This window comes from Oceanobacillus sp. CF4.6, from assembly GCF_051262635.1.
Classification (GTDB): Bacteria; Bacillota; Bacilli; order Bacillales; family Amphibacillaceae; genus Oceanobacillus.
Window position 1 is genome coordinate 1 of record NZ_JBIMEX010000003.1, and the last position, 115,343, is coordinate 115,343.

95 protein-coding genes and 3 pseudogenes are annotated in these 115,343 nt (G+C 37.5%); 28 read left to right on the forward strand and 70 right to left on the reverse strand.

What is annotated here, in order from left to right; genetic code table 11:
- Positions 1–106: 106 nt before the first annotated feature.
- From ACHABU_RS06960 to ACHABU_RS07070, 23 genes are all read right to left on the reverse strand, one after another.
- The gene (locus ACHABU_RS06960) at positions 107–1,273 is read right to left on the reverse strand and encodes a nucleotide sugar dehydrogenase (RefSeq protein ID WP_435763711.1); all 1,167 of its coding nucleotides are present in this window, start codon (positions 1,271–1,273) and stop codon (positions 107–109) included.
- 333 nt (positions 1,274–1,606) lie between these two features.
- Positions 1,607–1,867, reverse strand: coding sequence for a hypothetical protein (locus ACHABU_RS06965; RefSeq protein ID WP_435763713.1), 261 nt, complete (start codon positions 1,865–1,867; stop codon positions 1,607–1,609).
- Between the two features lie 135 nt (positions 1,868–2,002).
- Positions 2,003–3,037, reverse strand: a complete 1,035-nt coding sequence (rfbB, locus tag ACHABU_RS06970; protein ID WP_435763715.1) for a dTDP-glucose 4,6-dehydratase — start codon at positions 3,035–3,037, stop codon at positions 2,003–2,005.
- Positions 3,038–3,058: 21 nt separating this feature from the next.
- The gene (gene rfbA, locus ACHABU_RS06975) at positions 3,059–3,925 is read right to left on the reverse strand and encodes a glucose-1-phosphate thymidylyltransferase RfbA (RefSeq protein WP_435763717.1); all 867 of its coding nucleotides are present in this window, start codon (positions 3,923–3,925) and stop codon (positions 3,059–3,061) included.
- Positions 3,925–5,346, reverse strand: coding sequence for a lipopolysaccharide biosynthesis protein (locus ACHABU_RS06980; protein WP_435763719.1), 1,422 nt, complete (start codon positions 5,344–5,346; stop codon positions 3,925–3,927). Before ACHABU_RS06980 ends, rfbA begins: the two co-directional genes overlap by 1 nt.
- Positions 5,347–5,349: 3 nt before the next feature.
- Positions 5,350–6,495 (reverse strand): dTDP-4-amino-4,6-dideoxygalactose transaminase, encoded by a 1,146-nt coding sequence (rffA, locus tag ACHABU_RS06985; protein WP_435763721.1) that lies wholly within the window; start codon positions 6,493–6,495, stop codon positions 5,350–5,352.
- On the reverse strand, positions 6,492–7,178 hold the full coding sequence (locus tag ACHABU_RS06990; RefSeq protein ID WP_435763723.1) for a GNAT family N-acetyltransferase: 687 nt from the start codon (positions 7,176–7,178) through the stop codon (positions 6,492–6,494). Before ACHABU_RS06990 ends, rffA begins: the two co-directional genes overlap by 4 nt.
- 19 nt (positions 7,179–7,197) lie before the next feature.
- On the reverse strand, positions 7,198–8,250 hold the full coding sequence (locus tag ACHABU_RS06995; protein WP_435763725.1) for a TDP-N-acetylfucosamine:lipid II N-acetylfucosaminyltransferase: 1,053 nt from the start codon (positions 8,248–8,250) through the stop codon (positions 7,198–7,200).
- A 78-nt stretch (positions 8,251–8,328) separates the two neighbouring features.
- Positions 8,329–9,459: an EpsG family protein gene (locus ACHABU_RS07000; RefSeq protein WP_435763727.1), complete on the reverse strand. Its 1,131-nt coding sequence runs from the start codon at positions 9,457–9,459 to the stop codon at positions 8,329–8,331.
- Between the two features lie 571 nt (positions 9,460–10,030).
- Positions 10,031–10,981 carry a glycosyltransferase family 2 protein gene (locus ACHABU_RS07005; protein ID WP_435763729.1) on the reverse strand — a complete coding sequence of 317 codons (951 nt, stop codon included), beginning with the start codon at positions 10,979–10,981 and terminating at the stop codon, positions 10,031–10,033.
- A 60-nt stretch (positions 10,982–11,041) separates the two neighbouring features.
- A complete protein-coding gene (gene wecB, locus ACHABU_RS07010) occupies positions 11,042–12,145 on the reverse strand; it encodes a non-hydrolyzing UDP-N-acetylglucosamine 2-epimerase (RefSeq protein ID WP_435763731.1) in 1,104 nt (367 codons plus the stop codon).
- A gap of 19 nt (positions 12,146–12,164) precedes the next feature.
- Positions 12,165–13,391, reverse strand: a complete 1,227-nt coding sequence (locus ACHABU_RS07015; RefSeq protein WP_435763733.1) for a nucleotide sugar dehydrogenase — start codon at positions 13,389–13,391, stop codon at positions 12,165–12,167.
- A 47-nt stretch (positions 13,392–13,438) separates the two neighbouring features.
- Positions 13,439–14,590 (reverse strand): glycosyltransferase family 4 protein, encoded by a 1,152-nt coding sequence (locus ACHABU_RS07020; protein ID WP_435763735.1) that lies wholly within the window; start codon positions 14,588–14,590, stop codon positions 13,439–13,441.
- A gap of 105 nt (positions 14,591–14,695) precedes the next feature.
- A complete protein-coding gene (locus tag ACHABU_RS07025; RefSeq protein ID WP_435763737.1) occupies positions 14,696–15,985 on the reverse strand; it encodes a glycosyltransferase family 4 protein in 1,290 nt (429 codons plus the stop codon).
- 6 nt (positions 15,986–15,991) lie between these two features.
- Positions 15,992–16,873 (reverse strand): NAD-dependent epimerase/dehydratase family protein, encoded by an 882-nt coding sequence (locus tag ACHABU_RS07030; RefSeq protein ID WP_435763739.1) that lies wholly within the window; start codon positions 16,871–16,873, stop codon positions 15,992–15,994.
- Positions 16,870–17,505 carry a sugar transferase gene (locus ACHABU_RS07035; protein WP_435763741.1) on the reverse strand — a complete coding sequence of 212 codons (636 nt, stop codon included), beginning with the start codon at positions 17,503–17,505 and terminating at the stop codon, positions 16,870–16,872. The genes ACHABU_RS07030 and ACHABU_RS07035 overlap by 4 nt, the downstream gene beginning before the upstream one ends.
- A gap of 161 nt (positions 17,506–17,666) precedes the next feature.
- Complete coding sequence (gene galU / locus ACHABU_RS07040; RefSeq protein WP_435763743.1) at positions 17,667–18,566, reverse strand: UTP--glucose-1-phosphate uridylyltransferase GalU; 900 nt, start codon at positions 18,564–18,566, stop codon at positions 17,667–17,669.
- A gap of 26 nt (positions 18,567–18,592) precedes the next feature.
- Positions 18,593–20,416 (reverse strand): polysaccharide biosynthesis protein, encoded by a 1,824-nt coding sequence (locus tag ACHABU_RS07045; RefSeq protein ID WP_435763745.1) that lies wholly within the window; start codon positions 20,414–20,416, stop codon positions 18,593–18,595.
- A gap of 3 nt (positions 20,417–20,419) precedes the next feature.
- Entirely contained in the window at positions 20,420–21,148 is a 729-nt protein-coding gene (locus tag ACHABU_RS07050; protein ID WP_435763747.1) for a DNA-binding response regulator, read from the reverse strand.
- Between the two features lie 126 nt (positions 21,149–21,274).
- Positions 21,275–21,946, reverse strand: a complete 672-nt coding sequence (locus ACHABU_RS07055) for a response regulator (RefSeq protein WP_435763749.1) — start codon at positions 21,944–21,946, stop codon at positions 21,275–21,277.
- Between the two features lie 116 nt (positions 21,947–22,062).
- A complete protein-coding gene (locus ACHABU_RS07060) occupies positions 22,063–22,827 on the reverse strand; it encodes a tyrosine-protein phosphatase (RefSeq protein WP_435763751.1) in 765 nt (254 codons plus the stop codon).
- A 191-nt stretch (positions 22,828–23,018) separates the two neighbouring features.
- Complete coding sequence (locus tag ACHABU_RS07065) at positions 23,019–23,720, reverse strand: CpsD/CapB family tyrosine-protein kinase (protein WP_435763753.1); 702 nt, start codon at positions 23,718–23,720, stop codon at positions 23,019–23,021.
- Positions 23,695–24,456, reverse strand: coding sequence for a YveK family protein (locus ACHABU_RS07070; RefSeq protein WP_435763755.1), 762 nt, complete (start codon positions 24,454–24,456; stop codon positions 23,695–23,697). Before ACHABU_RS07070 ends, ACHABU_RS07065 begins: the two co-directional genes overlap by 26 nt.
- A gap of 341 nt (positions 24,457–24,797) precedes the next feature.
- Here ACHABU_RS07070 and ACHABU_RS07075 point away from each other — a divergent pair.
- A pseudogene (locus ACHABU_RS07075) lies at positions 24,798–25,004 on the forward strand (UPF0236 family transposase-like protein); the annotation flags it as partial.
- 220 nt (positions 25,005–25,224) lie between these two features.
- Here ACHABU_RS07075 and ACHABU_RS07080 read toward each other — a convergent pair.
- The gene (locus ACHABU_RS07080) at positions 25,225–26,388 is read right to left on the reverse strand and encodes a nucleotide sugar dehydrogenase (RefSeq protein WP_435763760.1); all 1,164 of its coding nucleotides are present in this window, start codon (positions 26,386–26,388) and stop codon (positions 25,225–25,227) included.
- Between the two features lie 488 nt (positions 26,389–26,876).
- Between ACHABU_RS07080 and ACHABU_RS07085 the strand changes: the two genes are divergently transcribed.
- From ACHABU_RS07085 to ACHABU_RS07095, 3 genes are all read left to right on the forward strand, one after another.
- On the forward strand, positions 26,877–27,935 hold the full coding sequence (locus tag ACHABU_RS07085) for a LysM peptidoglycan-binding domain-containing protein (protein WP_435763762.1): 1,059 nt from the start codon (positions 26,877–26,879) through the stop codon (positions 27,933–27,935).
- Between the two features lie 556 nt (positions 27,936–28,491).
- A complete protein-coding gene (locus ACHABU_RS07090; protein WP_435763764.1) occupies positions 28,492–29,505 on the forward strand; it encodes an ABC transporter substrate-binding protein in 1,014 nt (337 codons plus the stop codon).
- 48 nt (positions 29,506–29,553) lie between these two features.
- Complete coding sequence (locus ACHABU_RS07095) at positions 29,554–30,393, forward strand: ABC transporter permease (RefSeq protein ID WP_435763766.1); 840 nt, start codon at positions 29,554–29,556, stop codon at positions 30,391–30,393.
- A 370-nt stretch (positions 30,394–30,763) separates the two neighbouring features.
- Here the strand turns inward: ACHABU_RS07095 and ACHABU_RS07100 are convergent, their stop codons facing one another.
- From ACHABU_RS07100 to ACHABU_RS07115, 4 genes are all read right to left on the reverse strand, one after another.
- Positions 30,764–30,994 (reverse strand): hypothetical protein, encoded by a 231-nt coding sequence (locus ACHABU_RS07100; RefSeq protein WP_435763768.1) that lies wholly within the window; start codon positions 30,992–30,994, stop codon positions 30,764–30,766.
- Between the two features lie 127 nt (positions 30,995–31,121).
- On the reverse strand, positions 31,122–32,144 hold the full coding sequence (locus ACHABU_RS07105; protein ID WP_435763770.1) for a hypothetical protein: 1,023 nt from the start codon (positions 32,142–32,144) through the stop codon (positions 31,122–31,124).
- A gap of 623 nt (positions 32,145–32,767) precedes the next feature.
- Positions 32,768–33,427, reverse strand: coding sequence for a hypothetical protein (locus tag ACHABU_RS07110; RefSeq protein ID WP_435763772.1), 660 nt, complete (start codon positions 33,425–33,427; stop codon positions 32,768–32,770).
- Positions 33,375–33,707, reverse strand: coding sequence for a nuclease-related domain-containing protein (locus ACHABU_RS07115; protein ID WP_435763774.1), 333 nt, complete (start codon positions 33,705–33,707; stop codon positions 33,375–33,377). Before ACHABU_RS07115 ends, ACHABU_RS07110 begins: the two co-directional genes overlap by 53 nt.
- A gap of 249 nt (positions 33,708–33,956) precedes the next feature.
- On the opposite strand from ACHABU_RS07115, the gene ACHABU_RS07120 reads away from it, so the two are divergent.
- Positions 33,957–34,307 carry a hypothetical protein gene (locus ACHABU_RS07120; protein WP_435763776.1) on the forward strand — a complete coding sequence of 117 codons (351 nt, stop codon included), beginning with the start codon at positions 33,957–33,959 and terminating at the stop codon, positions 34,305–34,307.
- Positions 34,308–34,483: 176 nt separating this feature from the next.
- Here the strand turns inward: ACHABU_RS07120 and ACHABU_RS07125 are convergent, their stop codons facing one another.
- The 3 genes from ACHABU_RS07125 to ACHABU_RS07135 all read right to left on the reverse strand — a co-directional run bounded on the left by ACHABU_RS07125 (position 34,484) and on the right by ACHABU_RS07135 (position 39,387).
- Complete coding sequence (locus tag ACHABU_RS07125; RefSeq protein ID WP_435763778.1) at positions 34,484–35,284, reverse strand: hypothetical protein; 801 nt, start codon at positions 35,282–35,284, stop codon at positions 34,484–34,486.
- A gap of 18 nt (positions 35,285–35,302) precedes the next feature.
- Complete coding sequence (locus tag ACHABU_RS07130) at positions 35,303–37,171, reverse strand: zinc ribbon domain-containing protein (protein WP_435763780.1); 1,869 nt, start codon at positions 37,169–37,171, stop codon at positions 35,303–35,305.
- A gap of 1,274 nt (positions 37,172–38,445) precedes the next feature.
- Positions 38,446–39,387, reverse strand: a complete 942-nt coding sequence (locus ACHABU_RS07135) for a DMT family transporter (RefSeq protein WP_435763782.1) — start codon at positions 39,385–39,387, stop codon at positions 38,446–38,448.
- A gap of 504 nt (positions 39,388–39,891) precedes the next feature.
- Between ACHABU_RS07135 and ACHABU_RS07140 the strand changes: the two genes are divergently transcribed.
- Positions 39,892–40,284, forward strand: a complete 393-nt coding sequence (locus tag ACHABU_RS07140; RefSeq protein WP_435763784.1) for a hypothetical protein — start codon at positions 39,892–39,894, stop codon at positions 40,282–40,284.
- A gap of 81 nt (positions 40,285–40,365) precedes the next feature.
- Here the strand turns inward: ACHABU_RS07140 and nagB are convergent, their stop codons facing one another.
- The 4 genes from nagB to ACHABU_RS07160 form a co-directional block, all read right to left on the reverse strand.
- Complete coding sequence (gene nagB, locus ACHABU_RS07145; protein WP_435763786.1) at positions 40,366–41,091, reverse strand: glucosamine-6-phosphate deaminase; 726 nt, start codon at positions 41,089–41,091, stop codon at positions 40,366–40,368.
- Between the two features lie 207 nt (positions 41,092–41,298).
- On the reverse strand, positions 41,299–42,471 hold the full coding sequence (nagA, locus tag ACHABU_RS07150; RefSeq protein ID WP_435763788.1) for an N-acetylglucosamine-6-phosphate deacetylase: 1,173 nt from the start codon (positions 42,469–42,471) through the stop codon (positions 41,299–41,301).
- A 131-nt stretch (positions 42,472–42,602) separates the two neighbouring features.
- On the reverse strand, positions 42,603–43,280 hold the full coding sequence (locus ACHABU_RS07155) for an N-acetylmannosamine-6-phosphate 2-epimerase (RefSeq protein ID WP_435763790.1): 678 nt from the start codon (positions 43,278–43,280) through the stop codon (positions 42,603–42,605).
- Between the two features lie 12 nt (positions 43,281–43,292).
- On the reverse strand, positions 43,293–44,861 hold the full coding sequence (locus tag ACHABU_RS07160) for a maltose/glucose-specific PTS transporter subunit IIC (RefSeq protein WP_435763792.1): 1,569 nt from the start codon (positions 44,859–44,861) through the stop codon (positions 43,293–43,295).
- A 160-nt stretch (positions 44,862–45,021) separates the two neighbouring features.
- On the opposite strand from ACHABU_RS07160, the gene ACHABU_RS07165 reads away from it, so the two are divergent.
- Entirely contained in the window at positions 45,022–45,822 is an 801-nt protein-coding gene (locus ACHABU_RS07165) for a MurR/RpiR family transcriptional regulator (RefSeq protein ID WP_435763794.1), read from the forward strand.
- Positions 45,823–45,976: 154 nt separating this feature from the next.
- On the opposite strand, the pseudogene ACHABU_RS07170 reads toward ACHABU_RS07165, so the two are convergent.
- The 6 genes and pseudogenes from ACHABU_RS07170 to ACHABU_RS07195 form a co-directional block, all read right to left on the reverse strand.
- Positions 45,977–46,435, reverse strand: a pseudogene (locus ACHABU_RS07170) (PTS sugar transporter subunit IIA); the annotation flags it as partial.
- 369 nt (positions 46,436–46,804) lie between these two features.
- Positions 46,805–47,091, reverse strand: a pseudogene (locus tag ACHABU_RS07175) (UDP-N-acetylglucosamine 2-epimerase); the annotation flags it as partial.
- Between the two features lie 212 nt (positions 47,092–47,303).
- On the reverse strand, positions 47,304–48,419 hold the full coding sequence (wecB, locus tag ACHABU_RS07180) for a non-hydrolyzing UDP-N-acetylglucosamine 2-epimerase (protein WP_435763796.1): 1,116 nt from the start codon (positions 48,417–48,419) through the stop codon (positions 47,304–47,306).
- A gap of 172 nt (positions 48,420–48,591) precedes the next feature.
- Complete coding sequence (locus tag ACHABU_RS07185; RefSeq protein ID WP_435763798.1) at positions 48,592–48,729, reverse strand: YvrJ family protein; 138 nt, start codon at positions 48,727–48,729, stop codon at positions 48,592–48,594.
- A 337-nt stretch (positions 48,730–49,066) separates the two neighbouring features.
- Positions 49,067–49,282 carry a DUF2922 domain-containing protein gene (locus ACHABU_RS07190; RefSeq protein ID WP_435763800.1) on the reverse strand — a complete coding sequence of 72 codons (216 nt, stop codon included), beginning with the start codon at positions 49,280–49,282 and terminating at the stop codon, positions 49,067–49,069.
- Positions 49,283–49,320: 38 nt separating this feature from the next.
- Entirely contained in the window at positions 49,321–49,545 is a 225-nt protein-coding gene (locus tag ACHABU_RS07195; protein WP_435763802.1) for a DUF1659 domain-containing protein, read from the reverse strand.
- A 286-nt stretch (positions 49,546–49,831) separates the two neighbouring features.
- Here ACHABU_RS07195 and ACHABU_RS07200 point away from each other — a divergent pair, with 286 nt between their 5' ends.
- The 6 genes from ACHABU_RS07200 (at position 49,832) to ACHABU_RS07225 (ending at position 57,599) form a co-directional block, all read left to right on the forward strand.
- Positions 49,832–50,830, forward strand: coding sequence for an LCP family protein (locus ACHABU_RS07200; protein ID WP_435763804.1), 999 nt, complete (start codon positions 49,832–49,834; stop codon positions 50,828–50,830).
- Positions 50,831–50,933: 103 nt separating this feature from the next.
- On the forward strand, positions 50,934–51,323 hold the full coding sequence (tagD, locus tag ACHABU_RS07205) for a glycerol-3-phosphate cytidylyltransferase (protein WP_435764189.1): 390 nt from the start codon (positions 50,934–50,936) through the stop codon (positions 51,321–51,323).
- A 167-nt stretch (positions 51,324–51,490) separates the two neighbouring features.
- Entirely contained in the window at positions 51,491–52,522 is a 1,032-nt protein-coding gene (locus tag ACHABU_RS07210; protein WP_435763806.1) for an LCP family protein, read from the forward strand.
- A 151-nt stretch (positions 52,523–52,673) separates the two neighbouring features.
- Positions 52,674–55,049, forward strand: coding sequence for an accessory Sec system translocase SecA2 (secA2, locus tag ACHABU_RS07215; RefSeq protein ID WP_435763808.1), 2,376 nt, complete (start codon positions 52,674–52,676; stop codon positions 55,047–55,049).
- An 18-nt stretch (positions 55,050–55,067) separates the two neighbouring features.
- Entirely contained in the window at positions 55,068–55,949 is an 882-nt protein-coding gene (locus ACHABU_RS07220; protein WP_435763810.1) for an accessory Sec system S-layer assembly protein, read from the forward strand.
- A gap of 186 nt (positions 55,950–56,135) precedes the next feature.
- On the forward strand, positions 56,136–57,599 hold the full coding sequence (locus ACHABU_RS07225; RefSeq protein ID WP_435763812.1) for an S-layer homology domain-containing protein: 1,464 nt from the start codon (positions 56,136–56,138) through the stop codon (positions 57,597–57,599).
- A gap of 59 nt (positions 57,600–57,658) precedes the next feature.
- On the opposite strand, the gene ACHABU_RS07230 is transcribed toward ACHABU_RS07225, so the two are convergent.
- The 3 genes from ACHABU_RS07230 to ACHABU_RS07240 all read right to left on the reverse strand — a co-directional run bounded on the left by ACHABU_RS07230 (position 57,659) and on the right by ACHABU_RS07240 (position 65,235).
- Positions 57,659–59,881, reverse strand: coding sequence for a 5'-nucleotidase C-terminal domain-containing protein (locus ACHABU_RS07230; protein ID WP_435763814.1), 2,223 nt, complete (start codon positions 59,879–59,881; stop codon positions 57,659–57,661).
- A 325-nt stretch (positions 59,882–60,206) separates the two neighbouring features.
- Positions 60,207–63,389, reverse strand: a complete 3,183-nt coding sequence (locus ACHABU_RS07235; protein WP_435763816.1) for a S8 family serine peptidase — start codon at positions 63,387–63,389, stop codon at positions 60,207–60,209.
- A gap of 100 nt (positions 63,390–63,489) precedes the next feature.
- A complete protein-coding gene (locus ACHABU_RS07240; RefSeq protein WP_435763818.1) occupies positions 63,490–65,235 on the reverse strand; it encodes a phosphodiester glycosidase family protein in 1,746 nt (581 codons plus the stop codon).
- A 176-nt stretch (positions 65,236–65,411) separates the two neighbouring features.
- Here ACHABU_RS07240 and ACHABU_RS07245 point away from each other — a divergent pair, with 176 nt between their 5' ends.
- Positions 65,412–66,833, forward strand: a complete 1,422-nt coding sequence (locus tag ACHABU_RS07245) for an MBOAT family O-acyltransferase (protein WP_435763820.1) — start codon at positions 65,412–65,414, stop codon at positions 66,831–66,833.
- Between the two features lie 255 nt (positions 66,834–67,088).
- On the opposite strand, the gene ACHABU_RS07250 is transcribed toward ACHABU_RS07245, so the two are convergent.
- Positions 67,089–68,303 carry a DHHW family protein gene (locus ACHABU_RS07250; RefSeq protein ID WP_435763822.1) on the reverse strand — a complete coding sequence of 405 codons (1,215 nt, stop codon included), beginning with the start codon at positions 68,301–68,303 and terminating at the stop codon, positions 67,089–67,091.
- A 604-nt stretch (positions 68,304–68,907) separates the two neighbouring features.
- On the opposite strand from ACHABU_RS07250, the gene ACHABU_RS07255 reads away from it, so the two are divergent.
- Positions 68,908–70,908, forward strand: coding sequence for an acyltransferase family protein (locus ACHABU_RS07255; RefSeq protein WP_435763824.1), 2,001 nt, complete (start codon positions 68,908–68,910; stop codon positions 70,906–70,908).
- A 562-nt stretch (positions 70,909–71,470) separates the two neighbouring features.
- On the opposite strand, the gene ACHABU_RS07260 is transcribed toward ACHABU_RS07255, so the two are convergent.
- From ACHABU_RS07260 to ACHABU_RS07275, 4 genes are all read right to left on the reverse strand, one after another.
- Positions 71,471–72,370: a hypothetical protein gene (locus ACHABU_RS07260; RefSeq protein WP_435763826.1), complete on the reverse strand. Its 900-nt coding sequence runs from the start codon at positions 72,368–72,370 to the stop codon at positions 71,471–71,473.
- Between the two features lie 152 nt (positions 72,371–72,522).
- The gene (locus ACHABU_RS07265) at positions 72,523–74,898 is read right to left on the reverse strand and encodes an S-layer homology domain-containing protein (RefSeq protein ID WP_435763828.1); all 2,376 of its coding nucleotides are present in this window, start codon (positions 74,896–74,898) and stop codon (positions 72,523–72,525) included.
- Positions 74,899–75,238: 340 nt separating this feature from the next.
- Positions 75,239–76,903, reverse strand: a complete 1,665-nt coding sequence (locus ACHABU_RS07270; RefSeq protein WP_435763830.1) for a S8 family peptidase — start codon at positions 76,901–76,903, stop codon at positions 75,239–75,241.
- Between the two features lie 43 nt (positions 76,904–76,946).
- The gene (locus tag ACHABU_RS07275; protein ID WP_435763832.1) at positions 76,947–78,317 is read right to left on the reverse strand and encodes an N-acetylmuramoyl-L-alanine amidase; all 1,371 of its coding nucleotides are present in this window, start codon (positions 78,315–78,317) and stop codon (positions 76,947–76,949) included.
- Positions 78,318–78,564: 247 nt separating this feature from the next.
- On the opposite strand from ACHABU_RS07275, the gene ACHABU_RS07280 reads away from it, so the two are divergent.
- From ACHABU_RS07280 to csaB, 5 genes are all read left to right on the forward strand, one after another.
- Positions 78,565–80,490, forward strand: coding sequence for an S-layer homology domain-containing protein (locus tag ACHABU_RS07280; RefSeq protein ID WP_435763834.1), 1,926 nt, complete (start codon positions 78,565–78,567; stop codon positions 80,488–80,490).
- Positions 80,491–80,590: 100 nt separating this feature from the next.
- Entirely contained in the window at positions 80,591–81,328 is a 738-nt protein-coding gene (locus tag ACHABU_RS07285) for a WecB/TagA/CpsF family glycosyltransferase (protein ID WP_435763836.1), read from the forward strand.
- Entirely contained in the window at positions 81,325–82,881 is a 1,557-nt protein-coding gene (locus ACHABU_RS07290; RefSeq protein ID WP_435763838.1) for a putative polysaccharide biosynthesis protein, read from the forward strand. Before ACHABU_RS07285 ends, ACHABU_RS07290 begins: the two co-directional genes overlap by 4 nt.
- A 30-nt stretch (positions 82,882–82,911) precedes the next feature.
- On the forward strand, positions 82,912–84,825 hold the full coding sequence (locus tag ACHABU_RS07295) for a DUF5693 family protein (protein ID WP_435763840.1): 1,914 nt from the start codon (positions 82,912–82,914) through the stop codon (positions 84,823–84,825).
- Positions 84,825–85,901, forward strand: a complete 1,077-nt coding sequence (gene csaB, locus ACHABU_RS07300) for a polysaccharide pyruvyl transferase CsaB (protein ID WP_435763842.1) — start codon at positions 84,825–84,827, stop codon at positions 85,899–85,901. The genes ACHABU_RS07295 and csaB overlap by 1 nt, the downstream gene beginning before the upstream one ends.
- 224 nt (positions 85,902–86,125) lie before the next feature.
- Here csaB and ACHABU_RS07305 read toward each other — a convergent pair whose 3' ends face one another.
- The 4 genes from ACHABU_RS07305 to ACHABU_RS07320 all read right to left on the reverse strand — a co-directional run bounded on the left by ACHABU_RS07305 (position 86,126) and on the right by ACHABU_RS07320 (position 89,042).
- Complete coding sequence (locus ACHABU_RS07305; protein WP_435763844.1) at positions 86,126–86,377, reverse strand: hypothetical protein; 252 nt, start codon at positions 86,375–86,377, stop codon at positions 86,126–86,128.
- 112 nt (positions 86,378–86,489) lie between these two features.
- Positions 86,490–87,386, reverse strand: coding sequence for a hypothetical protein (locus tag ACHABU_RS07310; protein WP_435763846.1), 897 nt, complete (start codon positions 87,384–87,386; stop codon positions 86,490–86,492).
- 25 nt (positions 87,387–87,411) lie between these two features.
- The gene (locus tag ACHABU_RS07315; protein ID WP_435763848.1) at positions 87,412–87,588 is read right to left on the reverse strand and encodes a hypothetical protein; all 177 of its coding nucleotides are present in this window, start codon (positions 87,586–87,588) and stop codon (positions 87,412–87,414) included.
- Between the two features lie 194 nt (positions 87,589–87,782).
- Positions 87,783–89,042, reverse strand: a complete 1,260-nt coding sequence (locus ACHABU_RS07320; protein ID WP_435763850.1) for an acyltransferase — start codon at positions 89,040–89,042, stop codon at positions 87,783–87,785.
- Between the two features lie 59 nt (positions 89,043–89,101).
- Between ACHABU_RS07320 and ACHABU_RS07325 the strand changes: the two genes are divergently transcribed.
- The gene (locus ACHABU_RS07325) at positions 89,102–89,350 is read left to right on the forward strand and encodes a hypothetical protein (RefSeq protein ID WP_435763852.1); all 249 of its coding nucleotides are present in this window, start codon (positions 89,102–89,104) and stop codon (positions 89,348–89,350) included.
- A gap of 36 nt (positions 89,351–89,386) precedes the next feature.
- Here the strand turns inward: ACHABU_RS07325 and ACHABU_RS07330 are convergent, their stop codons facing one another.
- From ACHABU_RS07330 to ACHABU_RS07355, 6 genes are all read right to left on the reverse strand, one after another.
- Positions 89,387–90,103: a hypothetical protein gene (locus ACHABU_RS07330; protein ID WP_435763854.1), complete on the reverse strand. Its 717-nt coding sequence runs from the start codon at positions 90,101–90,103 to the stop codon at positions 89,387–89,389.
- A gap of 120 nt (positions 90,104–90,223) precedes the next feature.
- Positions 90,224–91,273 carry a glycosyltransferase family 4 protein gene (locus tag ACHABU_RS07335; protein WP_435763856.1) on the reverse strand — a complete coding sequence of 350 codons (1,050 nt, stop codon included), beginning with the start codon at positions 91,271–91,273 and terminating at the stop codon, positions 90,224–90,226.
- Between the two features lie 400 nt (positions 91,274–91,673).
- Positions 91,674–92,405 (reverse strand): glycerophosphodiester phosphodiesterase, encoded by a 732-nt coding sequence (locus ACHABU_RS07340; RefSeq protein ID WP_435763858.1) that lies wholly within the window; start codon positions 92,403–92,405, stop codon positions 91,674–91,676.
- A 620-nt stretch (positions 92,406–93,025) separates the two neighbouring features.
- Positions 93,026–94,600, reverse strand: a complete 1,575-nt coding sequence (locus ACHABU_RS07345) for a choice-of-anchor I family protein (RefSeq protein ID WP_435763860.1) — start codon at positions 94,598–94,600, stop codon at positions 93,026–93,028.
- Between the two features lie 233 nt (positions 94,601–94,833).
- Positions 94,834–97,941, reverse strand: coding sequence for a S8 family serine peptidase (locus tag ACHABU_RS07350; protein WP_435763862.1), 3,108 nt, complete (start codon positions 97,939–97,941; stop codon positions 94,834–94,836).
- A gap of 300 nt (positions 97,942–98,241) precedes the next feature.
- Positions 98,242–99,324: a glycosyltransferase family 4 protein gene (locus tag ACHABU_RS07355; RefSeq protein ID WP_435763864.1), complete on the reverse strand. Its 1,083-nt coding sequence runs from the start codon at positions 99,322–99,324 to the stop codon at positions 98,242–98,244.
- A 217-nt stretch (positions 99,325–99,541) separates the two neighbouring features.
- Between ACHABU_RS07355 and ACHABU_RS07360 the strand changes: the two genes are divergently transcribed.
- From ACHABU_RS07360 to zwf, 4 genes are all read left to right on the forward strand, one after another.
- The gene (locus tag ACHABU_RS07360; protein WP_435763866.1) at positions 99,542–99,943 is read left to right on the forward strand and encodes a hypothetical protein; all 402 of its coding nucleotides are present in this window, start codon (positions 99,542–99,544) and stop codon (positions 99,941–99,943) included.
- Positions 99,944–100,046: 103 nt separating this feature from the next.
- Complete coding sequence (locus tag ACHABU_RS07365) at positions 100,047–100,790, forward strand: threonine/serine exporter family protein (RefSeq protein ID WP_435764192.1); 744 nt, start codon at positions 100,047–100,049, stop codon at positions 100,788–100,790.
- Positions 100,791–100,814: 24 nt separating this feature from the next.
- The gene (locus ACHABU_RS07370) at positions 100,815–101,255 is read left to right on the forward strand and encodes a threonine/serine exporter family protein (protein ID WP_435763868.1); all 441 of its coding nucleotides are present in this window, start codon (positions 100,815–100,817) and stop codon (positions 101,253–101,255) included.
- A 396-nt stretch (positions 101,256–101,651) separates the two neighbouring features.
- Positions 101,652–103,127: a glucose-6-phosphate dehydrogenase gene (gene zwf / locus ACHABU_RS07375; RefSeq protein WP_435763870.1), complete on the forward strand. Its 1,476-nt coding sequence runs from the start codon at positions 101,652–101,654 to the stop codon at positions 103,125–103,127.
- 237 nt (positions 103,128–103,364) lie between these two features.
- Here zwf and ACHABU_RS07380 read toward each other — a convergent pair whose 3' ends face one another.
- From ACHABU_RS07380 to ACHABU_RS07395, 4 genes are all read right to left on the reverse strand, one after another.
- Positions 103,365–103,667: a hypothetical protein gene (locus tag ACHABU_RS07380; RefSeq protein ID WP_435763872.1), complete on the reverse strand. Its 303-nt coding sequence runs from the start codon at positions 103,665–103,667 to the stop codon at positions 103,365–103,367.
- Positions 103,668–104,276: 609 nt separating this feature from the next.
- Positions 104,277–107,345 carry an efflux RND transporter permease subunit gene (locus ACHABU_RS07385; protein WP_435763874.1) on the reverse strand — a complete coding sequence of 1,023 codons (3,069 nt, stop codon included), beginning with the start codon at positions 107,343–107,345 and terminating at the stop codon, positions 104,277–104,279.
- Positions 107,346–107,348: 3 nt separating this feature from the next.
- Complete coding sequence (locus ACHABU_RS07390) at positions 107,349–108,203, reverse strand: efflux RND transporter periplasmic adaptor subunit (protein ID WP_435763876.1); 855 nt, start codon at positions 108,201–108,203, stop codon at positions 107,349–107,351.
- A gap of 29 nt (positions 108,204–108,232) precedes the next feature.
- Positions 108,233–109,108 (reverse strand): TetR/AcrR family transcriptional regulator, encoded by an 876-nt coding sequence (locus ACHABU_RS07395; RefSeq protein ID WP_435763878.1) that lies wholly within the window; start codon positions 109,106–109,108, stop codon positions 108,233–108,235.
- Between the two features lie 267 nt (positions 109,109–109,375).
- Between ACHABU_RS07395 and ACHABU_RS07400 the strand changes: the two genes are divergently transcribed.
- Together ACHABU_RS07400 and ACHABU_RS07405 are read left to right on the forward strand one after the other, a co-directional pair.
- Complete coding sequence (locus ACHABU_RS07400; RefSeq protein WP_435763880.1) at positions 109,376–109,501, forward strand: hypothetical protein; 126 nt, start codon at positions 109,376–109,378, stop codon at positions 109,499–109,501.
- A gap of 132 nt (positions 109,502–109,633) precedes the next feature.
- Positions 109,634–109,816, forward strand: a complete 183-nt coding sequence (locus tag ACHABU_RS07405) for a YjfB family protein (protein WP_435763882.1) — start codon at positions 109,634–109,636, stop codon at positions 109,814–109,816.
- Positions 109,817–109,893: 77 nt separating this feature from the next.
- On the opposite strand, the gene ACHABU_RS07410 is transcribed toward ACHABU_RS07405, so the two are convergent.
- Entirely contained in the window at positions 109,894–110,136 is a 243-nt protein-coding gene (locus ACHABU_RS07410) for a hypothetical protein (protein WP_435763884.1), read from the reverse strand.
- A 151-nt stretch (positions 110,137–110,287) separates the two neighbouring features.
- Positions 110,288–110,710, reverse strand: a complete 423-nt coding sequence (gene fabZ / locus ACHABU_RS07415) for a 3-hydroxyacyl-ACP dehydratase FabZ (protein WP_435763886.1) — start codon at positions 110,708–110,710, stop codon at positions 110,288–110,290.
- Between the two features lie 131 nt (positions 110,711–110,841).
- On the opposite strand from fabZ, the gene ACHABU_RS07420 reads away from it, so the two are divergent.
- Positions 110,842–110,988 carry a lmo0937 family membrane protein gene (locus tag ACHABU_RS07420; RefSeq protein WP_435763888.1) on the forward strand — a complete coding sequence of 49 codons (147 nt, stop codon included), beginning with the start codon at positions 110,842–110,844 and terminating at the stop codon, positions 110,986–110,988.
- 482 nt (positions 110,989–111,470) lie between these two features.
- On the opposite strand, the gene ACHABU_RS07425 is transcribed toward ACHABU_RS07420, so the two are convergent.
- The 5 genes from ACHABU_RS07425 to spoIIID form a co-directional block, all read right to left on the reverse strand.
- Positions 111,471–111,824: a DNA-directed RNA polymerase subunit beta gene (locus ACHABU_RS07425; RefSeq protein ID WP_435763890.1), complete on the reverse strand. Its 354-nt coding sequence runs from the start codon at positions 111,822–111,824 to the stop codon at positions 111,471–111,473.
- 111 nt (positions 111,825–111,935) lie between these two features.
- Positions 111,936–112,769: a flagellar hook-basal body protein gene (locus ACHABU_RS07430; protein ID WP_435763892.1), complete on the reverse strand. Its 834-nt coding sequence runs from the start codon at positions 112,767–112,769 to the stop codon at positions 111,936–111,938.
- Positions 112,770–112,864: 95 nt separating this feature from the next.
- On the reverse strand, positions 112,865–113,674 hold the full coding sequence (locus tag ACHABU_RS07435) for a flagellar hook-basal body protein (RefSeq protein WP_435763894.1): 810 nt from the start codon (positions 113,672–113,674) through the stop codon (positions 112,865–112,867).
- A gap of 94 nt (positions 113,675–113,768) precedes the next feature.
- Positions 113,769–114,770: a rod shape-determining protein gene (locus tag ACHABU_RS07440; protein WP_435763896.1), complete on the reverse strand. Its 1,002-nt coding sequence runs from the start codon at positions 114,768–114,770 to the stop codon at positions 113,769–113,771.
- A 229-nt stretch (positions 114,771–114,999) separates the two neighbouring features.
- Positions 115,000–115,281, reverse strand: coding sequence for a sporulation transcriptional regulator SpoIIID (spoIIID, locus tag ACHABU_RS07445; protein ID WP_435763898.1), 282 nt, complete (start codon positions 115,279–115,281; stop codon positions 115,000–115,002).
- Positions 115,282–115,343: the final 62 nt, after the last annotated feature.

Here is a 115,343-nt window from a genome sequence, read left to right on the forward strand (position 1 = left end):
GAAGAATACACTAAAACTATGAATTGGAAGTTATTTCCACGCGTGCAAGGCCAATGTGTCTGGCCCATAGCCACGCCATGCCAAATTGGCCTAGCGGGTAAATTTATTAATCTCTACTAAACAAATCTCTTGTATATACCTTATCCTTCACTTCAAGTAAATCATCTGATATTCTATTAGCAACGATTACATCTGACACTTGCTTAAACTTTTCAAAGTCATTTATTATTCTAGAGTTATAGAATTCGTCTTCAGAAAGAGCCGGTTCATAAACCACAACTTCAATGCCCTTTGCTTTGATACGCTTCATAACTCCTTGGATAGCAGATTGTCTAAAGTTATCTGAGTCCATTTTCATCGTAAGTCGATAAATACCTACGATCTTAGGCTTCCTTTTAATAATCATTTCAGCAACATGATCTTTCCTTGTTCTGTTGGCGTCTACTATTGCTCCCATGATATTATTTGGTACATCTTCATAGTTAGCCAGTAGCTGCTTCGTATCTTTCGGCAAGCAGTAACCACCATAGCCAAAGGATGGATTATTATAATGATTTCCTATTCGCGGATCTAGCCCAACACCGTCGATAATTTGTTTGGAATCTAATCCTCTTATCTCTGCATAGGAGTCCAATTCATTAAAGAAAGCAACTCTATTTGCTAAATACGTATTTGCAAACAGTTTAATAGCTTCCGCTTCTGTTGAATTCGTGAACAAAACATCTATATCTTCTTTTATAGCACCTTCTATTAATAAGTCAGCAAAAACTTTTGCTCTTTCAGACTGCTCTCCAACAACAATTCTAGAAGGGTACAAGTTATCATATAAAGCCTTACCTTCTCTTAAAAATTCAGGTGAAAAGATAATATTTTCTGTTTCAAACTTCTCACGGACTGTCTCTGAATAACCTACCGGTACTGTGGATTTAATAACCATTACTGCATCTGGATTAATTGACAATACGCTAGCAATAACAGCTTCCACAGTTCTTGTATTAAAGTAGTTCTTCTCCGGATCATAATTGGTAGGAGTGGATATGATGACATATTCCGCATCTTTGAATGCATTATAATTATCCGTTGTCGCGATTAAATTTAATTCTTTTTTTCCTAGAAATTCTTCAATCTCATTATCGACAATTGGAGACTTTCTGTTATTAATCATATCTACTTTTTCTTGAATAATATCAAGCGCTATAACTTCATTATGCTGAGCTAATAAGACAGCATTAGATAAGCCGACGTAGCCTGTTCCTGCAATTGTAATTTTCATTTTAGTTAACCGTCCTTAATTATTTATAAGTTTAATTGATTTTCTTCTTACTTTTCCATTACCAAAAAATAAATGAGCGTGATTCTTTCACTTAACGATGACCCAATTGTACATTACAAATTAATTAGCAATTAATTAACATCAAAAAAAGAACGTTCGGTAAATACACAAAAATAGTTAGGCACTTTAACTTTTCTCTCCACAGAGACAGATTTGTTATTTTGTCCACGTGTAGGGTCTGACCCCAAAATCTACTTGAACTTGAAACCCCATTAGTAAATCTGGAACTGCCTCATATTGCCTTTTACTAGTTCTTTTAGGAATGTTATATTCTTAACGAATTTCCCTCACATACCTCCGAATAGTACTTTTACCTACTTTTAGTTTCGAATATTTTTCATCTGACCAATCAAATACTTGAACTGAAGATAGATCTGGATGTTCTCTTAACCACTTTAATATTACGTTTTCATATTTATCTAATTTACGACTGCGGCTTTTCGTAGAAGACAGCCAAACAGCCATTTCTTCTCGATTCTTTTCTAAGTAACTAATTAAAGTCCCCCTTGCGATTCCCAATATATTATAAAACAAAATCCCCCACCACCTTGTGCACCTTTAACACATTAGCGTGATGGAGGTTTTGCCACAGAAATTCTATGGTGCTACCAATCAATAACTTAATACTCAGCCTGAATCGGGAAATGACAAGCACCTAAAAATGATAGACTAAATAGATGATTTATTAAATTTATACTGCTCATCAAAATACTCTTGATAATCCCCACTAATTATCTGTTCCCACCATTCCTTATTCTGTAGATACCAATCAATTGTTTGAGCAATACCAGTATCAAAATTATAAGTTGGTTTCCAGCCTAATTTCTCTAATTTAGTTGGATCAATCGCATATCTCTTATCATGGCCTAGACGATCTTCAACGAATTCTATTAATTCTTCAGATTTACCTAATGCACTAATAATAGTTTTAACAACTTCAAGATTTGTTTTTTCATTGTGTCCGCCTATATTATATACTTCTCCACTTGCACCTTCATGTAATACAAGATCAATCGCAGCACAATGGTCTATAACATGTAACCAGTCACGGATATTTTGCCCATCACCATATACTGGCACTTTTTCATCATTTAAAAGTCGGGAAATTGTTAGTGGGATTAATTTTTCTGGAAAATGGTATGGTCCATAATTATTAGAGCAACGCGTTATATTAACAGGCAAACCGAACGTTTCGTGATATGAACGGACTAATAGATCTGAAGAGGCCTTACTTGCACTGTAGGGGCTATTAGGCTCTAATGGTGTGTTTTCTGTAAAAAATGTTGTCGGTTTAAAATCTAGTTCTCCGTAAACTTCATCAGTTGATACATGAACAAATTTATCAATATCTATTTGTTTTGCAGCATCTAGTAAAACTTGAGTTCCTAACACGTTAGTTCTAACAAATATTCCTGGGTCAGTAATAGAACGATCCACGTGGCTTTCAGCAGCGAAGTGAACAACATAATCAAACTTTTCCTTTTCAAATAAAGAAATTATAGCTTCTCTATCAGTGATATCAGCCTTTACAAAATGATAGTTGGTTTTTGATTCAATACTACGATGTTTAGTTAAATCACCCGCATAAGTTAATAAATCCAAGTTATAAATTTCATAATTAGAATACTTGTCCATCATATATTGTACAAAGTTACCCCCTATAAAACCTGCTCCACCTGTTACTAGTACTTTCCTTTTAGTCAAAATACTCATCTCCAAATCGGATCATTTATTTGCAATTTCCATTATATATTTACCGTAATCCGTTTTTATCAATGGTTGTGCTAATTCTTTTAATTGCTCTTTATTAATGTATCCTTTTCTATATGCAATTTCTTCAATACAAGCGATGTACAAACCCTGTCTTTTTTGAATTGCTTCAACAAAATTTGAAGCATCTAAAAGAGATTCATGCGTGCCAGTATCTAACCAAGCCAAACCTCGTCCCATAACATTAACTCTTAATTTTCTTTTGTTAAGATAATCGTCGATAATGGATGTAATTTCTAATTCTCCACGCTCTGATGGTTTTACATTTTTAGCTATTTCAATAACATCATTGTCGAAAAAATATAAGCCAGGTACCGCAAGTGAGGATTTAGGATGCTTAGGCTTTTCTTCGATTGATATTGCGTTATTATTATCATCAACCTCAACTACACCATATCTTCTTGGGTCCGCTACAAAACAACCAAATATTTCTCCACCTTCTACTAACTGTGAAGCTTTTTGAAGTCTACTACCAAAGTCAGAACCATAGAATATATTATCTCCAAGTACTAGAGCAACAGAAGAATCCCTTATGAATTCTTCTCCAATAATAAAGGCTTCTGCTAATCCATTCGGTTTATCCTGAACTATGTATTCAATTTCTAATCCTAATGTATTTCCATCACCAAGTAATTCCTCAAATGTAGTAATATCCCTTGGAGTGGATATAATAAGAATCTCTCGTATTCCTGCTAACATAAACACAGATAATGGATAATAAATCATTGGTTTATCATATACAGGTAAAATTTGTTTAGAAACAGATTTAGTTAAAGGATATAATCTTGTTCCAGAACCACCCGCTAAAATAATTCCCTTCATTATGCCACCCCTTTACGTATTTTAATAAACTTTTTAATATCTCCTAAATAAATTAATACTATAGCAAGCATTGCTAGTAAGCCAACTACTTGTTCATGAATTGGTTGATTAGACAACAAGGTATAAGATGCAAAGGTTAATAATACAACTATAGATGCATAAGTTTTTAAAAGACCATAATTAACTTTATAATACCTTAATGAAATAACTGTTCTTAGTGTGAAGAAAAGAATATAAGTTAATCCTGTAGAAATGGCCGCACCAACTCCACCCATTTTAGGAACTAATAACCAATTACCAATAAAGTTAACAATACAAACTATCAATACTATAAAAATATGCCACTTAACTTTTTTGTAGAAATTAATTCCTATTACTGTTGTTTCCGAAATAGTATACATTACTGGAATAAACACTAAGAAGGATAGCATCACGCCCGCACTTTCATAACCGCTTCCAAATAACATAATCATAATATCTTTCATCATAATCACAGCAATAGCCACTATCATCATTACAAAGGTAACTAGTTTTGATATGTTTGCATAAAAAGAAGTATTTGTCGGATTTTTCTCGAAATTTTCATATGCTACTGGAGTCCAAAATGTCGTAAATGCAGTTTTTATAATCGCTAACAATCCAATAATTTTGAATGCTACTGAATAGAGACCCAGTTCGTTAAAATCTGCCCATTGCCGTATAGCTATTTTATCCATGCCTTCAAATATCCACATAATAGCTGTTGTAAGCATTAATGGATAACTATATGAGAAGATATCCAACTTAGAATGACGAGTGTTAGAGATACTAGCATTGGTTATATTCCAATATTTTTTTTGTGAATAAACTAAAAACAAAACTAAGATAAATAAACTTCCAACAGTAGAAAAGACTAATATTTTATATGTGCCACCAATAAATAAATAAAAAATGATAACTCCAATTAAAATCAGCACTTGATTCAGAATTTGAAGTAATGAAAATAGGTTTCCTTTTTGTTGCATGCGCACAACTAAAGTACCAAATCTATATACAACTTGGATAACAACAGCAAATATTAGCACTATGAATAACGTTAGATTATATTCCTCAAATAAATAATTAAGCAGATTTTCTCGAAATAAAATTATGATTGCTAATATCGGTACCAAGATAGTAAAGGCAATTTTTAAACAATTGTATAATAAAGCACCTCTTTTTGTTTGTTCTTCTTCGTAATAAAAGCGAACAAAGGCTTGGTCACTACCAAATACTGCTACAATCATGAAGATACTAACAAATAAAGTAAACATTGATGCTTTTCCAAACTCTTCAGGTGATAGTACTCTAGTTGTTATCATAGTTATTATAAAGCCAATAACTGCAGCTACTACTCCACCATAAGAAAAGGACAGGAATTTTTTAAATAGCTTATTAAACATACTTTATTTCCTTTTTACAGATTCATAGAATTTAATAATTAATTCAGATACCCTATTAATTTCGTATTCTTCAAGACCATAATACATAGGGAGCCTTAATAATCGTTCACTTTCACTTGTTGTATAATTATCTTCACCATAAAATATACTGTTTGCGACTGCAGCATCGGCTGTATGAAGTGGAATATAATGAAATACCGTTAAAACTTCATTTTCTTTCAAATAATTAATAAGAGCCGATCTTTCTTCTATATTAAAGCATTTGATATAAAACATATGTGCATTATGGACCGCTTCTTGTGGTATGACAGGTAGCTTTATTATCCCCTGAAATTCAAGTATTTTTAATCGTTCATAATACAATTCCCAACTTTTCAATCTATCCTGGTTAATCACATCCGCGTCTTCTAACTGCGCAAATAAATATGCAGCATTTAGTTCGCTTGGAAGATAAGAACTTCCTATATCTACCCATGTATACTTATCTACTTGACCGCGGATGAATTTACTCCTATTTGTTCCTTTTTCTCGGATAATCTCTGCACGTTCCATGAATTTTTCATTTTGAATTAAGAGCGCACCGCCCTCACCCATAGAGTAATTTTTTGTTTCATGGAAACTGAAACAACCAAAATCTCCTATTGTACCTAATGCCTTTCCTTTGTATGTAGACATAACTCCTTGTGCGGCATCTTCTATTACATATAAGTTATAACGATTCGCTATATCCATAATTTCATCCATTTCACAAGCTACACCTGCATAATGAACTGGAACAATAGCTTTTGTTTTGTCTGTAATAGCAGCCTCGATTTTTTTTTCATCAATATTCATTGTATCTGGACGAATATCTACAAACACAATTTTTGCACCTCTAAGAACAAACGCATTAACTGTTGATACAAACGTATATGATGGAGCAATTATCTCATCACCAGGTTGAATATCAATCAGTATGGCTGCCATTTCTAAAGCGTGAGTACAAGAAGTAGTTAATAATGCTTTTGGTGTGTGAAATTTTAATTCAAACCATTCGTTGCATTGCCTTGTATAAGGGCCATCACCACTCAATTTTTGGTTAATCTCAATTGCTCTTTTTATATACTTAATTTCTGTTCCCGTAACAGGAGGCTTGTTAAATGGAATCATTTTAATACTCCTTTTATATAATAGTACCAGTGATCAATACTAAGAATCCGGTATCCATTCTTTATATATGCATTTAATGCATTTATATTTTTCCCTTGTGTAGATATTCTAATACGATTTATATTTTTCTTTATAGCTATATTATCTACATAAGATAAAAGTAATTGAGATATAGATTTCCCTTGGAATTCTGGTAGAACAGCCATTAAACCAATAGTGATTGTAGTACTATGAAAACGATAAGTAACAATTCCAGCCAGCTTTTCATTCTGAAAAAATCCAATTGCTTCATCGTCCATTTTGCCTACTATACTATTTAACACCCAAGTATTATAGAATTCATTTATTTTTTTCTCCGAAAAAATATTGTATCTAGTATTTCCACCAAATAAATCAAAGAAAACATCATCATATTGTTCTAATTCGCTTAATGTCAATGGTCTAAAATTACTTTTTTCAATATTAATTTTAGTGTGTACCTCTTTTTGTAGAGAAACTTTGCTTTCTTTGAAACTAAATCCTTTACACTCTAAATAATGAATAAATTCCAAATCATTAACTTTTGGTAATGCTTGGACCAAGCAATTTGTAGATGATATTTCTTCTACCTTCATATTCTTATGATTATTTAAATGGTAAACATCGATTCCCCAAAAATCTGAGTCCCATTGTAACTTTTCCATTTTATACCCCCACGAAAGTTTATACCTTTGAAGAAAATATTTTATCCCAATCTTTAACAAGCTTCTTTTCTGAGAACTGTTCTTTAACCCTAACAATATTTATTTTTTTCATTTCATCTGGCATGGGCCTAAAGATCCCTTGGCATTCTTTATTCAAACTATATACCTTCAATCCATGATCTTTACAGAATTTCCAAGTCGTTATATCATCACGAATGTATACTTTCTTGCCTAAACTAAGTAAAGTAGTTATATTTCCTACAGCCTGCTGTCTCTTATGATTAAATATAGCTACATTAACCATAGCTAAGATTTCAAGATATTTATCAAACGGCATAAACTCAGTCAACGGAATAAACCTCTCACCAAATAACTCCTTGCCTCGTTCAATTACAACTTTTGCATAGTGCGAATTCCCATAAGATAAAGGACAGATAATTGCAAAGTTCTTATCGTTAAACTTGAATAGTTCATCAAATATTTCAATATGGTTATTTGAGGGGTCTGCAGAGTTACCGATTTGAATATATTTCTTGTCTTCATACTTATTTATTTTTGATAACTCATATTTTTTATATAAATTACTTGGATACAAAAACGAATAATAATATTCTCCTTTTGCCCCATACCACTGTTTAGCCAGTTCATAGTCCCCTTTTATATGGGTAATAATGCCTTTTAAATTTTTAATAACAACACTTCTAATTTTTTCTACCGTCCGTTGTCTTAACGTACTTTTCCTTTCGTTAAATTTATACAAGTCGGATCCCCAAATAATCCAATAACATTTCTTTAGTAAGAAAGGATGCAAAAATAGCAATAATAATATCCTTGTTTCAGGAAGGCTATGAAGTATGATTTTTTCTGATTGCAACATTTTTTTATACAATATCAATAAGCCTTTGTAACCTTTTATATACGTTATATTATTTGAAGTATAATCAAGATTTCTCATCCCATCTATGATTCTTATATTAAAATCATGAAATGCAGGGTTAAAATGTTTATTAATAAATATATTATATGGCTCTATAAATTTGTCTGTATTTTGAATATGTAATATTTTTTTCATATATACTCTCCATTACTTACGTACTTAAAAATGCATACTACATAAAACATATTATTTATAGTTACAACTTCTTTAATTCTAAAGTATATTTGTGCGTAGTTTCAACATATATATTATTATCGAAATAGTATAAATAACAAAATACAGTAGCATTAACATAAACTTATATATTTTATCTTTCTTTGTAAATACTAACATTTCCTTGAGAAGAATAAAGCTTCCTATACCTAATAACAGTTCAAGTCTAAGCGCTATTGTTTCTGCTCCCAAAAAATAGAAAAACGTAAATATTAATGAGCTTAATATTTGTGCATTAAGTAATAACCTATTAAATTCGCTCCTTAAAATATGTCTATAATAAATTAATAGAATAATTATTATTATAACATTAAAAAGTTTAGGGAGATATAACATTGAGTTCAGTGTTAGACTGTCAATAAAAGTAGTAGGATTATATGCACTGTCTATATAGCCTTGAAGTTTCAAAAAAAATCTGTTAGCTGTATCCATTTCAAGCAATAAAATATAATCAACTATATAATTTTTTAATAAAAAACCCATTAATGATGTTAAAACTCCTATACATACATACCTACTCATATTCCATTTCAATTTTAGTAAAGGAGTGATAACAAAAAATACTATACTAGAATAATGAAAAAATATGGAAATAAAAATTTTTAAAAAGTAAACTATTTTTTTTCCTCTTGAAAGTGAAAATAGAGCACTAATAAATATCGTCGCTGCAAAGAATTGTCTAATAACATCTAAAGGACCATATAGAACATGCATTAATAGAAATAGGAAAAAGGTTAAAAATACATGTTTTTTTTCTATATTAAAAATAATCTTACTTATAATAAGTAAAGGTATTAATGCTGATAAAAAAAAGAATGACTTATATGTAAAACCAAATAATTTGAGGTAAGATATCATTAGATTGAATCCCGGCTCAAGAGAATGCTGAAAAAGGTTCTTTAAAAAGTCAATATTAAATGTAGTAACTATATGCTGTTCAAATATAGCAATATATGAATTTGTATCCATCCCAATACTTCTTACGGACGCAAATAATGATATAAATAAGATTGAAATATATATAATTACTTTTTTAAAAGGTAAGCTGAATTTTTCTTCCGTTAAAGATAGAATTAAAAACATAAAAAATAAAACAATAATAATTATGTAGTCTCCGAGTATTCCAAACATATTTTACTCCTATTAATAGATATTTTTAATGTCTTTCTCCCCATATCAAATCATTTCATTGCTTGATAGGAGCCTTTATAGGCATAGGCCGAGTATGTCATGTTTTTTTAAACTTCCGCAAAAGAGGCTACCATGTAATCTTATACGATATACCAGACTCAAATATATTAAAACGGTCAGACATCTCGTAAATATAATCTTAATATTTTTCATAATCGACTTCTGCTTTCTTTAGAATCACATGGAAATATTCAATACAAGCATTATAATAGGGACTTCCTTTGTAGCAAAGGATTGAATCATATTATATGATTCAATCGCTTGTCCAAACACTTCACTTCTATATTGCGTACAAGACCCGAGTGAAAGATTATATTATCTTCTGGATTCCGCGCTTAATGAGCATTGTTCAGGGCTTAAATAATCCGTTCCATCGTCAGAGCGCTCGAGTGCTCAAATGAACTTCAAGAATTTTCTTAGAGTGCAGACCCATTACAGAAGCTAAATATGTCCATCCAATCTTATATTAGCAAAAAATAATATAAACTGTATTTATTCTTGCAATTCATACTTATTTACTCAAGTATTTTTTGTTGCTTTTTACAACCTTATATTGATGTTTAACTTTTTTAAACAAAAAAATAAGGTTGAAGTATTTAGAATTTAGAACCTCTATTCTATTCATCTTTAATTTAATATATGTTGTAACCACTTTTTTAATCCCAAGCTTATATGTTATCGAAAAAAGTAACATTGCTCTTCCACTAAGATTTATTACCTTTTGATCCTCTGCACTTAATTTAGATTTCACGAAATCACAGTAATTAATACGAACCTTTAATCTTGTATCAAAAACCGTTTCACTAGTGTTATTCGTTAGACTTCCTTTACCTTTAGTAACACAATAGATCACTTCATCTGTTGCATCAATTTTTTTCGAATAATAACCAATCTTTGCAGAAAACATAATGTCATTGGAAGCTATTACCTCATCGAACTGTATTTTGTTTTCTTTTATTAAGCTAACTCTAATAAGTTTAGACCAAGGGACTGGAAACTCATATCTTAATTTAAGTTCTGAAATTCTATCTTTGCTCTTGATATAATCTAATATCTTCTTTTCGTAATCTATATGCCTATTTGATTTGATTTTAGAATCTACTTCCATACTTGTAGGGGAAAAAAACACGACATCATTATCTGAATCAAAGTATTTTTCTATAGTTTGATAAAAGCCTTCAACAAAAAAGTCATCAGAGTCAGCAAAAAGAACCCATTTTCCGGTCATATGTTTCAATCCTATATTTCTACATACACCAGCACCTTTTTTATTAGTATCATTATATAAAAAACTCACATGTTTATACTCTTGACTAACTGTTAATTGATTATATATTTTAGAGTCTATAGTACTCTTGTCGTCTATAACAATGATTTCTATATTATCTAGACTTGGAATTGAATTCAATAGCTTTTCTAAAGTTTTCACAGAATTATAATGTGGAATGATTATTGATAACACTAAAAAATTTACACCTCAATTCTTGACACCCTTTCGAATATATTGTTCAGTTACTTGAAATTAATTTAGATTAGCTTCCAAATATTCAACAATTCTTTGACTTGCAAGTCCATCTCCATAAGGATTACTTGCCTTACTCATATTTTCATATTCATTTTTATCTTCCAGTAACAGTTTGAAATTACTATAAATAACATCTTCATCCGTTCCTACCAATTTAAGTGTTCCAGCTTTTATACCTTCTGGTCGCTCAGTAGTATCACGCATAACTAAAACTGGTTTACCTAAGCTAGGTGCTTCTTCTTGAATTCCACCACTATCAGTTAATATAAGATAAGATTGAGCAAGGAAATTATGGAAATCAAGAACTTCTAATGGTTCTATAATTCTTATTCTATTATTGTCCCCTAATATCTCATTGGCAGCTTCTCTTACAACCGGATTCATATGGATTGGGTATATCACCTTAATATCAGAATGTTCATCAACAATTCTTTTAATCGCCTTAAACATATTCCTCATCGGCTCCCCGAGGTTTTCTCTTCTATGAGCAGTAATCATAATCAATCGACTATCTGCTGCCCATTCAAGTTGTTCATGGGAATAATCTTCACGGACAGTTGTTTTTAATGCATCAATAGCAGTGTTACCAGTAACATAAATACTAGATGACTCTTTTCCTTCTTTTATTAAGTTTTCTTTAGACATTTCTGTAGGAGCAAAATTATATTTTGCCATTAACCCAACTGCTTGACGATTAAATTCCTCAGGGTATGGTGAATAAATATTATAAGTCCTCAAACCTGCTTCAACATGCCCTACTGGGATTTGCAAGTAGAAGCAAGCTAAAGAAGTAACAAAAGTTGTAGAAGTATCACCATGGACTAAAACAACATCTGGATTGACTTCTTCAAGAACATTTTTCATTTTTTCTAAAATATTAATTGTAACATCAAATAACGTTTGCTCTTCTTTCATAATAGACAAATTATAATCTGGCACCACATCGAAAGCATCCAGTACCTGATTCAACATTTCTCTATGTTGACCAGTAACACAAACAGTCGTGTCTAAATTGTCTCTCGTTTTTAATTCTTTAACTAACGGACACATCTTTATTGCTTCTGGCCTAGTTCCAAAGACTACCATTACGTTTTTATTCATTTTATCAACCAACTTTACTTTATATTTTATACGCTCCATCAAGTGTATATATATTTTTTGTATCAAGAATATGTTTGCCTTTGATTAGGTCAAAGTTTTCTTTAATATGATCATGTCCTACCATTATTACAAGTATTTCTATTTCATTTAAGAAATCTCCATAATCCATAAACTGATGTTCTACAATTCTTTCATGGATAAATGGGTCATAGACCTTTACTCCAAATGCCAAATGCTCATCCATTCTTTCTAATAATTGCAGTGTAGGACTTTCCCTTGTATCATCAACATTTTCTTTATAAGCTAGTCCATAGAGCCCTACTTTCGAAATGTCTTTTATATCATGTTCTCTCATTATATCTCTGATTCGTGATAGCACATGCGTGGGCATTGAATCGTTTGTTTTTCGAGCAGTCAAAATCAAATTTGTTAGGTCTGGATAATCCCCTACTAAAAACCATGGATCTACTGAGATACAATGTCCACCAACCCCTGGTCCTGGTTGAAGTATATTTACTCTGGGATGTTGATTTGCAATTCTTATAATTTCATATACATCCATAGAATCTACATGACAGATTTTAGCTAACTCATTTGCAAAGGCAATATTAATATCTCTATAAGTATTTTCTACAACTTTAGACATTTCTGCTGATCTAATATCCGTAATAATTATTTCACCTTCGCAAAAACTTTCATATAATCCTTTTATTTTTTCTCCAATCTCAACATTGTCTGTACCTATCGTTCTTGAATTGTGTTCAAGTTCATATATCATATTTCCGGGAATAATTCTTTCAGGAGCATGTAATATATGGACATCCTCGCCAATTAAAATGTTTCTTTTTTCAATCTCTGGTCTAATATATTTATCAATTGTTCCTGGTGAAACAGTTGATTCTATTATTATTTTTGCTCCTTTATCACATACCTCTAAAACACTATGTACTGCTGAGATAACATATTTTGGATCTAGCTTTTTGCTCTCCTTAATATAAGGAGTCGGAACTGCAATAATGTATGTATGCGTCTTTTGATATTCCGATGAAAACTCAATTCCATTTTCTATAGCTTTATTAAATAATTCAGGCATACCCTTTTCTTCAAATGGTAGTTCTCTATTATTTAACGTTTCCACTAAATCACTATTATAATCTGTTCCTACTACCTTCAAACCACTTTCACCTAATATAAGTGCTGTTGGTAGTCCAATATAACCTAAGCCTATAACATTAATCATTGACATTTATTATTTCCCCTTTCACAACTATAAAACTAGCATAATAATCATGGTTACAAATTCATATACATATCTTGTACTCTCTTTTTCATATTTGTCCATGAATATTCTTTAAAAGCTTCTTTCGAATTTGCTTTAAATTGATTCAACAAATTTTTATCATCTATTAAATATTTGAGTGTATTACTGAATTCATCTTCACTATAATTAATAGAAAAACCTATTTTTTCTTTTTCAACGAGTGAATCTATACCTGTACCCTTAGCTACAATGATAGGTAAACCAAGCATCATAGCCTCATAAACTTTGTTAGGGGCTGAATATGTATGATTCGGTACCATTGGATTATAAATTGCGAACATCACATCACATTGAGAATATAACTTTAAAGCATTTTCATAGCTAATTCGACCATAGAACAAAATATTGTTATAATCGGCAGCCGCTTCTTTTATAATTTTTTCTTCATTACCAAAACCTGCAATTTTTAAAGTTATATGAGGATTATTTTTAGTGAAACTTATCACTTCCTTTATGAAGCGAGTTTCAGTCAACCCTCCAACATAACCTATTGTTAATGTACTTAAATCGTCTTCTATATTTTTCTTAGTATTTTCACTAATAGTTTTCAATTTAAATTTTTCGACTGGTGAATTATGGATAACATATAACTTTTTAGGGTGACTTCCCTTTATTTGTTCCTTACGTTCTTCTGTACAGATAACAGTTGCATCAGCCTTTGATATAACAAGATGTTCTAGCTTCCTTACATATTTTTTAAAAGCTGAAGGAATTCCTTGTCTACTATCAACATAAAAGTCTGCGATGTGATAAATTATTTTTTTTTTCATAAACATTGAACATATTAAAGCAGGTAAACCTGAATCCAAATCAAATGCATGTATAGCATCAAATTTATTTTTGTTTTTCAATAACCAAAGTAATGTAAATAACTGATAAAACACAAGTTGAAAAAGATTCCTTACTCCCCTCCCAAACCCTGTTTTAAATTCCATTTCATAATTTGGTATTGTCTGCTCTTTGTATTTAAATGGTTTATAGGAAAACTGACCACTTTTACTATTACTAAATCTACTTCTTGTAAGTGTAAATGGTTTCATCTCTAAATCTATTAAGGCATCTATTATTCTAAAAATACCAGCATTACTTTCTGCTTCTGCATTCCTTATTATACATACTCTCATATCCTAACATCCTTTATGCTTTAAAATCCATTTCAATGTATAAAATGATTTATCTGTAACTTTAAGGTATTAACTTCACACTAGTAAAACTAAATATAAATTCCTTTACCTACTTCCCTTAAGGCCCACACTCTCTATTACATCGACTAACTTCATCGTTAATTTTTTATATTCGTATTCTTTTGCTCCATCTCTAGCATTCTGTCCTAACGAGTTATACTGATCTTCGGACATATATTTTATTTTTAAAATTGCACGCGCCAATTCTTCAGGTTTACTTTCTTCTAACTCAATACCACAGTCAAATTTATCAATTATAGAGTAGCCCATTTTCACAGTGGATATAATGGGCTTTCCTGAAGCCATATACTCAAATAACTTGTTTGAGCTATTGCCCCTTGACCAATTATATTTTGTTTGAGAATAATTTAATATGTTAACTGATGATTTGCTTAATACATAAGGCATATACTTTTTATCTACATACCCTTTCATCTTAACGTTACTTAAACCCTCTTCAATAACACGTTTCTTTAAGTAATCTAATTGATTTCCATCACCATAAATTAGAAATTGAATATTATCATTATCGTTTAATAATTTCGCTGTATCAAGAATATTTCCCACATTATTAACAGGACGTATCGCACCTGTATAAACAACATTAAACTTACCACTATGTAAGTCATTATCTTGTAAAGCGTTATTTTCAATTTGTCTATTAAAACTGGGAATATCAACTCCGTTATTTATATAATGGCTCTTACTTAAATCGATTTCACCACCCTGATCTATTGTCCAATTTCTTTCTATGAGGTAGTCCTTATCTCCCTCTTTTAAAAAAATTAAAGCATCCGCTCTTTTATAAAGCCAATGTTCTCCAGCTATTAAAATCTTTCCTAAAATACTATTTTCTTTAGACTTTCCAAAAGCAAAAATAGCTTCTGGCCACAAATCTCGAATTTCACAAATACAAGGGACATTAAATTTTTTCGCGATTCTAATTCCCGCAAGCAAAGATAAAGGATGTGGAGACGAGGCTATAATTGCATCAGGCCTCCCATGCTTTTTAGAGTTTTCCTTTGTTACTAGAAACAATTTTCTATAATAAGCAATCATATTCTTTACTCTTGCTAAGGTATTTTTCACAGAGGATGGAGTATTTACAAATACAAATGAAACATCTGAATGATCCTCTTCAATAAATAACTTTTTATCATGAATTAAGTTAACATCAGAAAAATGGAGATAAGAAGCCGCAAAAACTGTAGTTTTATAACCTTGATTTTGCATATTTATTGCGAAATTATATGGTCTTGTAAAACCATTCATAGTTGGCGGGGTTGCATAGTGATGAAAAACCCAAACATTCTTATAATCTTTCTTTTCCCCCATAAATTATCACCTGTATTCCTTTTCTGTTTTTAATATAGATTCCTGAAATGAAATAGTTTCATAATTAAAATCTTTTTCATTTAAAGATTTCAATTCATCTATTGAGATTTTTTCATCATAAATCAGTGTGCCGAACACCTTTCTAATATTCCCTGACAAGTAAAGTCCAATTCTTACTAGCCAGTTCAAATAATTTGTGGCTATAATTTTCCTATTATGAGCCTGTGAAATATGGCTTACTAATTCAGTAATGTTTACATAATCTTTATTCTGCGGGAAATATGTCCCTTCTTGATTTTTATCAATTATTATCTTTATAAAAGCAGATAAATTATCTATATATATCATACTTCTTTTATTACCGAAGTCAGGAAAAATAGGAGTTATCTTTGCAACCTTTACTAGTTTGGGATAATTCCCTTTACAATTTTCTCCGTATATCATTGGTGGACGTAATACTGCAACTTTAAAATTGTCATGCTTTAAAGATTTAATAAGTTGCTCTGCTTGAAGTTTAGATTTCCCATAATTACTTCTTGGCTCAGGTTGTGTCTCTTTCTTTATGACACCTGTCTCCAAACCATAAACACTCATAGAACTTAAAAACACAAAGTGATTAACATTCTCATTTTTTGCTTTTGTTGCAATTTCATATGCTAAATCTCTGTTCACTTTATAGTATTGCTCTTTATTTTCTTTTGTTTCTTTAAGGTGTGCAATTCCCGCAACATGTAACACAACATCATATTTAGCAAAATCATACTCTTTCCAGGAATCATCTCTCACACTAATTTTGTTTACTTCAAACTCACCAGGATAGTTCTCTAGCCAAGTTTCAAAGGAATTCCCTACATAACTATTCTTACCAGTGATTAAAATCTTTTTCATTTACCAATCTTCTCCTTATCACTAGCAATTTCTTTCTTAGTAGTTATTCCCGTTCCACCTTCTACAACACCATCACTTTTCACTACACTAACGATTGTTCCAACAAAACACTTAACATCCATCCAAAAACCAATCTTCTTTATGTACTCTCCATCCAATCTTGCTTTTATATCAATAGGAAGCTCATCTCTTCCATTAATCTGAGCCCAACCAGTCAAACCCGGCAAAACATCATTAGCACCATACATATCACGTTCCGCAATTAAATCGTACTGATTCCACAAAGCTGGCCTTGGACCAATAACACTCATATCACCAACAAAAATATTCCAAATCTGCGGAAGCTCATCTAAAGAAGTTTTTCTTAAGAATTTACCTACCCTCGTAATATACTGATCTGGATCACCAAGTAAATGAGTTGGCGTATCCTTCGGTGTATCAATTTTCATTGTCCTGAATTTCAATATATTAAAATGCTTTTTATCAATACCCACACGTTTTTGCTTAAATAAAACTGGACCTCTTGAATCTATTTTTATCGCAACAATAAGAAGCATTATTATAGGGGACAATATAATCATTCCAGCCAAAGACAAAATAATATCTAGTAATCTTTTAATTCTCAGATACATTTCATTAACTCCCTTAAAACTTTAATTAGTAAAATAGAAAGTAATTAAAATTAGATATTCTCTCACTTCAACTAACTGCTAATCTACTAACATATTATTTATTATTGTTTCAAAATACAGCCATTAGCCTCTTGGATGCTCAGAGGCTGAAATAGCTCTTTTTAATTCACCTTAGCTCTCAACTCATTAATCTTTTGAACAAGATACTCATACAACTCATCCTTCATCTCCGGATTCTCCAAAGCAAAATCAATAGTAGTCTTCACAAACCCTAACTTCTCCCCAACATCATACCGCTTACCCTCAAAATCATATGCATACACCTTCTGAATCTCATTCAACATCTGAATCGCATCCGTCAACTGAATCTCTCCACCAGCACCAACCTGTTGCCTATCAAGAAAATCAAAGATCTCCGGAGTAAACACATAACGTCCCATTATAGCTAAATTAGAAGGAGCAGTACCTTGTTTCGGTTTTTCAACAAAGTTATTCACTTGATAACGTCTGCCTTCAATCGTACTTGGATCTACAATACCATAACGATGAGTTTGATTGTCTGGAACTTGTTGAACACCAACAACCGAACTCTGTGTTTCTTCGTATTGTTGAATTAACTGTCTAAGACATGGTGTCTCAGCCCTTACAATATCATCACCTAATAATACGGCAAATGGTTCATTGCCAATAAATTTACGAGCACACCATACGGCATGTCCTAATCCTTTAGGTTCTTTTTGCCTTATGTAATGGATATCTACATTGGATGCTTGGTTTACTTTTTCCAGCAACTCAAACTTTTCCTTCTTTATCAGGTTGTCTTCTAATTCAAAGTTATGATCAAAATGATCTTCAATCGCACGTTTCCCTTTACCCGTAACAATAATAATATCTTCTATCCCAGACTCAATTGCTTCCTCAACAATATATTCAATAGTTGGTCGATCAACAATAGGCAACATTTCTTTCGGCATTGCTTTTGTCGCAGGTAAGAACCGAGTACCCAGACCCGCTGCTGGGATGATTGCTCTTTTAATTGTTTTCAATATAAGTACCCCCATAAATAATAAAGATTAACGTATCCTAATTATGCTTTCGCCATCAATCTCCGCTCCGCAAAAACAATCCCCATCAACTCTTCTTTAAGTTGCACAGCATCATAACAATCAAATTTTTCAATAAGGTTTAGCAACAACGCAGCATCCACCTCAACCGTCCGCCCAACATAAATCTTCTCATAAACAGCATCCGGGTGAACTTCACCTTCACCAAGCAATTCCTCATACATCTTCTCCCCAGGCCGTATCCCGGCAAACTCAATCGGAATCTCATCCTCCGTATAGCCAGAAAGCTTAATCAGGTTTCTCGCAAGGTCAACAATCTTCACAGGCTCACCCATATCCAGGACGAAAATTTCTCCACCTTTTGCAAGTGTTCCTGCCTGAATCACAAGCCTAGACGCTTCTGGAATCGTCATAAAGTAGCGCGTCATATCCGGATGGGTAACCGTAACCGGCCCGCCTCTTTCAATCTGCTTTTTAAAGAGTGGAATAACACTACCACGACTTCCTAGTACATTACCAAATCGTACGGCGACAAATTTCGTCTTGCTGCGGCTTGCCAGGTCCTGAACAACCATTTCTGCAACACGTTTTGATGCACCCATGACGTTAGTTGGGTTGACTGCTTTATCGGTAGATACCATGACAAACTTATTGACACCGAATGCATCGGCAGCTTCTGCGACATTTTTCGTACCGATAATATTGTTTTTCACCGCTTCATGCGGGTTATATTCCATTAATGGCACATGTTTATGTGCTGCTGCATGGTAAATAATTTCCGGTTGATGCTGATCCACGAGGCCAAATATGCGCTCACGATCCTGCACATCACCGATTATCGGAATAATCTCTGTTTCCGTATCGCCATAGACACGTTTTAGTTCCATATCAATGTTATAAATACTGTATTCCCCGTGTCCCACGAGTACTATTTTCTTCGGAGTGAAGCGCATGAGTTGGCGGCAGATTTCGGAGCCAATCGATCCACCTGCACCAGTAACCATTACAGTATTCCCAGTGACATACTCGGATATGATGTCGATATCCAGTTTGACCGGCTCTCGACCGAGCAGATCTTCTACTTCCACATTTTTCAGATGGCTGACAGATACTTTTCCTGTCATGAGATCCTCGATTTTTGGAATCATTTGTACTTTTGCATTCGTTTTATTACATTGTTCAACAATTTTCTCCAGTTGCCCATTACGAAGGGACGGAATCGCAATAACAATATGCTCAATATCAAGCTTTGTAGCAACTTCTTCGATTTCGGATGTTGTACCTGCTACAGGCAGATTATACACCTGCATTTTTTGTTTGTTAATGTCATCATCCACAAATGCTACCGGACGTAAATCGGTGTTACTATTTTCATTTCGGAGTTGACGAGCAATCATTGCACCAGCAGCACCGGCACCGACGATCAATGTCCGTTTTTGTGTACTATCCTTATTGATGTATCGATCACGGAAAATGCGCCACATGAATCGGGATCCACCAATTAAGATGATATGCAGCATCCACGTGATGAGCAATGCTCTTCTGTAGACTGCACCATTTACAAGTAACTGTACCACACCGGTAGCGATGATCGAGAAGGTGATCGCTTTTACGATCGTTACGAGCTCGCCTACACTCGCATATGCCCAGACCTTATTATACAGCTTATAAATGAACGCAAAGATATGATGAAAGATTAATAGTGCAACCGCGCTAATAATAAGTTCATTTGTAAGCAAAACGTTCGGATAGGATGGATAGATTACCCAGAACGCAATAAATATCGCCGTACTGACAATAATCGAATCCAGTGTGATCAGCGATAGTAGTCTCTTACGATAGGACATGTATCAAAAGCCCCTTTCCATGTTGTTCTCATTCTTAAAAATGGGTTCCAGTATTCTATCAGAACTGCTACTATTCGACATAATTCTATTAAGATATTCTACCACATTTTTCCTACCTTTGATGTTAAGTTTTCGATAAATATTACTAATATGTACTTTAACCGTTCCTTCTGTAATTCCCATACACTCCGCTATTTCCCGATTACGCAGATTTCGCCTCAAGTAATAGGCAACTTCCGCTTCCTTTACCGATAATTCCACACCACTTGCAGCAAGCCGCTTATGAAAGAAGTCGTAGTTATCATGCTTTAACTCAACCAATCGCTCAATAAGTACCTCGTGCAGCGTTTGCAGCATGGCAAAATGAGCATTCTGTACAGATCGAATGGCATCCATTACTTCCGCAAGATGATTATAATGCTTTTCAATGATACCATCTCCACCCGCCTCAATGATATGGGAAAAATTACTTGGTTCAGAAGTGTTTACTAGTGTGATGATCTTCACTTCCGGTATCAGCTCTTTGATTTGGAAAATCGTTTCTACGGTATCATTTATAGGTGTGGAGTCTGTGTCCATCACAATAACTTGTGGGTCCAATTCCTTGGTAATTGCAACGGTATTTTTCGTTACATAAATACGTCCCATTAGTTCTATGCCTGATTCGCCCTCCATCCGCTGTGTTAGCGTAATGGAGAAGGGAATCCTACTTATATACGCAAGTTTAATCATGCTTCTTCTCCGCCTATCCATCTCCATTAAAGAGGGTCTAAAGTCTCCGTGAAAAAGATATATTCACATAGTACTATAGAGGCAGTCATGTTATTAGTGACTTTCGACAAAAAAAGTAATAAATAGTCAATAATCCTTATTTGCTTCTGCTATCCGTTTAAAAAAGGCAATCGCCTTTGCTCGATTATGAATCTCCAGCTTATTATAAATCTCACTAATATAATTTTTAACTGTGCCTTCACCAAGAAACAATTTGTTAGCGATTTGGTTATTCGAATAGTTTCCCATTAATAAATATGCGATCTCAATCTCACGCTTCGTGAAGTTGTAACCAATTCGTTCCATTGCTAGTGCGAAGATTTGTTTCTTGCTCATCGTTAGTTTACGTATGCGTCTTGCTAGTATTCTAGCAACATCACCAGAAAACACAATTTCCCCACCATGGGCCATTCGAATCGTATCAATCAGCCGATCCGCATGAAGTGCTTTGATTAAAAAACCGTCTGCCCCAACACTAATAGCCGAAATGACCAGTTCTTCTTCCGCCTTGGTGGTGAGGAACACGACCTTTACTTCCGGATAATTCTCCTTCAGATAATATGCCGTTTGTATTCCATCCATATCCGGCATATGAATATCCATTAGCACGACATCAGGCCTGAGTTGCTCCATCTGTTGGATAGCCATTTCTCCATTATGTGCTGCCCCGATCACTTTTATATCGTCTGTGCGCTCAATGATTGCTTCTACCCCATCACGAAACAATCGTTGATCATCTACTACGATTATATTAATCAACTAAATTTCCCCTTTTAAACGTATTGTCTCTGCTCCCCTAACGTTTTCTCTTTATCTCTATTTTATAGTAAGGGATGTACAAGAACACGTACATCCCACAGATTGCCCGTATACATCTAAAAAAGCCCGAGAAACTTCTTCTTTTTAACCTGTGCCGGTTCCATTCGATTCACATTCATATTGTCCAATAGCAGCTGGCTGTTTTCCAAAAACATATAAAAATAGTCACTGCCATATTCGTTTTTTAATTCGTGAAATGCCTCGTCCATACAAAATCCCCGTGTTGTAGTATTATGTGCATCGGATGCGATAAAATGTGTAAGGTTAGCTTCTACGAGTTGATGTGAAAACTTTTGAATATTTTTTCCGAATTTACCGACAAGACTTGCTGCGGTAACTTGTGTAAGCGCACCATTTTTTACAAATTCATAGAGCCTGGAAGGATGCTCGATTAATTCCTGATTCCTCTCGGGGTGAACAATGATAGGAGTATAGCCTGCTACCTGTATATCAAACAGCATCTGACTGGAGTACCTTGGTACATTAGCTGAGGGAAATTCAACAAAAAGGTATTTCGTATGATTCAAAGAAAGTAATTTCCCATTTTTTATATCCTCAATCATTTCACCGTTAATACGGGTTTCTTGACCTGGAATTACAGTAAGCGGAATATCTTCTGTCACCAATAATTCGCTTAATATTTGAACATTATTCTTAATCGATGCGCGCTCATTATCGTATTTGCCATTTTTATTGTGAGGGGTTGCAATAATGGTAGTTATCCCTTGCGATACTGCTTCTCTTGCCATTGCAAGGCTGTCTTCTTCTGTTTTTGCACCATCGTCTATCCCGGGTAATATATGGGAATGTATATCGATCATTGCCAATCACACCTCTCTATTAATCAATTTCTGAAAATATAGTTATATAATTAAATTCTATTATACTTGACATACTAGTTTCCTACAATATAATCCAATTTTTTATCTTAACAAAATTTTACATTTCCCCCAATTTAGTATTCATAAAAATGAAAAACTCTCTGCGGATAATCACAGAGAGCTCTTACAATCTAATTCGTACCATAATAGTAATAATAATTAGAAGCTTTCTTCTCACGCCCGTTTAAAACAGTTCCCAGTAATTTTGCTTGAGCCGGCTCCAATATTTCTTTCGCCTTATTGGCTGCTTCCAAATCGGTATGCTTGCTACGAACAACAAGTAGAGTTCCATCTACAATGTTAGCCAGAATCTGCGCATCCGTCACGGCTAATACTGGCGGTGTATCGAAAATAACAATATCATACGCTGCGGTTACTTCCTTTAAGAACTCAGCCATCTTTCTTGATGCCAATAACTCAGATGGATTCGGTGGGATTGGTCCACATGAGATGACATCTAAATTATCAACATCTGTTCGATTAACGGTTTCATCCAACGTATTTTGTCCAACGAGTATATTACTAAGTCCCCTTAAGTTATCAAGGCGGAATGTGTAATGTACCGTTGGTTTCCTGAGATCCGCATCAATGAGAAGTACTCTTTTACCTGTTTGGGCATAAACAACTGCCAGGTTTGCAATCGTCGTCGATTTCCCTTCACTTGGTCCGGAAGATGTAACAAGTAAGGATTTTATATCATTATCTACGGATGCATATTGTATATTTGTCCGAATCGTACGGTATTGTTCAGAAACAGGTGATTTCGGATTCAGCTTTGTAATGAGATTTCTCATCTTATTGCCTGGTCTAGATTGATTTTTCTTGCGCGCCATCAAAGCCACTCCTTCGCTTACGACTTGATTGGAAATTGAAATGATTCCCTCTGATATCCTCTTCTTCTACCCACGAGATAACACCAAGTATAGGCAATCCTAATTTATTCTCTACATCATCTTCTGTCGTTATCGTATTATCAAGGTATTCGAGTAAGAATGCGATCCCTACACCAACCATCGCTCCTAAGACAATTGCAATTGCAATGTTCAGGATTGGATTCGGAGCAACTGGCGATGGATTTGGGCTTAGTTGTGCTTCATTTAGAATACTAACGTTATCTACATTCATAATTTCAGGAATTTCGTTCTGGAAGATTCCTACAGTCGTATTGGCAATATCCACAGCTGTTGCAGGATTTTCGTCTGTTGCGGTTACCGTAACGACCTGAGAACTATCTGCACTAGAAACTTGAATCTTTTCTCCTAGGGCTGCAGAAGAATAAGGTAGATTTAATTCTTCAACAACATCATCTAAGATGGCAGGACTTTTAATTATGATGTTATACGTATTAATCATTTGAACGTTTGTTTGTATATTGTTTGTATTATATTGAGTTGGATCCTGCAGCTCTTGATTTACAATAAACTGTGAGCTCGATTGATAGGTAGGTGTTAAGACAAAATAACTTATAATTGCAGCGACAAGCGCAGCGCCAAACACAAATGCTAATATCATTAATAAGCGCTTCTTCACAACCCCGAAAATCTCTTTCAGGGAAATCGTTTCTTCCATTTCGGTACCCCCAATAATTTTTTGTTTGTCTAAGATTGTAGAATTATATATATCATTTCACTACTTTTTGACATTACAATATGGAATTATATCATATTAAAGTTTGAGAGAGTATGTTTTTTTGAAATATTTACGATTATTCTATATTTTTATGGGGGTACTGTAGAAGATTTTCATAGGTATATTACAAAAAGTTTACTAATGTCCGTTAGAGTAAAATTTTTATAGGAGAACAAAGAAGAGTCTAGCAAGCGGAGCGCGGTAGTTTAAAGATGAAAAAGAGGACCTTCATTTGTATAGTTATAGTTCACCACAAACAACAACTATAGAAAGAGTTAGAACAAATAACATACCGTGCATTACAGGAAAGTTTTTCTCAAGTGATGGCACAAACGCTGCTGGAATTAGATGATGCGATTGCTTCAGGGAGAGATAAGAGTAGATTTTATTTAAAGGATAGAAGAACATTAAAGTTTGAATCTGTCTTTGGGCAGGTGGAACTGAAAAGAAATTATTATCAGGATAGAGAAACTGGAAAGTACGTCTAAACTATACAAAATAAGGGACTTTAATAAAACTCCCACAAGTACCTGACTCAATCCAAATGTCCTATCTATCTATAATTTTTTCGATATCGGAGCTATACTAATGGTATTTTCTGTTAGGTATTGGATAAACAGAAACACATTGCCAAGGATGGTAACGGCTTGAGATCGTGGTGGGGGTCAGGCAGCTGCATTCCCAGAAAACGATATCTATTGCATCACATTAATCCCTACGAAACAAATCCCTCGTATACACCTTATCCGTTACTTCACGTAAATCATCAGATAATCGATTAGCGATGATCACATCTGATACGCGCTTAAATTCTTCAAAGTCATTCATTACTTTAGAATTGAAGAATATCTCCTCATGAAGTGTTGGCTCATATACAACAACCTCAATACCTTTCGCTTTAATACGCTTCATCACTCCTTGGATAGCTGATTGTCTAAAGTTATCAGAGTCCATTTTCATCGTAAGTCGATAGATACCTACTACGTGAGGATTCTTCTTACTAATCATTTCGGTAATATGGTCTTTTCTTGTTCTGTTCGCATCAACAACAGCCGTCATTATATTATTAGGCACGTCCGAATAATTCGCTACTAACTGTTTTGTATCTTTAGGAAGACAGTAGCCACCATACCCAAAGGAAGGATTATTATAATGGTCTCCAATTCGTGGATCTAGTCCCACGCCATCGATAATTTGCTTACTGTCTAATCCTCTTACCTCTGCATAAGAATCGAGCTCATTAAAAAATGTTACTCTCATGGCAAGGTATGTGTTGGCGAATAATTTAATTGCTTCCGCTTCTGTTGCGTTTGTATACAACACAGGGATATCTTCCTTCATCGCTCCTTGAACGAGCAAGTCTGCGAATACTTGAGCTCTATCTGATTGTTCACCAACGATGATACGTGAAGGGTATAAGTTATCGTACAAAGCTCTCCCTTCCCGTAAAAATTCAGGTGAAAAAATAAGATTATTTGTTGCAAATTTCTTTTTTATTTTTTCTGTGTAACCGACGGGAACGGTTGATTTGATTACCATTACCGCATCTGGATTAATCGATAGCACATTAGCAATAACAGCCTCAACCGTGCTAGTATCAAAATAGTTTTTTTCCGGATCATAATTTGTTGGTGTAGAAATAATAACGTACGCTGCATCTTTATACGCTTTGTAATTATCTGTTGTTGCAGTCAAGTTTAGTTCCTTCGCCAAATATTCCTCGATTTCATTATCACTGATTGGCGATTTTTTGTTATTAATCATATCTACTTTTTCTTGCATGATATCAAGAGCTGTTACTTCATGATGCTGAGCCAATAATATAGCATTTGATAATCCAACATAGCCTGTTCCTGCGATTGTGATTTTCATTATTGCTTCGACCTTCTTTCCTTGTGCTGACGTTTACAGCCCCTGTGCCTTGCATGAATGTTTATTTTGTTCTCTTGTACAATAGCATAAAACACAGCTACCTTTTGTCGAAGACAGTCACTTTACAATAATAAAATAAATTTAACTCTCATCGATTCTGGAAGGATGTAGATCTTCGGTTTAGTGATTGAAGGCGGCGGGGGTTGGGAACTGCATCCGACATAAAATGACAAAATCCGGGAAGTGACAGGCACCTGCATTGCGAATATTGGCGAACTAAAACACGCATGTATATTACAAAGAGATTACAAATGTCCTATCAATCTATGATTTTTTACATAGAGGAGCTATACTAATGTTAGTTTCTGTTAGATTTTGGATAAACAGAGATACATTTCCAAGGATGGTAACGGCTCGAAATTGCGGACTTCGTTTTTGGGACGCGTATTTCTTAGGTTACAGGAGTTGGACAACAGGGGGAAAGAAAAGTGACGAATAAGAAAATATTTATGTCGGTTACTGCCTCAGCAGCTATTGCATCAGCATTCTTTGCGGTAGACGAAGCAGAAGCAGCATCATATAAAGTTCAACGTGGGGATTCACTTTGGTCTATCGCACAGAAACATAGTACAAGCGTATCGGCTTTGAAATCCGTCAATAGTCTAACATCTGACATCATTTTCCCGAATCAGGTCATTGAAACAGACCGCAGTACAGTGTCAACGTCAGGAACAAACTCTAATTCTACTACTATATCTACTAATACATCTACTTCCTATACAGTTAAAAGTGGGGACACCTTAAGTGGCATCGCCTCGAAACATAATATTTCTCTATCGAACTTGATGAAATGGAATAACTTGAATACGACTTTGATTTATCCAGGGAATAAACTCTCTGTAAGTAAGGATGGCGGATCGACTGCTAGCACTCCTACAACGACGACTGAGAAGCCTTCAAGTACAGTTGGTTCCACATCTGTTTATATCGTTAAATCCGGGGATACGTTATCTCGCATTGCATCACAAAATGGCGTAACGGTATCTAACTTGAAATCATGGAACAGCTTGAAATCCGATTTGATCTTGATTGGACAGAAATTGAATATCGGTGGCACTGCTTCAACTACGAAGCCTGTATCCAGTAGCAGCGCGACCAAAGCACCTGCAGCAGATGTGGATTACAATGTGGACAAATTGATCAGTGTGGCAAAAGCCCAGATTGGCACGCCATATGTATGGGGTGGCACAACTTCAAGCGGTTTTGATTGCAGTGGTTTCATCTATTACGCATACAAACAAGCCGGCATGGACATCAGCCGCACATCCGCACAAGGATACTTTGATCGTTCATATTATGTAGGCTCCCCACAAGTAGGAGACCTCGTATTCTTCGAAGGTACATATAAAGCAGGAATCTCTCATATGGGAATCTATATTGGAAACAACCAAATGATCCAAGCCGGCTCCAGTGGCGGCGTACAGATTACAAGCTTAGATAATTCTTATTGGAAGAGTCATTTTGATAGTTTTAAGCGGTTTTATTAAATAAATGGTTTGTGGGAAGGAACTCTAGCGAGGGCTGGGGTTCTTTTTTTTGTGTGGGTGGGGAAGCACGGGGTTGCGCGACTTCGGAGGAGGACCGCGCAACTTTCGAGGGGTATTGCTCAACTTCGGACGTGGACCGCGCGACTTTCGGGGATTATTGCGCAACTTTGGACGGGGGTTGCTCAACTTCGGCCGGGGTTCGCGCGACTTCCGGAGGTTATTGCTCAACTTCGGATGGGGATTGCGCGACTTTCCGGATTTATTGCGCAACTTCGGATGGCGATCGCGCAACTTCGGATGGCGATCGCGCGACTTCGGGCGGGTTATTGCGCGACTTCGGCCGGGGGTTTGCGCGACTTTCTGGCTTTATTGCTCAACTTCGGCCGGGGTTCGCGCGACTTTCGGGGCTGTTTTCCTTACCTTAATAATTATTTAAGAATTTAATTTTATCAGTTTTAAGATAGGCGATTGTAGTCTATCATTCCTTTTCTATGAATTTTTCAGGTTGATAAAACCTATTAAACAGATATAATTACTAATAGAAAGGAGAGAGAAAATGAGAAATAAGTGGAAATATATTTGGTCATTTATGTTATGCCTTTTGATCGGATTAGGTATATACAGCAGTGCAGCGTCAACGGAAAATAGTGAACCAAGTAAAGGAACCATTACCTTTGCTGATGCTGGGTGGGATAGTCTGCTCGTACATAACGAAATAGCAGGATTCATTGTTGAAAACGGCTATCATTATAATTTTGAAGTTACGAACGGTTCTTCCGCTGCGACATTTACAGGTCTTCGAACAGGGGAAATCGATGTTTATATGGAGCTTTGGTTCAACAACCTCAAAGAACCCTATTTGGAGGCGCAAGAAGCTGGCGAAGTGGTCGAACTTGGGACTAATTTCACAACAGATATGCAAGGTTTTTTTGTGCCGACGTTTGTCATTGAAGGGGATCCAGAAAATGGGATTGAACCGATGGCACCGGATTTAAAAACAGCTGAAGACTTAAAAAAATATCCGGAGCTGTTTCAAGATCCGGCAGATCCGTCTAAAGGAAGAATTGTTGGTGGACATAGTGGTTCCGTTGCTCAGGAAATCATGAAGCAAAAGGTTCAAACATATGGTCTTGATGAATATTATAATTACTTTTCACCTGGATCTGCAGGCGCAACAAGTGCATCCATCGAAAAGGCATTTAAGAATTTTGAGCCATGGGTTGGTTATTACTGGTCACCAACATGGATTTTGAGTAAGTATGAAATGACGCTTTTAATCGAGCCCGAGTATGAGCCAGAGATTTGGAATGAAAATTATGGAACAGCCTTTCCGGAAAATCAAATCTATATTGTTTCGCATAAAGATCTTCCCCAACGGGCTCCAGAAATTACTGAATTTCTCGGAAACTATCAAACAACGAATGAATTAACAGGGGAAGCGCTGCTATACATGCAAGAAAATAATGCAAGCGCAAAGGAAGCTGCACAGTGGTGGCTGAGCGAACATGAGGATTTGTGGAGAGAATGGGTTCCGAGTGATGTTGCTAAGAACGTAAAATCAGCTCTATAAAACAGAATAGAAAGTGAGGTGAGAGGTTGTACCTAGCAACCTTTACATATGTTTGAATACCCAGAAAATCTAACCTACCATTTTGGTAATTATATAAGCGATATTGTTGATTGGCTGACGGTACATTGGAGTGGCTTCTTTGATGGGATTTCATCTGGACTTTTATGGATGCTTCTTCATTTAAATGACTTTCTCACGTGGGTCCCTTGGTGGTACTTTATTTTAACGGTATTTTTATTGGCTTGGCAATATAAATCGGTGTCATCAGGGATTCTGTATACGTTATTTTTACTATTGATTTGTACTTTTGGTCTATGGGATATGACGATGTTCACGTTAACGATGGTCATGGCGAGTGTGGCCGTCTCTGTCATTATTGGGATACCACTCGGCATCGTCATGGCACTGAATAAACGATTTGAAGTCCTTTTCAAACCGGTACTTGACGCCATGCAAACCATGCCAACGTTTGTTTATCTCATTCCGGGTATCTTTTTCTTCGGATTAGGGCTCGTTCCAGGTGTCATATCTACCATTATTTATGCATTGCCACCGATTATCCGACTGACGAACCTCGGAATCCGCGGCGTTCCAAAAGAAATGGTAGAAGCCGGTTTATCATTTGGCGCGACCAAATGGCAATTATTAAAAAAACTACAGTTACCACAAGCACTACCTACCATCATGCTTGGCGTCAACCAAACAACGATGATGGCACTTGCCATGGTTGTCGTCGCCTCCATGGTCGGTGTGGAAGGCCTCGGTTTAGAAGTATTAACAGCTCTAAACCAAATTGATGTTGCCAAGGGATTTGAAGCGGGTATTAGTATTGTATTTATCGCGATTATTATTGATCGATTGACACTTGCTATATCGGAAAGACCTTAGGGATTGTGTGGTTTTCTGGCTTTATTGCGCGACTTCGCGGGGGATTGCGCGACTTTCGGGAATTATTGCTCAACTTCGGACGGAGACCGCGCGACTTTCGGGAGTTATTGCTCAACTTCGGGCGGGGATTGCGCGACTTTCGAGCTTTATTGCTCAACTTCGGACGGGGATTGCGCGACTTTCGGGCTTAATTGCGCAACTTCGGCGGAGAATCGCGCGACTTTCGGGCTTAATTGCGCAACTTCGGCGGGGGATCGCGCGACTTTCGGGCTTAATTGCGCAACTTCGGCGGGGGATCGCGCGACTTTTAGTTTCTGCAAAAGATTACTTTAATAAAGGAACTCCGACAAATCGGAGTTCCTTTTCTACATTAACGCAACGACTTCCTTATTTTGATAATTTCTTTTAGATCTAATTTTATCAGCTTTGCAATATGCTCATCCGAGAAATCTTCACGTATTAACTCTTGCGCAAGCATCTTTTTCGTTTCTTTTCGACCCTCATCTCGGCCTTCTTCTCTTCCTTTTACTAATCCCTCATCTTTTGCATCAGCAAATAACTCAGCTATTGTTGGTGGTAGTTTCTCTTTTTCAGCTCGCATCGTGTGCGACGCCTCCTTTCCTATTAATGCTTAATTTCTTTTTTAACTCGTTTGGAACGTGGAGTAGATAATCGATGTTGCGGAATAAACTACTTAGTAGGAGGATGTTTTTCTATTAATGAACTACTCACTGTAATGATTTTCTTAGCCTCACTACTTCTTCTATTCCTAATTTCGTTAATTTTGCAATATGCTCATCCGAGAAATCTTCACGGATTAACTCTTGTGCAAGCATCTTTTTCGTTTCTTCTCGCCCCTCATCTCTTCCTTCTTCTCTGCCTTTCTCTCTTCCTTCTTCTCTTCCTTTTACTAATCCCTCATCTTTAGCATCAGCAAATAACTCAGCTATAGTGGGTGGTAGTTTCTCCTTTTCTGCACGCATCGTGTGAGACGCCTCCTTTCCTATTAATGGTCTGATATCTTCACTTAATTTCTTTTTTAATTCGTCTGGAACGTGGAGTAGATAATCGATGAAGTAGAATAAACTAGTAAGATATGTGCGGGTATTTTCATGTTGCGAACTAAATTTCTGTAGAATTTCAATCATTAATTTCCGTTTAAAAAGGTAACGTTTATGTGACTCATTTTTCGTTTTACTCGCATAAATGCCAGCTAACACTGCTGCAGCAAATGGGTTTGATGATTGCTCCAATTGTTCGATATCTTTCCCATGGAATTCGTACATATTATATGCATATTCAAGTTCTGTGCCAAAAAATGAATAACTAAATCGATTAGATTTACTCGACTGTTCTGCATCTGTTATTAAGGCAATAGCATAAATTTCCCGGTTAAATTTATCGTAAATTTTATAAAAGTACTTGAACATCCGCTGTGAAAATTCCTTCCCCGCTATTCCCTGGACTTCCACATGAACCAAAATCCACCTTTCCTTACCATTTTTCATAAATACCTTCACAATTTGATCCGCATTAACCCTCCCTTTCTTTTCAATTATTACTTCTTTAAAAAGCTCTTGCTGCAGAAATTCGGGCTCTATCGTAAAATCAATTTCTTCATACAGACCTGGAGCAAAAAACTGGATAAACGCTTCGAATAATTCCCCAATTAGTTTTTTCCATAACCCATCCTGATCTGGTTGTATAGCTTTATAATCTGAAACATCTTCAAAAACAGTAATTGTTGCCATTATTTTACCACATCCTTTTGTGAATATTAATTTCTTGTTGCAGCTACTTTGGGGAGATTGCACACCTCCCGAGCTTGTTGCTCAACTTGGGACAGGGTGCGCGCGACTTTCGGGAGGTAATGCTCAACTTCGGCGGGAGATCGCGCGACTTCCGGGCTTTATTGCTCAACTTCGGACGGGGATCGCGCGACTTCATGGCTTTATTGCGCAACTTCGGCGGAGATTGCGCGACTTCATGGCTTTATTGCGCAACTTCGGTGGGAGATCGCGCGACTTCATGGCTTTATTGCGCAACTTCGACGGGAGATCGCGCGACTTCATGCCTTTATTGCGCAACTTCGGCGGAGATTGCGCGACTTCATGGCTTTATTGCGCAACTTCGGTGGGAGATCGCGCGACTTCATGCCTTTATTGCGCAACTTCGGCGGGAGATCGCGCGACTTCATGGCTATATTGCTCAACTTCGGCGGTGGATCGCGCGACTTCATAGCTTTATTGCGCAACTTCCAACGGGGATCGCGCGATTTCCCGGCTTTATTGCGCAACTTCGGACCGGGATTGCGCGACTTCCAGGCTTTATTGCTCAACTTCGGCCAAAGATCTCGCGCGACTACCTCCCCTCTTCATTTCAGCTTGATCCATATTTTATGCTCCTTTTGATATGCGAGGTTACTGGATTGCAGTATTCTTGTAGCTAGGCTTCTTGAATTAATTTTCAAAAAGCGCATGCATTCTTTGTTCGATATTGCATTTCCTGAACATAATAAGTAATCAGATAATGTTCTTTTATGTGCATGCTTGGATTGTTTATTACAGCGTGGACACAGCCAGTTTGCGTATATCCGCTCCATCCCCAACCATCCACATTCCGGACACTGCACCCCCGGCATTAGATCGCTCACCTTCACCCCATGCTTGGCCATAATATCTTTATCAAAATCGATACGTTCTCTCTGTATTTCATATCCAAGTTTTTGATGAGGCATTGGCGACCGGTCCGTCAGTTCTTGCTCCATCTCCATTATTTTCTTAGGAATATGCTCTCCGCGCGCTACCACTTTAGCGATATCTTCCTGATCACCTATAACTTCAATGATCGTTTCTGGATTACTAATTGCGATTAATGGGTAAATTGGAAGGTTAGGCAGACTTCTATCCTGGAGCCAGTTTTGTAATTTGATTTGTTGGAATTCGACCTGTGTGATGGGGTGATGAAAACCCGTTTCCTTTTCACCGTCGTCGCGAGTGAATTGATAGGATGGTGTTAAAGATAATTTTGCCATTGTAGTTTTTCACTTCGATGAGGTAAATCGCGTGGTCTGTGATTAGAAGATTGTCTATCTGGAAGGTTTGACCGTTTACCTTTAAGCAAACATCTGGGAGTATGGTGTATCTCTGGGCGAGCACGGACAAGTAATAATCAACTTTCATTTCCCCGATATAGCCTTTATGAGATTTTGCTAATTCATATTGAATCTCGGCCAACCGTGGGAAGTTTTTGGGGATTCTCGGTGTGAGGGCTTCGTATTTTTGAAGAATAAGAGGTTTTGGACGTTTACTCATTTTCACGCACTCCTTTTTACATATATTATAAGCGTTGGGTTCGATTTATCAATTTGCTAAAATTTCAATTTGTTAAATGAAACGAAGCCGAAATTGTCCCAGAGTCTTTGGAAAATTAAATTTCAATTTATCGAAAGAAGTTTTTTTCCTTTTTCGCACATTTTTAGGCTTTTTTGCAGGAAATATGTCAATTTATGTTTGGACGGATGTATGCTATATTAGAACTATCAGAAGCGGGAGGTGAATGACATGGAAAAGGAAGATCAGATTATTGAAATGCTTGAGAAGATTATGGGTTCCTTGGATGAGCATGGTCGTATTCTTAAAGAGCATAGTAAAAAGCATGATGAACACAGTGCTCAGTTTAAGGAACATGGAACTCAACTCAAAGAACATGGTCAACTATTAGCAGCGCTTCGGTCTGGACAAGAACATCTGAAGGCAGAGATGGATGGAATGAAGATTGGCAACGCGAAAGAATTTGGTGCATTAAAAGAGGAAATCAGTCTCGTCTCTACCAATCAAGAGCTTATCCGTGAAGACACGTGGGCAAATAAAGTAGACATACATCGAATTAAAAATACAATGGGAATGAAGTAAAAAATAAATCCCATATACTCCTAAGAAAAAGTCTACTAAAAATATAATACCTCAAAATCAAACCCGACCAGGATACCACAATCCCAGTCGGGTTCACTTTTCGGAAGCACGGGGACGGTTCTCTTGCTTCCATTATTTTGAAACGGAAGCAGAAGAACCGTCCCCATGCTTCCGTTCTATAGGAAGCTGGTTAATCTATCAAGGTCTTCTAATATCCCGAATACGAAACTTCTGATGATGATATAAGATATAAACATTGCTAGGGCGGAGGAGCCAAGCGATAGATACACTTTTTGATTTGATGTGTTTTTTACTTTTTCTGAAACAAGAATTACCGGAAGCATAAATGTTACAAAGAATAAGGAAAGTGACATTAAGGTTAATGTAGTAGGAATAGATCCAGCCAACCCTGCTAATATACCTAATATATTGATCGCGATAAATGGGGTTAACAACCCACCAAATTGTGCAATTAATTCTTTACTTGTAACGGTACTCTTTCCTAATTTACTCATCGCAAGTGTACTCACCCAAGCAATAGCTACAAATAATAATGTAATGAAAATGACGCGGAATACAATGGCAAAGAAAGGAACCGTGACGTTCATATCACTTCCTAGCATACTACCAAAACCCATTGCTGCTTTTGATACAGAATTAATCAAGAGATAAAGGCCGATCGCTAATGCAATGACGTAGATAGCAATATTAATTAATCCATTTAGGAATAAGTTCTCATTAGAAGACAATGCTTCTGAAGGATTTTTCAACAAACGCATAAAATACGCTCCAAAGTCTTTTAAAGCGGTTTTCACATCTATATTCGATTGCTGGATTGGCACATTCGATGCTACAGATGCAGCAGTTTCTTGTTTGACTTGATCACCCGCCGGCACGTCACTAGCCATTGTTGTTCCGCATAATTCACAAAACTTCCCTGAATCTTGTTCATGATTACATTTGGGACATTTATTCATTTTCATTCTCCTCTTTTATCAGTCTCTATTTGTTTCTACATAATCAATTTTTGTAATTTTATAACCGCCATCCGTTATAGTAACGTTGTAAACCTTATTCCGATCATAATCAATCTGCTCATCCAAATGATTCGTAAAGACGAAAATTTCATTTGTAGTTACTTCTATTGTGCTATCATCGATTTCCTTTGTATCCATCACTTCATTCGCCGTGAATTCATATGTATAGGCAGTATCTTTTAAATTACCGACATATTCCTCTAATTCATCATATGCGTGACTATCCACTTTCAAATAAGACTCTATCAAACTAAAATCCTTTGAATTCAATGAATTCTCATATGCATCCCGAAATTGAAGCACGAACTCTCCGGCATCAGAGCCTTCTACAGTTGTAGTTGCACTTGCAATATTTTCATCAATCCAATTAGACTTATGGATGACTGGCTCGTCGACAGTATATTCCTTAACATTTTCACTATCCATGCCCCAGCCGCTTTCATGTGAGCTTACAAGCCACCCCTCAGCTTTTTCATCGTATTGCAACTCATATTCCATAGACCAACTTTCCTCTGTATCCGCATACTCGGGATAATCGATATCATAGCTGGTAAAGTTACCTGTTAAATCCAATGACATTCCAGCTGTCCAACTATCTTCTTCCTTATATAAGCGAATGGAATCCAGATCATAAACAGATCCAAGGTACTCTATTTCTAGAGCTTGACCATTTTCCATCGCATAAGTTGCTTCCTCCAAGGTACTATCTTGAAGTGATTTTGTTGCCACATTTAATTCGCTACTATCAACAGATGTCACTGCTTGAATCATTTGCTGATTATACTCATTTGCTGTATCCATAAGCACAGTCTGCAATTCTTCATTCATCATATTGAGTTCCACATAGTCACTTTCAATTGGTTGTTCATCCATTTTTACTGTTCCCCAAGGCAATTCAACTTCTACAGCGAGTGTCATCGACCCGTCGGTTAACACAGGGCCAAATGTAGGATTCTCATAGAGATTTATCCCAACATCATTACCGTTAATAAATAATTTTGCATTCCCGTCCGTAGCTGGCATCTGTACAGTCACTTGATCCGCTTCCAAGTACATTCCAATGGATTCCGTACCATTTTCCGGCATTAGAAGAATTTTCTCTTCTTTTTCCAAATCAATAAAATCAGTGCTCCATGCAGCCTTCACGGAATGATAACCAGGAACATAAGGACCGAATGTACTTGAGTAATCAGGGCTATCTGCAGTACCTATCTCTTCTTCATCAATAGATAAAACCGTATCCTTATAATTTGTTTCTACCGTCAGATAGACAGGTTCAATTACTAGGCTATACCGATCGTAAAATAACAACTTACTATCCGGCTGTAACTTTATGAGATTACTCTCACTCCATGAATCAACTGCCATAGCATGATTCGATTGATCGAGCAATTGCGATTGTTCGTTTAAACTAGTAACAAGCGGATTGATTTCATCCGGATGCTCTTCGAAATAACGGAGCAGACCTGCTACTGCATCCTTATCAATCTCTAGCTGCTTATCATTGGATGTTAGATAATCAGCGATTTCTTCAGCATTTCCCTCTATCAGTGCGGTTTGAAAACCATCAATTAAACGTTCTTTCGATAATAATGTATTCATAAATGTATGTAGTCCAAAAAATAATACAACCACTGCGCCTATCGATATCCACATCATCTTCGTTTTCTTCGACATTGGTTGTTTCGGTACTAATTGTGGTTCTGGTGCTGATTCCTTCTGTTCTATTAACTTACTTTCACTTGCAGCAACAACGGGGTTTCCACATTCCTTACAAAATAAGGCATCTTCTTTTAAGGAAGACCCGCATTCTTTACAAAACTTCATCCCTTCTCCTCCAATTCATGAAAATTGCAAATACACCCTTCTTTATAACTAATTATTACATAAAAATGGTAAAATTGGAACATACTTCTTGGAAGCACGGGGACGGTTCTCATGCTTCCATTTTCGACAATAAACGACAATATACCGGGTAGTAGACAGTTCACACCGTGATTTATACGAGTATCGCGGGAACTTCGAGCGGGGTTGTATATTTCTTGTACTTAGAAACGCACAGTATTCATCTAACGGTTTCGTTTTAAGAGTACAAAAACAGAATATAGCACGCCAAATAGCAGTCTAATATATCGCGCACCGTTCTTTGTTATTTATTTGATTGCTGCTTCGATGTATTCGAGAACTTGGACAGATGATATCATAGGATGAGGTGAGTTGGAGAATTGCTTTTATTATTTTTTTATATGGCTGGTTCTCCTGTGCTATCTATAATTAGTGGAATCATTATTACTTTTATTATTACGATTGTTGCAAGGGGCGAATGCTAATACACATTTCAACTAATGGGGCTTTTGTTAAATAAGGCATTAAGCAGAAACGCTCTGAGTTTTTACACTGAAGGGTTCCGTTTTGAGGTGCATATTGAATAAATGACAATGGAAATTTTACTTAGAAAAACCGGTGTCCATTTAGATGTCAATTGCCTTTTATTTTTTTTAGACAAAAAGGACCTCTATCAAGAGATCCTGGTCAATGTTATTATCAAACTAAAGTACAATTGAGTTGAGGTTGAACTTTTATTTCTCCTTTTGGAAGCGGGTTCCCGCGCTTCCTCTACGGTGGTGGATTTTGTAGACTTTGAATAGTTTGTGCGCGACTTTTAGGTGAAGTTGCGCAACTATTGTAGGTTACCGCGCGGCTTTCGGGTCATATTGCGCAACTTTCGTAGGTTATCGCACGACTTTCTGTCATATTGCGCAACTTTCGTAGGTTATCGCGCGGCTTTCGGGTCATATTGCGCAACTTTCGAAGGGTATCGCGCGACTTTCGGGTCATATTGCGCAACTTTCGAAGGGTATCGCGCGACTTTCGGGTCATATTGCGCAACTTTCGAAGGGTATCGCGCGACTTTCGGGTCATATTGCGCAACTTTCGAAGGGTATCGCGCGCCTTTCGGGTCATATTGCACAACTTTGGTAGGTTACCGCGCGTCTTTCGCTAAATTTCGCACAACACTGCTATGTATAAATCATCTTCCCCGCCCCGATACAAGGAAGCAAGAGAACCGTCCCCAAGCTTCCAACACAAAAAGTTAATAATTAATTCCTTGAGGAAGCAGAAGAACCATCCCCATGCTTCGAGTTAATCGCTACAATTCCGACTGCTACGAGTGCGATCGATCCGATGATAAATAAATTCATTTCTTCCCCTGGGATAAACAACGCAGATAAAACTGTTCCGGCAACAGGTACGACAAATTTATACATGCTGATTTCGCCAGCTTTGTTGTATTTGAGCAGCGAATACCAGAGTGCAAAAGCGACCGCGGAAAGGATTGCGGAATAGATGAATAGCCCCGTACCAAGCGGATTGAAGATAATCGCATTCTCCTCCAACTGCGGAAGACCGATGACGAGCAAGATTGCAGCACCAATCGTTAGCTGCCAACCTGTTAACGCAAATGGATGGATTCCCATGGCAAGTTCCTTCGCCATAATCGTCCCCATCGCTCCTGTCAGTGCAGCCAATATCATATAACCTTCACCCGTTAGTTGGAAGCTCAATTCAAACGACTGCCCCCAGTTCGCTACGATAATTCCTGTAAACCCAGCAACTAGGCCAATCGTTTTATTCCAATTCATCTTGTCATTTTTATAAAAATAATGCGCGATAAGAACGGTGAAAAAAGTACCGCTGGACGACAGGATTGCACCTTGCATTCCAGATACTTTTGCCAGTCCATTGTAAAAGAAAAAATATTGCAGTGACGTTTGCACAATACCAAGGATTACTAAGACAAGAATCTGCCGACGCGTCACCTTCAAATGCCGCGGACTCGTAAGCAACAACCCAACCAGCACAATTAAGCCGGCGAGAAGGAAACGCAATCCCGCAAAGACAACCTTCGCAATCGTGTCATCCGGTGCCATTTGCAGTTCTTCATAGCTTATTTTCAGAACCGGAAATGCGCTCCCCCATAACAAGGAACAGAAAATCGCAATACCAATAACGGACCATTTATTTTCAAATACTTGATTCATAATGTCATCTCCTAAGTTATACAACCAATAGTATATCCTATTTGATGGTGTGGTGTTTAGCAAATGAAGTGACTTGGTGGGGTTGACATGGGTGGGTGCTGAGACAACGATGAAGTTGCGCGATAAACATTCATTCTCGTGCGATAACTACTCTTTCTTGCGCGATCCTATATCAAAGTCGCGCGATAACTACTCTTTCTTGCGCGATCCGATACCAAAGTCGCGCGATAACTACTCTTTCTTGTGCGATCCCATACCAAAGTCACGCGATAACTACTCTTTCTTGCGCGTTCCCATACCAAAGTCGCGCGATAACTACTCTTTCTTGTGCAATACCATACCAAAGTTGCGCGATAACTACTCTTTCTTGCCCAATAACACTCTCACACCAAGTCATTATAAGGAAAACCCTTTTAATGTAGACAACCCCTATCAATAATATTGTAATAATCCCTCTCCCACTAAAATAAACTTTAAAAACAAGCTTTATGTGGAGGGATATGTATGAGTGTAGAAAATCTACTGATATCAGAGGAAATGTTAGCGAGATATTATGACCTTAATAAGATGAAGAAAGAAATAGAAGCTGAAATGAATCAGTTGAAATCCAGTTTCCATGCTTGCATGGATCAATATGCGGGTGCCAATCAAAAGGGAGAAATCACAGAAGGTAGATATAAATTACTTAGGCAGATCAGGAAATCAGAGAAGTTTAGCGATAAGGAAACGGTAGCCCGATTGGAAAAACTACAGATGGACGACTTAATTAAAGTCGTTGAAAAGCCGGATGATGGTAAAATCAATGCAGCAATTGAACTGGGGTTATTGGCAGAAGCGGATTTAGAAGATTGCAGAATAACGAGTTACTCTCCGGCGATTGCTGTGAAGAAGCTATAACAAAAGGGCGATGAGTAAATACTCATCGCCCTTTTTAATTTTATTCAATAACATTCGGGAATGACAGTAATCGCCCGAATTTTACTTACCCTTTAATGCCGCTTCATCCGCAATAACAGTAACCCGCTTATGTTCTTGTAAAATAGAAGCAGGAAACGCCTCAGATACTTCACCATTCAGTAATCGATCGAGAGCCTCCCGCTTATTTGCACCAGAAACAAGTAATAAAATTTCTTTACTCTCCATAATCGTTTCAATCCCCATCGTTATTGCTTTTTCAGGGACGTCATCAAGTGAATCAAAAAAACGCGCATTGGCCTGACGTGTTGATTCATCTAAATCAACGATATGTGTTCTGCTGGAGAAAGGTGTTCCAGGCTCATTAAATCCAATATGTCCGTTAAGTCCAAGTCCAAGAACCTGAATATCAACTTGTTCTGCATCCTTCATTTTCTTTTCGTAATCCTCACATTCCTTTTCCAAATTCCCAGCAACACCATTTGGCACGTGAACATGTTCCGTTGCGATATCAATATGTTTGAATAACTTTTCATCCATAAAATGGTGGTAACTATTATGATCGTTATTTTCCAATCCTACATATTCATCTAAATTAAATGTGGAAACATCCTTAAAGGATACTTCCTGCGCGTTATATTTTTCAATCAAACGTTTGTACAAACCTTCTGGAGTCGATCCTGTAGCCAATCCGAGCACAGGATTTTGCACTTGCTTGATCTTATTTATAATATAAACGCACGCTTGTGAACTCATTTCATCATAATCTTTTACCTTCATTATTTCCATATGCCTTTACCTCCTTGAATATCGTTCGACAAAATTCGGGGAGTGACAGGCACCCAAGCAGCTCTTTTTTCTTAATCAAACGTTTGATTAAGATGGAGTGTGTTGTGGGTTGCATCGGATTGGGTGTGTTTGATCAAACGTTTGATCAATTAGCCCTATTCCAGCGTAGTGCCTGTCACTTGTCAATTTTTGATTAGTTACTATCTATTATTCTGCTTCGTATGCAATTTCTCCACGGCAGATGGTGTATTTTATGTTTAATTGATCATCAACTAGTAAAATATCTGCGTCTTTCCCTACTTCGATACTACCTTTTCTATCATAAACACCAATCTGTTTGGCTGGATTTACCGAGGCCATTTCAATGATATTCTCGATCGAAACGCCATCTAGCTTGAGCAACTGCTGTGCTCCTTCATTCATTTTTAGGATGCTTCCTGCTAGTGTTCCGTCTTCTAAGACAGCACGGTCTTCCGTTACAATTACTGGCTGTCCGCCTAGTTCGTAATCTCCTGCTGGTAACCCTTTTGCACGCATGGAATCGGTGATCAGAATTAATCGTTCACTTCCCATGTTGTTAAAAATCAATTGAAGCATTTCCGGTGCGATATGAATTCCATCGGCAATGACTTCCCCGCGAAGTTCTTCTAATTGGAATGCTGCTCCAACGACACCAATATCCCGATGGTGGATGCCTGACATGGCATTGCAGAGATGTGTGACCTGTTGAACGCCATACCCAACTGCCCGTTTCATTCCAGCAAAGTCTGTCGCGGTATGTCCTGCAGAAACATTAACCCCTGCTCCCACTAAATCCTTGATAAAGGAACCGTCTCTATCATGCTCCGGTGCCATGGTGATCGTTTTTATTTTGCCGCCTGAAAGCTCCTGCCATTTCCTAAAATGACCAAGGTCTGGTTCCATGATGTATTTCTTCGGCTGGGCACCGGCTTTTGATTTTTCAACGAATGGTCCTTCGAGATGTATACCGATCAGCTCGGTCTGACCTGGTTTGCTTCGGTATCCTGCGATATTTTCCAATGCAGCAGCAATGTTCTCTGGAGATTGTGTTATCGTCGTCGCCAGGAAGCTCGTTGTTCCTTCACTAGGCAAGGCGGCAGTCATCGTATCCAGCGCTTCTTCGGTAGCGTCCATCGTATCTGCTCCGTTTGCACCGTGGATATGGCCGTCAATGAAACCAGGGATCAAGTTGGAATTTGCCCCATCGATCACTTGCACATCATCAGGCAGTTGAAACGAATCATCATCTTCAACGAAAGCTTTAATTTTTCGATTTTCTATATAAATCCCGCCATTTGGGATCACTTTATCTTCTAAAAATAGCTTTGCATTTTTTATGTAAAGTGATGCGTTCTGCATGTATGCGCTCCTTTCTGCGTATCCAATGACACACGCTTTACTAATAGCATACCTTAAACGACAGAAAATGCCATCCATAATAAAGAATGACCCAATTAAATCTTGAGTCATCCTTTGCTAAAATGTTTTGTTTATACTAAATCCTTAATTTCATTCATAAATTTACCCGTAATATCTTTTGGTCTTGTGATTGCTCCACCAACAACAGCAGAATAGACACCAATCTCAAATACGCGTTTCAGCATCTCAGGCGTTGCAACATTACCTTCTGCTATGACTGGCTTTTCAATCGCGTTCATTACTTCTTTTAGGAAAGCAAAATCATTATCATACATCTTCTTACCCTTTGTATCATGGGTGTAACCATGTAATGTGGTGCCGATATAATCAAAGTTCAATTTTCCGGCAATGACTGCTTCCTCAACGGTTGCAATGTCTGCCATTAGTTCCACATTCGGGGCTTTTTCACGGACATAGCTGACGAGCTCTTCCAATGATTTTTCCGGTCTTGAACTTGTCGTAGCGTCCATAGCGATTACTTCACATCCGCTTTCGATTAATTCATCTATCTCTTTGGAAGTTGCAGTAATGTAAACATCAGAACCGGTGTAATCGCGTTTCACGATCCCGATAACCGGAAGATCTACTTCTTTTTTGATTTCAATAATATCTTCTTTTGAATTTGCTCTGATTCCTTTTGCACCGCCTTGATAAGCGGCTAAGGCCATTTTGCTCATAATATACGAAGAATGAAGCGGTTCATCCTCAAGGGCCTGACAGGAAACGATTAAGTTTTTTGGTAAATGCACAGTTTTCAACTCCTAATTATCTTCTAACACTTCTTCAATCTCATTTTTAATGACGGAAACCTGTGGGCCATACACGACCTGAACACCGTCTCCTCTAAGAATAACACCTTTGCTTCCAGTTTCCTTCAATGCATCCTGATTCACCTTTTCACCGTCTTTGACAGTGACACGTAATCGAGTGGCACAGTTGTCTACATCGACAAGATTGCCTTCTCCACCAAGCGCCTCAATGATTGCATATGGACGTCCTGCTTTATCCATGTTTACTGTTACAGCGCCGGCATCATCATCTGCATTCGCATCAACAACTTTTTCATCCTCACGACCCGGAGTTTTGAAATTGAACTTCTTGATCAAGAATGTGAATGTAAAGAAATACAGGAAGAACCAGATAATACCGATTGGAATCACATAAAGCCAATTTGTCATATCCTGCCCCTGCAATACACCGAACAGGATAAAGTCAATAAAACCACCGGAGAATGTCTGACCGATTGTAATTTGGAAAATATGTGCGAGCATAAATGCAAGTCCATCAAACACCGCATGTACAAAATACAGCAATGGAGCTACGAATAAGAATGAAAACTCCAACGGCTCTGTAATACCGGTTAAGAAAGAAGTAAGTGCTGCGGATAGCATTAATCCACCAATAACCTTCTTATTCTTCGGTTTAGCAGTACGGTAAATCGCGTAAGCTGCACCAAGTAAACCGAACATCATGGTAATAAAGCGTCCGGACATAAAACGTGCAGTACCTTCATAGAATTCCTCTGTCGCTGGATCTCCAAGCTGAGCAAAGAATATATTCTGTGTTCCTTGGACTAATTGACCACCAATCTCAAGTGCGCCACCGAGTCCAGTTTGCCAGAACGGTAAATAGAAAATATGATGCAAACCAAATGGCCCAAGCATACGTAAGATAAATCCATAGAAAAAGGTTCCAATATAGCCGGTTGCATTGACAATATCACCGATACTGAAAATAAAATTTTGGAAGATCGGCCATATATAATACATCACTACTCCCAAAAGAATAGCAGAAAACGATGTTACAATTGGAACAAAACGTGAACCACCAAAGAATCCCAGAAACTGTGGTAATTCAATTTTATTAAAACGATTATGCAATAACCCAGCCATAATCCCGACGACGATCCCACCAAACACGCCTGATTCAAGCGTTTGAATACCGAGGGCGAAACCTTGACCTACTGCAGATAAATTTTCAGCAGCTAAATGATCGGTTATGACTAAAACAGCATTGATCGTTGCATTCATTACTAAATAGCCAATTAAAGCAGCCAGACCAGCAGTACCTTTGTCGGACCTAGCCAAACCAATGGCAACCCCAACAGCAAAAATGACTGGTAAGTTCGCAAATACAATATTACCGGCTGAACTCATGACCATAAAAATAGCCTGCAGCCAAGCAAAATCCAACATCGGATAAGCTGCAACTGTATTCGGATTGGATAGTGCTCCACCTATTCCAAGTAAGAGACCAGCTGCAGGTAAGATCGCAATTGGTAACATAAACGATTTACCAAACTGCTGCGCTTTACTGAAAAACTTTTTCATATTTTACCTCCTAAGTGAAAATAATTTCATTTAAATACTATCAAACGTTTACATAACCGTCAATACTATATTTCAGATTTTCTAAGTGTTATGATTAGGACAATAACAGAAGCACGGGGACGGTTCTTTTGCTTCCTAGTCAGAAAGGAAAATAGATCTGATGATGAATTTTGAAAATCGAATTCAAAAATATAATTCCGTTTTAACCGAAAACGATCGAAAAATTATTCGATATATAGCTGCGAATAAAGATGCAATTATCAGCAAAACCATTACAGACTTATCCGAAGAAATTCATGTTTCTCCTGCCAGTATTACTAGGTTCTGCAAAAAAATCGATTTTGATTCATTTCAGCAAATGAAATACTCCCTGAAAAAGGATCTTTCACAAACTAAAAAAACGGATAACACGTTTGAGATTATTTATAATTATTATCAATCCATCATCAAATCAACCGAGCAATTTATTACGGAAGAGCAAACGGCCAGGATTGTTCATCTAATTATCCATGCGAATAATGTTTTGTTTTGTGGAATTGGGAATTCCGGACTGATTGCAAATGAATTTAATAGCCGGATTCAAAGAATGGGTATAGTTTCACAGGCGACGACAGATGCTCATGGTATGCTCATGAAAAGCGCTTTATTGGAGGAAAAAGATTTAATCATCTGTTTTTCCAATTCAGGTCAAACGAAGTCTGTCGTCGATTCAGCAAAATTGGCAAAAGAAAATAATGCAACAACCATTGCAATTACCAATTATGAGGATACCTTGTTAACGAAACTTGCGGATGAAGTAGTATTAATTTCAAGCTATAAATATATTGACGATGAAAAATTTATTAACACACAGATCCCAGGATTGTTTTTGTTGGATTTGCTAACGTATAAGTTGTTGAATAACGAGGAATTAATGGAGAACCGTAAGAAGACATTGCGGGCAATTAGTGAGTTTGGATAGAAAAAAGCAACGATGTGGGTATCGTTGCTTTTTTGTAAGGAGGTCGCTCAACTTCAAGTAATTATCGCTCAAGTATATTAAGATCACTCCGCCCTCTAGGTAGGTCTCCCACATCCAAATACATCGCTAAACAAATTGAAAATTTAAATTCATTTTATTTAATTAATACTATATTTCCGTCGCCTTTCACCACGGCTCCCTGTTTTTCAATCGTAACAGCTTCGCCCTCTTTCAAATTAGTAAAAACAACCGGCGTAACTGTTGATGTCGCATTTTTCTCAACAAAATCAAAATCAACTTTCATTAGTGGCTGACCGGCTTTCACTTGATCATCCTGCTTTACTAACGATTCAAAGCCTTCCCCTTTTAATTCAACGGTGTCAATTCCAATGTGTATTAAAATCTCACGTCCATCATTTGATTCTAAACCAATGGCATGCTTGGTCGGGAACAGATTAACCACTTTCCCATCAATTGGCGATACAACAGTCCCGTCCTTAGGAACAATTGCAAAGCCATCTCCCATCATTTTCCCTGAAAATACTTCATCCGGAACTTCTGTAATCGGGATTAGGTCACCGGTTAGTGGGGATATAAATTTTTCACCTTTATCTTCTTTTTTGCCAAATAGATTTTTAAACATATTAATTCCTCCAATTCTGTCAATTTCTTCGTTGTAGTAGTCTAAAAATATAGCTCGAATGGTATTATTAACTATACTCTAGGTCATGAGGTGCCTGTCACTCACCGATTTTTGTTGAATGACAGTTATTATTTCCCTTTCTTGATTGATTATCTACTCTGCTCCATCTTTTTCTCCTATTTTTTGTCGATATTTCCCGGGAAATGAGAAATATTTTCGATACTTGTCTCACTTTGTTATAACTTCACTTCACGCATAAAACTCACCCAAAAATAATAAAGTATACAAAAGCCGCTACCTTTAATCACAAGCATTAAAGATAGCGGCTTTTACTTCTATTTATTTTTCAAAATGACTTACAATTGCATCTGCAATTCTGCGGGATGCTTCTCCATCCCCATAAGGATTTGAGCTTTAGCCATTTTGTCATGAGCTTCTTTAACAGATAGTAATTCATTCGCTAAGTTAAAGATTGTATCCTCATCTGTTCCAGCTAATTTCAATGTGCCTGCATCAATGCCTTCTGGACGTTCGGTTGTATCTCGTAGAACCAATACTGGTACTCCGAGAGAAGGTGCTTCTTCTTGAACACCGCCAGAATCAGTAAGAATTAAATAGGCTTTTGAGAAGCACGGGGACGGTTCTTTTGCTTCGGAAGCAAGAGAACCGTCCCCGTGCTTCCTCCCCTTTATTTTTTGTCGATATTTCCTATTTTCGATACTTGTCTAACATTGTTATAACTTCGCTTCACGCATAAAACTCACCCAAAAATAATAAAGTATACAAAAAGCCGCTACCCTTAATCACAAGCATTAAAGATAACGGCTTTTACTTCTATTTATTTTTCAAAATAACTTACAATTGCATCTGCAATTCTGCGGGATGCTTCTCCATCGCCATAAGGATTTGAAGCTTTAGCCATTTTGTCATGGGCTTCTTTATCGGATAATAATTCATTCGCTAAGTTAAAGATTGTATCCTCATCTGTTCCAGCTAATTTCAATGTGCCTGCATCAATGCCTTCTGGACGTTCGGTTGTATCTCGCAGAACCAATACTGGTACTCCGAGAGAAGGTGCTTCTTCTTGAACACCGCCAGAATCAGTAAGAATTAAATAGGCTTTTGATGCAAAGTTATGGAAATCTACGACACCAAGTGGCTCAATTAATTGAATGCGATCATCATTACCTAAAATCTTATTCGCTGTATCTTGAACTACTGGATTTAAATGTACAGGATAAATTACTTGAATGTCATCATGTGTTTCGACAAGCCGCTTAATCGCACGGAACATTTGCTCCATGTTGTTTCCAAGATTCTCTCTGCGATGTGCTGTCATTAATACAAGTCGTTTATCGCCGATGTCATCAAGAATCTTGCTTGAATAAGTCTCATCAACCGTTGTTTTCAACGCATCAATAGCTGTGTTACCAGTAACAACAATATTTTCAGCTGGTTTATTTTCATTTAGCAGATTTTGCTTTGATTTTTCCGTTGGTGAAAAATGCAAATCAGCCATAACGCCGGTAAGCTGACGATTCATCTCTTCTGGATATGGCGAATATTTATTCCATGTACGAAGGCCAGCTTCGACATGTCCAACAGCAATCTGATTATAAAATGCAGCGAGTGAAGCTGCAAACGTTGTTGATGTATCACCGTGCACGAGAACGATATCCGGCTTGGTTTCTTTCATAACTTCATCAAGACCCTCTAAGGCGCGCGTCGTAATTTGTGCAAGTGATTGTTGCTTCTTCATAATGTTCAAGTCGAAATCCGGTGTTATCTTGAAAATCTCAAGAACCTGATCCAACATTTCTCGGTGTTGAGCCGTAACAGTTACGATAGGCTCAAACTCCTCGGAACGTTTTTTTAATTCAAGCACAAGTGGAGCCATTTTGATTGCTTCTGGTCTTGTTCCAAAAATTGTCATTACTCTTATGCGTTTCGTCATTTTGTTATGTCACTCCATTAATTTATATATATATATTCTACCACTCATTGAGACAACACAGGTACTAATGTATTCATAAGAAGATACAATTTCTAATCCTGATGTGATATTCTTCTTAGATTAACTGGAATCCCATATACAGTAACACTTAGTTACGTATCTTTCAATTAAATTATTTACTCATCTTCTCAGGTAACGCATGAATCGATTCAATCAATTGGTTTAGTTTCCCCTCAATACGATGCAACAAGTAAAATGTCACCGCAATAGGGAATCCAACCTCCGTGATGAATGGTATCCAGGATTCCATGACTTCGCCTCCTAGTTTGATTTTTTGAGGATGGAGGGGGCAGGATAAGCGATTAAAAATTTGATGTTTGCTGTTTGCGCTTGATAATTTATATGAGCGATCGAGACATGGTGCTGAACGATCCAAAGCATGCTTTGGATCGTTCACTTACGGCTTTGGATAGTTATTCCTTTCAATTGCTCACTTACACCCTCCTATTACTTATCCCTTTTTCGATTACTAAGATGTGGTGCCCCTACCATCCAATCTCTTCACCTTACCAAAAACAGACCAGAGGCATCGCCACTGGTCATGTTCTGTAATAACGGAGCTCCATCGCGAAGCCCCGCTACCTAAATTAACCTAAATCAATATCTTCCACAATACGTTCGACTAGGCGCGCACTCTTTTTCGCAACGAGGTCGCCGCCAGTGGATGTGAAGGCATTCTGTGCAATGATCGCATCCATTGCTGCATGGACGGAAGCTATATTGACAGGTTCCACCGGCTTGTCCAGGGAATACGTTACAATTTTCCCATCTTGATTCGTGAACTTCATTTCGAGTTTCTTCATTAATTATTGCTCCTTTCTCATTTTATAATTTCAAATGGCTACGCTTCTCTAATATCTGAGGTGTCCTTACGATTAATTTCGTATAATGGACGCTCCTGGAGTTCTGCTACAGCTGTTGCGATTGCATATAATTGATCTGCTGTTGCAGCTGGTTTTACATTGTTAAAGCTTTTGTACTTGATGATTGGCAAACCGGATTCAGAATCAATTCCATCGGTAAGCACTAACTGCAATGTGGATTGTGTCATATCTGCTACTGCCATGTGTCTCACCTCCCTTTCATAACTACAATCGAAATGGAGGGTGGATTAGGGGGTGCGGCTTCAGAAATTTTTCCGGAAATTCTTTGCCCCTTTATTGAAGTATCTATCGATTGTAGTTATAAGAAGCTTGTACAAACGGGTAACGTTCCTTTCCTTTATATAGAGTCCTGTCGTTGCAGAAGGAGCGTGATTAGGAAGCAAAAGAACCGTCCCCGTGCTTCCGACTATCCATGGGGGCTGTTTGCGGGTAAAATGGTATTAGATTTAGTAGTAAGGGGTTCGTTCTATGTTTACTAGAAGAAAAAAGATATTATTTTCTATTTTAATTATATTTCTAATTTTATTAGGTTCCTTAATTGGGTATGTATTTCATTTGTATAACCAAACCGCTTCCGTTTTCTCTGATTCTCATGAAGATGTGGGGAGAACGAATGAAACTTCTCCATTTCGTGAAGGGGATATCGATCCGGTTAAAGATAATACTTCTATTCTTTTTATTGGGGTAGATGATAGTGAGCATAGGGATAGTGAAGATAGCCGTTCGGATGCTTTACTTCTTGCAACATTTAATAAAGATGATAGCTCGGTAAAACTATTGAGTATTCCTCGCGATTCTTACGTTTATATACCCGAAGTTAATTATTCTACTAAGATAAATCATGCACATGCATATGGCGGCGCCCGAGCAACAATCGAAACGGTTGAGGATTTTTTACGGGTCCCAGTAGATTATTATGTTCGTATGAATTTTAATGCGTTTACTGAAGTGGTCGATGCTTTAGACGGAATAGAGTATGATGTGCCATATGAAATGGAAGAAATGGATTCACGTGATAAACAGGACGCGATTCTTCTTCAACCTGGATTACAACGTATCAATGGTGAAGAAGCATTAGCCCTGGCACGAACCCGAAAGTATGACAGTGATGTCGAAAGGGGAAGAAGGCAGCAGGAGATTCTTAAAGAAGTAGCTAATAAGGCAACCTCCGCTTCTTCCCTCTTTAAACTGGAAGATGTAATGAAAGCTGTAGGATCCAATATGACTACGAATTTAACATTGCCTGAGATTAGAGGGTTCTTATCCTATGGCTTAGATAAGAATGTCCTAATAGATAATATAAATCTGGCAGGCAGCGGTGGGTATATGGAAAATGGTGGCTGGTATTATCAAGTAGAGGAAGCGAGTAGAGCCCAAATTCAGGGGGAGCTCAGGAACCACTTAGAACTAGAGCCATTGGATGGATCAACGCATGATACAGAAGATGCTGATAGGCATGCATACTAACATAGAGGAATACAATAAATAGCCTTCTTTTTATTAAACTACTAAAAGTTATGCTCATATATGATAATATTGAACTATTCAACTATTACTGGAGGAGAATTCCATTAAAACGATAATAACTTATGGCACTTTTGATTTAATTCATGCAGGTCATATTCATTTACTGCGTCGCGCAAAGGAAATGGGAGACTATTTAATCGTTGGTATTTCTACAGATGAATTTAATAAACTTAAAAATAAAGAAGCATATCATTCATTCGATGACCGTAAATTAATTTTAGAGTCCATTTGTTACGTTGATCAGGTTATTCCCGAATACTCCTGGGAGCAAAAAATCGATGATGTGAAAAAATATCATGCAGATGTTTTTGTTATGGGAGATGACTGGAAGGGAAAATTTGATTTTTTAGAAGAATATTGTGAGGTTGTTTATCTGCAGCGAACAGAAGGCATCTCAACGACTAGGATTAAGCATAATTTAAAAAATAAATAGGACTGCGTATATTCCTTTTTTTATAAAGCATTTTCTAAAACTTGAATTTGTAATAAAATTATAATTTACGTAAGACACTTTTCATAGTAAAATGAAATATGTACTTTTTTTGAAATCTAGAAATTTGTCAGTCATTGCAACAGCCCCATTTAAAGGAGAAACTATAAATGAGTAATAATAAAACGTCGCAAACTCGAATCGTTAAAAGACGAAAGAGAAAATTGCGTAAACGAGTATATTATGTTTTAGTACCTGTGATCATTCTTTTTCTTACTGTCCTTACTTATGGAGCTTACTTATATACCAAAGCAGATACAGTTCTTTCTAACTCCTATGAAGATGATGGCAAGGACAAGTCAGAACTGCGAGAGGAAGCAGTGGATCCAACAGAGGATAATGTGTCCATCTTAATTATGGGCGTCGATGCAAGTGATTTGCGAAATAACGAGGGAGATTCTCGTACCGATACGCTTATGGTTGCAACACTCAATGTAAAAGATAAAAGTGTGAAGCTTCTGAGCATACCGCGTGATTCCTATGTATACATTCCTGAAGTGGGATATGAAACAAAAATTAATCATGCTCATGCGTATGGCGGTACCGAAGCAACGGTAGAAACGGTTGAGAATTTACTGGATATTCCGATTGATTACTATGTAAAACTTAATTTTGAAGCATTTATTGATGTCGTTGATGCTGTTGATGGTATCGAAGTTGATGTTCCATATGAATTATCAGAACAGAATTCGGAAGACGTAGCTGGATCCATTCATCTTCTTCCTGGAGTGCAGGAATTGAATGGAGAAGAAGCACTTGCTTTAGCACGGACAAGGAAACTCGATAATGATATCGAGCGTGGTAAAAGGCAACAGGAAATTATTAAAGCAGTTGTTAATAAGGCAGTCTCTGTCGGTTCCGTATTAAAATATGATAATATCATTGAAGCTGTTGGAAGTAATATGACAACCAATATGACATTTGGCGAAATGAAGGGGTTTATTAATTACGGTACAGCAGGGACAAATCTTGATATTGAAACGCTGACACTAAAAGGATATGATTCCCAGCCTGGTGGTGCATATTACTGGATGTTGGATGAGGTAGCGCTGGGTGAGACGAAGACCGTGTTGCAGAGTCATTTGGAGATATATGGTTCCAAGACCGCTGGTGGTCTAAATTCTACTGCCACCATTAAATAAGATTTCTTTCAAGAATAAACATAGCAGCTGTTGAATCCGAATGGGTCAGCAGCTGCTTTTTTGTCTATTCCACCTTTTTCTTGGTAGTGTTTCACTTTATCTTTCATGCTATAATGGACTGTGATTACGTGATACTAAGGAGTTTTAGGCAATGGGGATTTTTAAAAATAATAAGCAAATTGGGTACGAACTAAAGAATTATCGTACACTAGTTGATCAAATAAATAAGAGAGAACAACATTATACTAGCTTGAAAGACCAACAGTTAAAGAGTAAGACGAACGAGTTCAAAGAACGTATTCAGCAGGGTGAAGATATAAAGGACCTTGCTGTTGATGCATTTGCAACAGTCCGTGAAGCTTCCAAGCGTGTTTTAGGATTGCGTCATTATGATGTGCAATTAATGGGTGGATTAGTGCTACTTTATGGCAACATTGCACAGATGGCTACAGGTGAAGGGAAAACTCTAGTTGCCTCTTTACCAAGTTATTTAGTTGCATTAGAAGGAAAAGGCGTACATATCATTACCGTTAATGATTACCTGTCAAGACGTGATAAAGAGTTGATTGGTCAGATACATGAATTCCTCGGACTTACAGTAGGACTGAATGTTACTGGTATAAGCAATAGTGAAAAGCAGCAGGCCTATCAATGTGATATTACATATGGGGTAGGGACGGAATTTGGATTTGATTTTCTTCGGGATAATACGGTTCAATCCATTCAACAGAAGGTACAACGCCCCTATCATTTTGCGATTGTGGATGAAGTAGATAGTGTGCTGATTGATGAAGCGAGAACGCCATTAATTATTGCCGGAAAAGGAAAACCAAGTGATAGACTTTACAAGGTATGTTCCAATGTTGTGAAAAGCCTTAAAATAGACGATGATTTCACGTATGATGTCGAATTAAAAGTAGTGAATTTCACGGAAGCTGGATTAAATAAATGTGAAAAGGTATTTGGTGTCGAAAACTTATTCGACCTTGAACATAGTTCCCTCTTCCATGCATTATTACAAGCACTACGGGCAAGGGTACTCTATGAGCGTGATATTGACTATATTGTGGAAGACGGCGAAATCAAGTTAGTCGATATGAATACCGGGAGAATTATGGAAGGACGCTCTCTAAGTGATGGATTGCACCAGGCGATTGAGTCAAAAGAAGGATTGAAAAATACAGACGAAAACAAAACCCATGCGTCCATCACGATTCAGAATTATTACTGCATGTACCCGACACTTTCAGGCATGACCGGTACAGCAAAAACGAATGAAACAGAACTAAACAAAGTTTATGGAATGGATGTTATTCAGATTCCAACGAATAAACAGAAACAACGCATCGATTACCCGGATATGGTCTTTTTAACGAAAGAACAGAAATATATTGCTTTAATCAAAGAGGTAAAGCAACGACATCAGAATGGTCAACCAGTCCTGATTGGTACAACCTCTATTCTTCAATCCGAAGACGTTGCCAAAGCAATGGATAAAGAGCATCTAGAATACCAGCTATTAAATGCCAAGAGTGTACAACAAGAAGCAAACTTGATATCCCTTGCCGGTCAAAAGGGACAGATAACGATTGCTACCAACATGGCAGGACGTGGGACAGATATCATGCTTGGGGATGAAGTAGTTGAATTGGGCGGGCTCCATGTAATTGGTACAGAACGTAATGAAAGCAGACGAATTGATGATCAATTAAAAGGACGTTCGGCAAGGCAAGGTGATCCAGGTTCCACCCAATTTATTATTTCTCTTGAAGACTATCTATTTGTTCGCTATGCATCAGATGAACTGGAACGCGCGAAGCCTAAGTTTAAATCAAATAAAGATGGATTGATCCAGTCAGCAAATATTTATAAATTTATTGATACGGCACAGAAAATCAGTGAAGGTGTTCATTATCAATTCCGCGATTATAATTTGAACCTTGAAAATGTTGCAAATGAGCAGCGTGGGGTGATTTATAAACTTCGTGATAGCTTTCTCGAGACAGAAAACCCACTCGAGTTTATCGCAACACAAACGGAATCACTTCCACGTGAAATTATGGGTACTCTCATTGATAAACAAGACGCCCCTCAAGATTGGGACTTAATGAAATTGGAAAAAGAGTTAGACCAACTATTACTTGTGGACGTATCCTTTGCTAGTCATGAATTCAACGATATCCATAAACTACAAGAATTTGTAGAGTCATTGATTCAGGAACATACAGAGCAAATGAAGCTTTTTGCACAAAATGAAAGCATGCAGGCATCCGCTAAAGGTACTGGCCTGATCATTATTGATAATTTATGGAAACGTCATTTGGATTCCATCAACCAGTTGAAAGAAGGAATCGGCATCCGACAGTATCAGCAGGAAAACCCGATTCAAATATTCGAACGAGAAGGTTACAAGCTTTTCGAAGCAACGTATCAGGAAATCGAATATGAATTAAGTACACGCATCAAAGGAATGATTAAAGCAATTCTTGACAAGGAAAAGATAGAGTTGGAAGAAACCCACTCATAAATTAGAAAGGAAGATACGATGTTTCGATTTTTAAAGCAAAAAAAAGAAGAAAATAAACATTCCGTTAATGCAGGGGAATTCCTCAATTCAGAAGAAAATGAACCACCGGATGAAATGATTAAAACGGAGCTTTCTATCTTACCAAATTGGAAAATACGAAATGAAGACAGATATGTTTATGCTTTTCATAATAATGAAAGTCCGAAACTAAAAGTAAATCAGATTTCCATTTATGGAATGGAATTGAAAAAGCTGAAAAATAATAATCTTATTGTCACGGCTCTGATTAAAAATACAGTAAAAAAGAGTATTCATTTCAATAACACGACAATTCTTTTATTAGATGGAAACAAAAATATTATCGCTAAAAAGGAATTTAATTTAAAAGAACTTGGAGCTATTCCGCCAAATGGAGCACGTCCATGGAAGTTTACCTTCAATAAAGATGATCTAATTGCTAAAGGCACTGAAATAGACACATCCAGCTGGTCATTAGCATTCGAAATCAAAAAGAAACATCGTCTTGAGTTAGAAGAATCATGGGAAAAATCGATAGCTGAAAATACAAAAGCAAGTTTAGAAGAAATTGTCGCAAATGCAGCACCTTTAAAATCTGGAGAAGTAAATTTTATGGGTGTCCAGGCGAAGCAAAATGAAAAGAGCGAGCTTGCTGTAACGATTCTAATCCGCAATGGTTCCCATAAGAATGTTACACTTAAACAGCTTCCACTTGGATTAAAAGATGCATCTGGTGAAGAAGTAACTAAAGGTGGGTTTGAATTAAAAGACTTTACAGTGAAAGCAAACACTAGTAAACCTTGGACATTTATTTTCCCTGAAAGCATGATTACAAAGGAAGAAATCGATCTATCAAAGTGGCAGGTTTATCCAATAAAGTAAAACTAGTAAGTAGTGACACATGTGGTGTTGCTATTTTTTTGTTTGTATTCACTAGGAAATCTCCCAGGTCTCCCTCACTTCAGTGACATATATTTATTTTTTCACCCTATTTTGAATAACTATTTCTCTATGTTACTATTAAACTATTCTAAAAGCCATATTAATAGAAAGGAAGTAAGAACTTAAATGAAAAATTTTAATAAACTAGCTTTATTGCTATTATTCTTTTGCTCAAGTGTAGCAGTTTATCCCATTACAACAAGTGCTACTGACGATATTTCGTCAACATGTGAATATAAAGGCGAGCCCGGTGTGAACCCTGAGATAGAAACTATGAATTGTTTATTAACCGAAGGTGCCAGGACTTATAATGTCCCGCCAGAGATTATAAAAGCAATCGCACAGGTAGAAAGTGGTGGATGGAAACATTTTGATAAAATTGGAGAACCAATTATTTCCGACGATAATGGAATTGGAATTATGCAAATCACCAATCAATCACAATATGATGAAGAAAGACTTAAATATGATGTTGTATATAATATTCAAGCAGGAGTTGAAATTATCGATAGCATGTTTAAGAGAAATGATTTACCTACCATTAACAATGGAGAACGGGATATCATTGAAAATTGGTATTTTGCTGTAATGGCATATAATGGAATAAAACCAGAAAACAGTCCAATTGTGCAGGAAACAGGAGAACGAAACAGTGACGCATATCAAGAAAGAGTTTTCCAAAATATTAATGAATTAGGTTTAATTGAGTTGGAGGAACTTCCTTTCTCTAGTAATGATTTCGAATATGACCCAGATAGCAATGAAAATATTGAATTTCTGATGATGGACTATCAATTTTCTTTACCACTGACGAAAACAAAACATCATTTTTCAGATGGGCAAGCTGTTCGAACAACTGCTGAGGTAAGAATGAGAGAGCTACCTAATACAAATAGTGATGATACAAAATTACCAAAGGGAGAAAGCTTAACAATTGAAGGGCATTTTCAATATGATAACCACAATCATTTTGTGTGGTATCCAATAAAAACCAATGATGGGTCAACAGGCTATATTGCTTCTAGTTATCTCGGATATCGATTTACAGATTTACCTGCTGGTCATTATGCTGAAGATGAAATCTATTACTTAGTGGATAGCGGGGTATTACAAGGAATTGGAAATGGTCAATTCGGTCTGGATGTACCCTTGTCTAGATGGCAAGTTGCCCTAATGGTTACTAGAGCTAAAAACCTTTCACTGGAAAATCGTCCTGATCTAGCATTTACCGATGTTCCAAGGGATCATAAATATTATGATGTCATTGCAGCGGTAGTTGACGAAGGTTATTTTGAAGGTACCTCTAATACCACATTTGATCCAAATGAAATATTTACAAGACGCGAAATGGCTACAGCCTTGGACAGAATCTATCAATTCCCTAAAGCTTCAACCAATCACCCATTTGAAGATATTTATGCAGATAACAACTCTGATTGGTACAATGATGCTGTCTCTAATTTATATGAAGCAGGTATTACAAATGGAACAGGAACTGGAGAATTCTTCGAGCCTTTTAAAGAAGTGAGTAGGGACCAATTTTCCACTTTTCTCGCACGTTCTATGAATGCAGATTTTAGATTAAGATAAATAAAAAGGAATTAGTGTATTATACTAATTCCTTTTTATTTTTGAAAAATAATAATGCTTTATTGTCCTATATCCACAATTCTTCCTTCAATTTCTGTAGGAATACCATCAGACCCAATTATTACTAACTGTTCCTGCAAGTTTTCCCAGTCAGAAAGTCCTAAATCTGTTACACGGTTGTCGGCATATGCTTCTGCAAATACATCATATCCGTCTCCACCTTTAGCGGTAAATGCATTTGTTGCGATTGTGTAAGTTTCTCCATCTTGTACTTCTGTGAACGTACCATCTTCATTTTCATAGGCAATAGAAACAACACGTTCTCCAGCTGGTTTGGAAGAATCAAATTCAACCTTCGCACCAGCAACATGTAAGAATCCACCGCTTTCTTCCGGGAATGATTTGAAGCTTATTTCAAACGCTTCTTTTAATTCAGATCCAGTTAAATCCATCGTTGCTAGTGTATTGCCAAATGGAAGTACAGTGATTACTTCTCCAGCTGTGATTGGTCCTGCATCAATTGAAGCACGAATTCCACCACCATTTTGGAATGCCATGACAACATCTCCATTATATTCTTTCGCTTTTACCAGCATACCATCTGTTATGATATTACCCAGGATTGTTTCATTTTTACGAACACTTTCACCAGTGGTATTGCCATCATCACCAGTACGTGGGTTTTCCAATGCGAATTCAGTAGTAACACCGATTTCTGTTAACGATGTTTCCCCAACCTTTTCTTTGTATGGTTCTAATAATTCTACTGCTTCAGCATCCGGCTCCTGATCACCAATTGAAATTAGTTGACCTGCTTGTCCAACAACTACACCATTTTCATCAAATTCAACATCAACAACACCTAAATTAGCATTGTTAGCACCTGTTTGCACGATAATGGTAGGATCCTTTGCTGTTCCAGTTTTATCTACATCTACAATAAACGGTTCAGCTAATTCGGTATGGCTATGTCCACCAACGATAACATCAATACCTTCAACTTCTGCAGCCAATGTTAAATCATTGTCGATTGCTGCATTATCGTCGAAACCAATATGTGTTAAAGCAACGATTTTGTCGACGCCCATTCCTTCAAATGCAGCAACTGCTTTTTCAGCTTCTGTTTTGTACTCTTCAAAGGTAACAGCTCCAGGACTTGCAATGTCAGCAGTTTCCGCAGTTGTCAGTCCAAAGATACCAACTTTTTCTCCATTAACTTCTTTAACAATTCCATTATAGATTTTGCCATTTTCTGGTTCACTGGAGATTAGATTACTGAATAGTCCAGTGAATTTATCATCTTTCGAAAAATCGACGTTTGCACTAACAAATGGAAAGTGCGCACCCTCAACAAAATCTTTCAATGCTTGAAGGCCTTCTTCACTGGAACCCAAATCAAATTCATGGTTACCGAATGTCATAGCATCGTAGTCCATTAGATTCATAAATTGTAAATCTGCCTGTCCTTGGAATTCATTGAAATACAATGTTCCTGACATAACATCCCCTGCACTAAGCAATAGCGAGTCCGGTTTTTCCTCTCTAACTTCATTCACAGCTGTAACTGTTTGCGGCATGCTTTCCAAGTTTGCATGTGTGTCGTTTGTATGCATAACAGTAAGTTCGAAGGTTGGTTTAGGTAGCTTATCCCCAAATTTATAATCCGAATTGGCTAATAATAAAGCAAAGTCAATACGTCGCATTTCATCGTTCGGGCTAAATGTCGTCCCGCTTGTCCCTTTAATTAAGCCGTTTGCATAAAGCGTTTCAATATAGGGAGAATACCATTTATCTTTCTCCACATCGGTAAACGGAAGTTCAGTTCTTTTAATTTCCATATCATATGCTTCAACGACCATTTTTGCAAATTCCGAGCGAATCATTTCTTTATTCGGACCAAACGTTCCATCTACATACCCATTAATAACCCCTTGATCATAAAGTGCGTTCACATAATCGGTATACCATCTATCGGATTCTACGTCAGAAAAATTTGTTGATGGAACATTTGTGTCTAGGTTTCGATTCAAAGCAATCATTTTAGCTGCTTCTGAGCGAATAACCGATTGTTCAGGCTTAAATGTCTCATCTACATACCCATTTACTACACCTGCTGCAACTAAATCCTTGACCGCTTGATAGGCCTCATGATCAGATGGTACATCCGGAAATGAACCTATTTCCTCCGCTGCTACAGTCATAGAAGGAACTAGAGCTGATGCTGTCATTACCATTCCTAAAGCTGTAACAGAAGTTCTTTTGCCTTTTTTGCTAATCGTCATAAAATCTACTCCTCCTTGGAATTTATACTCTTAGAAACTACTAATTTTTAAATAGGCAGTTTCTGTAAAAAACATATAGTTATGAACTGAAGTCTATACTTTTTATAAGTCGTCCTTTCCCTCACATTCAAATCATATCAAATGAAAGTAAATTAATAGTGTATTTAATGATAATTTTTTGTAAATATACAATATTGCCTAGTCTGATATATAACAAAAAAAGAAAAGCCTGCAGAGATCTCTCCGCAGGACTTTCCAAACAGTAAAGCTTTGTTCGATAATTTTGGAACAGAAATAACATCATCCTACTCTTAGGTTACTATTCTTACTTGATTACTCTAGCAACCATTGTAGCAAATTCACTTCGGCTAATATTTTTCTTAGGCGCGTAACTCCCATCTGGGAGCCCCGTTGTAATGTTATTGGCTACCAATTTTTCAATATAAGGGTAAGCCCACGAACCTTTATCTACATCAGGGAATAATATGTTACTTTCTCCAGTGAGTTTGTAGCCACGTACTAGGATTGCGGCCATTTCTTCTCTAGTTAAAGGGGCATCTGGATTAAATTCCCCATAATCATTTCCAGTGATGATACCTTCTTTAGCCGCAGCTCCAATATAACCTGATGCCCAATGGTTTGCAGGAACATCCTGAAAATTATGATTGTCTTCCAAAGTTAACTCTAACTCTCTTACAATGATAGCAGCTGCAGACCCTCGGGTGATATTATCTTTAGGTCCAAAATTTCCATTTGGATATCCTGTAATAAGTTCTTTTTGTGCTAAAAACAGAATATCGCTTTCCGCCCAATGTCCCACTGTATCGGGAAATGTTATTGCATCTTGATTAGAATTGTATTTATAGGTAAATGTATTTAAATCACTGATTAATCCGCCATGTATAGCAATAGTTTTCAATACAGTGTTTTCCTTTATTAAAATCGGTTCTTCATATAACATACCATGATTAGCCGTTGGAGTAGATTCGTCAAGCGTATAGATGATTTTAGCATCGGCCAAATTACTAGTTAATTCTAATTCAAATGGATTTTTAAATTCACCAGATGGTACACTAGCCGATGGTGTTTCTATCACAACCTGGTCAATCGTATATTCATAGGTTACAACTTTACTTGGTATATCATTTTGAATGGCCACTGCCTTTAAGGTAGTATCCTCTTCCAATTTAATCGGCCCACTATACTTAATACCATTCGTTAAACTTGGGGTAGTACCATCTAATGTATAGTTTATATAAGTACCATCTGGAATGGTTAATTCAACCTCTATCTGACCAGTGTAGTTTCCACTTTCGGGTGACGCCACCGGTACCGGTACTTCCTCACCTGTACCCTCAATATAACTAATATCAAAAATATAAGGAGACGTATCCGAGTAAGATTGTAGATTTAGTATAACAACATAGTATTTTCCTGCCTTTACATTACTAAAAACTTGAGAAAAATATTTTAATGTTAGATCATCATCGATAAATAAATCTGCATAATCAATTATATTCCCATTTTGATCTAATAATATAGCGGCAGGATCACTGTAATATGCATATCTATCCGTCGCTGTGGTTATCATAAAATCACCGTTGTAAGGAAGGTCCACTTCGAAATAGTCATAATCATCATAGGTTTGGAAATATCCTGCACCCATTGATCCATATGGCAAATAGTTTGCTAAATACATAGAATCATTAGGCTCAAACTCCATAACCAAGTCAGAATCATCACTAGCAGAGCTGTCCATCGTTATATTTAAGTTATATGCATCCTTAGACCAGTGATTATAATAATCATAGATTGCTATATAATAGGTTCCAGGATCCACATAAGATGTATAATTTTCATCATAACCCATCCCTGTTTCATCTATCAATTGGCGATCTATAATGGTATCCCCATCATATTCATATAGCATCCCAACGAGATCGAGATGATTAGAAGAATTCAATAAATCAACAGTTAACTCTGTACTTTCATTAACTTCAAATTTATACCAGTCTACATCCATGGGGAGGTCTATTTTATCACTAATTATTTGATCAGCATTTAATACCTTGGCACCAGCTTTTATATCAGATGCATCATCTTTCAAGGATGGAAGGTTGGTAGTAAGTGCTTGATAGGCATTAACCCTTCCAAAACCAGAATCATCATTCCACTCTGTACTGCCTGAATTCTCTGCTCCTTCCTGAAGTGCCCATTCTATTTCATTCGGGTTCCAGTTTGGATACTCTGCTTTTAACAATCCTGCCAGCGCACTCACAATAGGAGCAGAAAAGGATGTTCCATCACCAAAATTATATCCGCCAAGATAGTTTGCACTTAAAATATTTTCACCTGGTGCTGTTATATCAATAAACCCACCGTAGTTACTAAAGTATGTCGGCTGATCATTTTTATCACTTGCTGCTACATTAATTACTGGGTCGTAAGAGGCAGGATATAATGCACTACCTAACCCGTCGTTACCAGCAGAAGCTACCAATACAATTCCATGATTACTCGCAGCCCATATTGCTTCTTCTTGAACGCTACTATACTGATAGCCTCCAAAACTCATGTTGATGACATCTGCACCACGTTCAATAGCATAATAGATTCCACTAACCGCTTCGTATAATGAAACTATCCCATTTTGATCGGCAACCTTTATGGGAAGTATTTTTGCATTAAAATCAATTCCAGCTATTCCAGTGTAGTCAGTATTACTTGCAATAATACCGGCAACATGTGTACCATGGCCGTTATCATCAACTGCACTTGTATCTTGGTTGACAAAATCATACCCAGACAACACACGTCCTTGTAAATCAGGATGCTTTGCATTTACCCCTGTATCCAAAACGGCAATGGTGACATCAGTTGATCCTTGATTAACATCCCATGCTCTGGTCATATCAATTTGTTCAAGATACCATTGTTCATCTATCCGGGGATCTGACGGAATATATGTGGACTCTAGCAGATAATCAGGTTCCACATATATACTGTTCGAGTCACGTTTTAATTCTTTCAATTTTTTATCATAATCATCATTTTCGGCAACTCTCACCAGAGATATATTTTGCTGTTTCATAAACTCTGAAACTTCTAATTCTTCTAAACTAAACTTAGAGGGAGCAAACGTTTTCCCATGCTTCCATTTCACAATGATTCCACGATCATTAACATTTTCTAGATCGATTTTATCTTTACTCATGATTTGTTGATCGTCATTTTCTTGCTTTTTATAATTTCTTCTAATGTTTTCAAAATCTTGATCCAAGTCTCCACTACTTTTTACGGAGTTACTTGACGCAGAAGTAGAAATTTTTACTTGATCCTCATTTTCTCTTAGACCAAAATAGGTATGAATCAAATCTCTCTTCTCTTCTGGTGGAATCATATCTACGTTAACTTTATCTTGAACCCGAATATCCCCAATGGCTTTTTCAAAACCAACTCTTTCTGCAGCAAAAACCGATTGAGGTAAAACCAATAATAAAATTAACAAAATACTACTAATCCTTCTAATGCATCTTCTATTATACAGTATACTCTCCCCCTTCAAATAGTCTCTATCTTTTATTAATTGAAACTAAGAATATTTGTTCTTACTGATAATAATTATTTGCCTTATATAATAATTCACTAAATTCCGCTCTTGTTATGGATAGATCTGCTTGGTAGGTTCCCCCTGGAAGACCTTTTGCTATATCATGATATGCTAGAGCATTAATAGCACGGTAAGCATAATGATTTTCCGGTACATCTGGAAAATAGCTTTTATCTATATTTTTAATTTCAAAAGCTCTTTGAATGAGAACTGCCATTTCTCCACGTGTTAATTCACCCTCTTGTACAAATAAATCATCGCCTCTTCCTTTAAATAATCCAGCACTAGTTGCTGCAGCTATTTCATTGTAATACTTATCTGTAGTATTAACATCTTTATAATCAGGGTTTGTAACATTAGTAGTATCCAATCCTAAATCCCTCACTAGCATGATTGCTGCTTCCGTACGTGTTATGGTTTTAGTAGGTTTAAAGTAATTATTTTGATACCCTGTAACAGTACCTTTATTATATAAATTCATAATAGATGTGGATGGCCAGTAGGAACTATCTACATCCTTAAAGGCAGTAGAAAGTGCCATCAGTATCGTAGAAACAGGGCGCTCTCGTCCATCAGATGGTAGATTAGCCAATTGTATTTTATCCTTCCCGGGAAAACGCGTTGACATTGTTGTAGACCCACCGCCATCAAGGTTTAATGCACGATATGCACCCAAGTCTACTAGATACTGTGCGAATTCATTCAAATTCATACCGGTACTATAACCTGTTTGACGCCCATCAACTGTTACAAAAAAGACTTTTTCTCCTGTTCGGTCAATCGCAACTGCTGTTCTTGGTGCTCTTGTACTAGCATTTGGACTATTAGGATCCATGGATAATGAGACCTTTCCATTCTTAACTAGCATTGGGCCACTTGCTAGCATGAAAGATGAATCCTTCCATTTTTCGTCAATATTAATAGATAATGAGATTGAGTCATTTACTTGAATATTTTTTAGGTTTTCTGCCCCGATGCCAATTCCTGATAAAACAAATCCATTTTCTGGAATTAACATACTTGTATTATTGGGATATTCACGCTTAGCTATCACAGTTCCTGATACTGTAGTTCCAAATTCGAAACTTGGTTTCGCATCCAACTCCACAACGATTTCTTTTCCCCATTCATTCGTCTCCGTATTTTCACTCATAAAATACGGTGTGAACAAAATAGTTTCATCCGAGTATCGTGGTTTGTTCGTACTTGTAATAGGGTAGCTTGTTCCATTATGGATATAATTCATGTCGAGTTGGTACCGATCAATAACGCCCCTACCGTCTCTATCAATTCCCATTGCGAGTGGTTCATTAACATAGTTGTATTCATATGGGAAAACCTCCCCTGCGTTAACAAGTCTATTATCTTTGGAAACAAGGTTCATAGGTGATCCTATAATATCTCCTGTATTAAAAAAAGAAGCATTAATTGCTCCTGCAACCCAAGTATCATCACGGTTATGTTTAAGCGCATGGGATGTTGTTGTTTCAAGTTTATTTAAAGCAGAGGGAACTCCTATTTCTAGATGTACGTATGGGTTATTAGTATCAATTTCCATCACCCTAACTGCTTGATCTCTTGGTGCTGAATAACGCAGATCCTTGTAGTTCACCCCCTCTGAGACTTCAAAACTATCATTTAATGTTGCTGCCTGTACATTTATAGGTAAACCGGTGGAAATAGGTATTACTGTTAAAATCACTACTAGCATACTTATTACAAGATGTCTCCAATGGTTCGTCACTGTATAAATTCCGCCTCTCTAAGATGTTAAATTCTACCATTCAGTATAAACTTTTTATTTTAGAAATTCTACCAAATAATTAAAAGTTAACTTGATTGTTGACAAGCTATTTACCAATCGTTACGATAAAAAATAGTATTTCGTATATATTTTAACTAGAATGAAGGTGACCTTTTTTGGTCTTTAGTAGCTTAATTTTTCTGTTTGTCTTTTTACCAATCTTATTTATTGTATATTTTATCGTACCTTTTGCTTTAAAAAATATTATTCTATTAATTGCTAGTTTATATTTCTATGCTTGGGGAGAACCTGGTTATATTTTCCTTATGCTGTTTTCTATTTTCATGAATTATATTTTTGGATTACTTATTCATTATAAGCACAATAAAAAAACATATGCTATTCTTGCAATCATAGGAAATTTAACTTTATTAGGCTACTATAAATATAGCTCTTTCCTTATTGAAAATGTCAATGCTACATTTAATATAGAGATTGCTAATGAACCTTTACCACTACCAATCGGCATTTCTTTTTTTACCTTTCAAGCAATGAGTTATATTATCGATGTATATCGAAAAGATACAACGGTGCAAAAGAGTTTATTTGACCTAGCATTATATATTTCTTTATTTCCTCAGCTTGTTGCAGGACCAATAGTGCGCTATAACACTATTGCACAACAATTAAAAAGTCGAGTACATAATATTCCATTATTTGCAAATGGAGTGAGGCAGTTTATTGTCGGCCTTGCTAAGAAAGTCATTATCGCAAATCCTTTAGGTGAGATTGCTGACACAATCTTTGCAACATCACCAAATGAGATCAGTGTCACAACAGCCTGGATTGGAATTCTTGCTTATACATTACAAATATATTTCGATTTTTCTGGTTACAGCGATATGGCGATTGGCCTAGGAAAAATGTTTGGATTCAAGTTTCTCGCTAACTTTAATTACCCATACATATCAAAAAGTATCAGTGATTTTTGGAGAAGATGGCATATTTCATTATCGAGTTGGTTCCGTGATTATGTATACATTCCATTGGGCGGTAATCGAAAGGGAATCTGGAGAACCTATCGAAATCTCTTAATCGTATGGACAATTACAGGCTTTTGGCACGGGGCTAGTTGGACATTTTTGGCTTGGGGGTTATATTATGGAATTATTATAAGTATAGAGAGGGCAGGTCTTCAAAAAATATTAAACCGTCTATGGAGCCCATTTCAGCATCTCTATGTCCTCCTAATTGTAATGATTGGATGGGTTTTCTTCCGAGCAGATAACTTCACCTATTCTTTTGAGTATCTACAAAGTATGTTCTATTTAAATAATGTTGCTTTGTTTGATTATACAGCGGAATTCTATCTTCATGATAAAGCATATCTTATGATATTGGGAATTGTGTTTAGTCTGCCAGTTTACCCTTGGTTCATTAATAAATTATCTCAATATGAAAACCACCATCGATTAAGACCTTTGGCTACTACCGTTCATTACGGAGTAGGACCATTTGTATATATGATTCTTTTAACACTTGTTACAATGTTCTTGGTTAATTCGACGTATAATCCATTTATTTATTTTCGATTCTAAAAAAGACTTCCCTTACCAGATGTGTCAGGGAAGTCCTTTTTACTTTACTTACATCACTAGGTGTAAACTTGCAGTGATAACTTTTAATATTAATTTATTCCACCTGTTGTTCTAGTTTCTCAATCAACTTTGCTCTAATCGCATAGAGAAGCTTATGTACAAAAGAAGTCCTATTAACAAATTCTTCCACAAGCAGTTCATTTCCAATTATTTTCTTTCAATCTGCTTTTTTCATATTTTCCTCCGTACATTTATTTATTCCGTTTGATCAAAATCAAATAAATAATCTAATGTTCTTCCATTACTATATAGAAAGGCCACGGCATCATAATCATCATTTTCTAAATAGTTATATAAGCTTTCCCCTTTGTTATGCCGTAAATCATAAAAGGTAGTATGATAAAAATGGCCCGCAAGCATTGGAACAAGTGGATTGGCGTAAGAGTCTTTCAGAAAAAGCACCTTAGAATCTTTTTCCTTCTTATCCGGGTTTATAATATGAAGTTCACTATAATCTGTCGTAAAAACCTCTGCATATGTCACCTGATCATAATCTAGCTGATTTGCTTTTCCATAAATATCTTGAAAGGAAACTTCATTCTCTGGTTCTAAGCCATTAATAAAAGTTTGCCATTTCTCTGTTTGAATCCGACTTGAAACTGCATAGCACATTTCTTCTCCCGTTGGCTGAAGCGTTTCATATAATTGTTGGTTATATATTCCCATAAATGTTTTGTCTTTAATACATTTCTTTGAGAATTCTTCCGAGACAAATGGACCATCTTCATAAATTGGCAAACTTGCGTCAAACGTGTTACGGATAACTTCATATGCAGCGAGTGCTCCATTCATATTCCAGTGATGATCTGTTTTATAGTAAAAATCCGTGTAATCTATCATCTCAAATTTCTTATCCCACTCTTCACCAACATCAATTACTTGAAGATGTTCTTTAGGTAATTTAGATAAAAGCAACTCTTTATCTAAATTACCAATACTTGGCTTTATCCAACTAGGGTAATTTATATCTAGCATGTTTCGTCGATCTGGTAGTGAAAAATAGTATAATGATAAATCATGTTTATTCGTGTAGTTGGTTAGTTCTTCTATATTGGAAGCAGCCATTTGAATTGCATCTTTATTCACTTCTGTAAATGGTTTAGGATAAACCCACTCTCCATTAATATAATAGTTATCATTTAAAAAAGTTTGATTAGTAATTTGTTGCCATACGAGGTGACTTTTAATCCAACCATCTCTATAATAAAATTGATCCGTGATATAACTCTCAAATTCCTGCATATAAGTACCATCTTTAATAGATTCCTTGTCTATTTCCGGCAATTGTGCAAGTGAACGATTTTCCGCTTCTGATACATCTAGATCATCCGCAAGAAAAATCATACTTCCAAAGAGGGATAGAAAAACAACAAATAATATGATGAGAACGAGATTAGAAAGTTTTTTCATTCTATAGTTTCTCCTTATAATCTGATAAAATTAGCTATGTTTTTATTAAATGTAACATTGATATATATGATATACTTATTCCAGCTAAATAGCAGTACAATATGTATCATGTTACTCTCATAACTTAAGTAATTCAATGCTTTACCTCATAATATATAATAGAGCAAACATACGGGAGTACCAAAAGAAATGTTTAAAAGCTTGGAAGGAATATTGTAAAAGCGAATTACCATCATTTAAAAAGGTTGTTTCTTATGCTGCGGCATTAGAGTACTTCACATTCAACTACTATATAGTGGACCAAGGCGTAACGCAAAACCAAATCGCAAATGAATATGGCACATCACCAGGCAGTGTATCTTCTAATTATCGTAAACTCGAAAATGCTCTTAATCTAAAAAAGCCGTATCCAAGTAAGTAGGATTCGGTTTTTTTATGCTGTTAAGTCTGATTCAATTCTCTCCTAGTCACGTAGCTCTCACCAATAAGTTTTATTTCCATGAACAAGTGGTGCAGCCATAGTCTGACCTCTTGTTTACTTTTATTATATCTAGATGTATACTAAATAATTGATGAATAAGAATAATTATTGGAGATGTAAAATATGAGGGATTTACGTATTCCGGAGAAGAAATTCCGTCCGGAGATTGAGGGTATTCGTGTTGTAGCAGCTTTTCTAGTTGCAATCTACCATATATGGGTTGGTTCCGTTTCTGGTGGAGTAGATGTATTTTTTATTGTATCAGGTTATTTGATTACAATTTCCTTGCTCAATCGTATTGAGAGAGATGGGAAAATAAACTATATTGATAATTTGCTAGGGCTCGGCAGGCGTTTATTACCAATGGCTATGACAGTTCTTCTTACAACAATTGCTTTGTCATTTGTAATTATGCCAACGGTACAGTGGAAACAAATTATTTCTGAGGTTTTCTCTTCGGCCTTCTACTACCAAAACTGGCAATTAGCGACTAATTCTATAGACTATTTAGGACAAAATAATAATGCGAGTCCACTACAACATTTTTGGGCACTTTCCATACAAGGGCAATTTTATATTACGTGGCCGTTTCTAATTACTTTTGGATTTATTCTTGCGAGAAAAGTTTTAAAAACACCAATTCGTAAAACGTTATTATCTATTTTAATCGTTATCTTTTTAGCTTCTTTAAGCTACTCCATTTACATTACTGCTGTAAATCAACCGTGGGCATACTTCGATACGTTTGCACGTGTGTGGGAGTTTAGCTTAGGTGGAATGCTGGCGTTATTGCTTCCATACATTCAAATTAATCGTAATCTAAGTTTGATTCTAGGTTGGATCGGTCTCGCAATCATTTGTTTCACTGGAGTTCTATTACCAGTTTCTACAGTCTTTCCTGGTTATGTAGCATTATTACCAACAACTGGTGTAATGTTAGTAATTATCGCTGGGGAAAATGGCAATAAATTTGGTGTTGATAAATTCCTAGGCTCTAAACCGTTCTTGAAACTAGGTGGCATTTCCTATGGTTTTTACCTATGGCATTGGCCTCTGCTTATTTTCTATTATAGTTACTTTAATACGGATTCCGTTACATTATTTGGTGGACTTGCTATTATTATTTTAACATTAATCCTTTCTTACGCTTTAACAAAAATATTGGAATCTCCGATCAGAGGATTAAGTGTTAAGCACTCAAAGAAAAAGCTCATTCCGATTTTAGCGGCCTTTGTGCTATCAACTGTGCTTGCAAATGGTGCCTGGGCCGCATATACAAACAACGAGGCACAAACTTCTGTTCTGGGTAAAGTCATTAAAGAGGATTATCCAGGGGCTTTAGCAATTCACGAAGATATTCAACCAAATCCAGATGTAGAACCTCTCTTAGAGGATCCAACTGCTAAGGAATCTCTCCCTGAATTTTATTCGGATGGATCCTGTTACTCTACGATGCGTGAATCGGAGGTTACTATGTGTTCATATGGAGATACAGAGGACCCTGATTATACGTTGGCACTTGTTGGAGGTTCACATTCAGGTCATTGGTTCCCTGCGTTAAAAGAATTATCTAATGACTTAAACATTCAAATCGATGTCTACAATAAAGATGCTTGTCGCTTTTCTGCTAATGATATGAATGAAACATTAAGCGAAACATGTATTACATGGAACAAAAATGTAGTTGATCCATTATTAGAAGCAAAACCCGATATTATTTTTACAACGGCAAACGTTGCTGAAGCGACAACTATTCCACAAGGATATATTGATCAATGGGGAAAATTTGAAGGAGTGAGTGAGATTCTTGCAATGCGTGATACTCCACGTATGCCGGAAGATATTCCTCTTTGCTTAGAGCAAAATGATGACGAAACATGTTCTGTTGAGAGAGAAGAAGTACTTTCTGGTGAAATACCATGGGAAAATACAGATGGTTTACCAGAAAATGTAACATTTGCAGATCTATCTAATTACTTCTGTGATGACGAAACATGTTATCCAGTTATTGGTAACATGGTTGTTTACCGAGACAAACATCATATTACCAATCTTTATTCTGAAACACTTTCAGAGCCATTAAAAGATGAACTACTAAGAGCTATTGAAAAAGTAAATAATTAAGTTGATCTAACACGTAGGACATTGTTACTAAAAGTATTATTTAAAGTTGTCACGGTTAGACAGCTTAAGTTGAATATGTCCGTATTCCTAGCTATTAACTTTTTTTATAAAAACACACTACTTTTAAGAGAGCATTCTTCAACGTGAATGCTCTCTTTTGATTACTTAAATGACTCGCCTGCCCTAGACGGTGGACTTATTATTGAGCATTATTACAATACAAATCGCACACACCAAGGAATTAACTGTAAGACACCCACAATGAAAGTAAAGGCAACACCTTAACTAAATGGTCTTTATCATACATACAAAAGAGTTGCTTAGACTTTTCAGATAATCTCAATTTATCTCAGCCTTTAAAAAATGCATTATAAAAGCTTATTTGTACTGCATTTCTTTCTTTATCCCTTTTTCAATGATGATTTATTGCGATGTATTTTTACAAATTCACCCTTCTTTTTTGGTATTCCAGCAATAAATGTAACAATATTTTGGTGTATTTCTACCTATTTCGAATCTGGATATACTTTTTGAAGGGGACAGGTTCTTTCATCCTTACATTTTATAAAACTAAATGATTTCGTGCTAGTTCATAATCAATCGTATCAAGTTTTCCATCTTCCAAAAGAGATTTATTTTTTTGTTCTGCTTTTACTCTTTCTTGATGTGTAATATTTCTGTCCAGCTGTTTTATTAATCGGTCCAGTGATGCTAGCCCATTCCACGGCTCACTTTGAATGAGTTGATCATGAATAATATCTAGTCTTTCAGTTGAAACAGATGGAAAATTAACTAAAGGCAATTCTCTTAAGTTCTCTAACAGAACTTTCTTATCTTTTAAATTAGTAAGTTCCTTAATGCTTTCTTCCAATGCAGTTGTATTTTCTTTAACTGCTGCTACAGTTGCATCATTGCGATATTTATCTATTACTTCAGCAACAACATAATCTCTGCCAGCTTTACCTAAGTTGATGAATTCACTGCCTGCTTCTTGTATGGATTTCATCATCAATTTTTGTTCAAGGGAAATTTCAGGAGTAGTATCTTCAACTCTTAATGACTTAACTAAAGTATCAAGTTCCTTCATAAGGCTTGTTTTTAATGGACAAGTCTGGACAGCACTAATCAATTTTTTCACTTCCTTTGCTTTGTCCATTGAATCAATAAATGCTATTTTTTCCTTGGCAAGATAAAGTCGGTTCATCCAGTTAATACGAAATAGAAGTTCACCTTTTAAACCGATTGATATATGAATATCATTAACCAAGCTCTCAATGTCGTTCAGTTCCTTATTATTAATTTCTAGAGATAACTCTAATATCCCTAATCTGTTGCTTAATTCTTTGTATAACTTTGGTTCATCGATTTTCTCAGTATAAGTTACGCAGTATTGTTCGTTAGTCCTCGGAAATTCTGTTATTTCCTTTGTAGCAACGCTTGAGGGCAAAGTTGAAAAGTCCATTATTGTACTTCCTCCTATTTAGTCTCTCACAATCCGTTATAAAGCATAAAAATGTATATTTTAAGTAGTGTATTTTTTCTTCTAACTTTAAAATTAGAAGAAAAGCCAACCAATAATTTGGTTGGCTTTCATCCTATTAAACTAGACTATTATTAAAAGTTGTTAACGATTTGTGTAATAGAAGAATAATCTCCTAAACCGTCACTGTTTGCATCTACTCTATTGTTAAGAACATTTTCTGCTGCTACAAGTTGTTCAGAAGCAGAAAGAGCTTTATACTCGTCAATATTTAATGCATCTAAGATAGCATCCATTTCTGTGATTGTATCTACTGTTAGATCATTTACAGAAGCAATACCAGCTTGATATTCTACAATAATTCCACTCTCCGCACCAGTAGTACCATCAAGAGCGTAAAGAGCAACTTCTACTTCTGCAGTATTGTTGAATACAACATCAGCATTCTGTTCTAAGAATAGCTCAGCTACTTCTAGACGTTGTGTAGAAGTTAAGTTGTTGTATTCAGGAAGCTCTAAACCTACAAGAAGTGGCTCTAGTTCAGTTACTGTAGTTGCCGCGTTGATTGCTGCAGTATCAAGTAAATCTTGAGCCACATTGATGTTTTCTTGGAAATCACTTGTACCGTCTCCATCAGTGTCTGTAAGGGCAACACCCGCATCTACCAAGGCCGTTACTAATGCTTGCGCTGCGTCTATTTCAGCTTGGTCAGCTGCAAGGTTGCCTTCTGCATCTACTAGAGCTGCTACAGTTTCAGTCACTTCAGTTACAAGTAAAGCCTGAGCTTCATCGATTCTCTCTTGAACATCAGTATTACCGTCATTATCAGCATCTGGTAAAGTTACACCTTGAGCTACTAATGCATCAACTAATTCTTGGGCTGCATTAATTTCTGCTTGATCTGCAGACAAGTTACCATCAGCATCTACTAATGCTGCTACAGCTGCTTGAGCTTCTTCAATTGCTACTTGAATATCAAGTAATTCTTGGGCAGCATTAATTGTATCTTGAAGGTCAGGAGCGTCATTGTTATCTGTATCAGCTAATGCCACTCCAGCATCTACTAATGCAGTTACAAGAGCTTGAGCTGCATCAATTTCAGCTTGGTCCGCCGCTAGGCTTCCGTCAGCAGCTAGTAGAGCATCAACAGATGCTTCAGCGTTAACCAAATCGATATCTGTTTGAATTTCAGCAGCAGTAGTTTCATCACCCGTAATTGCTGCTGCATATTCAGCGATTAAATCAGGGTTAACAGATTCAAAGCCGTTATTGTTTAAAGCTTCCAAAAGCTCGATTTGAGTTGTTGCTTCTCCAACAGCTGTAACTACGTTAACATCATTGATGTCTGCTTGAATTTCTTCAACAAAAGTTTCTGTGCCATCAAGAACGTCATCATATTGAGCAATTAGATTAGAATTAACATTGTTGAAGAATGCTTGTAGAGCGTTATTAAGCTGAACTTGAGTTGTTGCGTTATTTACACTTGCAACTACATCTGCAAGTGTAGTTTCATTTGCTTCTACTACTGCATCAATACGAGCTTGAAGTGCAGCTTGTACATCAGCATCTTTTACTAATGCAACAGCTTCTTCTGCAGCTGCTAAAGCATCTGCAACCACCTCTAAGTCAGAAATTGCTTCAACAGTAATTCCTTCTAATTCTGCTACTTCAGCTTCTGCAAGTGCAGCATAATTTGGAACATATGTTACAAGCTCAGTGTATTCTACACCGTCAATTGAAAACGTTACTTCTGTTTCAACGTTAGCTTCTAGAACAACGTCAGTAAGGTCAACTGTTACTACTTCGCCGTTCGAAAGTGTTACTTCAAGAGTATCAGCGTCAATCGCACTTACACTTTCAACTGAAGGAGTTACCTCTTTATTAGCAGCTTCAATAGCACGTTGTACCATTACAGCATATTCTGCACGGGTGACTCCTGCTTTTGGAGCAAACAAGTTATCTGGTTTTCCAGTAATAACTTCATTTGCTAGGGCAATTTCAGCAGCTTGTTTTGCCCATGCATCAATATTATTAGAATCAGCAAAAGTCAATTCAACTTCGCCTTCAAGATCGAACGCTTGAACAATTGCAACCGCAGCTTCTTGACGTGTTAATACTTTCTCAGGCAAAAAGTTTCCTTTTCCGTCACCTTGGAAAATTTCTGGAGATACTGCTACTACTGACTCATAGAACCAATCATCAGAATCAACATCAGAGAAATCTTCAGGACCTTCAGTAGAAAGGCTTAATGCTTTACGCAATACTTCTGCAGCTGAGTGGCGTTTAACAAAATCTTTAGGATGAAAGTTACCTTTTTCGTCCCCTTGAACATAATCTTGTTCTGCAAGATAGTCAACAGAAGACTTGTACCAACCATTGTTACTATCATTCTCCACGTCTGGGAAACTAACGTCTGCAGCCAATACTGCTGTTGGTACAACCGCTGTAGCTGCCATTGCAGCAGCTGCGGTTATAGCAAATACTTTACGACTTGATTTTTGTTTTGTCATTTAATATTTTCCTCCCTGTTGCTTTTAATTATATTACTCTCGAAAACTATATTTTTAAAATTAAATATGAATATAGTTCCCTCGAATAAATACAAATCAAGCAAAAAGCCAGATTTGATTACTAGGACATAGGTGCTTGTTTACAATTTTACTAGATTTATTTACTTACAATAAGACTATAACACTAAAAATAGTAGATTTCAGCATATTTGTCAAATTTTTCTATTTCCTTGAACCACAAGTTTTTTTAGCATTCTAAGGCACCTAATAGTTATTACTATTGGTATATTATGTCAATTTTAAAGTTGTTTTACAAAAATTACATGTAAAGAGATAAATTTTACTTATCTGTCTTTTCATTTAATGCTTTGGCAAATATATTGGAAAGTTCCGCTCTGCTTATTTTTTTCTCTGGTGAATAGGTTCCATCCGGATAGCCAGTTATAATGTCCGCTTCATACAGTGAATTAATTGAGGCAGCATAATATTTTTCTTGATTAACATCCTTAAACGCTTGGACATACGATTCAGATCCTAATAATTCAAATGTCCTTGCAATCATTAATGCAGCATCTCCCCTTGTAATCGGTGATGCGGCTTCAAACCTATTATTAGGTAACCCGGTAATAATACCTTCCTCTGTGGCAGAATCAATATATCCAGATGCATAGTAATCAGCGGGAACATCTTCATAATTTGTTTCTCGTTTTGTACCATCTAATTGGAAGGCTCTACCGATTAAAGTTACAACTTCTCCTCGACTAATAGGAGAAGTTGGACGGAAAGAACCATCCGTAAACCCGTAAAGATAATCTTCTAATCTAAGGAAATTTACAGAATCTGAAAACCACTCATTTATTTGCATATCCCAAAATAATTTCTCTGGCGATTGAACAAAACCATGCCCATAATTATAATCTTTACCGCTTTCTCCTAAGTCTAAAGCATTCGTAGAAATTATTTTCTCTAAGCTTTTCTTATCAATAAAGGGATAAACTTCCAAATATAAAGCGATCACTCCAGTTGCGAATGGGGCTGCCATCGATGTGCCGCTCATCGCTGCATAGCCTGTACCGTTATTCACTATATGTGTGCTAAAAATATTTTCACCTGGTGCCGTATAATCCAGAGAAGGCCCTATATAGGAAAACTGTGAATTCACCAGGCTATTGTCTACAGCTCCCACTCCGATAACCGAGGAATAACGAGCAGGGTACATAACATCATTTAATATTTGCCCATTTCCTGTTTCGTCATTTCCTGAAGCAGCAATCAGAATAATTCCACTTTGATGTGCTTTCTCAACTACTTTTTCTAGAGCAATGGTTTTATAATTACTTGTTATACTTAAATTAACAATATCCAACTCTTGTTCAATCGCCCACTCTATACCTGCAATGATATCTGTCTGTCTACCTGTTCCTGATTTATCCAATGACTTAATTGCATAAATATCAGCCTCCGGGGCGACCCCAATAACTCCAACATCATTGTCCAATGCCGCAATAATTCCAGCAACATGGGTGCCATGTCCATTGTTATCTTCATAAGTGGCACTATTTTCCACAAAACTTTTTCCATTAGTAACATGCAAATCAGGATGTATACTGCTGATTCCCGTATCAATAATCCCAATCTTTATTCCATCACCTGTTATTCCTAATTCTTTTGTATGGTCATCAACCGTCTTCCCATGACCCCAATCAACGACCTGGCCATTTGTTTTTACAATATAATCAGGTTCTATCCAGGCAACGTCTTCTTTGTTCCTTAATTCATCTATATATATAGATGGAATAGAAATTGAAACCGCACCTATCGTTTCGAGAACATGATGCAGTTCATAAGGTATTCCCTCGAGCAAGCTTAAATTTAGATCAATGTTTTCTTCAAACCCCAAAATTATACGTTCAATATCGGAGCTCTTCAAATCTGATGCATGAATAGAAATAGGGGTAATAATTAAGTTTATAAGAACTATGAATATTATTAGCGGTTTTTTCATGAGCTTATTCCTCCTATTAAATAAGCGGGCAATAATTGCCCGCTTATCTCCCCTTCCAATCATAGTAATCTAATATTCCTAAAGAGATTGCTTTAGCTGATGCCTGTTTATGTGTTTTTAAAATTGCAGCATCCAATTCATTTGTCATAAAACCCAGTTCAACTAATACCGACGGCAATGGGGTCTTTGCTATCACATGGAAGTTATCCATTTTAACGCCCCTATCTCTTGTTCCCAAGGCTGCTACAAGCCTATCTTGAATGAATCCAGCTAACGCTTTACTATCGAGGGCTCTTTGGTCTAATGCAGCTGTCGAATAGAAAGTTTCTGTACCATTGGCACTTGCTGTAGCAGCATTCCCGTGAATACTCACAAATGTGTCCGCCCCTTTATTCACTGCAATGTCCACTCGGCCTGACAATGATATAAAGGTATCCGTTGTTCTTGTCATCACAACCTCAACATTTTCATCCTGCAGATATTTCTGAACCCTTTTTGCAACATCTAAATTGAGCTCTTTTTCAATTATTCCATTTCCACTTGCTCCTGGATCACTACCACCATGTCCGGCATCAATCGCAATTATTTTGTTGTTTACAGGCTTATCTTGTAAATAACTTTGGCTTACATAACCTACTATGTTCCCCGATTTCACATATACCCAATTACCATACTTGTTGTAAGTTGTAACTTCATCATTCATATAGAGAAGTCCGATAGATTGATAATTTGTTCCCGGTCCCTGTCTCACATTTAAGGCAGTAGCATTGACAAATTTCTTCTCGGATTGGAATTCAATAGCCTCTACCCTAAATTCAGTATTTACCGCGCGAGCAACCATTAAAGAAAACTCTACTCTTGTTATTGGGTTATTCATTTTAAACGACCCATCAACATACCCATTTGTAATACCCGCAGTTGATACTTGATTAATGACCTCAGCGTGCTCTTTATTGGCTGGCATATCTTCGTAGTAGACATTCCCTGTCTCTTCCAGGTCAAATGCTTGCGATAGAAGATAAGCCATTTCCAGGCGAGTCATATTCCTTTTTGGACCAAAAGTTCCGTCCCCATATCCTTGAATAATTTCATTTTCATATGCTGACTGAATGAACCCTGATGCAAATGATGTGGGGTTAACATCAGAAAATGCTGTTACTCTCGGTGTCCCCTTTAGTCCTAATGCCCGACCAATCATCGTGGCTGCTTCTTCCCTCGTCAGGTTTTTTTCTGGCATAAACTCACCATGCTCATTTCCGACAACAATCCCTTTATCAATTAAAAAATTGATCTCCGTAGCGTACTGTTTAGGAACATCTTTCACGTTATCTGCTGCTGATGTTTCTTCTTCCGACATAATAAATATAGTTGCCATAAACATGATTAACAGTAATGCAATTAACTTATTCTTCATCGTGTTCCCCTTTTTGTTTAAATATTATAATCTATTTATTCGACATAATAATTACTAGATTTTAGTTATAGATATTGTTTTGACTGAAGAAACATTAAACAAAATATACCATAATAACAGGATTTTTCCAATGCCTTTTAATGAATCAAAGTGGAAAATTGATATTTTTACAAAAAAACGTATATTTTTCCATATATATTTGGTAGATTAGTAGAGTAGTGAAAATTTTAGGAGGGATAGTTAAATAATGAAACGTATACTTATATTTCTTGTCACATTTTGTTTGTTTTTCTCATTTACCAACCCGAACATATCACACGGAGCCAGTAGTGATATAAACGGTCACTGGGCGGAGAAAGAAATGAAAGCAATCATCGATAAGGAAATTATGAAAGGTTATCAAGGAAGCTATCGTCCTTATGATACAGTTACCCGTGCGGAATTTGCTGCTTTCCTCGTTAGATCACTGAATCTGCCAAAAGATTCAGTTCCCGAAACGACTTATAAAGATGTCATTCTCGATGAATGGTATTATTCGGAAGTTATTACCGCAAGTAATAATAACTTGATTCAAGGTAATGATAAAGGTTTATTTGAACCAGAAAGAGAAATTACTCGTCAGGAAATGGCTGTTATGATAGTTAATACATTAGATTTCATGCAGATTAATTCAGCCAAATCACCTTTAAACTTTGCAGACAATACTAACATTGATAGTTGGGCTTACCCTGCTGTACAGAAATTAGTGTCTCATGAGATTATCAAAGGGAAACCAATCAATGGAGAGCTGTATTTTGCTCCAGTCGATGATTCTACCCGCGCTGAAGCTGCAACTGTAATTTACAATATGCTGAAGGTACTTTATCCAAATAGTAAGGAAATAGTTACTTCATCTATTAATAGGAATTTCTCGGAAACTGTGAACATACAATCTAGTGTGAGTCCAAAAGTTGATGGAGCAGGAATTTTTACTGCAAGTCAAAAGCTTGTTGCCTATTATTTGAATCCAAACAATTTCAGTGTAAGTTCTCCAGAGTTTTTTCAGTATTTGGATCTATCGAAAAGCCTCGGTGTTATTGACGTCAATGAAGTAAATAACAAAATCCTTACTAATAAAGGAATTCTTACAAATACTGGTCAAGCTTTTATTAATGCCAGTTTTAATAACGGTATTAACGAATTCTACTTAATATCTCATGCCTTGCATGAAACAGGTAATGGAAGTTCTGCCCTTGCTAAAGGTATTGAAGTAGGATTGGATAAGAATGGAAATGCAGTGAGAGTCACATCTGCGAATAGGAGTACACTTACGAATATAAAAAAAGCCTATAATATGTACGGTATTGGTGCTTTCGACAAGGATCCTGACAAATATGGTGCTGAACGGGCCTATCGAGAAGGATGGTTCACCGTAAAAGAAGCAATTATTGGCGGAGCTGAATTTGCTAAAGACAAATATATCGGCGCTGGTCAAAACACACTGTACAAAATGCGCTGGAATCCAGATGCTCCCGCGACACATCAATATGCTACACATGTTATGTGGTCTGTCATTCAAGCAAAAAATATCAAGTCTATGATGGAGAAAACCAATTCACTAGAAAATACTGCTTTAACTTTCGAAATTCCTGTATATAATAACCAACCAGATTACTCTCCATTACCTACAGGAGAGGCAATGTATGCAATTGATACAAAACTTACTGGTGAAACAGGTAGAACCACAGCAGACTATCTAAACTTAAGGTCATACCCTTCAACAGCAACAAATGAAAATATTATAACTGCTTTACCAAAGGGAACTGCATTTAAAGTGGTAGGTCAAAATGGCAGCTGGTATAAAATTAGTCAAAATGGAGTCGAAGGTTGGGTAGCAGGCTGGTTAATTCAACTGGATAAAGATCTGAAAGTAAGTACTGCATCCATAAAAGAAAATGGTACTGAAGAATATGAAGAGTATACAGGTATTTACGGCAAAACCACAGTTAAAAATATCAAACTAGTGACTGAACCTTCATCTTCCGGTACTCTAATCAAGAATATCGATTTACCAGTAGGAACAGAAGTGGAAATATTAGAGTCATTCGAAGACTGGTATAAGATAAGAACATCAAATGAAATAGGATGGGTTTCCAACAAAACTATCTTTTTAAATAACCTATCACAAAATTAATGAAGCTTACTAAAAAGGAAGGAAACAGCTACTTGTTTCCTTCCTTTTATGTTATATTATTAGGGATATTTATGTGAAAAATAAAGGAGCAAATTTTTATATGAAATACGTAACAATTATGGATATTCCATTTCTACATACGAATCAAAAAGCTTTTGTCTCGTTGTTGGATGAGCGAATCGAACAGGAAGAGAAAACATTTGTGATTACAGCAAACCCAGAAGTCGTTATGAAGGCAAATGAAGAACAAACATTTAAGAACTATATTCAGCAGGCGACCTATGTTGTTGCCGATGGAATTGGAGTTGTTAAGGCAGCCGGGCTCCTGAACAATCCACTGCCAGGCCGTGTTACAGGTTATGACACGATGATGGAACTATTGGCAATTGGCAATCAAAAGCACTATAAAATCTTTTTACTTGGTGCCCAACAAGATACATTACAAAAAACAATTAAAAATATTAATACAGACTTTCCAAATATCGAGATTGTTGGTTCCCACGATGGGTACTTTAATTGGGAAGAAAATGATATTACAAAATCGATTTCCGAACTTCAGCCAGACATTATCTTTGTCGCTCTCGGTGTACCAAGACAGGAAAAGTGGATCGCAGAGAACTTGGAAAAGTTCAATAAAGGCATATTTATCGGTATCGGTGGTTCCTTTGATGTGATTGCAGGTACTGTAAAACGTGCGCCAATCTTTTGGCAGAAATTAAACTTAGAATGGTTTTATCGTTTGCTGAAACAGCCATCCCGATTTATACGAATGCTTGCACTCCCTCGCTTTGCTTTGAAAATACTCAAACAGAAAATGAAGGGAAACCGTGCATCATGAGTCAGTCAACATTTGTCAAAAGCACCATGATTCTTACGATTGCAACACTGCTATCTAAAATATTGGGAAGCATTTTTCGAATTCCATTGCAAAATATCGCAGGTGATGAAGTACTTGGTATTTTCAGTCTGGTTTATCCTGTTTATATGGTAGCACTCATTCTATCGGTGGCAGGTCTTCCACTTGCAATCTCCAAATTGATTGCAGAGGCACGCACGAAAAACGATCCCTCTTCTATTCGAGAGATTTATATAACAGCAAGTATTCTTGCTGTATTATTTGGTTTAGCAAGCTTCTTGTTCATCTTCAGTTTTTCAACTGAAATTGCGAACATGCTAGGCGGTCCATCTACGAGACTTGCATTGATTGTTGTAGCAGGAACATTGCTTGTGGCACCATACATGGCCGTATACAGAGGTTTTTTTCAAGGTTATGGCGATATGCGGCCTACTGCTGTTTCACAGGTGCTCGAGCAGTTAATTCGCGTCGGTTTAATATTGATTGTTGCTTATTATCTGGTAAAGCTAGGTTATTCCGATGAAATTGTTGCTGGTGGGGTCATGATTGGGTCCGTTGTTGGCGCACTTGCCTCCCTATTATATCTCAGAGCAAAATATAACCGTTCAGCATTACGACTGAAATCGACAAACAACTATTCCTTCAAGACATTTAACAACTATAGCAAAACGATTTTAAAAGTTTCGATCCCAATTGCAATTGGGTCGATTACGATGGCATTATTTAATTTAGTTGACTCCTTTACAGTTTCTTACGGTTTGAAATCTGCCGGTGCTGCCACAAGTGATGTCAATTATTTGTATGGAATATATGGACGTGGTCTTTCATTGGTACAAATCGCAACCGTTTTTGCAACTTCTATTGTACTTCCACTTGTTCCTCTGATTACAACAAAATTAACAAGTAAAGATTATACCGGCACACGGGCGATTATTGAGAAAACACATCGGATGACACATTTGATTTCATGGCCTGCAGCAATGGGCTTACTTGCCTTAACACTACCTTTAAACCTTGCCCTGTTCACTAACCTTGAAGGAAGTTCCATGCTTGCGATTATCAATTTCAGTTCTGTTTTTACATCGTTCGCTTTATTGGGAACAGGTATATTGCAAGGGATGAATTTGGCTAGGGCCGGTGCATTTATCATTATTGGAGGGGTTATTTTAAAAACCTTTTCAAATATTTACTTTATCCAATGGTTTGGGTTAGATGGTGCAGCATTATCTACATTGTTCGTCTATCTCATGCTGGTCATTATTAATACGATTTATATTTGGAGACATTTGAAATTCACATTTATGAGTGGACAGACAGTGAAGATGATCTTTGCTTCGCTAGTCATGGGGATTATCATCGGTGTACCAACATTGCTGCTTGACGTGGCCAGTTGGTCAAGGATACAAGCCATGGGTTACTTAATACTCACCATTGCAGCAGGTGCAGCTATTTACTTCCTACTGTTATTGGTATTGAAAGTACTGAGCAAAAACGACTTAAAAAAACTCCCTGTAGTAGGGAAATATATAAAATAAACTTTTGGAACACGAAAGGAAGAAGCAATCATGAGGATACAGAAATGGATTTGGGGAGTTCTCTTAGTATTATTAGCTCTCTCTGTACCAGGCATAATGGAGAGATGGAACACGGAAGCAAATAACCAAACATATGAAATGGTTATCCCTTTTAACCAGATAGCTGAGCTTGCGGAAGATGATGATATGACTCTTGATGAAGCTCTTGAAAAGTTAAGTGATGCAGGGCTGACTACAGTTAGCCTCGAACCAACCTCTTTAAGTGATTTGGAAGCAATGGACTTCATTTCCATTTTTAGTGAGAGTGAAATGGAGGACAACTTATTATTTAGTGAGTTTCTTGATGATTTTAATCCTGAACTGGAAGGATATTATGTTACCTTGCCAGAGGAGCCTTATTACCAAGAACTGATTACCGGCTATTTCAACCCGGAAGAAGTGATGATCGGTGATATTGCCTTTTATTTTATCGAGGAAAACGAGGAATACACCCAACATACGGACTTTGGCTATGATGAATTAGCAATTGAAAAAATAGAAGAATACCAACTTGCACATGTTATGCGGGTTGAGAATGATAAAAGCGATATTGTCAATCAGCAAATTGTCGACCAGCTAATTGATCTGAAGGATGAAAATTCAAAGGGCCTACTGCCTTCAGGTACGGAACTTATTGGCTTTGATGAGGAAACGAGTAGTAATGTCCTGGCTTCCGAGTTAAGTGAGGCAGGATACAGCTTTTATTCCATTGAGTCTAATCCAGTTAAGGGTCTTTCCAGTGTCGCCAGGAATACGAACTACAATATCATTCGATTGCATAGTATCAATAAGAGTGAGGAACTTGGATTGGATAAAAGTATTGATCGAACGATTCGGGCTGTCAAGGAACGTAATTTGAGGTCTATTTTCTTTCATATTCCAAGAGTTGGGGATCCAGAGGAAAACCTAGAAGCCGCTACAAGCTATCTTGCTGGTGTTCAGGAAAATATGCCAAATCATTTTAACCCTGGTATTCCACAGGCTTTTGAACAAATGTCCATTCCCTTATGGGTCAAAGCGATGGTTCTGTTAGCAGGTATTGTCTTTACGTATTTGGCTGCAAGTGTCGTCAATAATCATAAACTGCAATTGGTTGCTGCTACATTTATGGTCCTACTGGCAGGTGCCTATGTTGCACTTGATAAAATGGTCTTATTACAAGCTTTTGCATTAATAATTGCTGTAATCACTCCAATATATGCGGTATTATCAGTTGCTTCAGGGTCAAAACAGATTAGTAAAATTACGGTGCGTTATCTAAAAGCGATTGGGATCAGCTTTGCTGGGATTATCATTGTTGTTGGATTGTTAAATGGGAATGCATTTATTACAGGGGTCGAATCGTTCCGAGGGGTCATCATGGTATATGTTGTGCCAATTGTTTTTGTCTCCCTTATGGTTATTTGGATGATTAGTAAAACCTATTTGCAATCAAACCAATTAAAACCTGCACTTAAACAGACAGTGAAATTACTGCAAGTCGAAGTGAAGTATTGGCATCTTGTGGTATTTGTTTTAATAGCTGGGATTGGAATGTTTTATATCGGGCGAACAGGTAACTTTGGTTTTGCAAGTGACCTGGAATTAATTTTCAGGCAATGGCTGGAAGAAACGTTATATGTCAGACCGAGAACGAAGGAATTCCTGATTGGTTTCCCATTCTTTATTTTAGCCCTTTATATGATGGGTATAAATAAGAAATGGGGAAGTATTCTACTCATTCCAGGTGTCATTGGCTTCCTGTCGATGATGAATACATTTACACACTTTCATACCCCTTTATCGGTATCAATATTGCGTACCGTTTATAGTATCATTCTTGGTTATTTGATTGGACTGTTGTTCATATTTATCGCTAAAAAGGGTTACCAAATTATTTCTAAGCAAGTTTCGAGGTGGACCTAATGCATATTGTACTTTCAGGTTACTATGGTTTTGATAATGTCGGTGATGAGGCAATCCTATTCTCTATCATTCGTGCACTCCGGGATATACAGGAAGATGTGGATATTACAGTGCTTTCCAATAATCCAGAAGCAACAAAACAGACATATGGTGTGCAAGCTGTTAATCGTTGGAAAATTAAAGAAGTTAGAAATGTATTAAAGCATGCAGATGGATTGATTAGTGGTGGTGGAAGCCTCCTACAAGATCAAACTGGGATGAAGTCTATCCCTTATTACACTGGCGTTATACAGATTGCAAGAATGCATAAAACTCCTGTTTTCATCTATGCTCAAGGAATGGGCCCAATCAATCATAGGGTTAGCAGATGGATTGTAAAGTTAACTTTGAATAAAGTGAACAAAATAACAGTCAGGGATGAAGATTCCAAGACATTACTAGAAGACATTGGGATTCAAAAGCAGATTACAGTCGTACCCGATCCGGTATTAGGACTTGATGGAACTTCCTTTTCCAGCAATTGGTTTGCCGAGCAAAATATCAGTGCATCATTTGTTACGGTTAGTGTCAGGGACTGGGAAACAAGTGTATTATATAAAGAGAAAATTGCCTCCTGCTTGGATGAAATTGTTCGTAGTGGAGATGCGGTTGTGTTTGTACCGATGCATGGGGAGCATGATGAGCGGTCCTCGAGTGAAGTAGCAGGACTGATGAAGGAGAAAAGCTTCATCTCCCCTGCTCATGCCTTGATTGAAGAAAAGATTGCTCTTATTGGACAATCTAAGTTACTGATTGGCATGCGGCTACATTCGCTTATCTTTTCTGCAATCACGCATACCCCATTCATTGCTATTTCCTATGATCCTAAAATTGATGCATTTGCATCGATTGCAGATCAACCGGTTGTAGGTCATGTGGAAAAAAATAATTGGAATGAAGGAAAACTTTTTGCTAAAGTAGAATATATGTTAGCAAACGAAGCAGAAGCACGGGAAGCACTAAAGTGTAGAATCGATTCTTATCAAAAAGAAGCAGCGGAAACATCCAAATTAGCTGTAGAGACATTTATGAAATAGATAGAAAAAATGCGAACAAGGTTCTTACTCCTTGTTCGCATTTTCTTATGGAAGAATGCTGATTTTCCTGTTTGCATGGTCATAACTGAGATTTACTTGTAATTTGCCCTTTACAAAGCGATTTGGCACCTATAACTATCTTCATCCTTTTGGCAGCTAAATCTATAAGGAAAGCGTCGATAGTTTCATAAAGAAATATTTTTAATTTCCAAATTTGCTTTTTATTAGTTGGTTAACCTCTCTAACTGACTTATTAGAAAGTGTGTAAACAAAACCGTATTAGTGTCTTTTATATCCATTATTGTTCCAGAATTCTCATTTATCCAAAATAAATACGCTTCCTCTGCGATTTCAACCTTGTACTGCGGTTCAGTCACATCAACAATACCAGAAACCTTTTCTGCATCATTAATTGCTTCATTAATTCTATTGATTTCTTCAGAATCCGAAATTACTATTATCGAATCCTCATTCACCTCATAAATATTAACCTTCTCTATATTTTCAGTAGAACAAGAAACTAATAATAAACAAAAAATAATAACGAATACACTGAGTATTAGGTTGGATTTCCAATTTAACGAAATTCTAACGGTTTTCTTCTGACCATGATTTCAATTGTTCTATAGAGTCTGTTTTAAACACCACTCCATCTCTATCAAAAACCATAATCATTGGGAGTTTTTCAATATTAAGTTCTTCTTTATAATCGATTGCCAATCCTTCAACATAAGGCACCCAAGAAATACCGCCCGAGAATGATTCAGGGACAAATTTTTCGAAGTCCATTTCATCATATGGTGGCGTTGTACCTTCCTGATACAATAAAACAGTATGTAAATTATCTCCTTTAGCTAAAAAACGGTCTAATTTCTCTTGTCTAGACATATTTAATTGAATAATATTATTTGCTTTAAAAACACTTTCATTACTTGAACTTGTAGTCTCTGATGTCTCATACACCGCTAACTTTTCACCTTTCTTGAAATCTTCTGGGTCGACATTCGCACCTTGTTCATCCTGAAACGTTGTGTTTTTATTGTATATGATTGTTTTGGAATGCTGGATATCAACAACCTCTCCAGTATTTTCACGATTTACCCATTTGGTAATATCCAAGTTAAGTTCACTCTTTGATGTGTCTATGTGAGTCAAATAACCCGTCATTGTGTCATTATCAATTTCTTTCTTTTTATCGGCACTATAATTGTTTTCACCATTAGAACACCCTACCGCTAAAAAAAGTGTCGTTGCAACTAAAATAAGAATTTTCAACCAAGTTCTCATTAATTCTCCCCCCCTTAATTGTAATAGTTTATTAGACAGCTTTATAAAAAGAAGTCCAATAAGAGTTTGAACACTTAAAAATAATAGCGAATGTAACATAACAATAAAGAGGCTATACCAAACATCAACTGTCGGCACAAAAAGTATATAAATTGCTCCTGCTACAATTCCCATGACGCAGTATGCTGGAATAACCATGAATGCACCCCAACGACCAAATACCCTATATATTGAAAAGGCAATTCTGTCTGCCAGAATCGAAAGGGGCAATGCTAAATTGGTAGTCAACAGTCAATGCTTCCATCAGCGAATCTCCATTGAATATTCTCCATCCGATTGCAGAAACAAGTGCAGAAATAACTTTAATTCCTGGATTTGTAATCAGTTGAAAGAATCTCATTCTATATTCCCTTTTGCTGTATAAAATATTTGCTATTATTTTCTGAATATACAGTCCAAACATACCATATTTTATTGGTAAATAAAATATGGTATAGTGCTGATTTATACCGTTCAAAAGTTAAAAAACAGTCACAACCAGGGATAATTCCTGATTGTGACTGTTTTTTTCTTTGGCTCTTTAATTAATGTTTGTTACTTTTTAGATGGGAATTTTTCCATAGGAGCCATTTTTCCAAAGATAACCCAATAATGCGGGATATAGCGCGTTGCAAAGCGTACAATCGCCCAGCTGAATAATCCAATTAATATAAATGTCAGTATTTGCCAACCATGGTACATAAGCGGTGTGCCAGAGTCATATACCGCTCTAAACACCATTAGGAATAAAGGATGGATTAAATAGATTCCAAACGATGTAGCACCTATTTCCATAAAAATCATTTTCATTCGTGGGCTGAATTTTTTATTTGCTATATGGGAAAGATAGAATAGTACCTGTCCAGCGATCAAAGCATGCATTGCCCATGTGAATTCACCCAAATAGCTATTAACGATATTCGGCAAATATGGAGCAATCGATGTAAATACCCCAATCCTTACGAGATACATATAACCCGTATACAATATAACAATGGCTCCATAACTAATGAATAAAGGCAATACAACCTTATCCTTAAAGAATGGATCCTTCATCTTCGCCCTGATTTCGTTATAATAGATTCCTAGATATGCCCCAGTGAAATAAAAGGAAAGATATGATAATGAAATAGATCCCTTCAATGTTATATGGAAATAATTTTTATTTAGAATGACCCATACCCATTGCAGCAATATCCCTATCCAAATCGCATTTTTCCTTAGAAAAGGATATTTTTTAAACATGATTAACAATAATGGGAAAAGAATGTACAGTTGCACACTAATAAATACAAAGTACAGATGTGGATGCGCCTTACCTAGTGCGGTTAGTTCCGCGAACCTGCTGAAGGCAGCTCCAATTGTCGGGTAATCATAATAGACATACCACTTAATTAGAAAATATATCGCTGAAAAAAGAATATACGGTATCAGGATATACTTTAATCGTTTCGTATAAAATCGCTTCATTAAATCCCATGAAGTCTCTCTTGGATAATAATTATAAAATAGAACAAAGCTACTAAGCATGATAAAGGTAGGTGTACCTAGTTTTCCAGCTATATTAAGAAAGTTATAGATTGGAAAGAGTAGCGAATCAGGATCCGTGCTTGTCACACCACTTGAAGAGGAGTGAACGATCATTACTGCAATGATAGCAAAAGCACGTGCTAATTGGATTTCATCTAAACCTTTTCTTTTTGTAGTATTTTTCATATTCTCACCAACTTTTTCTGTCATTAACTTAACTAGTTTACCATTTTTGATAGCTCTTGTCAGAAGTATTTTTTTCCAAACCTGATATGCATGTAGCATGGCCTTTATCCACTTTATACGATTCACATCTGTAGTATGATGTGGAGGATTGATTTTAATTGCAGTTAAGAGTAGAGGAAGGAAATTTGCCCGATTATAAACGCTGGTTAAATGATATCATTGCTGTATTTGGTGGCGTTTATAACTTTATGTATCCTAATTCCATTACGAATGATCTTTCCAATTACTTCGATGGGCATCATTTCTATCCGGAAGTCGGCAACATGATTGCAGAAACCATTAGCAATGAAAATCCCCAAGGCGTTCCAGAAGATTTCGGAATGTACATGACGGAGCCAATAGAGTAAAAAATAGACACAAACAGGAGTCCCTTCCGTTTGTGTCTATTTAACGTTCATTTCTTTCCCTTTTTCAGAGATAAGCGCTTTTACATACATTCCTTCATTTAGTCCAATAGCAATCGCCTCTTCTGTGTCAACTCCATTAATTTTATAGTACTTTTTCCCCTTTTCTAATGCATTCGAAAAGTTGCCAGCGTATGCCCCTTCTTTATCGGAATGAGATGTAACCATACCAATTTCTTCCCCGATTTCGCTCTTGTCTACTACCTTATCCGTTATCACATAAGATTCATCATTCCAGCGCACAAATTCATATGCCCAGCTTCCGCTAGAGGTAGTGGAATGAGCTTTGATCTCTATATCTTCTGGAAATCTGATTGGAGGTGCCATTTCTAACTGTGGTTTGGACGGATCAAGAGAAATAACTACCGCTGTACCTACTTCTACATTATTGAATATTTCAGCTCCAATACGATAATAAGCACCATCTTGTTGCATGGCAATTGATTGTAGTTCTTCTTCTGATTTAGTAGAGAATGGTTCCTTATCAAGATTAGGTACGACCAATAGTTGATATTCCGGTTCGGTCTTTTTCTCAATCACTATTCCTTCCATCGTTATCCATTCTTCCGATTCAGTTTGATCAATCGTACCCGTCTGATTTGTGTTCACATCCACTGTTTCATTAGTAGTAGTTCCACAGCCAGCTATACATAGCAACAGTATGGCCAATGGGAAAATTATCGTTTGATAGTTCATCTTCTTCCACCCCTCTTGATAAATTAGACGAATTTTACAGGTGAAAGTTACGTTTAATAAAGGTTTTCAGATACAAAAAACACTTACGTAAACTTTTACGCAAGTGTTTTTTATAACTGTTTATTTCTTTATCTTTCCAGATTCCATTAAACTTAGCAATGGACGATATTTGTCACTGATTAAACCTGTTACCTCTACGACTAATTCGACTAATATCAAGAGGGCGAATAATATCAACCCAGCTCCCCACAATGTAGCTTCTGTGAAGATAATTGCTGCGATACTGAATAACCCGCTCATTGCGTAAATAATAATAACAGATTGCCGATGTGTAAATCCAATTTTTATTAAGCAATGATGTAAATGAAACTTATCTGGTGCGGATAGTGGTTTTTTATGAATAATACGACGGATAATCGCAAACGTTGTATCCAAAATTGGTACGCCTAAAATAATAATCGGCACAATCAAGGAGAAGACTGCAACGTTCTTAAATAGCCCCATAACTGCTAGTACACTTATCATGTAACCAAGAAATAATGAACCTGTATCCCCCATAAAAATCTTTGCAGGGTAGAAATTAAATACTAGGAAACCAAGTGTACTCCCTAACATGATAAAGCCCAGTAAGGCAACTAAAGGATTTCCCATGAAAATCGCCAATATGGAAAATGTTAATAAAACGATGGAAGAAACACCAGCTGCAAGTCCATCCAATCCATCAATTAGATTAATGGCATTGGTGATTGCCACAATCCAAATTATTGTTAGAGGCATAGCCCAGGCACCAAATTGCAAAATTTCGCCTGTTGGCAGTGATATATAATCAATCTGAATGCCACCAAGAACGGTTACAGCTGCTGCTGCAATCTGTCCAATAAGTTTGGTCTTGGCAGAAAGTTCTTTTAAATCATCAATAATCCCTATTGTTACAATGATACAAGCACCAAGAAGAATTGGCCATGCTTCCATTGTTTCCGGAATGAAAAGTAGGAATCCTATCAAAAAGCTAATAAACATTGCTAATCCACCAAGTCTCGGCATTAGCTTTTGATGGACTTTTCTTTCATTTGGCTTATCAACAGCTCCGACTTTAATTGCTAGTTTTATAACGAATGGTGTAATTAACATAGATGCAATAAAACAAATAACTAAAGCAATATATCCCATTTTCATCCTCCTACAGTAAATAGATAACCATATCTCTTGGTCTACTATTTATAGACGTTAAATAAACTTACTATGTTACATTAATTTATAGGAAAAGATTTTATTTGTATTTATTTATGGTCCGACATTCTATATGATTATATAAAACTATGATTAATAAATCAACTATATTAGTGAAAATAAATTTCGCAAAAAAACCCAGAAGTAGACGAATTGTCATTCTAGGCTATAACAGATTCATATAGGTATGCTTATTTTAATAATTTATTGATAAATGAATGTAGTATTACCCATAAACTTTCACGTACTTTTCCGCTGGCTTTATTCTAATTAGAGCAATTGCAATTAAAACAGGGAAAATCATATAATAAATAGACTTACTTATGCTTTTCTTCCTCATCTATATCCCCACCCTCTGCCAATTTGTAACCGTCTCTGGATAATAAATGGCTTGGTATTTTTCGAGTTCGTCGGTACCAATTAATACATTTGGAAATTGTTGCATGTATTTCATTTCTTCCATCGTATTTACCGGCCAGACTGCAATTGGGACACCCATTTCTTCAAATCGTTTCACATGATCCTTATTCAATTTACTGCAATGGACTGCGTAAAAGGCTAAATCTAACTGTTTAAGATGTTCACATTCTTTCGGTAGTAATTCATTTGCCAATGGTCCTATTTGCAATTTCCTGGAGATAATGCGAAGGCGTGCGAGGGAAAAATGATTAAACGATATGAGATATGCCTGATCGAAGACATCGACCTTTTCAATAATTTCATAAACCTTATCTTCGAGGCCATGATAAAATCCGGTCTGTTTTAATTCGATAAAGACCTTGATACGATCCTTCGTCAATTGCAATACTTCTTCAAGCGATGGGATTTTTTCCTCGTAATTAATCGTAAATTGCTGAAGTTCCAGGTAGGTGAAATCTTTAATGTCCCCATACCCATTTGTCATCCGATCGATAGTAGGATCGTGCATAACAATTGGAACGCCGTCTTTACTCAAATGTACTTCAAGTTTCGTATGTGTGAATCCTAAATCGATTGCTGCCTGAAAAGAAGATAATGTGTTTTCCGGAAGTTTAAGTGAATAACCTTGATGGGCTATACCTCGTATCGTCATTCAATCATCCCTTCTTTTTCTACTTTAGAACTTCTACTTTATATTTATTATAATGGAAAACTATTAACTACCTGTGAATGCAATGTATATTGTTTGTAAAGTTCGTCTGTGGTCTAAAAGTTTGTTGTCTTTGCCGTATTAGATATAAACCGTGACATAAGAAAAGTAACTTCGGCGACCGCTCTGGGAAATACACTTCGCTTTTCGCGGGCGGCTGGTGAGCCAACTTGCGCTAAAGCGCTGCGCTGTCTCACTGATGCCTCTCCTCCTGCAGAAGTCTCCGTGTATTTCCCAGAGCTAGTTAGAAGGGTTGCTGACATAGCATCATATAACTTCACCAGTCCGGGTGAGCGGCGGGCGGTGACTCCTGCGGGAAAAGCACGTGTCCGAAGACCCCGCAGAGTGGCCTTCTCGAGGAGGCTGAGGCCGTGCCCGCGGAAAGCATCCGCCCAGAGCGATCCTGGACGGCGGCAGCACAACTTTTTATAAATTAACCTAAAATTACGTAAGCAGTTTATATCAATGCGATGAAAACAAGCAACAATACTTAAAATTAAGATGTCTGAGAAATGATAAAGGTCCATACCTAATTGGCTGGACCTTTATCTCGATAATTTATTTTATCTTTGCTTCTTATACTTGTTATCGCTTTGGTTCCATTCTTTTGATCCTTTTATTTTTCCATTAAACTCATAGACTGCGACTGTCCCTGAAACCTCATGCGTTGCTGCTAGGAGGTCATTTCCTGTTGGGCTTTGTTCCGCTGGAATGAATTGTAGGCCTTCTGGAGAAACGTCTCCTTTAACATCTTCACTAAAATCACGGCTGGAGATTAATTTAGTGAACTCCGGCTTTAAGGGATTGGATAAATCATACACCATTATTCCACTGAAGCGTTCCAGCGCAATAAATGCATAGGTTGTTCCATCAATTTCACCGCTCACAATGGTTTCTGGCTCTGGACCTTTTGCATCACTGCGTCCATCATATTTGAGTTCGTCATTGTTTGTATTGAAATGTTCCGGCAATGCTTCTGCTGTAATCCTCTCAAATTCACTGCCGCTGTCATAGATCAGTTCCATTGTTTCTGCATCGAAAATAGAAAAGCTGCGTGCTCCATAGGTATGCAACGATTCATAGATTCCTTCTTCATTTTTTCCTGCTTCAAGGGTTATGTTTGTTTTACCCAATTCATCAAGCAATCCACCTTCTACTGCCTGATCAAGCTCCTCTTGTGTGTATCCTTCATAATGATCTGCTTTAAAAATATCAATGGCATCAGGCATATAAAATCCGAGGAGCGGTTGTTTTTCAATAGTTGTTTCATTGTTATCTTTTGCATCCAGTTCATTTCCCGTTACAGAGTGATCTTTCATTCCCAAACCTTTTACATTCAAGATTTCCTCGGTTTCCAGATCAACTGTTGCGATTGCATTGTTTTCCTGCATGGATACAAATGCTTGCGTGCTGTCTTCAGAGACTGCTACAAATTCCGGTTCAAGCTGTTGTAAGGTTGTACCTTCTGATTGCACACGAACTTTTTCATCCAGTTCTACACCATGAAAAGAAAGCGTGTTTGCTCTGAAGTCCTCTGGGTTCCCTGTCACATCAATAATCGAGATTGATCCTTCAGGGTCGACAGAATAATCATCATTAGGCTCTCCTTCATTTGCTACCACTGCTTTTGTGCCATCCGGGGTAAACGTAACCATGTCCGGTAATGAGCCGACTTGTACATGATTCATATAGTCACCAGATTTTGTAGTAAATACGATGTACCCTGGATCTGTTTTTGGATTACTTACTGCAGAAATAGCAATTAAATCTTTTGTTGGATGGGAAGCAATACTTGTAATATCTTCTACATGTTGTATTCCATAATCAGCTAATAAAATACGTTTCTCCGTTTTAACCTCTGAAAATTTACCTGACTTAAGTTTCTTAAAGGAAAGAATATCGAATCCTGCTGCTACGCCATTTGTAACAAACGCACGATCGAGTTCCGGATCATATGTCATGATTTCTGTGCCGCCTTCTCCTAATCCGCTGTCATATTGACCTACTTGCGAAACGGTTAAATCCTCGCCTCCATATTGGAATAAAGGTGTTTGATCTGCGAAGACATTAAAAGGTACTGCACTCGTAAATAACATCGTTGCTGCTGCCCCTGCTACAAATTTTTTCCTCATTGTCATTAAGTATAACCTCCGACTTTTTGATTCTTAAAGCAATCATACGTGATGGATGTAAACTGCCTGTTGCTTCCATGTTATTTTTCAGTAAAATTTTTAGAAAATGTGACTTTCACCAAGGATTTAGGCGAATTGCCTTCGTTGCACGTATGCAGAAAAAAATAGGCATATCCTTTCTTTACTGCCATAAAAATAGCCGGCACCATTATTATGGGTACCGACTATCTTTCTATTACTTATTTATTTTTATTCTTTCCTTTTGCTTTTCCTTGAGGTCCCATCACGACATCTTCCGTTACATTACCAGCGTAGTCGATCACGGTTACCTTTACCACTTGGCTTGGGTGGATATCCGTTAATTCCAGCTCTGTTTCACCAATCATAGGTTCTTCCGATACTGGTTCGCCATCGACGGAAACTTCCCATGATGCAATTCCACTTCCGTCTTCATCCATTACTCTTAATGAAACTTCTCGTTGGTCACGGTTGATATCTGCTTCTACTTCCGGTGCCGTCTTATCTACGATTACCGGTAGTTGGAAGGATTGCCACTGGGCCCCTTCATAATCAATCACTGCTTCAACTTCCAAGTAGTACTGACCTTCAGGTGCTGGTTGGCCATCAATGGTTCCGTCCCATGCCCAGTCAGAATTTACTTTGTAATAAGATCCTGCACCACTGTCATAGTAGTCTTTTCTTAAAAATTCTTCATTCGCTATTGTTTCTACGACATTTGATTTTTCATCAAGCACATGGAAGTTAGCTTCCTTCGCATTTCTTAAGAAAGATAGAATCAGCAATGAATCATCCTGTACACCATCTCCATTTGGTGAGATTGCGATTTTATCAGGATCATAGGATTCTGTTGCTGCGTCATAACCTAAGAATCCGTAGCTTCCTCCACCTAAATGCGTCCCTACGCCAGTCATACCGTAGTATGTCATATCATCCCACATTGGCGTATCAAAGATTGGCGCTGCATCCCATTCGCCCTTAAAGCCAACATAAGGAACGGTCAGTTTTGGATTTGTGTCTGTTGGGTCTGTGAGCGTTACAAAACCTTCGAGCCAGTATCCGTTCGTGAAATTACTGTTCAAATCAGCATCCCATTCACTTACATCGATCGTTACTTCGAATGAGGTAGAGCCATTTGCTGATATTTCTACTGTGCTCGTAGATTCTCCGTCGATCGTTCCTACATCGCCAAGATCCAATGCACCGAATAAGTTCGGTGCTGATACCATAACTCCTGCATTTAATGGCGTATCGGTTTGCGCATTCGCGTGCACATCATAACTTACTGCTTGGTCTGAGAAATTTTCTGCAGTTAATTCAAATGTTATTTCATTTTCTGTTACTTCTTTTAATGCAACTTTTGCTTCATTTGTTTCTGATTCTGTAACGACAACTGGCGTAGATAATGCTGCATGGATCTGCATCATACCAGAACCTTGGCGGCGTGGTGATACAAGTGCACCATCGAATTCTACTTGTTCAGCTGTATTCATTAATAGATTTTTTGTGAGATGGACACGGTCGGCACCTTCATAGGAAAACTCTTCATCGACCCGTTGCAGTACGAGTGCGCCACCACCTGACACATGTGGTGCTGCCATTGACGTACCACTCATGAGACCGTATTGATCATCATTAAGTGTCGAAAGAATTTGTCCACCTGGTGCCGTGATTTCTGGTTTGAAATCAAGATTCGGTGTTAATCCCCATGAACTAAATGCACTCATCTTTCCTGCATCCGGATTGTCAATGGTTGTTTGTTCACCTGCAAATTCAAGTGTAACTGCTTGTCCATTTTGTATGGCTTCTGCAAGTGCGTCCCCATCACGCTTCAGCATAAACAGCTGTGGAATCGTAATGGAAGCATCTGTAGCCATATTAACGACACCATCTGTATTGTTATAGATGATGACACCTGCTGCGCCTGCATCTTGGGCGTTAAGTGCTTTTTCAACAAATGCAATTTCCCCACGCATGATGAGTGCATAGTTTCCTTCTACATCTTTTCCTTCAAAGTCTTCTGGATAGCCTAGTCCTGCTTCTACCACTTCAAATGATTTCTGTTCGATGTCATTTGGATGTGTGCTGCTTGCTGATAGGAATGCAGCACTTCCCGGTTCCCCATCGATTGCATATTCGACTGCATCTACTTGCATCGTTGTATTTTCAAACGAAGCTACTTGCAGGGAATCATAGGATACACCTGGCGATCCACTTACCCCATAATCCGGATTGGATGCATATGGATAGAAATAGCCATCTCCAAACATTGCGGAGTTTCCAGCAGAGATTGACATAAGAACACCATTATTCACAGCATTGGATACTGCTATTTGTTCTGGCGATTCTGGGTCAACGAATCCTGCTGTTGAACCAAGACTCATGTTCAATACATCTGCCCCAAGTTTCATCGCATCATCAATTGCTTTGATATAAATATCTCCGTATGTGAATTGCATTTCTGGGTCATTACCGAAAACCTTCAATGCCAAAAGTTGTGCTTCTGGGGCAATCCCCGAAATGCCGCCATTGTCTTCATCCCCGTTCGCTCCAACTGTGCCGGCAACGTGCATGCCATGGTAGCTTGCGGCTGCATGGATTTCACGAATTTCATCATTGTCATCCATATAGTTGTAACCGTATGGTACTTTTTCACTGTAAAATTGTCCTGGCAATTCTTCCTCACTAACAGTTTGGTTTACTTCTTCTTCTGTCAGTTCCGCATTTTCATTATCTGTTAGGATCATATCACGGTGGCTGGGATCGATACCTGTATCAATAATCCCTACAACCATCCCTTCCCCTTTGTAGCCATAGTCGCGCCATGCTTTTTGCGCCTCTACCAATTCTTTACTATAAGTCATATTCGGTTCTGCAATTGGGTGTTCATATTTATTAGAGATATAAACTGCCTTTACCTCTGGTATGGATTCAATTTCCTCCATTTCATTCATGTTTACTTCGGCACTAAATGCATTCACAACTGCTGTAAACTCTTCTAAGAATGTCGCATTTACGTTTTTGCCTTTCATTTTATCTTTTACTGCCTTTTGTTGCGCTTTCGCAGCTTTTTCCAGTTTCTTCTTTTCCGATTTTGCTAGTTTGTCATATTTGACGCTTTTTTTTGTTGCATGAATGACCGGAGCTTCGTCTTTCAATTCCACGATAATCCTTAATTGTTCATTCGGGTCAACTGTTTCCTTTATTTCATCGGTAACAAGATTTTCTTGTCTTTGCAGTGGTGCCGTCTTTACCATCGCACTCGCAAAAGAAAAATTACTAAAAACTAATAAAAATACTAATAATGACGCTCCGATTCTTTTCAGCATCCAATTCCCCCTATTTTTAATAGATTACTAGTTTCTGATTACAAAGCGCTCTACCATTTAAAACGTACGAGACTTAATATTCAGATATAATAATCATATAGAAAATCTATTCCATCAAACAGTGTACGAAGACCCGGTAAAAAAGATACACCCATCCACCTATAACGACAAACAAAACACCGCAAATAGTCCCAAAAAACCGAATAGTGCCTGTCACTCGCCGAATTTTGTCGAAAAAACGATACTATTATTTTTAATATTTTCCCAATAAAAATAAGGCTTCCTATTAATACGGAGGCCTTATTGGGAGCGTTGCATTTTCTTTTTTAATTTTCTTAAGAAGTCAACTACCGGTCGTTTGCCGCCCATGACCAGTCCTGCGAGTTCTGCAAAGATATGTAGGATGAACAATACAATTGCCGTGATTACGAGTGAAGTAGTGATAGTTGTATTCCCAACGGAGAACAAAATGGCCAGTCCTCCGAAGAGCGCACTGAACAAATAAATAATCAACACCGTTTTTCTGTGACTATATCCCTCTGCAATCAACTGGTAGTGCAAGTGTTTTTTATCTGCTGTCATAATTCCTTCATTATTATAGGCCCGTCGAACCATTGCTGAAAGTGTGTCAAATATCGGTACCGCAAGAACAATAATTGGAATGATAAAGCTAAATAAAGTAATGTTTTTGAACAAACCCAGTATGGAGATTACAGCTACCATGTATCCTAGAAAGTTAGATCCCACATCACCCATATAGATTTTCGCAGGGTAGAAATTATGATATAAAAATCCGAGGTTAGCACCAATTAAGATGATGGACAAATATGCTACGATTACTTGTGCATCAATTATTGCCATAGTAAATATACTAATTAGAGCAATGGTTGACACGCCTGTGGCGAGTCCGTCTAAACCATCAATTAAATTGATTGCATTCGTTATACCTACAATCCAGAAAACAGTTATGAATACACTGAAAAATCCGAGGTCAATCACACCGATGATAGGCAAGGTAATTCTCTCTATTATAATTCCGGACCCAACCAGTATTGTAGCCGCAGCCAAATGTCCGGTTAGTTTCAACATTGGCTTGAGGTTATACAAATCATCCAGCAAGCCCGTCAAGAATATAATAATCGCACCTAAGAAAATCGGCATTAATTGAGGATGGTTTATATCAAAGTACAGTCCACCCAGCAATGCTCCAAGAAATATAGCAACCCCACCTATTCTTGGCGTGACCTCTGTATGAATTTTACGATGATCTGGTTTATCTACAGCTCCTATTTTCACAGCTAATCTTTTCACCACGAAAGTTAAGAGAAATGAAGCGATTAGCGCAATTAGAAAAGCTATCGTTATATTTATAAAATTAAACATTAAATTCTCCTAATTTAAAGCGTATTTACTTATTATAGATTATATCGAACTATGTTGTCATTTAGCAAATTTCATCGACATACCTAAATGATTCGTATTTCAATTATTTCTTATTATTAGAGTCAGAGTTCATATTCCCCACTGACATCCGATTAAATCTATGATACCATAAACACAGCATTTTCAAATTATCTGACAAATTACGGGGAGGGAAAATATGAGTCCATACCTTTTCACTGCTGCGGCAATTATTGCGGTTATTGGTATTATAATGGTTTTTAAAATAAACATGGATAAGATTAAAGAAAATCCGGAGCAGTTGGAAAAAGTACAAACAAATTTTTTCATTGGTGTAGCGCTCTGTGAAAGTATTCCCATTATATTGATTGTCTTTGCATTGATTAACGCCGAACCCGTACCGATGGAGGAACTTTATATTCCTGCAGCGATTGTTATGATGATGATGGTTTTTGCCGCTTTCTTTATTTTCCTACAACGAAATGTCGATGTAGCGGAAGACCAGAAACAGCGGGTAAATAATTTTTCGCTGATTGCGCTGATGCTTGCTAATGCCATTCCAATCGTTGCTTTAGTGATGATGTTTATAAATGTTGCTTGACTATGAGAAAGTGCTACCCGTCATTAGGAAGCTTCTTTTCTTCCATTCCCGTATGCAACGCCTTATAATAAAGGATATTGATTTCCTGAGAGTTGGTGGTTTCTTGAAAGAACAGATTACAATCGAAAAAGTATGCATGATTGCTGGTAAAGTCATGCTTGTAAGCGGAGCTGAGACGCATCGTGTGGAGGATACGATGAACCGCATCGCTTCTGCTTTTGGCATTAAGAACCCACAAAGCTATGCAACACCAACAGGGATAAATTTTTCATTGGATATGGCTACTACGACAAACTCTCTTCGGATAATTAAACGTTCGACAGATTTGCATAAAATTGCGGAAGTAAATATTGTTTCCCGTAAAATAACAGCCGGAGATGTAACGATTGATGAAGCCTTCGCGCTGCTTAACGAAATTGAACGTGAAAAATTAGCTTTCCCCCCTTGGGTTCAAATTATTGCCGCAGCAATTGTGAGTGGCTGTTTTACCATGATGTTTGGGGGAACATGGTATGATTTTCTCCCTACCTTTATTGCGGGTGCCCTCGGTTTCACCGGGATGCTTGGCTTTGATCGACTCGTGGAAATCCGCTTCCTTGCTGAATTTTTCGGTTCATTCGTTGTCGGTTTATCCGCATATCTCTTTGTCAGCAATGGATTCGGCCACTCGCTTGACATGGTCATTATTGGGGCAGTCATGCCGCTTGTGCCGGGCTTACATATTACCAATGCCATCCGTGATTTAATGTCAGGGCATTTGGTATCTGGCGTTTCCAAAGGTGTGGAATCCGTATTAACTGCCTTTGCGATTGGTGCAGGAGTGGCTCTGATTTTTACATTCGTATAAGGACTTGGGGTAGGAGGAATAAATATGATCATCACACAACTTATCATGAGCTTCTTCGCATCCGCTGGCTTTGGAATTATATTTAATGCTCCTCGAAATGCACTTATTCAATGTGGTCTCATTGGGATGGCCGGCTGGATCATCTACTATATGCTTTCCGATAGAGGTATGATGGACATTGTTCCCGCGACAGTTTTCGCTGCCATCGTTGTTGCCATACTGAGCCAATTTTGTGCGAGGTATTATAAAATGCCAATTATTATTTTCAATGTATCCGGCATTATCCCACTCGTCCCCGGTGGCATCGCCTATAATGCAATGCGTCATTTTGTGGAAAATGATTACAACACCGCAGTCCAGCTCTCCGCTCAGGTCGTACTCCTTGCTGGAGGAATAGCGATTGGACTGATGTTCTCGGAAGTAGTGAATCAGATTTGGAGGAAGGTCGAGGCATTGGGACGGTAGTTGGGTTGCTAGCGCTGGATTCGTATTCGCGCGACTTTTGTGGGGGATTGCACGACTTCGGGGGCGGATTGCGCGACTTCCGGGGTGGATTGCGCAACTTCGTGAGCGGATTGCGCGACTTTCGGGGCGGATCGCGCAACTTCGGGAGCGGATTGCGCGACTTTCGGGGTGGATTGCACAACTTTGGGAGCGGATTGCGCGACTTTCGGGATGGATTGCACAACTTCGGGGGTGCATTGCGCAACTTTCCGTGTGGATCGCTCAACTTTCGAGGGCAACCCCGCAACTAGAGGACCTTGTTCAAAATCCACTTATTTCCGATCCTAATAATTTGATTAATTAAATTTTTACTTTAAAATAGAAACTATATTTTCAAAAGAAGTGAGGAAACTAATAATGAGTAATGAGCTGCAACCTAAAGTAGTTATTGTAATATTTGGAGCAACAGGAGATTTGGCTAAACGAAAATTGTTTCCTTCCATCTATCGTCTTTATAAAAGTGGTAAGATCAGCAAGAACTTTGCTGTTGTCGGTTTAGCGCGTCGGCCTTGGACAGATGACGTTTTGCGTGAAAATGTGACAAAATCAATTAATGAAGCTATTTCACCGGAAGAGGATCTCGAGGAGTTCGCATCTCATTTTTATTACCAGCCTTTTGATGTAACCGATGAATCTTCCTATAATGGACTTCATATGTTAATTAATGATTTAGAAGGTACCTATCAAACAGAAGGGAACCGGGTCTTCTACCTTGCAATGGCGCCGGAATTCTTTGGAACGATTGCTAATAAACTGAAGCAATATGGTTTGAAGGAATCGGCTGGCTGGTCACGTCTTGTGATTGAAAAGCCATTTGGACGCGATTTGGATTCTGCAAAAGTGTTAAATAAGGAATTACGTGCTGCTTTTGATGAACAGCAGATTTACAGGATTGATCACTATTTAGGTAAAGAAATGGTGCAAAATATTGAGGTTATCCGTTTTGCGAATGGAATCTTTGAGCATTTATGGAATAACCGTTTTATTTCTAACATCCAAATTACATCCAGTGAAACACTTGGGGTTGAGGAACGGGCACGCTATTATGATCATTCCGGTGCAGCAAGAGACATGGTGCAAAATCATATTTTACAGATGGTTGCCCTGCTTGCCATGGAACCTCCAATCAGTTTAACAACCGAGGAGATTCGTTCCGAGAAAATCAAGGTGTTGCGCGCACTCCGTAATATGGATCCCGAACAGGTCGGCGACTTTTTTGTACGTGGACAGTACGATAGTGGAGAAATGAAAGGGGAAGCCGTTCAAGGTTATCGCGATGAAGCAGAAGAGCTGGAAACTTCCAATACGGAAACATTTGTCGCTGGAAAGCTATTGATTGATAACTACCGTTGGGCCGGAGTTCCCATTTATATTCGGACCGGTAAACGTTTAGCTGAAAAATCGACCAAAATTGTGATTGAATTTAAAGATATTCCAATGAACTTGTACTTTAAAAAGGATGATGACAGACATCCGAATCTATTGATCATTAATATTCAGCCGAACGAAGGAATCACGCTTTGTCTGAATGCGAAAAAATCCGGAAACGGTGCACTCTCTGAACCTATCCAGTTAGCATACAATCACAATGCTGTTTCAGGCATCAATACGCCTGAAGCCTACGAAAAACTTTTGTATGATTGCATGGTTGGGGATGCGACTAACTTTACCCATTGGGATGAAGTTGCACTTTCATGGGAATTCGTTGACACCATTTTGGATGTTTGGTCAAAAAATACAGCTGATTTCCCTAACTATAAATCAGGATCAATGGGACCGGATGCAGCAGACGAATTGCTTGCAAACGATGGTTTCCATTGGTGGTATATATAATTTTATATAATTTGTGAAAAAGTCAGTGCTTGTATCGCTTTCATACTTGAATTGGTACACAAAAAGCGCTTGGATAGATTTCTAATTCTATCCAAGCGTTTTTATTTTATCTACTATATGCTTTTTTAATTAAAGCATCAGATAGGATAATCTTTTATGAAGAAGCTTTCTCTTGGCGGTTTGCCTGGGTTGGGCACTCTCAATCTGCTTGCTTACCTTTCTAGAGTGCCTATCCTATCATACGACCTGCTTGGGTTCTGGGCGCATGGCAGAGAATATGAGGATAATGGCGGTGATAAGATGCATAATCATTCCTACAACCGGGATCCATCCTACAAGTGACGTGATGATTCCGGAAACATTACCAATAATAGATCCATTGACTCTTTTTGTGAATATCAGTGCAACGATGTGTAGCACTAGCATAAAAATTAGTGGTGTCCATGCGTTGGCAATAATATATGCTCCTCCGAGGATTGGGAATCCGAGCAGTGCTTCTAATATTCCTGTGACCCATTTTAAAATTCGTGATATGGACAATGTTGTTGCCTCCTTCATTAGTGATTCATACCTTGGTTTTCAAAGATAAGTTCAGTTTAGTATTCCCCTTTTCATTTTAAATGACACATGTAAAAGGTTATCTTCGTAATGTTTGTTGCTAAATAATCACCACAGAGTTGATATAAAATGCGAAGTAACTGCTATCTCGCCGTCCGGGATCGCTCTGGGCGGATGCTTTCCGCGGGCACGGCCTCAGCCCCGAAGAGAAAACCACTCTTCTGGTCTTCGGACACGTGCTGTTCCCGCAGGAGTCATCGCCCGCCGCTCACCCGGACTGGTGCAGTTGTGATACTGTTTTATCTAATATCACTTAGCTGTTAATCTTTTGTAGGCTTAACACCAGCTCTGGGAAATATACGAAGACTCCAGCGGGAGGAAAGGCATAGGTGAGACTCTGAAATGCATTAGCATGAAGAGGCTCACCAGCCGCCCGCGGAAAGCGAAGTATATTTCCCAGAGCGGTCGCCTAAGTTCTGCATACTTGATAGAAAACCAGCAGTTACTTCGGAGTTTATAGATTAAACGAACAACCAATCTTTTAAAAATCCAAAAAAGAGGCTCTCCTTCAGGCGGAGAGCCTCTTTCATTCTAAGCTTCTTTTTTCTTCCTCTTCTTCTCTTTCCTGTTTGTAAATTTTGCACTTAAGTCATCAAAGAATGTGTAAATAACTGGTACGAAGAATAGTGTAAATATACTTGATACGGAAAGTCCAAAGATAATGGTGACTGCGAGTGGTTGTTGCATTTCAGCGCCTTCACCAAGTCCTATCCCCAGTGGAACCATTGCGAGAACGGTCGTCAATGTTGTCATCATAATTGGGCGGATTCTGTTTCGTCCTGCCTCAATGATGGCTTCGAATCTATCCATTCCTCTTCCTCTCAGTATATTAATATAGTCTACGAGTACGATCGAGTTATTTACGACAATCCCGGCGAGCATGATGATACCGATAAATCCAGGTACGCTTAGAGACATGCCTGTGATGTATAATCCTCCAATCACCCCAATGATTGTAGTCGGTAATGCAAACATGATAATGAATGGTTGCAGGAAGCTCTCAAATTGTACTGCCATCACAGCGTATACTAGGAAGATAGAGAATACTAAAGCGATGGCTAGGTCTGTAAATGACTCAGCCATATCCTGCGCCTGTCCGCCGATCGTCATACTATATCCTTCCGGGAGGCTCACTTGATCCAATGTTGTTTCAACATCTTCTACAACACTTCCAAGATCCCGATCAACCACAGCACTGGTAACATTCATTTGTGGCTGTTGATTTTCTCTTAATAACGAGACAGGGCCTTGAACTTCAACTAGATCTGCTACTTCTTCCAATGGAAGGCTTGCTCCGGTCGGTGACTGAACTTTTAAATCTTTCAAGTCACTAATTGTGCTGCGTTCGTCTTCTGGATAAAGCAATGTGACGTCCATTTCCTGGCCTTCTTCACGGTACTGTGTTACTACTTGCCCGTTAAACTGCATTTGGATTTGGCCGGTAATTTGTTCTTGTGTCAGTCCTTGGGTTGCTGCTTTTCCTTCATCAATGGAAATCGTCATCTGCGGAACACCATTTGCAGCTGCTGTTGAAGGGTTGAATACCCCATCTATGCCTGAAATTTCCGTTACAATCTGATCGGAAATTTCTCGTAAAACTTCATGTTCTGGTCCATTAATTTGGATGGAAATGGGATCTCCCATATTCATTCCACCATCCATCGCACTTGCGGTTATTTCCGCTCCTGCAATGTGCTGGAGTTTATCATCTATTTCCGTAACAATGTCTTGTGTCGATTGTTCCCGTTCTGCTGCAGGTGTTAGCTGCATCGTATAGGTTGCTTGATTACCGGCTGTGAAACCTGTTCCGCCGATGGTGACATAGCTTATTTCGACCACATCATCATATTCATTAATTGTTTCATTCACTTGCCCGGCAATACCCTCTGTATGTTCCAGATTGCTTCCTGGAGCAGTTTCGACGGTAATCTGTGCCTGCCCTTGATCAGATGCCGGTATTAATTCAGCACCAATCATCGGGATCAATGCCAGACTACCGATAATAGCAAGGATTGTAGCCAATACGGTCGTTTTACGGAATTTTAATACACGTTTTAGTCCGCTGGCATATTTGCTCCGTAACCAGTCTAGAAAACGATCAAACCAGTACCCTCTCCCATTGTCCTCCATTGCTTTGGAAAGCAGTTTGGATGAGAGCATTGGTACTAAGGTAATTGCGATCACCAGGGAGGCGATCAGTGAGAATGATACTGCCAGTGCCAGTGGTGTGAAGAGATCAGATGCCAGACCTTCTACATAAATAATTGGCAAAAATACGACCAATGTCGTTGTTGTTGATGCGATTACAGCAGGTGCGAGTTCAGAGGCACCTTTTGTTGCCGAATCAAATAGACTGAACCCTCTTTTGCGATAAGAGTAGATATTTTCCAAAATAACAATGGAACTGTCCACCATCATTCCGATTCCTAGTGCCAATCCACCGAGTGTCAGTACGTTTAATGTCTGACCCGTAAAATACATCAAAGCGAATGTGGATATGAGTGCAATTGGGATCGATAGACCAATAACAATCGTTGCTCGAATGCTTTTTAGGAATAGAAGCAGAATGAATACTGCGATCAATCCTCCAATTACAATATTGGAAATTACCGAGTCGATTGACATTTGAATGAATTCAGATGTATCAATGACTGTTTCCAACTTTACTTCTCCCGGTAAATCTCCATTTATTTCAGCTATTGCTTCCTGAATATTAGTTGCGACCTCTACGGTGTTTGCATCTGTTTGCTTCATAATGGACAGAACGAGTGACGGTTCACCGTTCACCAATGTAGTTGAAGAAGATTCCTTGAATGTATCTGTTACCTCTGCAACATCTTCAACAAGCACCGTTGCCCCTGTTTCCGTTTGAATAATTGTTTCTGATATATCATCCAATGATTCAAATTCGCCGGTTACACGCAGTTGGAGATCTTGATTTCCTTTCTCAACTGTCCCAACGGAGGCGGAACTGTTCGTGCTGCTTAAGTGTTGCATCAATCCCTGCGTTGTAACTCCATATTGCTGCATTTTAGCCTGAACCATTTCGACCTGAATCTCACGGGTTTTTCCACCTTCAATAGTGACAGAGGCGACCCCACCCTGACGTTCCAGGAATGGTACAATTTCTTCGTCAGCAATATTAGTTAATTTTGCTGCATCCTCCCCCGTTAAGCCAAGGTAAACGACCGGCAGTGCATCCGGGCTGAAACGCAAAATATTTGGTTCGCCGGCTTGTTCAGGCAGAAACCCTTTTACTTGATCCACCTTTTCCCGGACATCCAGTAATGCCTGATCCAAATCTGTTCCATTTTTAAACATCATCATAACGAGTGATGAGCCCGCTTGAGATTGGGATTGAACGGTATCGATGCCCTCAACCGAACTGACCGAGGACTCAATTTGCCGACTAATTAAATTTTCAACATCTTCCGGTGCAGCGTCCTGATAATTTGTTGCGACGACTGCAATCGGTAAATCTATTTTTGGAAAAAGGTCCACTGCCAAGCTTCGAACGGAGACAACTCCAAGAGCGATGATGGCAAGGACGATCATAATGACCCCTACAGGGCGTTTCACGGACGTATTTACTAACTTCAAAACTTATTCCCCTCCCGCTGTATCCACTTGATTACCATCGGATAGTGTAAGCTGACCTGTAATCACGATTTGATCCCCGTCCTTTACGTCGCCTTCAATTGCGGATTTCTCGGATTGTGTTTCCACAATCGTAACTTCTACCTTTTGTGCTTTATTTTCATGTACAAGATAAACAAATGAAAGATCATCTTCCTGAACAATGGCAGATGTTGGAACAAGTGTTGCTTCTTCAATCGTTGTTTCTAGAACATTCAATTCAGCAATCGTTCCTGACAAAATAGCAGCTTCTTCGTTCTCGACCGTTGCTTCTACTGGATATAATCCTGTATCATCCGGCATTGCACCTACTTCTGTTATCGTTGCTTCATATTCGTTATCATCGATGAGGACGGGAAAAGTATCATCCACAGCTAAAAGTGAGCGAACGTTCGCTGTCACCGTTAATTGCACTTTCATTTGATCCATATCAGCAATGATGGCAAATGGCTCTTCATTTGTAGCCATTTCATCTTCTACTGCCTGTATATTTAAAATTTGACCATCCTTATGTGCGCGGATATTTTGATTGCCAGCTGCCGTTGAAATGCTTGCAATCAAGTCATCCTCTTCGACCTGTGCACCGTTTTCAACTTCCAATGTATCTACTTCACCAGGAGTCTGCAGCATAATCGGTGTTGTGCTCTTTGGCGCCATACGGCCATAAAGTGTTTTTTCAATAACAAGGTCCCCTGTTTCTACCTCAGCTGTCTCTACTGGAACAATTCGCTCTTGTTCCTCTTCGGCATTCTCTTCCTCTGTACATGCTGCCAGCAATCCAATGAATAGTATTGCAGCTAATCCGAATAGCATTTTCTTCATTAATAGTGCTCCTTCCATAACCCATTCACTTATTTTAGTAATTCTATTTTCATTTCTTTGGCCAGTTGTTCACATTCCTGCTGTACTTCCGGTATTTCTCTGAAATGTGCAAGCAAACCTTGAATCATGATCGGTTGCCTTTCCTTTTTGGCCAATTCAATTTCCAACAACTGAAACGCGTCTAGCAGTTTTTTTACTTTTTCTGTACCTGGTTCCATGGATAAGATTTTCTCTTTCATTGTTTTCATGATTGCTACTACTGGGTCAAACTCCTCGCCACTTGATAGAATACGATTATATTTTTCAGGAAGGAACGTTAATGGCACTTCCTTATCCTGCAGCATCCCAGTAACAATATTGTCCAGCCTTCTAACGAGAAAAGCACCAATCTTTTCCCGATCGACGTGTATGTCATCAATCACAATCCACTTGGAATAGGTATTAATCAGTCCTTCCATTTGGATGACAACATCGACGATCATTTCGTTTACTTCTTCTCCGTAAATACGGTTTATATTTTCTCGCATGCTCTGAAAACTGGATATTTGCATATGTTCCATCATTTTATCCGTTTGTTCACCTACTGAAATATTCTCCCGTAAATGCATGATAATGAAGTCTTTGTACGTGTAGATGTATTCAATGATTGTCGTAATCTGTTTCTCGAGACTTTCCTTTGGATCGAGTTTTGCCTTACTAATCTTCTTCATTTTATCCGTCATTTGGTTATAAAAATGGTGAATCGCTGTCGTAATAAATTGTTCCTTTGACTCAAAATAAATATAAAATGACCCTTTGGATACGCCTGCTGAAGAGGCTATTTCCTGTATCGAAGTATGATGATACCCTTTTGCCGAAAATAATCGCATTCCTGCCTCAATCAATTTCCTTTTCTTCTCATTCAAAAATAATCACCTGTTTCTTTTATACTTTAATAGCAGCACTATTGCTTCATACATTTTTAAAATAAATTAAATGACTGACCGGTAAGTCATATGTAATGAAAAGGATGTAGATATACGTGAACTATTTTAGTATATAGGTTACATACCCGATAATACAAGATAGATACATATTAACTTTTTGTGAACATCGATTTAGAAGATGTTTTTTATTTTCTTCATACGGGTAGACATATGTATAGATATATTTAAATTCAAGGAGGCAATACGATGGCTGATAAAAATAAAAAAGTACAGCAGGATGATAAAGATACGGAAAAGGGATCACAGCTTCAATCCAATGAAATGGAAAAGGCACAGGGAAATGAAAAGAAAAAAGATGACGACGATAAATAGAGAGTTGCATGAAGTATAGGTATTCGAAAAAGTCGATGCTTATACTTTTTTTATTTGATTAGTGATTTATTCGCTGTTTGTATTATGGTATACTTTTCCATAATAGGAGCATTACGGGAGGGGATTAGATTCATGGATATTGCTGCTTTATCCGTAGTTATGTCAAACAATCAGGTTCGTTCAAGCGCAAGCCTTGCTGTTATGGACAACATCAAAGACGTTGCCCAACAACAGAGCCTTCAATTAATGGAAATGATGCACGAAACAGTACCCGAACACCCCAGACTAGGAAATCAGATTGATATTAAATTATAGTGCTATTAAAACTAAAAAGCAGAACACCTTAGGGCTGTTCTGCTTTTTTAGTGTACAGATTAATCTAGCCCTTCGGATTATTCTGCAGGTGTTTCGTTCGTTTCACCATTGTTCATACCGTTATTATCCTTGTTTTCATCGAATTCGTCGTTTTCTTCCATTAAGCCCTCGTCTTCATTCATACCGCCATTATTCTCTTCTTGATTTAACGGTGCTTCTTCTTCTTGAACCGGTTCTTCTTCATCAGCGGTTCCACATGCAGTGACTAGGGATAATGCCAGAACAGGCGCACCTAATTTTATAAGCCATTTGCTTTTCATAACAAGTTTCCTCCTTTTTGATGTTCGCTATCGCAATTAGCTTAACCATATATAAAGAAGAAATACTTATTTTTTACATGAATTTAACAAAAAATGGTGGCTATTTGGAGATGATCCTCCGATGAAGCGTAAATTCTTCTTTCTTGCATCTTTATTTAATTGCAAATGTAATTTCAGCTTCACATGCCAGTTCGCCATCCACGGTGGCAATGCCTTTTCCTTTTCCGATTGGTCCCTTCATGCGGGTGATTTCCACTTCCAATTTTAATTGGTCACCTGGTTTTACCTGACGTTTGAAGCGGCATTTATCGACGCCTGCCAGAAAACCGATTTTCCCTTTATTTCCTTCGATGTTTAAGACAGCGATTGCTCCAACTTGGGCAAGTGCTTCAACAATGAGCACGCCTGGCATTACCGGATAATCTGGAAAATGTCCTTGGAAGTATGGTTCATTAATGCTTACATTTTTGAATCCTACGACACGCTTTCCTTCTTCCATTTCTGTTACTTTGTCCACTAATAAAAATGGGTAGCGATGCGGTATTATTTCTTTTATTTGTTCAATATCCAACATAGGTTTGTTCTCCTTTATGATTCGTACTTTCTGTCATTATATCGAAAGAAGTGTTTCAAAAAAAGTAAAATGTGGAATTACGGAGTTATAGCACTAACTAATACGAATTTTAGATGTAAAGGAGGGTTTATATGCTTTGGACAATCCTGATTGTTTTGTTAATTTTATGGGCACTTGGTTTCGCATTTGAAATCGGTGGCGGTCTGGTTCACTTACTACTTGTTATTGCACTTGTTGTTTTGATTTTCCGTCTGGTAACTGGCAGAAAAGTTCCTTAACAGGTGATGTTTGATTTTTTTAAGCATAGACTGCGGACTAGGGTAAGTAACTTCGGCGACCGCTCTGGGGAAATATACTTACGGTTCGCGGGCGGCTGGTGAGCCCCTTCATGCTGACGCATTTCAGTGTCTCACCTATGCCTTTCCTCCCGCTGGAGTCTTCGTATATTTCCCCAGAGCTGGTTTTAAGCTTACAAACGATTAGCTCCTTAGTGATTGATATAAAACCGGGTCACACAGCTTCACCAGTCCGGGTGAGCGGCGGGCGGTGACTCCTACGGGAATAGCACGTGTCCGAAGACTCCGCAGTTTGGAAATGAACTTTATATACTTTGCAGCAATAACAACAATTCTTTCGGCGGGGATGAGTAACCGCACTCCTAATCTTTTAGAATACAGGCTAAAGTAAAAAAGCATTTCATCTTGGTTATAAAGATGAAATGCTTTTGTTTCGGCTAGCTCCAGCGACCGTGGTCTAGTTATTACTCCACTTTTGTTACAATGTCGATGATGTGCTGCCAGGTTTCTTTTTTGAGGGCGTCGGTTGGTACGCCGTCACCGATGATTCCATAGCCAATCATTAATCCAGCGACTAACGTAGCAGCAGCAATAATTAGCACAACAATAATACGAAGCCAAATCGGAAAAATACGGCGTCTAGGCTTTTTATTTTTCCTTTTTTCTTCTTTTTGTTTTACTTTTTGCTGTTTTCGGGTCTGCTTATCCGTTTCTGAAACAGTTTTTTTGGATGCTACAGGTTTTGTACGCTTTTTTCCAGCGGCCTTTTCTTCCTTCAGCGTCTTTCTTGACTGTTTTTCTGATTGGTTCGTAGACATAGTATGTTACTCCTTATTCCCTTACAAATCACGTACTTTTATTTAGTTGCAGTTTACCATAACAATTTGTGATTACATAGTATTTTGACATATTTTGCGAACCGATAAGCTTTACGACCTCAGTTGGTTTACGAGTCCCATCATTTGGTCGCCCATCGAGATCGTTCTTGAATTAAATTGATAGGAACGCTGCGTTACCATTAAATCCGCCATTTGCTGCGCGATATCAACATTGGACTGTTCCAGAGCACCGCTTTGCAAAACATCTGCATTCGGGGCAGTTGCCTGGATGACTTCTGCAGCATCAAATCCTAAATTCTCCATATCAGGCAATCGGAATAGATTTTGACCGGCTGCTTCAAGCAATCTTGGGCGAACTGCTTCGACAACAGCAAGCTGTGCTTCTACAGCAGTCTGTCCTCCGCGTGATACAATGATCTGGCCATTTTCACGGATATCGATGGAATCGAATCCTTCTGCAATAACAATCGGACCATTTTGACCAAGTACGGGATTACCGTTACCTGTAGTCAGCATGAGATCCTGATTATTGTTCACAGGGCTAAGAAAAAATGAGCCATCCCTCGTATAGAGCGTATTTTCCTGACCATTTTCGTTTACCTGGATTTGGAATAGATGGTTGTCCTGTTTTAAAGCAGTATCCAGTACGCGATCTGTCTCCAAGATGGAACCTAATGAAAGATCAATATTTGTTGAACCTAATTTGGCTCCGGAACCGACCCGTATGCCATCAGGAGTCACACGACCTTCAGCATTTGCTGGGTCAGACAAATTATTTACTTGTTGAATAAGCAGGGAGCTGAAATCGGCTTGACGCCCTTTATATCCAGTTGTCTGACTGTTCGCCATGTTATTCCCAATCAAATCGAGCTTTTGTTGCAGCTGATTCATGGTTACAGCCGCCTGTATCATCATCTGAGACATGATTGTCCCTCCTTAAAAAGGTGTTGCCTATTGTTTCAAACATAAGTTGCCAACGCTAGCCCATACGCCCTAAACGAGGGAAGCGTCTTTAGGTCTTAACCGATTCTTCCTATTTCAGAGACCGTCTTACCTAAACTTTCGTCATAGGCGCGCAATACACGCTGGTTTGTTTCAAACATGCGATAAGCAGTCATCATGTCTGTCATTGTCTGTAATGTATTCACATTGGATTGCTCGAGGAAACCTTGCTGAATTGCATATGTCGTACCAGCCGGGATAGCCTCTGTCTCACCTGCAAATAGGTCATTTCCTTCTTTTGTCAGTGTATTCGCATCTGCTGTATATGTAATTCCTAAAGGTATAGCCACATCCTCTGTTTGCAAGATTCCTTCCGGAGTGAGTCTAAACTCCATTCCGTTTGTTTGAATGGGATTGCCTGCTTCATCAAGCACATAATAGCCATGATTTGTTACAAGAAAACCTTGGCCATCTACTGTGAAATTACCATTCCGTGTAAATCTCGTTTCTCCAGCCTCATTTTGGACTGTGAAAAACAGCGAACCTGTTTCATCGGGCAGCATCCCATTTACAATAGCTAAGTCCGTTGAGATTCCCGTTTCTCTTATATCACCCTGTTTAAAGTTCGGAACGGTTTCCTGCACGTATACACCCGTATTGATGGAACCAATCGTATTTTGAATAGGTAGGTTGAGTCCACCTTGTGAAGTTGGAATATTCTTGGAAGAACCCATTTCATTTAGCAGCATTTCAGGAAAGGCGCGTATGGACGTTTGGTCAGCTTTATAGCCTGGGGTGTTCGCATTAGCAATATTGTTTGACAGTGCTTCCTGCTGACGTTGCTGTGTGATCATTCCACTCGCTGCTGTATAAAAACCTCTTAACATATCTGCTCCTCCTTTAAACCGGATAGAGGGACAGGTTTACTGTCCCAACAAGGGTCTCATTGTCTCAAACTGGGACGAGGTGTCATTCCTCTTACTAGCCGATTTTTTTGCGTTCAATTTTATCAATGTTTTCAAGCATAATTCCGGTTCCTTTTGCCACACAATCCATAGGATCCTCGGCAATAAATACAGGTACTTTCAACTCTTCTGCCAATAGTTGGTCAATGCCATGAAGCAATGCTCCACCGCCAGTAAGAATAACACCACGGTCAATAATGTCTGCAGACAATTCCGGTGGGGTTTTTTCAAGTACGGATTTAGCTGCTTGTACAATTAATGCGACAGATTCATTTAATGCAGCATGTATTTCCTTCGATCCGACAGTAATTGTCCTTGGTAATCCTGATACCATGTCACGACCGCGAATATCCATTGTTTCGTTGCGGGAATCATTGAATACCGTTGCTACATTAATTTTAATATCTTCTGCCGTTCTTTCTCCAATTAATAACTTATATTTTTTCTTAATATACTGGAGAATGTCGACATCAAACTTATCACCAGCCATTTTAATTGATTCGGATGTAACAATACCACCCATGGAAAGAACAGCAACATCCGTTGTTCCTCCACCAATATCAACGACCATATTTCCGCTTGGCTGATAAATTTCCATTCCGGCTCCAATTGCGGCTACTTTTGGTTCTTCTTCCAGATAAACCTTTTTGCCTCCGGATTTCTCAGCAGCTTCCTTGATTGCTTTCTGCTCCACTTTTGTAATATTCGTCGGGCAGCAAATAAGCATTCTTGGTTTAGAAAAAATTCCTTTTACATTGATTTTATTTATAAAATGCTTTAACATCGCTTCTGTTACATCGAAGTCAGCAATAACTCCATCCTTTAATGGACGGATGGCTTCAATATTTCCTGGTGTACGTCCAACCATACGACGTGCTTCTTCTCCTACCTCAAGCACTTTTCCAGTGTTCTTGTCCATTGCGACAACGGACGGTTCATTTAATACAATCCCTTTGCCTTTTACGTGAATCAGAACATTGGCAGTTCCAAGGTCGATTCCAATATCTCTAGAAAACATGTATCTAGATCCTCCTAGCGTTACTAACTTGCATCGTCATTTAGACATAATGCTACTAATATGATATTTTACCACAAATTACATGATTTAACTGTAGTTTGATTAAATTTATTATGCATAAAAAAGAGGAAGTTGTATATGGGGCACACAAAAGCCCGGATGGAGTATCCGGGTGTTTGTTATAGCGGTGTGTTTACGATGTGTTGCATTATCTTCGTCTTATCTTACTTCAGCCTGCTGGTTTTTCCTGTGGCTCATTTTTACCGTCTATTTTATATTTTTGCCTTGTTGCTTCTCCTCCCCTTAAATGTCGGATTGCTTTATGGTATTCGAGAATCTCCTTGACTTGATTAGCAAGTTCAGGATTTATTTCCGGTAAACGTTCTGTCAAATCTTTATGGACTGTGCTTTTGGAGACACCAAATTCTTTCGCTATCGTTCGGACCGTTTTTCTTGTCTCTACGACATGTCTTCCTATCCTGATTGTTCTCTCTTTGATGTAATCATGCACACCGTTCGCCTCCCTAAGTTGTTTAATTCCGAGGTGTGGGTCGAGACATGGTGTTGGTTGGG

Excerpts from the sequence above, each read along its gene's own strand:
- ACHABU_RS07080 (WP_435763760.1), bottom strand. The coding sequence starts at position 26,388 with ATGAAAATCACAATCGCAGGAACAGGCTATGTTGGATTATCAAATGCT.
- ACHABU_RS07370 (WP_435763868.1), top strand. The coding sequence starts at position 100,815 with ATGATCATCACACAACTTATCATGAGCTTCTTCGCATCCGCTGGCTTT.
- ACHABU_RS07270 (WP_435763830.1), bottom strand. The coding sequence starts at position 76,903 with ATGAAAAAACCGCTAATAATATTCATAGTTCTTATAAACTTAATTATT.
- rfbA (WP_435763717.1), bottom strand. The coding sequence starts at position 3,925 with ATGAAGGGAATTATTTTAGCGGGTGGTTCTGGAACAAGATTATATCCT.
- zwf (WP_435763870.1), top strand. The coding sequence starts at position 101,652 with ATGAGTAATGAGCTGCAACCTAAAGTAGTTATTGTAATATTTGGAGCA.
- ACHABU_RS07265 (WP_435763828.1), bottom strand. The coding sequence starts at position 74,898 with ATGACAAAACAAAAATCAAGTCGTAAAGTATTTGCTATAACCGCAGCT.
- ACHABU_RS06960 (WP_435763711.1), bottom strand. The coding sequence starts at position 1,273 with ATGAAAATTACAATTGCAGGAACAGGCTACGTCGGCTTATCTAATGCT.
- ACHABU_RS07060 (WP_435763751.1), bottom strand. The coding sequence starts at position 22,827 with ATGATCGATATACATTCCCATATATTACCCGGGATAGACGATGGTGCA.
- ACHABU_RS07130 (WP_435763780.1), bottom strand. The coding sequence starts at position 37,171 with ATGAAGTTTTGTAAAGAATGCGGGTCTTCCTTAAAAGAAGATGCCTTA.
- ACHABU_RS07275 (WP_435763832.1), bottom strand. The coding sequence starts at position 78,317 with ATGAAGAATAAGTTAATTGCATTACTGTTAATCATGTTTATGGCAACT.
- ACHABU_RS07315 (WP_435763848.1), bottom strand. The coding sequence starts at position 87,588 with ATGAGATTCTTTCAACTGATTACAAATCCAGGAATTAAAGTTATTTCT.
- ACHABU_RS06995 (WP_435763725.1), bottom strand. The coding sequence starts at position 8,250 with ATGAAAAAAATATTACATATTCAAAATACAGACAAATTTATAGAGCCA.
- rffA (WP_435763721.1), bottom strand. The coding sequence starts at position 6,495 with ATGATTCCATTTAACAAGCCTCCTGTTACGGGAACAGAAATTAAGTAT.
- ACHABU_RS07025 (WP_435763737.1), bottom strand. The coding sequence starts at position 15,985 with ATGGGGGAAAAGAAAGATTATAAGAATGTTTGGGTTTTTCATCACTAT.
- ACHABU_RS07125 (WP_435763778.1), bottom strand. The coding sequence starts at position 35,284 with ATGAATAAATGTCCCAAATGTAATCATGAACAAGATTCAGGGAAGTTT.
- ACHABU_RS07355 (WP_435763864.1), bottom strand. The coding sequence starts at position 99,324 with ATGTTTAATTTTATAAATATAACGATAGCTTTTCTAATTGCGCTAATC.
- ACHABU_RS07110 (WP_435763772.1), bottom strand. The coding sequence starts at position 33,427 with ATGGCAAAATTATCTTTAACACCATCCTATCAATTCACTCGCGACGAC.
- ACHABU_RS07335 (WP_435763856.1), bottom strand. The coding sequence starts at position 91,273 with ATGGGATATATTGCTTTAGTTATTTGTTTTATTGCATCTATGTTAATT.
- ACHABU_RS07360 (WP_435763866.1), top strand. The coding sequence starts at position 99,542 with ATGAGTCCATACCTTTTCACTGCTGCGGCAATTATTGCGGTTATTGGT.
- ACHABU_RS07330 (WP_435763854.1), bottom strand. The coding sequence starts at position 90,103 with ATGAACTATCAAACGATAATTTTCCCATTGGCCATACTGTTGCTATGT.
- ACHABU_RS07420 (WP_435763888.1), top strand. The coding sequence starts at position 110,842 with ATGCTTTGGACAATCCTGATTGTTTTGTTAATTTTATGGGCACTTGGT.
- ACHABU_RS07400 (WP_435763880.1), top strand. The coding sequence starts at position 109,376 with ATGGCTGATAAAAATAAAAAAGTACAGCAGGATGATAAAGATACGGAA.
- ACHABU_RS07285 (WP_435763836.1), top strand. The coding sequence starts at position 80,591 with ATGAAATACGTAACAATTATGGATATTCCATTTCTACATACGAATCAA.
- ACHABU_RS07050 (WP_435763747.1), bottom strand. The coding sequence starts at position 21,148 with ATGATTAAACTTGCGTATATAAGTAGGATTCCCTTCTCCATTACGCTA.
- ACHABU_RS07255 (WP_435763824.1), top strand. The coding sequence starts at position 68,908 with ATGAGGGATTTACGTATTCCGGAGAAGAAATTCCGTCCGGAGATTGAG.
- ACHABU_RS07225 (WP_435763812.1), top strand. The coding sequence starts at position 56,136 with ATGAAAAATTTTAATAAACTAGCTTTATTGCTATTATTCTTTTGCTCA.
- ACHABU_RS07310 (WP_435763846.1), bottom strand. The coding sequence starts at position 87,386 with ATGGTTATTCCAGCATACTGCGTCATGGGAATTGTAGCAGGAGCAATT.
- ACHABU_RS07435 (WP_435763894.1), bottom strand. The coding sequence starts at position 113,674 with ATGTTAAGAGGTTTTTATACAGCAGCGAGTGGAATGATCACACAGCAA.
- secA2 (WP_435763808.1), top strand. The coding sequence starts at position 52,674 with ATGGGGATTTTTAAAAATAATAAGCAAATTGGGTACGAACTAAAGAAT.
- ACHABU_RS07230 (WP_435763814.1), bottom strand. The coding sequence starts at position 59,881 with ATGACGATTAGCAAAAAAGGCAAAAGAACTTCTGTTACAGCTTTAGGA.
- ACHABU_RS07410 (WP_435763884.1), bottom strand. The coding sequence starts at position 110,136 with ATGAAAAGCAAATGGCTTATAAAATTAGGTGCGCCTGTTCTGGCATTA.
- ACHABU_RS07195 (WP_435763802.1), bottom strand. The coding sequence starts at position 49,545 with ATGGCAGTAGCAGATATGACACAATCCACATTGCAGTTAGTGCTTACC.
- ACHABU_RS07030 (WP_435763739.1), bottom strand. The coding sequence starts at position 16,873 with ATGAAAAAGATTTTAATCACTGGTAAGAATAGTTATGTAGGGAATTCC.
- ACHABU_RS07210 (WP_435763806.1), top strand. The coding sequence starts at position 51,491 with ATGAGTAATAATAAAACGTCGCAAACTCGAATCGTTAAAAGACGAAAG.
- ACHABU_RS07140 (WP_435763784.1), top strand. The coding sequence starts at position 39,892 with ATGAGTGTAGAAAATCTACTGATATCAGAGGAAATGTTAGCGAGATAT.
- ACHABU_RS07120 (WP_435763776.1), top strand. The coding sequence starts at position 33,957 with ATGGAAAAGGAAGATCAGATTATTGAAATGCTTGAGAAGATTATGGGT.
- ACHABU_RS07020 (WP_435763735.1), bottom strand. The coding sequence starts at position 14,590 with ATGAGAGTATGTATAATAAGGAATGCAGAAGCAGAAAGTAATGCTGGT.
- ACHABU_RS07350 (WP_435763862.1), bottom strand. The coding sequence starts at position 97,941 with ATGCTGAAAAGAATCGGAGCGTCATTATTAGTATTTTTATTAGTTTTT.
- ACHABU_RS07440 (WP_435763896.1), bottom strand. The coding sequence starts at position 114,770 with ATGTTTTCTAGAGATATTGGAATCGACCTTGGAACTGCCAATGTTCTG.
- ACHABU_RS07035 (WP_435763741.1), bottom strand. The coding sequence starts at position 17,505 with ATGTATCTGAGAATTAAAAGATTACTAGATATTATTTTGTCTTTGGCT.
- ACHABU_RS06980 (WP_435763719.1), bottom strand. The coding sequence starts at position 5,346 with ATGTTTAATAAGCTATTTAAAAAATTCCTGTCCTTTTCTTATGGTGGA.
- ACHABU_RS07340 (WP_435763858.1), bottom strand. The coding sequence starts at position 92,405 with ATGACGATACGAGGTATAGCCCATCAAGGTTATTCACTTAAACTTCCG.
- galU (WP_435763743.1), bottom strand. The coding sequence starts at position 18,566 with ATGGGGGTACTTATATTGAAAACAATTAAAAGAGCAATCATCCCAGCA.
- ACHABU_RS07200 (WP_435763804.1), top strand. The coding sequence starts at position 49,832 with ATGTTTACTAGAAGAAAAAAGATATTATTTTCTATTTTAATTATATTT.
- ACHABU_RS07345 (WP_435763860.1), bottom strand. The coding sequence starts at position 94,600 with ATGACAATGAGGAAAAAATTTGTAGCAGGGGCAGCAGCAACGATGTTA.
- ACHABU_RS07115 (WP_435763774.1), bottom strand. The coding sequence starts at position 33,707 with ATGAGTAAACGTCCAAAACCTCTTATTCTTCAAAAATACGAAGCCCTC.
- ACHABU_RS07280 (WP_435763834.1), top strand. The coding sequence starts at position 78,565 with ATGAAACGTATACTTATATTTCTTGTCACATTTTGTTTGTTTTTCTCA.
- ACHABU_RS07105 (WP_435763770.1), bottom strand. The coding sequence starts at position 32,144 with ATGGCAACAATTACTGTTTTTGAAGATGTTTCAGATTATAAAGCTATA.
- wecB (WP_435763796.1), bottom strand. The coding sequence starts at position 48,419 with ATGACGAAACGCATAAGAGTAATGACAATTTTTGGAACAAGACCAGAA.
- ACHABU_RS07095 (WP_435763766.1), top strand. The coding sequence starts at position 29,554 with ATGTTTGAATACCCAGAAAATCTAACCTACCATTTTGGTAATTATATA.
- csaB (WP_435763842.1), top strand. The coding sequence starts at position 84,825 with ATGCATATTGTACTTTCAGGTTACTATGGTTTTGATAATGTCGGTGAT.
- ACHABU_RS07070 (WP_435763755.1), bottom strand. The coding sequence starts at position 24,456 with ATGGAAGAAACGATTTCCCTGAAAGAGATTTTCGGGGTTGTGAAGAAG.
- ACHABU_RS06990 (WP_435763723.1), bottom strand. The coding sequence starts at position 7,178 with ATGGAAAAGTTACAATGGGACTCAGATTTTTGGGGAATCGATGTTTAC.
- ACHABU_RS07390 (WP_435763876.1), bottom strand. The coding sequence starts at position 108,203 with ATGAAGAAAATGCTATTCGGATTAGCTGCAATACTATTCATTGGATTG.
- wecB (WP_435763731.1), bottom strand. The coding sequence starts at position 12,145 with ATGAATAAAAACGTAATGGTAGTCTTTGGAACTAGGCCAGAAGCAATA.
- ACHABU_RS07250 (WP_435763822.1), bottom strand. The coding sequence starts at position 68,303 with ATGAAAAAACTTTCTAATCTCGTTCTCATCATATTATTTGTTGTTTTT.
- ACHABU_RS07000 (WP_435763727.1), bottom strand. The coding sequence starts at position 9,459 with ATGTTTGGAATACTCGGAGACTACATAATTATTATTGTTTTATTTTTT.
- ACHABU_RS07290 (WP_435763838.1), top strand. The coding sequence starts at position 81,325 with ATGAGTCAGTCAACATTTGTCAAAAGCACCATGATTCTTACGATTGCA.
- ACHABU_RS07090 (WP_435763764.1), top strand. The coding sequence starts at position 28,492 with ATGAGAAATAAGTGGAAATATATTTGGTCATTTATGTTATGCCTTTTG.
- ACHABU_RS07190 (WP_435763800.1), bottom strand. The coding sequence starts at position 49,282 with ATGAAGAAACTCGAAATGAAGTTCACGAATCAAGATGGGAAAATTGTA.
- ACHABU_RS07135 (WP_435763782.1), bottom strand. The coding sequence starts at position 39,387 with ATGAATCAAGTATTTGAAAATAAATGGTCCGTTATTGGTATTGCGATT.
- ACHABU_RS07165 (WP_435763794.1), top strand. The coding sequence starts at position 45,022 with ATGATGAATTTTGAAAATCGAATTCAAAAATATAATTCCGTTTTAACC.
- nagA (WP_435763788.1), bottom strand. The coding sequence starts at position 42,471 with ATGCAGAACGCATCACTTTACATAAAAAATGCAAAGCTATTTTTAGAA.
- ACHABU_RS07185 (WP_435763798.1), bottom strand. The coding sequence starts at position 48,729 with ATGGAATCCTGGATACCATTCATCACGGAGGTTGGATTCCCTATTGCG.
- nagB (WP_435763786.1), bottom strand. The coding sequence starts at position 41,091 with ATGGAAATAATGAAGGTAAAAGATTATGATGAAATGAGTTCACAAGCG.
- ACHABU_RS07430 (WP_435763892.1), bottom strand. The coding sequence starts at position 112,769 with ATGTCTCAGATGATGATACAGGCGGCTGTAACCATGAATCAGCTGCAA.
- ACHABU_RS07320 (WP_435763850.1), bottom strand. The coding sequence starts at position 89,042 with ATGCTACATGCATATCAGGTTTGGAAAAAAATACTTCTGACAAGAGCT.
- ACHABU_RS07100 (WP_435763768.1), bottom strand. The coding sequence starts at position 30,994 with ATGCGAGCTGAAAAAGAGAAACTACCACCAACAATAGCTGAGTTATTT.
- ACHABU_RS07015 (WP_435763733.1), bottom strand. The coding sequence starts at position 13,391 with ATGTCAATGATTAATGTTATAGGCTTAGGTTATATTGGACTACCAACA.
- ACHABU_RS07260 (WP_435763826.1), bottom strand. The coding sequence starts at position 72,370 with ATGGACTTTTCAACTTTGCCCTCAAGCGTTGCTACAAAGGAAATAACA.
- ACHABU_RS07295 (WP_435763840.1), top strand. The coding sequence starts at position 82,912 with ATGAGGATACAGAAATGGATTTGGGGAGTTCTCTTAGTATTATTAGCT.
- ACHABU_RS07220 (WP_435763810.1), top strand. The coding sequence starts at position 55,068 with ATGTTTCGATTTTTAAAGCAAAAAAAAGAAGAAAATAAACATTCCGTT.
- ACHABU_RS07405 (WP_435763882.1), top strand. The coding sequence starts at position 109,634 with ATGGATATTGCTGCTTTATCCGTAGTTATGTCAAACAATCAGGTTCGT.
- ACHABU_RS07065 (WP_435763753.1), bottom strand. The coding sequence starts at position 23,720 with ATGGCGCGCAAGAAAAATCAATCTAGACCAGGCAATAAGATGAGAAAT.
- fabZ (WP_435763886.1), bottom strand. The coding sequence starts at position 110,710 with ATGTTGGATATTGAACAAATAAAAGAAATAATACCGCATCGCTACCCA.
- ACHABU_RS07160 (WP_435763792.1), bottom strand. The coding sequence starts at position 44,861 with ATGAAAAAGTTTTTCAGTAAAGCGCAGCAGTTTGGTAAATCGTTTATG.
- ACHABU_RS07425 (WP_435763890.1), bottom strand. The coding sequence starts at position 111,824 with ATGTCTACGAACCAATCAGAAAAACAGTCAAGAAAGACGCTGAAGGAA.
- ACHABU_RS07045 (WP_435763745.1), bottom strand. The coding sequence starts at position 20,416 with ATGTCCTATCGTAAGAGACTACTATCGCTGATCACACTGGATTCGATT.